At 71.0% G+C, this 115,343-nt stretch carries 89 protein-coding genes, 11 tRNA genes, 3 rRNA genes, 1 other RNA gene, 1 pseudogene and 1 riboswitch (2 of these 106 running past the window's edge); of the genes and pseudogenes, 53 read left to right on the top strand and 52 right to left on the bottom strand.

The features are described from left to right. The 7 genes and pseudogenes from M2163_RS25110 to M2163_RS25080 all read left to right on the top strand — a co-directional run. On the top strand, nt 1–40 hold the final stretch of the coding sequence (locus tag M2163_RS25110) for a hypothetical protein (RefSeq protein ID WP_280850594.1). It extends 452 nt beyond the left edge of the window; only the last 40 of its 492 coding nucleotides appear in the window; its start codon lies off the left edge, out of view; it ends in the stop codon at nt 38–40. 164 nt (nt 41–204) lie between these two features. After that, entirely contained in the window at nt 205–945 is a 741-nt protein-coding gene (locus M2163_RS25105; RefSeq protein WP_280895089.1) for a response regulator transcription factor, read from the top strand. After that, nucleotides 942–2,568: pseudogene (locus M2163_RS25100) on the top strand (HAMP domain-containing sensor histidine kinase). The gene M2163_RS25105 and the pseudogene M2163_RS25100 overlap by 4 nt, the downstream one beginning before the upstream one ends. Before the next feature lie 14 nt (nt 2,569–2,582). Continuing rightward, complete coding sequence (locus M2163_RS25095; RefSeq protein ID WP_280895088.1) at nt 2,583–4,088, top strand: bifunctional glycosyltransferase family 2/GtrA family protein; 1,506 nt, start codon at nt 2,583–2,585, stop codon at nt 4,086–4,088. Then, a complete protein-coding gene (locus tag M2163_RS25090; protein WP_280895087.1) occupies nt 4,088–6,277 on the top strand; it encodes a glycosyltransferase family 39 protein in 2,190 nt (729 codons plus the stop codon). The genes M2163_RS25095 and M2163_RS25090 overlap by 1 nt, the downstream gene beginning before the upstream one ends. Nucleotides 6,278–6,398: 121 nt before the next feature. Then, on the top strand, nt 6,399–7,883 hold the full coding sequence (locus tag M2163_RS25085) for an MFS transporter (RefSeq protein WP_280850598.1): 1,485 nt from the start codon (nt 6,399–6,401) through the stop codon (nt 7,881–7,883). Nucleotides 7,884–8,020: 137 nt separating this feature from the next. Then, complete coding sequence (locus M2163_RS25080) at nt 8,021–8,782, top strand: TetR/AcrR family transcriptional regulator C-terminal domain-containing protein (RefSeq protein WP_280895086.1); 762 nt, start codon at nt 8,021–8,023, stop codon at nt 8,780–8,782. Between the two features lie 69 nt (nt 8,783–8,851). Here the strand turns inward: M2163_RS25080 and M2163_RS25075 are convergent, their stop codons facing one another. From M2163_RS25075 to M2163_RS25055, 5 genes are all read right to left on the bottom strand, one after another. Beyond that, nucleotides 8,852–9,325, bottom strand: coding sequence for a PPOX class F420-dependent oxidoreductase (locus M2163_RS25075; RefSeq protein ID WP_053853344.1), 474 nt, complete (start codon nt 9,323–9,325; stop codon nt 8,852–8,854). Between the two features lie 4 nt (nt 9,326–9,329). After that, nucleotides 9,330–9,533, bottom strand: coding sequence for a hypothetical protein (locus M2163_RS25070; RefSeq protein WP_280895085.1), 204 nt, complete (start codon nt 9,531–9,533; stop codon nt 9,330–9,332). Between the two features lie 35 nt (nt 9,534–9,568). Continuing rightward, nucleotides 9,569–10,390, bottom strand: a complete 822-nt coding sequence (locus M2163_RS25065) for a YceI family protein (RefSeq protein ID WP_280895084.1) — start codon at nt 10,388–10,390, stop codon at nt 9,569–9,571. A 92-nt stretch (nt 10,391–10,482) separates the two neighbouring features. Next, nucleotides 10,483–13,014: an MFS transporter gene (locus M2163_RS25060; RefSeq protein ID WP_280895082.1), complete on the bottom strand. Its 2,532-nt coding sequence runs from the start codon at nt 13,012–13,014 to the stop codon at nt 10,483–10,485. A gap of 13 nt (nt 13,015–13,027) precedes the next feature. Continuing rightward, nucleotides 13,028–13,564, bottom strand: a complete 537-nt coding sequence (locus M2163_RS25055; RefSeq protein WP_280895080.1) for a MarR family transcriptional regulator — start codon at nt 13,562–13,564, stop codon at nt 13,028–13,030. Between the two features lie 195 nt (nt 13,565–13,759). On the opposite strand from M2163_RS25055, the gene M2163_RS25050 reads away from it, so the two are divergent. Further along, entirely contained in the window at nt 13,760–13,963 is a 204-nt protein-coding gene (locus M2163_RS25050; protein ID WP_280850605.1) for a hypothetical protein, read from the top strand. 699 nt (nt 13,964–14,662) lie between these two features. Here M2163_RS25050 and M2163_RS25045 read toward each other — a convergent pair. The 8 genes from M2163_RS25045 to M2163_RS25010 form a co-directional block, all read right to left on the bottom strand. Continuing rightward, on the bottom strand, nt 14,663–15,565 hold the full coding sequence (locus M2163_RS25045; RefSeq protein ID WP_280895079.1) for an RNA polymerase sigma factor SigF: 903 nt from the start codon (nt 15,563–15,565) through the stop codon (nt 14,663–14,665). 326 nt (nt 15,566–15,891) lie between these two features. Then, nucleotides 15,892–16,722, bottom strand: a complete 831-nt coding sequence (locus M2163_RS25040; protein ID WP_280854152.1) for an RNA polymerase sigma factor SigF — start codon at nt 16,720–16,722, stop codon at nt 15,892–15,894. Nucleotides 16,723–16,892: 170 nt separating this feature from the next. Further along, nucleotides 16,893–17,186 carry a Dabb family protein gene (locus M2163_RS25035; protein WP_037711848.1) on the bottom strand — a complete coding sequence of 98 codons (294 nt, stop codon included), beginning with the start codon at nt 17,184–17,186 and terminating at the stop codon, nt 16,893–16,895. 12 nt (nt 17,187–17,198) lie between these two features. Further along, nucleotides 17,199–17,375 carry a hypothetical protein gene (locus M2163_RS25030; protein WP_280850607.1) on the bottom strand — a complete coding sequence of 59 codons (177 nt, stop codon included), beginning with the start codon at nt 17,373–17,375 and terminating at the stop codon, nt 17,199–17,201. A 105-nt stretch (nt 17,376–17,480) separates the two neighbouring features. Further along, nucleotides 17,481–17,565, bottom strand: a tRNA-Ser gene (locus tag M2163_RS25025). 45 nt (nt 17,566–17,610) lie between these two features. Next, the gene (gene tadA / locus M2163_RS25020) at nt 17,611–18,036 is read right to left on the bottom strand and encodes a tRNA adenosine(34) deaminase TadA (RefSeq protein ID WP_280850608.1); all 426 of its coding nucleotides are present in this window, start codon (nt 18,034–18,036) and stop codon (nt 17,611–17,613) included. A gap of 59 nt (nt 18,037–18,095) precedes the next feature. Further along, nucleotides 18,096–18,638, bottom strand: a complete 543-nt coding sequence (locus tag M2163_RS25015; RefSeq protein WP_280854153.1) for a hypothetical protein — start codon at nt 18,636–18,638, stop codon at nt 18,096–18,098. A gap of 311 nt (nt 18,639–18,949) precedes the next feature. Then, entirely contained in the window at nt 18,950–19,132 is a 183-nt protein-coding gene (locus tag M2163_RS25010; protein WP_007383124.1) for a hypothetical protein, read from the bottom strand. Nucleotides 19,133–19,228: 96 nt separating this feature from the next. On the opposite strand from M2163_RS25010, the gene upp reads away from it, so the two are divergent. Beyond that, complete coding sequence (gene upp / locus M2163_RS25005) at nt 19,229–19,864, top strand: uracil phosphoribosyltransferase (RefSeq protein ID WP_280850609.1); 636 nt, start codon at nt 19,229–19,231, stop codon at nt 19,862–19,864. 489 nt (nt 19,865–20,353) lie between these two features. Here upp and M2163_RS25000 read toward each other — a convergent pair whose 3' ends face one another. Both M2163_RS25000 and M2163_RS24995 read right to left on the bottom strand, forming a co-directional pair. Beyond that, nucleotides 20,354–20,998, bottom strand: a complete 645-nt coding sequence (locus M2163_RS25000) for a LytR C-terminal domain-containing protein (RefSeq protein ID WP_280895078.1) — start codon at nt 20,996–20,998, stop codon at nt 20,354–20,356. Nucleotides 20,999–21,097: 99 nt separating this feature from the next. After that, nucleotides 21,098–21,394 (bottom strand): type II toxin-antitoxin system VapB family antitoxin, encoded by a 297-nt coding sequence (locus M2163_RS24995; protein WP_003999914.1) that lies wholly within the window; start codon nt 21,392–21,394, stop codon nt 21,098–21,100. 170 nt (nt 21,395–21,564) lie between these two features. On the opposite strand from M2163_RS24995, the gene M2163_RS24990 reads away from it, so the two are divergent. Further along, nucleotides 21,565–23,118 carry a helicase HerA-like domain-containing protein gene (locus tag M2163_RS24990; RefSeq protein ID WP_280897310.1) on the top strand — a complete coding sequence of 518 codons (1,554 nt, stop codon included), beginning with the start codon at nt 21,565–21,567 and terminating at the stop codon, nt 23,116–23,118. 192 nt (nt 23,119–23,310) lie between these two features. Here M2163_RS24990 and M2163_RS24985 read toward each other — a convergent pair whose 3' ends face one another. The 5 genes from M2163_RS24985 to M2163_RS24965 form a co-directional block, all read right to left on the bottom strand. Beyond that, nucleotides 23,311–23,628 (bottom strand): hypothetical protein, encoded by a 318-nt coding sequence (locus M2163_RS24985; RefSeq protein WP_280850611.1) that lies wholly within the window; start codon nt 23,626–23,628, stop codon nt 23,311–23,313. A gap of 593 nt (nt 23,629–24,221) precedes the next feature. After that, nucleotides 24,222–24,872, bottom strand: a complete 651-nt coding sequence (locus M2163_RS24980; protein ID WP_280850612.1) for an HdeD family acid-resistance protein — start codon at nt 24,870–24,872, stop codon at nt 24,222–24,224. A 58-nt stretch (nt 24,873–24,930) separates the two neighbouring features. Further along, nucleotides 24,931–25,527, bottom strand: coding sequence for an HhH-GPD-type base excision DNA repair protein (locus M2163_RS24975; RefSeq protein ID WP_280895077.1), 597 nt, complete (start codon nt 25,525–25,527; stop codon nt 24,931–24,933). A gap of 25 nt (nt 25,528–25,552) precedes the next feature. Beyond that, complete coding sequence (locus M2163_RS24970) at nt 25,553–27,037, bottom strand: FG-GAP-like repeat-containing protein (RefSeq protein ID WP_280895076.1); 1,485 nt, start codon at nt 27,035–27,037, stop codon at nt 25,553–25,555. 126 nt (nt 27,038–27,163) lie between these two features. Further along, on the bottom strand, nt 27,164–27,883 hold the full coding sequence (locus tag M2163_RS24965; RefSeq protein WP_280850615.1) for a siderophore-interacting protein: 720 nt from the start codon (nt 27,881–27,883) through the stop codon (nt 27,164–27,166). Between the two features lie 77 nt (nt 27,884–27,960). On the opposite strand from M2163_RS24965, the gene M2163_RS24960 reads away from it, so the two are divergent. From M2163_RS24960 to M2163_RS24940, 5 genes are all read left to right on the top strand, one after another. Further along, on the top strand, nt 27,961–30,081 hold the full coding sequence (locus M2163_RS24960) for a penicillin acylase family protein (RefSeq protein WP_280895075.1): 2,121 nt from the start codon (nt 27,961–27,963) through the stop codon (nt 30,079–30,081). Between the two features lie 8 nt (nt 30,082–30,089). Next, nucleotides 30,090–30,701: a GNAT family N-acetyltransferase gene (locus M2163_RS24955; protein WP_280850617.1), complete on the top strand. Its 612-nt coding sequence runs from the start codon at nt 30,090–30,092 to the stop codon at nt 30,699–30,701. Continuing rightward, entirely contained in the window at nt 30,691–31,158 is a 468-nt protein-coding gene (locus M2163_RS24950; protein ID WP_280895074.1) for a cupin domain-containing protein, read from the top strand. Before M2163_RS24955 ends, M2163_RS24950 begins: the two co-directional genes overlap by 11 nt. Beyond that, complete coding sequence (locus M2163_RS24945) at nt 31,155–31,907, top strand: SDR family NAD(P)-dependent oxidoreductase (RefSeq protein ID WP_280895073.1); 753 nt, start codon at nt 31,155–31,157, stop codon at nt 31,905–31,907. The genes M2163_RS24950 and M2163_RS24945 overlap by 4 nt, the downstream gene beginning before the upstream one ends. 123 nt (nt 31,908–32,030) lie before the next feature. Then, the gene (locus tag M2163_RS24940) at nt 32,031–33,944 is read left to right on the top strand and encodes a copper resistance protein CopC (protein WP_280895072.1); all 1,914 of its coding nucleotides are present in this window, start codon (nt 32,031–32,033) and stop codon (nt 33,942–33,944) included. Here the strand turns inward: M2163_RS24940 and M2163_RS24935 are convergent. Beyond that, entirely contained in the window at nt 33,928–34,752 is an 825-nt protein-coding gene (locus tag M2163_RS24935; RefSeq protein ID WP_280895071.1) for a DUF72 domain-containing protein, read from the bottom strand. The genes M2163_RS24940 and M2163_RS24935 overlap by 17 nt on opposite strands. 31 nt (nt 34,753–34,783) lie before the next feature. Between M2163_RS24935 and M2163_RS24930 the strand changes: the two genes are divergently transcribed. Next, entirely contained in the window at nt 34,784–35,563 is a 780-nt protein-coding gene (locus tag M2163_RS24930; RefSeq protein ID WP_280895070.1) for an SDR family oxidoreductase, read from the top strand. Nucleotides 35,564–36,058: 495 nt separating this feature from the next. Beyond that, nucleotides 36,059–36,490, top strand: a complete 432-nt coding sequence (locus M2163_RS24925; protein WP_280850623.1) for a hypothetical protein — start codon at nt 36,059–36,061, stop codon at nt 36,488–36,490. An 82-nt stretch (nt 36,491–36,572) separates the two neighbouring features. Here M2163_RS24925 and M2163_RS24920 read toward each other — a convergent pair. Beyond that, nucleotides 36,573–36,660: transfer RNA gene (locus M2163_RS24920), tRNA-Ser, on the bottom strand. A 72-nt stretch (nt 36,661–36,732) separates the two neighbouring features. On the opposite strand from M2163_RS24920, the gene ffs reads away from it, so the two are divergent. From ffs to M2163_RS24890, 6 genes are all read left to right on the top strand, one after another. Then, nucleotides 36,733–36,831: signal recognition particle sRNA small type (ffs, locus tag M2163_RS24915), an RNA gene on the top strand. A 97-nt stretch (nt 36,832–36,928) separates the two neighbouring features. Further along, complete coding sequence (locus M2163_RS24910; protein ID WP_280895069.1) at nt 36,929–39,415, top strand: DNA polymerase III subunit gamma and tau; 2,487 nt, start codon at nt 36,929–36,931, stop codon at nt 39,413–39,415. 108 nt (nt 39,416–39,523) lie between these two features. Further along, nucleotides 39,524–40,777 (top strand): phosphoribosylamine--glycine ligase, encoded by a 1,254-nt coding sequence (gene purD / locus M2163_RS24905; protein WP_280895068.1) that lies wholly within the window; start codon nt 39,524–39,526, stop codon nt 40,775–40,777. A gap of 332 nt (nt 40,778–41,109) precedes the next feature. After that, complete coding sequence (locus tag M2163_RS24900) at nt 41,110–43,392, top strand: hypothetical protein (RefSeq protein WP_280895067.1); 2,283 nt, start codon at nt 41,110–41,112, stop codon at nt 43,390–43,392. Nucleotides 43,393–43,657: 265 nt separating this feature from the next. Next, nucleotides 43,658–45,178, top strand: a complete 1,521-nt coding sequence (locus tag M2163_RS24895; protein ID WP_280895066.1) for a N,N-dimethylformamidase beta subunit family domain-containing protein — start codon at nt 43,658–43,660, stop codon at nt 45,176–45,178. 104 nt (nt 45,179–45,282) lie between these two features. Next, nucleotides 45,283–46,182 (top strand): phosphoribosylaminoimidazolesuccinocarboxamide synthase, encoded by a 900-nt coding sequence (locus M2163_RS24890; RefSeq protein ID WP_280895065.1) that lies wholly within the window; start codon nt 45,283–45,285, stop codon nt 46,180–46,182. A gap of 44 nt (nt 46,183–46,226) precedes the next feature. On the opposite strand, the gene M2163_RS24885 is transcribed toward M2163_RS24890, so the two are convergent. The 8 genes from M2163_RS24885 to M2163_RS24850 form a co-directional block, all read right to left on the bottom strand. After that, a tRNA-Gly gene (locus M2163_RS24885) sits at nt 46,227–46,299 on the bottom strand. A gap of 22 nt (nt 46,300–46,321) precedes the next feature. Further along, complete coding sequence (locus M2163_RS24880) at nt 46,322–46,936, bottom strand: response regulator transcription factor (protein WP_280850629.1); 615 nt, start codon at nt 46,934–46,936, stop codon at nt 46,322–46,324. Further along, nucleotides 46,933–48,150, bottom strand: a complete 1,218-nt coding sequence (locus M2163_RS24875) for a histidine kinase (RefSeq protein WP_280897309.1) — start codon at nt 48,148–48,150, stop codon at nt 46,933–46,935. Before M2163_RS24875 ends, M2163_RS24880 begins: the two co-directional genes overlap by 4 nt. A 14-nt stretch (nt 48,151–48,164) precedes the next feature. Continuing rightward, nucleotides 48,165–48,971: an ABC transporter permease gene (locus tag M2163_RS24870; protein ID WP_280850631.1), complete on the bottom strand. Its 807-nt coding sequence runs from the start codon at nt 48,969–48,971 to the stop codon at nt 48,165–48,167. Continuing rightward, a complete protein-coding gene (locus tag M2163_RS24865) occupies nt 48,968–49,906 on the bottom strand; it encodes an ABC transporter ATP-binding protein (RefSeq protein WP_280895064.1) in 939 nt (312 codons plus the stop codon). Before M2163_RS24865 ends, M2163_RS24870 begins: the two co-directional genes overlap by 4 nt. Before the next feature lie 128 nt (nt 49,907–50,034). Then, nucleotides 50,035–50,107, bottom strand: a tRNA-Gly gene (locus M2163_RS24860). A gap of 97 nt (nt 50,108–50,204) precedes the next feature. Next, nucleotides 50,205–50,276: transfer RNA gene (locus M2163_RS24855), tRNA-Gly, on the bottom strand. A gap of 125 nt (nt 50,277–50,401) precedes the next feature. Then, nucleotides 50,402–50,719, bottom strand: a complete 318-nt coding sequence (locus M2163_RS24850; RefSeq protein WP_053849474.1) for an Lsr2 family protein — start codon at nt 50,717–50,719, stop codon at nt 50,402–50,404. Between the two features lie 269 nt (nt 50,720–50,988). On the opposite strand from M2163_RS24850, the gene purS reads away from it, so the two are divergent. From purS to purM, 7 genes are all read left to right on the top strand, one after another. Further along, nucleotides 50,989–51,252: a phosphoribosylformylglycinamidine synthase subunit PurS gene (purS, locus tag M2163_RS24845; RefSeq protein ID WP_003999970.1), complete on the top strand. Its 264-nt coding sequence runs from the start codon at nt 50,989–50,991 to the stop codon at nt 51,250–51,252. Further along, nucleotides 51,249–51,929, top strand: a complete 681-nt coding sequence (gene purQ / locus M2163_RS24840) for a phosphoribosylformylglycinamidine synthase subunit PurQ (protein WP_037722174.1) — start codon at nt 51,249–51,251, stop codon at nt 51,927–51,929. The genes purS and purQ overlap by 4 nt, the downstream gene beginning before the upstream one ends. Further along, nucleotides 51,926–54,184, top strand: coding sequence for a phosphoribosylformylglycinamidine synthase subunit PurL (gene purL, locus M2163_RS24835; RefSeq protein ID WP_280850633.1), 2,259 nt, complete (start codon nt 51,926–51,928; stop codon nt 54,182–54,184). Before purQ ends, purL begins: the two co-directional genes overlap by 4 nt. Nucleotides 54,185–54,272: 88 nt before the next feature. Further along, nucleotides 54,273–55,070 carry a maleylpyruvate isomerase family mycothiol-dependent enzyme gene (locus M2163_RS24830; protein WP_280895063.1) on the top strand — a complete coding sequence of 266 codons (798 nt, stop codon included), beginning with the start codon at nt 54,273–54,275 and terminating at the stop codon, nt 55,068–55,070. A gap of 76 nt (nt 55,071–55,146) precedes the next feature. Next, nucleotides 55,147–55,917: an META domain-containing protein gene (locus M2163_RS24825; RefSeq protein WP_280895062.1), complete on the top strand. Its 771-nt coding sequence runs from the start codon at nt 55,147–55,149 to the stop codon at nt 55,915–55,917. A 57-nt stretch (nt 55,918–55,974) separates the two neighbouring features. After that, complete coding sequence (gene purF, locus M2163_RS24820; protein ID WP_280850636.1) at nt 55,975–57,501, top strand: amidophosphoribosyltransferase; 1,527 nt, start codon at nt 55,975–55,977, stop codon at nt 57,499–57,501. 45 nt (nt 57,502–57,546) lie between these two features. Further along, nucleotides 57,547–58,611, top strand: a complete 1,065-nt coding sequence (gene purM, locus M2163_RS24815) for a phosphoribosylformylglycinamidine cyclo-ligase (RefSeq protein WP_280895061.1) — start codon at nt 57,547–57,549, stop codon at nt 58,609–58,611. 89 nt (nt 58,612–58,700) lie between these two features. Here the strand turns inward: purM and M2163_RS24810 are convergent, their stop codons facing one another. Both M2163_RS24810 and M2163_RS24805 read right to left on the bottom strand, forming a co-directional pair. Continuing rightward, nucleotides 58,701–58,952, bottom strand: coding sequence for a DUF3073 domain-containing protein (locus M2163_RS24810; RefSeq protein WP_028808738.1), 252 nt, complete (start codon nt 58,950–58,952; stop codon nt 58,701–58,703). A gap of 281 nt (nt 58,953–59,233) precedes the next feature. Beyond that, a complete protein-coding gene (locus M2163_RS24805; protein WP_280895060.1) occupies nt 59,234–60,337 on the bottom strand; it encodes a Glu/Leu/Phe/Val dehydrogenase dimerization domain-containing protein in 1,104 nt (367 codons plus the stop codon). Nucleotides 60,338–60,559: 222 nt separating this feature from the next. Between M2163_RS24805 and M2163_RS24800 the strand changes: the two genes are divergently transcribed. Both M2163_RS24800 and bldC read left to right on the top strand, forming a co-directional pair. Then, nucleotides 60,560–61,402 carry a hypothetical protein gene (locus tag M2163_RS24800; protein ID WP_280895059.1) on the top strand — a complete coding sequence of 281 codons (843 nt, stop codon included), beginning with the start codon at nt 60,560–60,562 and terminating at the stop codon, nt 61,400–61,402. A 515-nt stretch (nt 61,403–61,917) separates the two neighbouring features. Next, on the top strand, nt 61,918–62,124 hold the full coding sequence (gene bldC, locus M2163_RS24795) for a developmental transcriptional regulator BldC (RefSeq protein ID WP_003949541.1): 207 nt from the start codon (nt 61,918–61,920) through the stop codon (nt 62,122–62,124). Between the two features lie 391 nt (nt 62,125–62,515). On the opposite strand, the gene M2163_RS24790 is transcribed toward bldC, so the two are convergent. The 7 genes from M2163_RS24790 to M2163_RS24760 all read right to left on the bottom strand — a co-directional run bounded on the left by M2163_RS24790 (nt 62,516) and on the right by M2163_RS24760 (nt 69,233). Further along, complete coding sequence (locus M2163_RS24790) at nt 62,516–62,719, bottom strand: DUF6274 family protein (RefSeq protein WP_280895058.1); 204 nt, start codon at nt 62,717–62,719, stop codon at nt 62,516–62,518. 271 nt (nt 62,720–62,990) lie between these two features. Then, nucleotides 62,991–63,065 (bottom strand) — tRNA-Asp (locus M2163_RS24785). Between the two features lie 94 nt (nt 63,066–63,159). Further along, complete coding sequence (hrpA, locus tag M2163_RS24780) at nt 63,160–67,119, bottom strand: ATP-dependent RNA helicase HrpA (RefSeq protein WP_280895057.1); 3,960 nt, start codon at nt 67,117–67,119, stop codon at nt 63,160–63,162. Nucleotides 67,120–67,273: 154 nt separating this feature from the next. Further along, nucleotides 67,274–67,347: transfer RNA gene (locus tag M2163_RS24775), tRNA-Phe, on the bottom strand. 24 nt (nt 67,348–67,371) lie between these two features. Continuing rightward, nucleotides 67,372–67,446, bottom strand: a tRNA-Asp gene (locus M2163_RS24770). A gap of 38 nt (nt 67,447–67,484) precedes the next feature. Beyond that, nucleotides 67,485–67,557, bottom strand: a tRNA-Glu gene (locus M2163_RS24765). Between the two features lie 80 nt (nt 67,558–67,637). Next, complete coding sequence (locus tag M2163_RS24760; protein ID WP_280895056.1) at nt 67,638–69,233, bottom strand: metallophosphoesterase; 1,596 nt, start codon at nt 69,231–69,233, stop codon at nt 67,638–67,640. Between the two features lie 85 nt (nt 69,234–69,318). Between M2163_RS24760 and M2163_RS24755 the strand changes: the two genes are divergently transcribed. The 6 genes from M2163_RS24755 to M2163_RS24730 all read left to right on the top strand — a co-directional run bounded on the left by M2163_RS24755 (nt 69,319) and on the right by M2163_RS24730 (nt 77,939). Beyond that, complete coding sequence (locus M2163_RS24755; RefSeq protein ID WP_041819691.1) at nt 69,319–69,669, top strand: metallopeptidase family protein; 351 nt, start codon at nt 69,319–69,321, stop codon at nt 69,667–69,669. A gap of 90 nt (nt 69,670–69,759) precedes the next feature. Continuing rightward, entirely contained in the window at nt 69,760–70,281 is a 522-nt protein-coding gene (locus M2163_RS24750) for a hypothetical protein (protein WP_280895055.1), read from the top strand. Between the two features lie 514 nt (nt 70,282–70,795). Beyond that, on the top strand, nt 70,796–72,889 hold the full coding sequence (locus tag M2163_RS24745) for a DEAD/DEAH box helicase (protein ID WP_280895054.1): 2,094 nt from the start codon (nt 70,796–70,798) through the stop codon (nt 72,887–72,889). 205 nt (nt 72,890–73,094) lie between these two features. Beyond that, a complete protein-coding gene (locus tag M2163_RS24740; protein WP_280895053.1) occupies nt 73,095–76,169 on the top strand; it encodes a VCBS repeat-containing protein in 3,075 nt (1,024 codons plus the stop codon). Nucleotides 76,170–76,232: 63 nt separating this feature from the next. After that, the gene (locus M2163_RS24735) at nt 76,233–77,768 is read left to right on the top strand and encodes an amino acid permease (RefSeq protein ID WP_280850646.1); all 1,536 of its coding nucleotides are present in this window, start codon (nt 76,233–76,235) and stop codon (nt 77,766–77,768) included. Nucleotides 77,769–77,866: 98 nt separating this feature from the next. Then, nucleotides 77,867–77,939, top strand: a tRNA-Lys gene (locus tag M2163_RS24730). 82 nt (nt 77,940–78,021) lie between these two features. Here M2163_RS24730 and M2163_RS24725 read toward each other — a convergent pair. Further along, nucleotides 78,022–79,149, bottom strand: a complete 1,128-nt coding sequence (locus M2163_RS24725; protein ID WP_280895052.1) for a dihydrofolate reductase family protein — start codon at nt 79,147–79,149, stop codon at nt 78,022–78,024. Nucleotides 79,150–79,218: 69 nt separating this feature from the next. Here M2163_RS24725 and M2163_RS24720 point away from each other — a divergent pair, with 69 nt between their 5' ends. The 5 genes from M2163_RS24720 to M2163_RS24700 all read left to right on the top strand — a co-directional run bounded on the left by M2163_RS24720 (nt 79,219) and on the right by M2163_RS24700 (nt 83,744). After that, nucleotides 79,219–79,743, top strand: coding sequence for a MarR family transcriptional regulator (locus tag M2163_RS24720; RefSeq protein WP_280850648.1), 525 nt, complete (start codon nt 79,219–79,221; stop codon nt 79,741–79,743). A gap of 107 nt (nt 79,744–79,850) precedes the next feature. After that, a complete protein-coding gene (ribA, locus tag M2163_RS24715; protein WP_280850649.1) occupies nt 79,851–80,492 on the top strand; it encodes a GTP cyclohydrolase II in 642 nt (213 codons plus the stop codon). A gap of 188 nt (nt 80,493–80,680) precedes the next feature. Then, nucleotides 80,681–80,754, top strand: a tRNA-Met gene (locus M2163_RS24710). A gap of 673 nt (nt 80,755–81,427) precedes the next feature. Continuing rightward, nucleotides 81,428–81,585: riboswitch (cyclic di-AMP (ydaO/yuaA leader) on the top strand. Nucleotides 81,586–81,596: 11 nt separating this feature from the next. Continuing rightward, complete coding sequence (locus M2163_RS24705; RefSeq protein ID WP_280850650.1) at nt 81,597–82,622, top strand: M23 family metallopeptidase; 1,026 nt, start codon at nt 81,597–81,599, stop codon at nt 82,620–82,622. 177 nt (nt 82,623–82,799) lie between these two features. Next, entirely contained in the window at nt 82,800–83,744 is a 945-nt protein-coding gene (locus M2163_RS24700) for an aldo/keto reductase (protein ID WP_280895051.1), read from the top strand. A 12-nt stretch (nt 83,745–83,756) separates the two neighbouring features. Here the strand turns inward: M2163_RS24700 and M2163_RS24695 are convergent, their stop codons facing one another. The 4 genes from M2163_RS24695 to M2163_RS24680 all read right to left on the bottom strand — a co-directional run bounded on the left by M2163_RS24695 (nt 83,757) and on the right by M2163_RS24680 (nt 88,907). Further along, nucleotides 83,757–85,151 carry a PrsW family intramembrane metalloprotease gene (locus M2163_RS24695; protein ID WP_280895050.1) on the bottom strand — a complete coding sequence of 465 codons (1,395 nt, stop codon included), beginning with the start codon at nt 85,149–85,151 and terminating at the stop codon, nt 83,757–83,759. Between the two features lie 50 nt (nt 85,152–85,201). Further along, a complete protein-coding gene (gene trmB, locus M2163_RS24690) occupies nt 85,202–86,089 on the bottom strand; it encodes a tRNA (guanosine(46)-N7)-methyltransferase TrmB (RefSeq protein ID WP_280895049.1) in 888 nt (295 codons plus the stop codon). A 99-nt stretch (nt 86,090–86,188) separates the two neighbouring features. Further along, entirely contained in the window at nt 86,189–87,409 is a 1,221-nt protein-coding gene (gene lhgO / locus M2163_RS24685; RefSeq protein WP_280850653.1) for an L-2-hydroxyglutarate oxidase, read from the bottom strand. 73 nt (nt 87,410–87,482) lie between these two features. Beyond that, nucleotides 87,483–88,907 (bottom strand): MFS transporter, encoded by a 1,425-nt coding sequence (locus tag M2163_RS24680; RefSeq protein ID WP_280850654.1) that lies wholly within the window; start codon nt 88,905–88,907, stop codon nt 87,483–87,485. Nucleotides 88,908–89,590: 683 nt separating this feature from the next. On the opposite strand from M2163_RS24680, the gene M2163_RS24675 reads away from it, so the two are divergent. Together M2163_RS24675 and M2163_RS24670 are read left to right on the top strand one after the other, a co-directional pair. Next, complete coding sequence (locus M2163_RS24675; RefSeq protein ID WP_280850655.1) at nt 89,591–91,678, top strand: asparagine synthase-related protein; 2,088 nt, start codon at nt 89,591–89,593, stop codon at nt 91,676–91,678. 677 nt (nt 91,679–92,355) lie between these two features. Then, entirely contained in the window at nt 92,356–95,622 is a 3,267-nt protein-coding gene (locus M2163_RS24670) for a BTAD domain-containing putative transcriptional regulator (protein ID WP_280895048.1), read from the top strand. Here M2163_RS24670 and M2163_RS24665 read toward each other — a convergent pair. Further along, nucleotides 95,609–97,540, bottom strand: coding sequence for a sigma-70 family RNA polymerase sigma factor (locus M2163_RS24665; protein WP_280895047.1), 1,932 nt, complete (start codon nt 97,538–97,540; stop codon nt 95,609–95,611). The two genes, M2163_RS24670 and M2163_RS24665, sit on opposite strands and share 14 nt — an antisense overlap. A 258-nt stretch (nt 97,541–97,798) precedes the next feature. Next, nucleotides 97,799–98,581 (bottom strand): helix-turn-helix domain-containing protein, encoded by a 783-nt coding sequence (locus tag M2163_RS24660; protein ID WP_280895046.1) that lies wholly within the window; start codon nt 98,579–98,581, stop codon nt 97,799–97,801. Nucleotides 98,582–98,955: 374 nt separating this feature from the next. On the opposite strand from M2163_RS24660, the gene M2163_RS24655 reads away from it, so the two are divergent. Beyond that, entirely contained in the window at nt 98,956–100,335 is a 1,380-nt protein-coding gene (locus M2163_RS24655; protein ID WP_280850659.1) for an NAD(P)/FAD-dependent oxidoreductase, read from the top strand. Between the two features lie 221 nt (nt 100,336–100,556). Beyond that, nucleotides 100,557–102,203: a SpoIIE family protein phosphatase gene (locus M2163_RS24650; protein WP_280895045.1), complete on the top strand. Its 1,647-nt coding sequence runs from the start codon at nt 100,557–100,559 to the stop codon at nt 102,201–102,203. A 37-nt stretch (nt 102,204–102,240) separates the two neighbouring features. Here M2163_RS24650 and M2163_RS24645 read toward each other — a convergent pair whose 3' ends face one another. Further along, nucleotides 102,241–103,497, bottom strand: coding sequence for an MFS transporter (locus M2163_RS24645; RefSeq protein WP_280895044.1), 1,257 nt, complete (start codon nt 103,495–103,497; stop codon nt 102,241–102,243). Between the two features lie 134 nt (nt 103,498–103,631). Between M2163_RS24645 and M2163_RS24640 the strand changes: the two genes are divergently transcribed. From M2163_RS24640 to rrf, 4 genes are all read left to right on the top strand, one after another. After that, the gene (locus M2163_RS24640) at nt 103,632–104,180 is read left to right on the top strand and encodes a MarR family transcriptional regulator (protein WP_280850662.1); all 549 of its coding nucleotides are present in this window, start codon (nt 103,632–103,634) and stop codon (nt 104,178–104,180) included. Between the two features lie 631 nt (nt 104,181–104,811). Further along, nucleotides 104,812–106,337: ribosomal RNA gene (locus M2163_RS24635) — 16S ribosomal RNA — on the top strand. 308 nt (nt 106,338–106,645) lie between these two features. Then, a 23S ribosomal RNA gene (locus M2163_RS24630) occupies nt 106,646–109,766 on the top strand. Nucleotides 109,767–109,835: 69 nt separating this feature from the next. Then, nucleotides 109,836–109,952, top strand: a 5S ribosomal RNA gene (rrf, locus tag M2163_RS24625). Together the 16S, 23S and 5S rRNA genes form the textbook arrangement of a ribosomal RNA operon. A gap of 48 nt (nt 109,953–110,000) precedes the next feature. Here the strand turns inward: rrf and M2163_RS24620 are convergent. Genes M2163_RS24620 through M2163_RS24605 form a run of 4 tightly spaced genes read right to left on the bottom strand, consistent with a single transcriptional unit; the run spans nt 110,001 to nt 113,637 of the window. Continuing rightward, entirely contained in the window at nt 110,001–110,669 is a 669-nt protein-coding gene (locus M2163_RS24620; RefSeq protein ID WP_280850663.1) for a response regulator transcription factor, read from the bottom strand. Beyond that, the gene (locus tag M2163_RS24615) at nt 110,666–111,928 is read right to left on the bottom strand and encodes a histidine kinase (RefSeq protein ID WP_280895043.1); all 1,263 of its coding nucleotides are present in this window, start codon (nt 111,926–111,928) and stop codon (nt 110,666–110,668) included. The genes M2163_RS24620 and M2163_RS24615 overlap by 4 nt, the downstream gene beginning before the upstream one ends. A gap of 24 nt (nt 111,929–111,952) precedes the next feature. Then, nucleotides 111,953–112,720: an ABC transporter permease gene (locus M2163_RS24610; protein ID WP_280895042.1), complete on the bottom strand. Its 768-nt coding sequence runs from the start codon at nt 112,718–112,720 to the stop codon at nt 111,953–111,955. After that, the gene (locus M2163_RS24605) at nt 112,717–113,637 is read right to left on the bottom strand and encodes an ABC transporter ATP-binding protein (RefSeq protein ID WP_280895041.1); all 921 of its coding nucleotides are present in this window, start codon (nt 113,635–113,637) and stop codon (nt 112,717–112,719) included. Before M2163_RS24605 ends, M2163_RS24610 begins: the two co-directional genes overlap by 4 nt. A 94-nt stretch (nt 113,638–113,731) precedes the next feature. On the opposite strand from M2163_RS24605, the gene M2163_RS24600 reads away from it, so the two are divergent. Together M2163_RS24600 and M2163_RS24595 are read left to right on the top strand one after the other, a co-directional pair. After that, nucleotides 113,732–114,277: a GNAT family N-acetyltransferase gene (locus tag M2163_RS24600; RefSeq protein ID WP_280850667.1), complete on the top strand. Its 546-nt coding sequence runs from the start codon at nt 113,732–113,734 to the stop codon at nt 114,275–114,277. Nucleotides 114,278–114,297: 20 nt separating this feature from the next. Next, nucleotides 114,298–115,155 carry a GNAT family N-acetyltransferase gene (locus M2163_RS24595; RefSeq protein ID WP_280895040.1) on the top strand — a complete coding sequence of 286 codons (858 nt, stop codon included), beginning with the start codon at nt 114,298–114,300 and terminating at the stop codon, nt 115,153–115,155. Between the two features lie 3 nt (nt 115,156–115,158). Here M2163_RS24595 and M2163_RS24590 read toward each other — a convergent pair whose 3' ends face one another. Further along, nucleotides 115,159–115,343, bottom strand: the final stretch of a protein-coding gene (locus M2163_RS24590) for a type IV secretory system conjugative DNA transfer family protein (RefSeq protein WP_280895039.1). The gene runs 1,333 nt beyond the window's last position; 185 of the gene's 1,518 nt are visible here — the last part of the coding sequence; the start codon falls outside the window, past its right edge; the stop codon is at nt 115,159–115,161.

Raw genomic sequence — 115,343 nt, 5'->3', positions numbered from 1 at the left:
GCCGACGGTCGAGGTGGACGAGCAGGGGCCGGTCCGGTAGCGGGCGGAGTGGGCAGAGTGGGCGGAGTCCGGGCGACGATGCCCCGTCCGTCCCGTCGGACCAGGACGTTCCCAGGGGTTCCCTGAGAGCCGCCTGTGCGTTTCTCAGGGAAATCACAGACTGCCGAAAGGGTGCTCTCAGGGGGCCCCGACATGGTGTTCACCATGACCACGACCTCGCCCCAGGGGCGCACCGAACTGCTGAGGCCGGACGGGAGCCCCGTCCGCGTGCTTGTGGTGGACGACGAGCTGTCGATCACCGAACTGCTGTCCATGGCCCTGCGCTACGAGGGCTGGCAGATCCGCAGCGCGGGTGACGGCACGGGCGCCGTCCAGACCGCGCGGGAGTTCCGGCCCGACGCCGTGGTCCTGGACATGATGCTCCCGGACATGGACGGCCTCACCGTCCTGGGGCGGCTGCGCCGCGAACTGCCGGACGTGCCCGTGCTGTTCCTGACGGCGAAGGACGCCGTGGAGGACCGTATCGCCGGGCTCACCGCCGGTGGCGACGACTACGTCACCAAGCCGTTCAGCCTCGAAGAGGTCGTGGCCCGGCTGCGCGGACTCATCCGCCGCTCCGGCGCGGCCGACCGCCGCTCCGACTCCGTGCTGGTCGTCGGCGACCTCACCCTCGACGAGGACAGCCACGAGGTCGCGCGGGCCGGGGAGAACATCCACCTCACCGCGACCGAGTTCGAGCTCCTGCGGTTCCTGATGCGCAACCCCCGGCGGGTGCTGAGCAAGGCGCAGATCCTCGACCGGGTGTGGTCGTACGACTTCGGCGGCCAGGCCAACGTCGTCGAGCTCTACATCTCCTACCTGCGCCGGAAGATCGACGCGGGACGTGAGCCGATGATCCACACCCGGCGCGGCGCCGGTTACCTGATCAAGCCCGCCGCCTCATGAGCGGGCGACGACGGCCGCGGGCGCAGCAGCGGGCAGGGCGAGCAGGCAAGCCGCGCACGCTGCGGACGCGGCTCGTCGTCGCGTCGGTGGTGCTGATCGCCGTGGTCTGCTCGGTGATCGGCACCGTGACGACACTGGCACTGCGGTCGCATCTGTACGACCAGCTGAGCGGCAAGCTCAACGAGGCCGCGTCGCGGGCGGCGCCCCGCGACTTCCCGCCCGGGCAGCTCGGCAACGGCGACAACGACGAGGACAAGCCCGTCGGGCAGGGCAACCGGCTGAGCACTCCCGCCAAGTTCGTCACCGGCCCGGGGCCGGACGGCACCATCGCGGCCAAGGTGGAGAAGGGCACGATCACCGACGCCAAGCGCGGCGTGAAGTCCGACCAGAACTTCGAGATGACCGCCGAGAACCTCACGGCCGCCCAGATCAAGGCACTCGACGCGGGTCCCCAAGGACAACAAAGAGCACAAGGTCGAGCTCCCCGGCATCGGCGACTACCTCGTCCGGTACGCCACCAACGACACCTCCGCCTACTACGTGGCCGTCCCCACCCAGGACATCGACGCCACCATCGACACCCTGATCCTCGTCGAGGTCAGCGTCACCGCCGCAGGTCTCGGCGCCGCCGTCATCGCCGGTTACGTCCTCGTCGGCCTCGCCACCCGCCCCCTGCGCAAGGTCGCCCACACCGCCACCCGGGTCTCCGAACTGCCCCTCCACACCGGCGAGGTGAACCTCAGCGAGCGGGTGCCCGAGTCGGAGTGCGACCCGCACACCGAGGTCGGCCAGGTCGGCTCCGCGCTGAACCGGATGCTGGACCACGTCCACGGCGCCCTGCACGCACGGCAGCAGAGCGAGATGCGGGTACGGCAGTTCGTGGCCGACGCCAGTCACGAGCTCAGAACTCCGCTCGCCTCCATCCGCGGGTACGCCGAGCTCACCCGGCGCGGCAGGGAACAGGTCGGCCCCGACACCCGGCACGCGCTCGGCCGTATCGAGTCCGAGGCGGGCCGGATGACGCTGCTCGTGGAGGATCTGCTGCTGCTCGCGCGGCTGGACGCCGGGCGGCCGCTCCAGTTCGAGCAGACCGACCTCGTCCCGCTCGTCGTGGACACCATCAGCGACGCCCGCGCGGCCGGCATGGACCACAACTGGCGCCTTGACCTGCCCGACGAACCCGCCCTCGTCTCCGGTGACGCGGCCCGGCTCCAGCAGGTGCTCATCAACCTGCTCGGCAACGCCCGCAAGCACACCCCGCCGGGTACGACGGTCACCGCGCGCGTGCAGCGCCGCGGACCGTGGATGTGCGTGGACGTCGAGGACAACGGCCAGGGCATCCCGTCCGACCTGCTCCCGCACGTCTTCGAACGGTTCGCACGCGGTGACTCCGCGCGCTCCCGCGCCACCGGGTCCACCGGTCTCGGCCTCGCCATCGTGCAGGCCGTCGCGACCGCGCACGGCGGCGCGGTGACCGTGGACAGCGTGCCGGGGCGGACCGTGTTCACCGTGCACCTGCCCGCGGTCGGGCCCGCGGCCCCCCGCCCGGCGCCCGAAACCAACTGGCAACCGCACTCACAGGCACAGCACAGCGCCGCCATATGGGTGCAACAGGGGGCTTGACCAGAGTCGTTCCCATGCGAACCGACTCTTCTCCCGGCACCCTGCCGGCGCGGGAGCACCTCCCGGCCGGCGACGCCGGTACGCCTGTCCTGGACGTAGTGATCCCCGTCTACAACGAGGAGAAGGACCTCCAGCCGTGTGTGCTGAGACTGCACGAGCACCTCAAGCGCACCTTCCCGTACGCGTTCCGCATCACCATCGCGGACAACGCGTCGACGGACACCACTCCCCTGGTGTCGCGGCGGCTGGAGGCGGAGATCGTTGAGGTCAGGGCCTTCCGGCTGGAGCAGAAGGGCCGCGGCCGGGCGCTGCGGACCGTCTGGTCCGCCTCGGACGCCCCGGTCCTCGCCTACATGGACGTGGACCTGTCCACCGACCTCAACGCCCTGCTGCCGCTGGTGGCCCCGCTGATCTCGGGCCACTCCGACCTGGCGATCGGCTCCCGGCTCGCCCGCAGCTCCCGGGTGGTGCGCGGCCCCAAGCGCGAGTTCATCAGCCGCGCCTACAACCTCATCCTGCGCGGCTCCCTCCAGGCCCGCTTCTCCGACGCCCAGTGCGGATTCAAGGCCATCCGGCGTGACGTGGCGCAGGTCCTGCTGCCGCTCGTCGAGGACACCGGCTGGTTCTTCGACACCGAGATGCTGGTCATCGCCGAGCGCGCGGGGCTGCGTATCCACGAAGTGCCCGTCGACTGGGTCGACGACCCGGACTCCACCGTCCACATCGTGAAGACGGCGACCGAGGACCTCAAGGGCGTGTGGCGGGTGGGCAAGGCCCTGGCGAGCGGATCGCTGCCGCTGGACCGGATCACCCGGCCCTTCGGTGACGACCCGCGCGACCGCGAGATCCAGGACGTGCCGAAGGGACTGGCCCGCCAGCTCGTCGGGTTCTGCGTGGTCGGCGGTCTGTCGACCCTCTTCTACCTCGTCCTCTACAGCGCCTTCCGGCAGTTCGGCGGCTCCCAGATCGCCAACACGCTGGCCCTGCTGGTCTCCGCGGTCGCCAACACCGCCGCCAACCGGCGTCTGACCTTCGGGGTGCGCGGGCGGGGCGGTGCCGTCCGGCACCAGGCGCAGGGCCTGGTCGTCTTCGGCATCGGCCTCGCGCTGACCAGCGGATCGCTCGCCGCGCTCAACGCGGCCAGCAGCGACCCCGCGCACTCCACCGAGCTGGCGGTGCTGATCGCCGCCAACCTCGCGGCGACCGTGCTGCGCTTCCTGCTCTTCCGGGCCTGGGTCTTCCCCGACCGCGACGACGACCGGCCCCGGTCCACCGTCGTCGCCGCCCACACCCCGGCCTCGCCTGCCTTCTCCACCCAGCGGCTCCCGCAGGAGCCTTACGAGCCGCTGCCCCAGCGCCCCACGGCACAGCAGTACGCCCCGACGCCGTACACGCCGGCGTCCCCGTACGACACGACCGAGTTCCGCGCCGGTGAAGCCGCGGAGCAGCGCTCCTGGAAGGACGCCACCGTGCGGTTGCAGCCGGTGCGCCCGACCGACACCGACCCGAGGAAGCCCTGATGACCACGCAGACCGACCGTCCGACCCAGCAGGGTTCCGGGTGGGGTCCGGCGGCGACGGCCCCCGGGGCGCCGGCCGCCGTCCCGGCGCCCTCGTCCGGTGAACCCCGGCAGCCCTTCGTGCGCAGACTGTGGCGCGGCCGCCCCGAGGACCCCCGCTGGGCGCGCCCGGCCTTCCTCGGCCTGCTGGCCGTGACCCTCCTGCTCTACCTGTACAACCTGAGCTCCTCCGGCTACGCCAACTCCTTCTACTCGGCGGCGGTCCAGGCGGGATCGCAGTCCTGGAAGGCGTTCTTCTTCGGCTCGCTGGACGCGGGCAACGCGATCACCGTCGACAAGCCCCCGGCCTCGCTGTGGCCGATGGAGCTGTCGGTGCGGATCTTCGGCCTGAACTCCTGGGCGATCCTGGCCCCCGAGGTCCTCATGGGCGTCGGCACGGTCGCCGTCGTCCACGCCTCCGTGCGCCGCCGGTTCAGCCCCGCGGCCGGTCTGATCGCGGGCGCCGTGCTCGCGCTCACCCCCGTCGCGGCGCTGATGTTCCGGTTCAACAACCCCGACGCCATGCTGGCCCTGCTCATGGCGGTGGCCTGCTATCTCGTGGTCCGCGCCCTGGAGGACGGCCGTACGAAGTGGCTGCTGTGGGCCGGTGCCGCGATCGGCTTCGCGTTCCTCGCCAAGACCCTCCAGGCCTTCCTGATCCTGCCGCCGCTGGCGATCGTCTACGCCGTCTGCGCGCCGGTCTCCGTCAAGAAGCGGTTCGGTCAACTGGCGGCAGCCACCGCGGCGTTGGTCGTCTCCGGCGGCTGGTGGGTGGCGATCGTCGAGCTGTGGCCCGCCTCCTCCCGCCCCTACATCGGCGGCTCCCAGAACAACTCCTTCCTGGAACTGACCTTCGGCTACAACGGCCTCGGCCGCCTCAACGGCGACGAGACCGGCTCCGTCGGCGGAGGCGGCGGCGCGGGAGGCACCGGGCAGTGGGGCGAGACCGGCTGGGACCGGATGTTCAACTCCGAGATCGGCGGTCAGATCTCCTGGCTGCTGCCGGCCGCGCTGATCCTGCTCGTCGCCGGTCTGGTGGCGACCCGCAGGCTCAAGCGGACGTCGGTGACCCGCGGTTCGTTCCTGGTCTGGGGCGGCTCGCTGCTGATGACCACGGTCGTCTTCAGCTACATGGCGGGCATCTTCCACCAGTACTACACGGTGGCCCTCGCCCCCTACCTGGCGGCCGTGATCGGCATGGGCGCGGGGCTCCTGTGGGAGAGGCGCGCCGAACTGTGGGCGTCGATCACCCTCGCGGCCTCGGTCGTGGCGGCGGCCGCCTGGAGCTACGTCCTCCTCAACCGCACCTCCGACTACCTGCCCTGGCTGAAGTACCTGGTCCTGATCGGCGGCCTGGTCGCCGCGCTCGGCCTGATCTTCGCGGGCCGGCTCAGCCGGCGACTCGCCCTCGCCGCGGCCTCCCTGGGCCTGGTGGCGGCCCTGGCCGGCCCGACGGCGTACACCCTGAGCACCCTCCAGGAGGGCCACACCGGTTCCATCGTGACGGCGGGCCCGGCGGGCGCGTCCATGATGGGCGGCGGCGGTCCGGGCGGCGGTGGCCGCGGCGGCTTCGGCGGCGGCATGCCGGGCCAGCAGGGCCAGCAGCAGAACGGCAACGGCAACACGCAGGGCGGTGGCACCGGCGGCTTCCCCGGCGGCGGCATGCCCGGTGGGCAGGGCCAGAACCAGCAGAACGGCAACGGCGGCACCCAGAACCAGCAGGGCGGCCCCGGCGGACAGACCGGCGACGGTGGCGGCATGGGCGGCGGTGGCGTCGGCGGCCTGCTGAACGGCGCGAGCGTCAGCTCCGAGGCCAAGAAGCTGCTGGAGACCGACTCGTCGAAGTACACCTGGGTCGCGGCGGCCATCGGCGCCCAGAACGCGGCGAGCTACCAGCTCTCCACCGGCGACCCGGTGATGGCGATCGGCGGCTTCAACGGCACCGACCCGTCCCCGACGCTGGCCCAGTTCAAGGAGTACGTGGCGGACGGGAAGATCCACTACTTCATCTCCGGCGGCTCGGGCGGCGGCATGGGCGGCAGCAGCAGCGGTACGTCCTCGCAGATCACCTCGTGGGTCGAGGCCAACTTCAAGAAGGTCACGGTCGGTTCGGCCACCTTCTACGACCTCACCCAGAAGGCGAGCGGCTGACGGTTCCCGAAGGAAGAAGGGCGGTGGCCTCGGTCACCGCCCTTCTCGTCGTACGGCCGGAAAGCGCGACGGCGGAAAACCGCGTTGTACACCGTATAGGAGCTGTTCTACGGTGTACAGCATGACCGCTCCCGCCCCCGCCGCCGTCTCCCAGGGCCACCCCCAGCGCTGGCTGATACTCGGCGTCATCTGTCTCGCGCAGCTCACCGTGCTGCTCGACAACACGATCCTGAACGTGGCGATCCCCTCCCTCACCAGCGAACTGGGCGCCGCCACCTCCGACATCCAGTGGATGATCAACGCGTACTCGCTGGTGCAGTCCGGACTCCTGCTCACCGCGGGCAGCGCGGCCGACCGGTACGGCCGCAAGAAGATGCTGGCCGCGGGACTGGTGCTGTTCGGCGCCGGATCACTGGTCGCGGGTCTCGCCGACTCCACCGCCCAACTGATCGCGGCCCGGGCCGGGATGGGTGTGGGCGGCGCGCTGCTGATGACCACCACGCTCGCCGTGGCCATGCAGATCTTCGCGCCCGGGGAGCAGCCGAGGGCGATCGGCATCTGGGCGGCGGTGAACTCGCTGGGCTTCGCGACCGGCCCCCTCCTCGGCGGCTTCATGCTGAACCACTTCTGGTGGGGCGCGATCTTCCTGATCAACCTGCCGGTCGCCGCGCTCGCCCTGGTCGCGGTCGTGATCCTGGTCCCCGAGTCCAAGAACCCCCGGGGCGACCGGCCCGACCTCCTCGGCGCCCTGCTCTCCACGATCGGCATGGCCGCCCTGGTGTTCGCGATCATCTCCGGCCCCGAGCACGGCTGGACGTCCGGCCGGGTGCTGGTGCCGGCGGCGGTCGCGGTGGCGGTCCTCGGGGCGTTCGCGTACTGGGAGAGCCGCATCCCGTACCCCATGCTCGACATGCACTTCTTCCGGGACCGCCGGTTCACCGGAGCGGTGGCGGGAGCGGTCCTGATCACCTTCGGCATGGGCGGCTCGCTCTTCCTGCTCACCCAGCACATGCAGTTCGTCCTCGGTTACGGCCCCCTGGAGGCGGGGCTGCGGACGGCACCGCTCGCGCTGATGATCGTGACCCTCAACTTCACGGGCGTCGCGGCGAAGTGGTCGACGAGGCTCGGGACGCCGCTCTCCATCGGCCTCGGCATGGCGGTGATGGCCGCGGGCCTCCTGTCCATCGCCACGCTCACCGGCCACGGCTATCCGGGCACGCTCCTCGGACTGGTGCTGATCGGCGCGGGGGCGGCGGTCGCGAGCCCCGCGATGGCACACGCGATCATGAGCGCGATCCCGCCGGAGAAGGCCGGGGTCGGCGCGGGGATCAACGGCACGGTGGCGGAGTTCGGGCAGGGGCTGGGGGTCGCGGTCCTGGGCGCGGTGCTGAACGCGCGGTTCGCGGCGGGGATCGCGGTGGCCGCGGTGTCGCTGCCGGGGGCGCTGGCGGAGGCGGGGTCGGCGGCGGAGAGGACGCGGATCACGGACGCGTTCGCCTCCGGCCTGGAGAGCAGCCAGTTGGTGGGGGCGGTGGCCGTACTGCTGGGCGGGGTGGTGGCGGGGGTGTTGTTGCGGCGGGCCGAGCGGGTTGCTCCGCAGGGTTGAGCGCCAGGGGGCGGGGCTTCCCCGGCCATGGGCGGGTGCGGGTGCGTTGTGGCTGGTCGCGCAGTTCCCCGCGCCCCTTACAGGTTGGCGCAGGCCTAGCATCCTTGGCAGGTGAACGACGTCTCGGAAGGTGCGCCATGGCGAAGGCAGGCCAAGAAGCGGCCGCGCGAACCAGTGTCTGGCTGGAAGGCAAGGTGCGCCGGGGTGGACGTGGGGGCGGCCAGCCTTCCGGCCTCGACCGGGACCGGATCACCGAGGTGACCGTACGGCTCCTGGACGCCGAGGGACTGGCCAAGTTCTCCATGCGGAGGCTGGCCGCCGAGCTGAACGTGACCGCGATGTCCGTCTACTGGTACGTCGACACCAAGGACGACCTCCTCGAACTCGCCCTGGACGCGGCCTTCGGCGAACTGGAGCTGCCGGACCCGGACGCCGACGAGGACTGGCGGGACCAACTGCGCACGGTGGCCGGGGAGTACCGGCGGCTGCTGGTGCGGCATCCCTGGGTCTCACCGCTGGCCGGCACTTTCCTCAACATCGGCCCGCACTCCCTGGCCCTGTCCCGGACCGTGCACCGGGTCGTCCGCAGGACCGGCCTGCCCGCCCACGGCATCACCGGCGCCATCTCCGCCGTCTTCCAGTTCGTCTACGGCTTCGGCACCATCGAGGGCCACTTCGCCACCCGGGCGGCCCGCGCCGGCATGACCCAGGAGTCCTACTTCCGCCACGCCATGGCCTCGGCGACCCAGTCCCCCGACGCCGCCGAGATCCTCAAGGAGAACGAGGAGATCATGACGGCGAGGGGCGGCGACACGGTGGAGGAGATGAGGGACAGGGACTTCGACTTCGCTTTGAACCTACTGGTCAAAGGCATCGAGGCAATGGTGGAACCCACCTAGGGGCGCGGGGAACTGCGCGACCAGCCCCCACGCACCCGCACCCGCCGACGAACCGGGCCCCCCGCCCCCTCACGCGTCCGGCGAAGCCAACCGCGCCGGAAAACCGCCGGTGGCAACCGGCCCCCACCGCTCCGGCGTGACCCGGATGATCGACTTCCCCTGCTTCACCATCGCCGCCCGGTACTCGTCCCAGTCGGGATGCTCCCCCGAGATGTTCCGGAAGTACTCCACCAACGGCTCCACGGAATCGGGCGAGTCGATGACCTCCGCGGTCCCGTCGACCTGCACCCACGGTCCGTTCCAGTCGTCGCTCAGCACGACCACGCTCACCCGCGGATCCCGCTTCGCGTTCCGCGTCTTCGCCCGCTCGGGATACGTCGACACGACGATCCGCCCCGAGTCGTCCACCCCGCAGGTCAGCGGCGAGGCCTGCGGTGACCCGTCCGCCCGCCGCGTCAGCAGGATCGCCCGGTGCCGGGGGCGCACGAAGTCCAGCAGCTCTTCCAGGGACACGGACGTGTTGGTCGCAATGTTCGGTGCCATGGATTCAGCCTAGTTGGAGCGCCACGGCGTGCCAGTGCACCGCGTCACGGCCGGTCCCCGCGCCGACGTCCAGCACCCGCGCGGGCGCCGGCGGCAGCAGGTCCAGCAGCGCCCCGTGCACATCCTCGAACGACACGCTCTCGTAGACCCGCCCGAGCCGCTCCGCCGACTCTGCGTAGTACGCCTGCACCCCCGTGCTCCGCTCCATGCCCCGAACCGTACGTCCCGCCACTGACAACGCCCTCAGGCCTGCGGCAGCGACTCCCCCTGGACCGCCTGCACATCGAGCTCGACCTTCAGGGTCGTGCCGATCGCCGCGATCCCGGCCTGCACGACCTGGTTGTAGTTCATGGCGAAGTCCCCCCGCCGCAGCTGGGCCGTCGCCCGGAAGGCCGCGCGGGTACCGCCCCAGGGGTCGGCGCCGGTGCCCAGGTAGGCGAGGTCCAGGTCCACCGGCCGTACGACGCCCCGCATCGCCAGTTCCCCGCGGACCGTCCAGCGGTCCGTGCCGGCCGCCGTCAGCCCCGTCGACCGGTAGGTGATCTCGGGGTACCGCTCGACGTCCAGGAAGTCCGCCGACCGCAGGTGCTCGTCCCGCATCGTGTTCCCCGTGTCGATGGAGGCGGCCCGGATGACCGCCTCCACCCGGGACTTGGTCACGTCGTCCGGGGCGACCTCGATCGCCGCGGTGAAGTCGGTGAAGCGGCCGTGCACGCTGGAGATGCCCAGGTGCTGGGCGACCGCGCCCACGCTGGAGTGGGCCGGGTCGACGGTCCAGGGCCCGGGCGGCGGGAGTTCCGCCCCGCCGATGCGGGCCAGCGTGACCGTGCCGACCTCGGCCCGGCCGCTCGCCGTGACGATCGCGCTGGAGGCGGCGGGCGCGTAGCCCACGGCGGTGACGATGACGGTGTACGGCCCCGGCTCCAGCGGAGTCCCGTCCCGCACGGCCCCCTCGGCGTCCGCCTCCGCCCGCAGTACCTGGGCGCCGGTCATGTCGGTCACCGTGACGACCGCGTGCGACACGGCCCATCCGTCCCGGGTGCGGATCCTCGCGGTCAGTCCCATGTCTCACAACTCCTCGAATGAAGACCGGCCCGTGGCGGGCGCGCGCCGCCGCTCAGAGCGCGCGCTCCCTGCCACGGGCCGGAGCGGGTGAACTACTCGCCGGGGTGGGCGAGTTCGATGTCGTGGCCGTCTACGCCGGGCCCGTTCACCGTCAGGGCCGTCGCCTGCGGCGGGTAGCCCGTGGCGATGACCGTGTACTCGCCGCCGTCCAGGTCGGTGAAGGCGTACGCCCCGTCCGTCCCGGTGGTGGCGGTCCCGACCACGTTGCCGGCCGCGTCCACGAGGGTGACCCGCGCGTCGGCCAGCGGACCGTGCGGCGCCCGTACGACACCCTGGAGGCGGGCGCCCGCGTCGAGGTCCACCTCGATCCGGGTGACGCCGGTGCCGCCGACCTCCACGGGCAGGGCGCGCGGCCGGAACCCGGCGGCGTTCACCGCGACGGTCACCGCACCCGGCACCAGCTCCCCGAAGGCGAACTCGCCCTGCTCACCGGTGGTCCCGGTGGCCAGCAGATCGCCCCGCACATCGGTGACGATCACCATCGCGTCCTTGACCGGCTCCCCGCTCTGCGCGGCCCGCACGAGCCCGTTCAGCCCGCTGGTGCCGCTGAGGAGGACGTCGTAGGCCACCGGCTCACCGTTCACGAGGACGGTGGACGCCTGCGGCTGGAAGCCGTCCGCGGAGGCGATCAGGACGTACGACCCGACGCCCGGCGCCTCGACCGCGTAGGAGCCGTCGGCCCGTGTCACCGACCGGCCCAGCTGCTGTCCCGAGAGCGAGATCAGCGTGACCGCGGCTTGCGGGACCGGCGCGCTCTCGGCGCCGCGCACGAAACCGCGGACCGGGATGCCGCCGGAACCGGCCGGGGACTCCTCGGGGCGGGCGAGCGTGGCCACGGCGGACAGCCGCTGCGTGCCCGCGGGGGTGGCTTCGGTGTCGGAGGCGGTGGCGGCCCAGCTCGGGGTGTGCCCGGCTGCCGGGGCCTCGGCCTCGGCCTCGGCCGCGGGCGCCTCGGCCGGCGACTGCTCGGCCGCGGCCTGCGCCAGCGCGCCCCTGGTCCTCAGCGGGACCTCCTTGATGAACAGGGTGATCAGGAGCGCGACGGCCGCGAGGGCGCCGGCGATCAGGAACACGTCGGCGATGCCGTGGCCGTAGGCGCTCTCCATGAGCGTGCGCACCGGGGCCGGGAGCTTGGCCAGGTCCGGGATGCTGTCGGTGGAGGAGCCGGAACCGGCCAGGGCGGCCCGGTACTGCGGGTCGAGGGCGGCGACACCGTCCTTGACGTAGTGCGTGATCCGGTGGGACATGACCGCGCCGAGCGCGGAGACGCCGACCGCACCGCCGAGGGAACGGAAGAAGGTGACCGTCGAGCTGGCGGCGCCGAGGTCGCTCGGGTCGACCTGGTTCTGCGTGCACAGCACCAGGTTCTGCATCATCATGCCGATGCCGAGACCCAGCAGCGCCATGAAGATCGACATCTTCCAGTAGGCCGTGTCGTACCGGATGGTGCCCAGCAGGCCCAGTCCGGCCGTCACCAGCACACCCCCGCTGACCAGCCATGCCTTCCAGCGCCCGGTGCGGGTGATGAACTGCCCGGAGACGGTCGAGGAGACGAACAGACCACCGATCATCGGGATGGTCATGACGCCGGACATCGTCGGGGACTTGTCGCGGGCCAGCTGGAAGTACTGGCTGAAGAAGACCGTGCCGGTGAACATCGCGACACCGACGAAGAGCGAGGCCAGCGAGGCCAGCGTGATGGTGCGGTTGCGGAACAGCCGCAGCGGGATGATCGGCTCGGTGGCCTTGGCCTCGATCAGCACGAACAGCAGTCCGAGCACGATCGAACCGCCGACCATCGTGTACGTCTGCCACGACAGCCAGTCGTACTTGTCACCGGCGAAGGTGACCCAGACCAGCAGCAGCGAGACGGCGGCGGCGATGAAGGTCGCGCCGGCCCAGTCGACCTTGACGTCCCGCTTCACGACGGGCAGGTGCAGGGTCTTCTGGAGCACGATCAGCGCGATGACGGCGAAGGGGACACCGACGTAGAAGCACCAGCGCCAGCCCAGCCACGAGGTGTCGGTGATGACACCGCCGAGCAGCGGGCCGCCGACGGTGGCCACGGCGAAGGTCGCGCCGAGGTAGCCGGAGTAACGGCCGCGCTCGCGCGGGGAGATCATCGCGGCCATGACGATCTGCGCCAGGGCGGACAGACCGCCGACGCCGATGCCCTGGACGACTCGGCAGGCGATCAGCATGCCGGAGTTCTGCGAGAGACCGGCGGCCGCGGAGCCGAGGACGTAGATGACCAGCGCTATCTGGACGAGCGCCTTCTTGCTGTACAGGTCGGCGAGCTTGCCCCACAGGGGGGTGGCCGCGGTCATCGACAGCAGGGCGGCGGTGACGACCCAGGTGTAGGCGGACTGGCCGCCGCCGAGGTCGCTGATGATGTGCGGGAGCGCGTTGGTGACGATCGTGGACGACAGGATCGCCACGAACATGCCGAGCAGCAGGCCGGAGATGGCCTCCATGATCTGCCGGTGCGTCATCGGGGCGTACTCGCCGGAGCCTCCCCCGTGCTTGGCGTGAGCCCGCACACCGGATGGTGTGGTCGTTGCCATGGGCTTCCTTCTCTTACTGGGTGATCGCGGGTGTACGGGTGGTCTGTTCGAGTACGGGGGGTGCGGGCGGCCGGGGTTCGGGACCGTGGGCCCGGGTGTCGTGCGAGCGGGTGTCGTGCGAGCGGGTGTCGTCGAAGCTCGCCCGCAGCCGGGCCATCAGCGCGGTCAGCTGGGCCACCTCGTCGTCGCTCCAGTCGTTCAGCCGCTCGGCGAGCATGTGGCAGGTCCGCCGGGAGAGCTGGTCCAGGAGTGACTGGCCGGCCGGGGTCAGGCGCAGGATGCGGGAGCGCTTGTCCGCGGGGTCGGGGGAGCGCTCGATCCAGCCGCGCTCGGCGACGTGGGCGACATGGCGGCTGGTGACCGACATGTCCACGGCGAGCAGCTCGGAGAGCTTGCTCATGCGCATGTCCCCGTAGCGCCCGAGGAGGGTCAGCACCGCGGCGGAACCGGAGGGGCACTCGGACGGCATCATCCGTCCGATCTCCCTCTTCACGGCTCCGAAGGCGCTGAACTGGCGGATCAGCTCCTCGTATCGCGCCTGCTCGGCCATCACACCTCCCGTATTCGTTGCTTAGGGCAACCATAGGCGTGCTTGGTTGCTACAGGCAAATAAAACGGGGTGAGTGCGACCTCAAAACTTGGCAAAGGCAAGTATTGCGAACGTAAACCTGCATGTGGGGCCCGCTGATACCCCGGTCAGCCCCGCACTTGGGCCCGACTCCCGGATTCGCTAGGGTCTCTGGGCATGGCTGAGAACCAGGTCCCCCAGGGCAACCACGACCCCGCCGGCAGCACGCAGATGTTCCGCGCGTTCGTAGACGAGGGCCCGCAGGGCCGTCGGCAGGCCGCGCCGGCCGCGACGTCCGGTGGGCCGCGGGTCGGGCTCATCGTCGGTGTGGTCGTCGCGGTGGCGATCGTTGCGGCGGTGGCTTGGCTGGCGCTGAAGTAGCGACGGCGGCGCGGGTTCGGTGGGGGCGGGCGTTTTTGCGCAGTTCCCCGCGCCCCTGAGTGCCTGCGGCGGCCCGTTGCTGCCCGGTGGGGGCTCGTGTAGCGCATACGGCCCGGTGGGTGGGTCGGTGCCGGGGTGGGGGGTATCCGTCCTCGGTCCGGCGGCTCGGTCCCTTGATCTGTCCTCTGTGCCGGACGCCGGCCGCTGCGGGCGGACACCCCCCACCCCGTCCCCTGCCCGCCGTACGCGGCCAACGGTCGGTCGTAGCGCGCCGTCCGGCAAACGGCCCGTCGCGGCGCGGGCAACTGCACCCACCCAGGGGCGCGGGGAACTGCGCGACCAGCCCCCACCGACCCGCACCCGGCGGGTGAGATGGCCAACGGCCCGTCGTGGCTTGGGTGACTGCAACTCCTCAGGGGCGCGGGGAACTGCGCGACCAGCCACGACGGACCCGCAGTCGCCCGACAACCCCAGCCGGCACCCCCTTAGGCGCCCGCCCAAGCCCAGCGCAGCGGCCCCGCGGGGAACTGCGCGACTAGCCACGACGGACCCGCAGTCGCCCGACAACCCGAGCCGGCACCCCCCTAGGCGCCCGCCCAAGCCCAGCGCAGCGGCCCCGCGGGGAACTGCGCGACCAGCCACGACGGACCCGCAGGCGCCCGACAACTCAAGTCGGCACCCCCCTAGGCGCCCGGATCCTCAGTCCGAGATGAGGCCCTCGCGCAGCTGGGCCAGGGTGCGGGTCAGGAGGCGGGAGACGTGCATCTGGGAGATGCCGACCTCCTCGCCGATCTGTGACTGGGTCATGTTGGCGAAGAAGCGCAGCATGATGATCTGGCGCTCCCGGGGCGGCAGTTTGGCCAGCAGCGGCTTCAGCGACTCCCGGTACTCGACGCCCTCCAGAGCCGTGTCCTCGTAGCCGAGGCGGTCCGCGAGGGAACCCTCGCCGCCGTCGTCCTCGGGGGCCGGTGAGTCCAGCGAGGACGCGGTGTACGCGTTGCCGACCGCGAGGCCGTCGACGACGTCCTCCTCGGACACGCCCAGCACGGAGGCGAGTTCGGCGACCGTCGGGGAGCGGTCCAGCTTCTGGGAGAGCTCGTCGCTGGCCTTGGTGAGGGCCAGCCGCAGCTCCTGGAGCCGGCGCGGGACGCGCACCGACCACGAGGTGTCACGGAAGAACCGCTTGATCTCGCCCACGACGGTCGGCATCGCGAAGGTCGGGAACTCCACGCCGCGTTCGCAGTCGAAGCGGTCGATCGCCTTGATCAGGCCGATGGTGCCGACCTGGACGATGTCCTCCATCGGTTCGTTGCGCGAGCGGAAACGGGCCGCCGCGTAGCGCACCAGCGGGAGGTTGAGTTCGATGAGGGTGTCCCGGACGTACGCGCGCTCGGGGCTGTTCTCGTCGAGTGCGGCGAGCCGCAGGAAGAGGGAGCGGGACAGGGTGCGGGTGTCGATGGCCCCGGACACGGTCGGGAGGGCCGGAAGGGCCGGGAGGGCCGGGGCCGGCGCGGCCTCGACGGCCGTGACGTCGTCGAGTACGGGCTCGGCCGCGCTCTTCGTGAGCGTGAGCACCTTCGAGCTGCCCTGATCTGCGGACATGCCACCCCCTTTGGGTCGCGGGACGGTCGCGGCGAACGCCCCGTGGTGGAACGTCAGCCTTCACCTGAATACCGGAGCCGAAGCCTCGGCAAACGCGCTTCCGGCAGAATGTCACATGTCGGCAACACGCTGTAGTGACATGTCGACATGTGAGACTCTAATCCGCCCTGGATAAAGGGGGTCTGACGGTTTTTCGGCACAGAAGTGTCGGGAACGGCGCCGGTGAGCGATTCGCTCGCGCCGGTTACGCCTCGATCCTGCTTGCGAACTGCGGCGTTACGGGACGTGCGACCGTGCGCCCCTTATGCACCCGCTATCCGCCGCGATTATGCGTCGATCCGATTGGCGGACCGCAGCCGCTGGAAGCTACGCGCCAGTAGCCTCGAAACGTGCATCTGTGAGACACCGAGTTCCGCGCTGATTTGCGACTGGGTGAGATTGCTGTAGTAGCGCAGCAGCAGGATTCGCTGTTCGCGTTCCGGGAGTTGGACCAGGAGATGGCGGACCAGGTCGCGGTGTTCCACGCCGTCCAGCGCCGGGTCCTCGTAGCCCAGCCGGTCGAGCAGTCCCGGCAGTCCGTCGCCCTCCTGGGCCGCCTCCAGCGAGGTGGCGTGGTACGACCGGCCGGCCTCGATGCAGGACAGCACCTCGTCCTCGGTGATGCGCAGCCGCTCGGCGATCTCGGCGGTGGTCGGGGTGCGCCCGAAGGCGGTGGTCAGGTCCTCCGTCGCGCCGTTGACCTGCACCCACAGCTCGTGCAGCCGGCGCGGTACGTGGACGGTGCGGACGTTGTCGCGGAAGTACCGCTTGATCTCGCCGACGACGGTCGGCATCGCGAAGGTCGGGAACTGCACGCCCCGGTCCGGGTCGAAGCGGTCGATGGCGTTGATCAGCCCGATGGTGCCGACCTGGATCACGTCCTCCATCGGCTCGTTGCGGGAGCGGAAGCGGGCGGCCGCGTAGCGCACGAGGGGGAGGTTGGCCTCGATGAGCGCCGCCCGCACCCGGTTGTGCTCCGGAGTGCCCGGCTGGAGCTCCTTCAGCTGGCCGAAGAGCACCTGGGTGAGCGCCCGGGTGTCGGCGCCGCGACTGCGTGGGGCGGCCTCCTGGGGGGCCTCCTGGGGAGGCGCGGTACTGGCCGCCACGGTCAACGCCACCTCTTCGTTGGTCAACTCATCCGTCAAAAGCGGTCATAGCATCACAAGACATGTGCACTGTGTGCAAGCACCGCATAACGTTGGGTTACGCCGTGTTGAGGGGCAACTTGGGCTCAAAGACGCAGAAAAGCCTCCCGCCGTTCCCGGCAGGAGGCTTCGGAGCACCCGGCTCAGTACGCGTAGTCGGCGATCACCCAGGTGGAGAATTCCTTCCACAACGCCACACCCGCCTGGTGCTCCGGGTGCTCGACGTAGGTCCGCAGCGCGGCCGCGTCCTCGAACCCGGAGTTGATGGCGAAGTCGTAGGCGATGGGGCGGTCGCTGAGGTTCCAGCCCAGCTCCCAGAAGCGGATCTCGGGGATCTTGCCGTCCAGGGCGCGGAAGGCCTCGACGCCCTCGACCACGCGCGGGTCGTCGCGCTCGACACCCTCGTTGAGCTTGAAGAGGACGAGGTGACGGATCATCTGAGCTCCCAGCTAGTGCGCGCCGTCGGCCAGCCATGTGAAGAAGTCGCCCACGGCCTTGGCGGCGTCCGATATGCCCTGGAACCCTATCTCCACGTACTCGGCGGCCTTGGACGGGTCCGTGATGATCACGTACAGCACGAAGACCACGAGCACATAGACGGCGAGCTTCTTACCGTTCACCGCCACCGCGGCCTCCCCCGCTTGGTACCTCTGTTGCTTCTGGGGCGCGAGTGTAACCGGGGTGATCAGTACGCACGAAGGGCCCCGTCCTTCGACGGGGCCCTTCTCAAGCGGTAGCGGAGGGATTTGAACCCTCGGTGACTTGCGCCACACTCGCTTTCGAGGCGAGCTCCTTCGGCCGCTCGGACACGCTACCGAGGGAGACCTTACAGCAAGGTGGGGCGTGCTTTGAAATCCGTATTCAGCGGTCCCGGAAGAACTCCGTGAGGAGCCCCGCGCACTCCTCCGCGAGGACGCCCCCGATCACCTCGGGGCGGTGGTTGAGGCGCCGGTCGCGGACGACGTCCCACAGGGAGCCGGCCGCGCCCGCCTTCTCGTCCCGGGCGCCGTAGACGACCCGGTCCACCCGGGACTGCACGATCGCGCCCGCGCACATCGTGCAGGGCTCCAGCGTGACGACGAGCGTGCAGCCGGTCAGCCGCCACTCGCCGAGCTCCGCCGCCGCCCGTCTGATCGCGAGGACCTCCGCGTGCGCGGTCGGATCGCCGACCGCCTCGCGTTCGTTGTGGCCGGCCGCGAGCACGGTCGTACCGTCCGGGGACAGTACGACGGCGCCCACCGGCACGTCCGGGCCCGCCCGGCCGGCCTCGTCCAGGGCGAGCCGCATCGCGGCCCGCCAGCGGTCTCGTACCGGGTCCGGGCTGCCCTCCTTCTCGGTCCCAGCGGTCAGCGGACGGTCTCCAGGACCTCCGAGGCGCCCAACGACTCGGCGATCTCGGTGAGGGCGTCCTCCGACAGGGCCTTCAGTTCCTTCTCGCTGACGCCCAGGTCGTCGAGGACCTGCGAGTCGCCGACCGGGCCGTGCGGCACGGCCTCCTTGGCGCCGCCCGCCTCGGCGGTGACGTCATCGTCGTCGTCCTCGTCCTCACCGTCCTCGGTGCCGTCGAGGTCGAGGGCGTCGAGGTCCGGGCCGTCGTCGCCGGGCTCCCTTCCGAGCAGTTCGTCGGTGAGCAGGATCTCCCCGTACGAGCTGCGGGCAGCGGCGGCGGCGTCCGAGACGTAGATACGAGGGTCCTCCTCGCCGTCGATGCGGACGACGCCGAACCAGGCGTCCTCCTGCTCGATCAGTACGAGCACCGTGTCGTCCTCGGCCGCGGCTTCCCGGGCGAGGTCGGCCAGATCCGACAGCGTCTCCACATTGTCGAGGAGTTCTGTGTCGCTCGCTTCCCACCCGTCTTCGGTGCGCGCGAGCAGTGCGGCGAAGTACACCGTGACTCTCCCACTGGTCATAGGCGTGCCGGTTGGGGGTCCCCCCGGCGGAGGTTGGGCGGGGAGAGCTCGGCTCCGAGCCCCACCCACTCGGAATCGTGGCAGAAACAAGGCGTTCAGGGGACGTCTTCGGCACCCTGTGTCCGGTGGTTTTGATCGCACGCGCGTCGGCACGTCGGTGAAGGACTCACCAGCGCACTCGTCGCCGCCACGAGCGGGATCGTACGCGGCTTTTCCAAGGGCCCACGCACGGCCACCTGTTCAGGGTCTCCGGAGTGCTCCGCGGGGCGCCCCGGGTCACGTGATCTTTCTTACCAACGGAAGGTCCGCATACGCATCGCGTGCCGCAGCCGGGCCACCTTCGCCCGGCGCGGCTGCACCCGGTCACGCAGTTCGCGGGCCTCCGCGAGATCGCGCAGGAACTGCGCGCGTCGGCGCCGGCGCTCGGCGTCGGTCTCCTGTGACGACGGTTCGTGCTCAGGCAGGTCAGGCATCGGTTCACCACCCCAGTCCGTCCCTCCCACTTTCCCCCGGTCGGGCGGTTTGACGCCAGCGCGAGGGGTTCGGTGGACCCGGTTACTGTTGTGGACATGCGTCTCCACGTCGTCGACCACCCTCTGGTCGCCCACAAACTCACCACGCTGCGCGACCAGCGCACCGACTCCGCGACCTTCCGCCGCCTCGCCGACGAGCTGGTCACCCTGCTCGCCTACGAGGCCACGCGCGACGTGCGCACCGAAGCGGTCGACATCCGCACCCCGGTCGCCCCCACGACCGGTGTGAAGCTGTCGTATCCCCGCCCGCTGGTGGTCCCGATCCTGCGTGCCGGGCTCGGCATGCTCGACGGCATGGTCCGGCTGCTCCCGACCGCCGAGGTGGGGTTCCTCGGCATGATCCGCAACGAGGAGACGCTCCAGGCCACCACGTACGCCGCGCGCATGCCGGAGGATCTCTCCGGGCGGCAGGTGTACGTCCTCGACCCGATGCTCGCGACCGGCGGCACGCTGGTGGCGGCGATCCGTGAGCTGATCCGGCGCGGCGCGGACGATGTGACGGCGGTGGTCCTGCTGGCCGCCCCGGAGGGCGTGGAGATCATGGAGCGCGAGCTGGCGGGGACGCCGGTGACGGTGGTGACGGCGGCGGTCGACGACCACCTGAACGAACACGGCTACATCGTGCCGGGGCTGGGCGATGCGGGGGATCGTCTGTACGGGGCGGCGGAGTAGCGGGTGCGGGTTCGGTGGGGGCGGGCGTTTTTGCGCAGTTCCCCGCGCCCCTGAATGCCTGCGGCGGCCCGTTGCGGTCTCTGGGGGCTTCTGTAGCGCGTGCGGTCCGGTGGGTGGTCGGTGCCGGGGTGGGGGGGTGTCCGTCCTCGGTCCGGCGGCTCGGTCGCTTCAGCTGTCCTCGGTAACGGACGCCGGCCGCTGCGGGCGGACACCCCCCACCCCGTCCCCTTGCCGCCGTCCGCGGCCAACGGTCCGTCGTGGCGTGCGTGACTGCACCCACCCAGGGGCGCGGGGAACTGCGCGATCAGCCCCCACCGGCCCGCACCCACCCCACAACCGGCGGGTGAGTTGACCAACGGCCCGTCGTGGCTTGCGTGACTGCAACTCCTCAGGGGCGCGGGGAACTGCGCGACCACAGCCACGACGGACCCGCACCCGCCCCACGACCGAACCCGGCACCCCCCTGGCGCCCCGCCCGAGCCGGCGCAGCTACCCGCAGCTCTTCTTGGACCCCGTGGCCGCCGGCGCGGGGGCCGTCAGCGCGGCCAGTGCCTTGTCGGCGACCGCTTTGCTGCTCAGGCTCTTGAAGCCGTTGCCGATGATCAGGTCGACCTCGGCGCCCTTGCGGGTGTCCGTGCGGGTCTCCGCGGAGGCGAGCTGCGTGCCCAGGACCGGCAGGGAGGTCTTGAGGGCGGACGACGGCCCGAGCAGTATCCCCGTGCCCTTGACCTTCTTGTCGTACGTCGCCGTCGCGTTGCCCACGTCGCCGATCCGGAAGCCCCGCTTCTTGAGCTCGTCCGCCGTCTTCTTCGCGAGCCCGCCGCGGGGCGTGGCGTTCAGGACGTTGACGGTGATCTGACCCGGCTTGGGGAGCGGGGCCGCGGAGGCGGCGGGGGACGCGCCGGACTTCTTCGTGCAGTTCGCCTTGGCACCGGCCGCGGAGGCCTGGTCCCCGCCGCCCGTGAACACGTCGATGAGCTGGAGCGTGCCCCAGCCGACCAGGCTCAGGGCCGCGGCGGAGGCCACCACGCCCAGCACGAGCCTGCCGCGCCGCCGGGACCGGCGCATCCGGGGGTACTTGTCGCCCGTGATCCGGTACTTACCGCCCATGCCGGGGGGCGTCAGCATGCTCATGGGCGCAGCGTAGTGCGCTTGGGCGGCGATGCCTACTAGATGATCATTGACCACCGCACAGGAGAACCCGAAAGGGCCAAACCTTTACAGCGCGGTCACTCAGTCCAGCTCGAGCACACGCGCGTGCAGCACCTGTCGCTGCTGGAGCGCCGCCCGCACCGCGCGGTGGAGGCCGTCCTCCAGGTACAGGTCGCCCTGCCATTTCACGACGTGCGCGAAGAGATCGCCGTAGAACGTCGAGTCCTCGGCGAGCAGGGTCTCCAGGTCGAGCTGGCCCTTGGTCGTCACCAGCTGATCGAGGCGGACCGGGCGCGGTGCGACGTCCGCCCACTGCCGGGTGCTTTCCCGGCCGTGGTCGGGGTACGGCCGGCCGTTTCCGATGCGCTTGAAGATCACACGGAAAGCCTACCGGTCAAGACCTTCCGGGCGCAGCCATGGCGAGCGAGTGCGACGCTGGAAAAAAGCCATGAAAAGGGGCGTACCGGGAGCAGGGGTTTGGTATGAGCGAGCGAAAGACCCCGCCGCGGGGCACGACGGGGGCCGCCGCGGCAACCACCGACCAGTCCATGCCACAGGCACAGTCCCGCCCCGCCGCCTTGCCCCAGCAGGCCCTGGAGATCGCCTCCGGCTACGCCTTCACCGGGCCCACGCTCGAACTCGGCGCGTTGCTGTGGGACGGCGTCTGCCTCCCGGACGCGCAGGTCAGGATCCCCCTGCCGATGCTCAACCGGCACGGACTCGTGGCCGGCGCCACCGGCACCGGCAAGACCAAGACGCTCCAGCTCATCGCCGAGCAGTTGTCGGCGCAGGGGGTCCCCGTCTTCCTCGCCGACATCAAGGGCGACGGGTCGGGGATCTCCGCACCGGGCGCACGGAACGAGAAGGTGCAGGCCAGGGCCGCGGAAGTGCACCAGCGGTGGGAGCCCGCCGGCTGTCCCGCGGAGTTCTACGCCCTCGGCGGCATCGGGCACGGCATCCCGGTCCGGGCCACGGTCACCAGCTTCGGACCGCTCCTGCTGTCCAAGGTGCTCCAGCTCAACCGGACCCAGGAGCAGTCCCTAGGCCTGATCTTCCACTACGCCGACCAGAAGGGGCTGGAACTGGTCGACCTCAAGGACCTGCGGGCCGTCGTCGCCTTCCTGACCTCCGACGAGGGCAAGAGCGAGCTGAAGAACATCGGGGGCCTGTCCACCGCCACGGCCGGGGTCATCCTGCGCTCCCTGACCGCCTTCGAGGCGGAGGGCATGGCCGACTTCTTCGGGGAGCCGGAGTTCGACACCGCCGAGCTGCTGCGGACCGCGGACGACGGGCGCGGCCTGGTGTCCGTGCTGGAGCTGGCCGCCGTGCAGGACCGGCCGCGGCTCTTCTCGACCTTCCTGATGTGGCTGCTCGCCGATCTCTTCCACGATCTGCCGGAGGTCGGGGACGTCGACCGGCCGAAGCTCGTGTTCTTCCTCGACGAGGCGCATCTGCTCTTCGAGGGGGCCTCCAAGGCGTTCCTCGACTCCCTCACGCAGACCGTGCGGCTGATTCGCTCGAAAGGAGTCGGCGTCTTCTTCGTCACGCAGACCGCGAAGGACGTACCCGCCGACGTCCTCGCGCAGCTCGGGAACCGGGTCCAGCACGCGCTGCGGGCCTTCACGCCGGACGACCAGAAGGCGTTGAAGGCGACCGTGCGGACCTTCCCCGATTCCGCGTACGACCTGGAGGAGCTGCTCACCGGCCTGGGCACGGGGGAGGCCGTGGTGACGGTGCTCAGCGAGAAGGGGGCGCCTACGCCCGTCGCCGCGACCCGCCTGCGGGCTCCCGAGTCCCTGATGGGACCGGTCGACACCGGTGAGCTGGACTCGGCGGTCAGGGCCTCCGCGCTGTACGGACGGTACGCACAGGCTGTGGACAGGGAGTCGGCGTACGAGAAGCTCGACTCCCGCGGCGCCAAGGGCCCGGACGAGATGAAGGCCCCGCCGGCCCCGACCCCGGCCCGCGCGGACGACCCCTCCGTCGTCGAACAGGTCGTCGGCAGCGGCATGTTCAAGTCGCTGGCGCGGTCGCTGGGCACGCAGATCGGGCGGGAGATCACCCGCTCGCTCTTCGGTACGGCGCGGAGGAGGCGGCGGTAGCCCCGCGGCCTCCTCCGGCGGATCAGCCCCGCTTCTCCTCTCTCACCGGCGGCTGCTTCTTCGTGCTCTGCGGTTTCGGCGCACTGCGCGCGGCCTCCGCGCGCAGCAAAGCGCGCAGGACCGCGTACGGATCGACGGGCATGACGGTGTTCCTTGCGTGAGTGCTGAACAGGCCGGGAGAAACGGGCTCTGTCAGCAGCGCAGGACCACCGAACGCAGGGCGGGCAGCGCGTACGGCGACCGCGGGGGCGCGGGGAGCGGGCGGTCCGCGGGCACACCGGGGGCAGGCTCCGGCCACGGCACGGGCCGCAGCGGTACGACCGCACGGTGGACGGCGCGGGCCGGTGGCCGCAGGGCCGTGTCGAGAACGTCGTACTCGACGATCTCCCCGGCCGGGACGGGCGGCATCGCGTGCGCCTGGAGATGCGTACCGGGGACCAGCAACGCGAGCAGCAGCACGAGCGCCCGCAGCCAGTCGCGGCTGCCCGGGGCACGTCGTACGGAACTCACACAGGTCGTCTCCCCCACCGGCACGCCCGCTGCATCACTGCGACCACGCAATTCACCCGCCCGGAGTGGCGTACGCGACGGTGGCCGGGGGCGGCTCGGATGCCGGTGGCGCGGCGAGGAAAGGGTGCGGCGGGGTGAGGAGTGTCGAGGGGTGTCCGGGGGGTGCCGTCCGGTGGGTGCTGGTCATCGGCTCCGGGATCCGGCCGTTGCCGTCGGCGCCTCTGCCGGTGATGCCTGTCCGTGCCCGGCCTGCGGGAGGGGCCGGGCCATTCATGGCGGCCATGAGGACACCAGTGGGCCTTGGGCGGGGACGGCGGTGGCCGGGGGCGCGGCCGGTGCCCGCCGGTGGGTGGTCCAGGCCCCCGAGTCCGACGGAGGCCGTGCCGCCGTCGCCCCGCTCACCGCCGGGCCCAGGGCCGCGGCGGCCCGGCCGTCCTCCGGGCGCAGGGAGAAGGAAGGGGTAGGGGACGGCCGAGGGCGGCGGGACCGGACAGGGGCGGCATCGCAGTTCATTGCCTGTGGCCGGCCACGCGCCCTCGCCCCGCGACCGACGGCCTGGCACGACGGTGACTCTCCCGGTGTGTCCGCCCAGGTCACACCGTGCGCGGTAGGTGTCTGGCCTTGCTGCGGATGGTGAGGGCGGTGACGATCTCCACGGCTCCCACGACGACCAGCCAGATACCGCCGACCAGGGTGAGGACGGTGATCGACTCGAAGGGGGAGTCGATCAGCACGATCCCGGCGACGAAGGTGAGCACGCCGAGGAGGATCTGCCAGCCGCGGGCCGGCATGGAGCGGTCGGACGCGGCGGCCAGGGTCTGGGTGATGCCGCGGATCAGCCAGCCGATGCCGATCCACAGGGCGAGCAGCAGGATCGACCGCATCGGGCCGCGCAGACAGAACAGGCCCAGCAGGATCGACAGGCTGCCGCTGACGAAGGCCAGGACGCGCAGCGCGGTGGTCCGGTGCGTGCCGAAGGCCGCGACCAGCTGGAAGATGCCGCTGATGAGGAGGTAGACGCCGAAGAGGACCCCGACCGCGAGGAGGGAGGCGTCGGGCCAGACCAGGACCAGGACGCCGAGGACCAGGGAGGCGGCACCGGTGAGCAGGACGACCTGCCAGGCGGCCTCGGCGAGGGTGTGCAGGGGGCCCTCGAAGGGCGGTTCGGGCGCGTGCGGGGCGCTGCCGGGAGGGTGGCCCGCGTGGACCTTGCGGTCGTCGAAGCGGTCGTCGAACTCGGTCATGGTCCATGCTGGGACCACCGTGCGCCCCCCGGCCACCCGGGACGGGCCACCTGGCTGACTAGGACTTCCCGTCCGCCTTCGCCGCCTTCGCCGCCGCCTTCATCTCCTGCTTGTGCGCGCGGACCTTCGTCAGCGACTCGGGGCCCGTGATGTCGGCGACGGACCGGAAGGAGTCCGGCTCGCCGTAGGCGCCCGCGGCCTCCTGCCAGCCCTTCGGCCGGACACCGAGCTGCTTGCCCAGCAGTGCCAGGAAGATCTGAGCCTTCTGCTTCCCGAACCCCGGCAGCTCCTCCAGCCGGCGCAGCAGCTCGCGCCCCTCCTCGACGCCCTTCCAGACCAGCTCGGCCTCACCGTCGTAGTGCTCGACGAGGTACTGGCACAGCTGCTGGATGCGCTTGGCCATCGAGCCGGGGTAGCGGTGCACGGCCGGCTTCTCGGAGAGCAGCGCGACGAACGCCTCCGGGTCCTGCGCGGCGATGTCGTGCGCGTCGAGGTCGCTCGCGCCGAGGCGGTCCGCGATGGTGCGGGGGCCCTTGAACGCCCACTCCATCGGGACCTGCTGGTCCAGCAGCATCCCCACCAGCGCGGCGAGCGGGGAGCGGCCGAGGAGCTCGTCGGCCTCGGGGTCCTGGGCGAGGTGCAGGGTGACGTCCATGACTCCGATCATGCCCCCGCCGCGGTCACAGCTCCACGTGAGGGCTGGTCAGTGCTGCGCCGAAGTAGCCCTTGACGCCCCGGACGGTGATGCCGGCGCTCTTTCCGCACAGGTTCACCGAGCCCTTGAGGACCGGTCCGGAGGCCGAGCCGCGGGCGATCCACAGGCAGCCGTCGTTGTTCTCGGTGGGCGCGGCCACGACCGTCTCGGCCCTGCCGTCGCCGGTGAGGTCGGCGAGATGGACGGCTTCGCCGAACGCGTCACCCGTCTCCACGGCGCCGGGCACGTCGGCCGTGTCCTGGGTGTATCCGGCGGCCTTGGCGGTGGTCAGGCCGGTGGCGGAACCGCGCAGGAGAACGGCGGTGCCGGCCCTCTTGCGGGTGCCCACGGCCTCGTCGGGGGAGCCGATCAGGACGTCGGCGTATCCGTCCTTGTTCACGTCACCGACGCTCAGCGACCGGCCGAACAGGTCGCCCCACTCCGCGCCGCCCGGCACGCCCGCGGTGTCCTGGTGGAAGACCTTGGGCTTCTGGCCGGCGGTGATGCCCTGAGCGCTGCCGTAGAGGACCTGGATCTCGCCGCCCTTGTGCGCGGCGCCGGTCGCGTTCATGGTGTGGTCGTCGTCGGCGACGGCCGTGACGAGGTCGCCGTAGCCGTCGCCGTTGACGTCACCGATCTGTCCGGCGTGGCCGTCGGCGTAGGGCAGATCGGCGGGCCAGTTGGCCGAGTAGTCCTCGGGGTCGGGGGCGCCGGTGTCGAGATCGACCGGTCCGCGGAGGTCACCGTCGGTGGGGCCGGCGAGGTAGAAGCGCTCGGCCCTGCCGTCGCCGTTCACATCGCCCATCACCACACCGCGGGCGTTCACCCGCGACTCACGGTAGTGCGAGGCGGCCTTGCCGGTGCGGGTGAAGGGCCCTGAGTAGGAGGAGACCTCGCAGCCGGAGCCGACGCCCAGTTCGGGGGCGCCGTCGCCGTTCATGTCGCCCGTGGCCAGCGACAGGCCGAAGCGGCAGTACGTCCAGCCCTCGCCGTAACCGGCCGGCGGGGCAATGCTCGCGCCGCCCCTCAGCCCGCTGGACCCGCCCCACACGACGGTCACGGTGCCCCGCAGGTCGACGCCGCCCACGTTCTCGTCCGGGGTGCCGACCAGCAGGTCCGCGTATCCGTCCCGGTCCAGGTCGGCACTGGCCACGGTCGTGCCGAACCTGTCCCAGGCCTCCGGGCCGCCCGGAATCCCGGACGTGGCCTGGGTGATGACGGTCCGGCGGGTGGTGCTCACCGAGGACTTCGAGCCGTACAGCACGACGACGGCACCGGCCTCCTCCACGCTCCCGTTGGCAGCCATCGGGGCGCCGACCGCCAGGTCCCGGTAGCCGTCACCGTTGAAGTCGTCCTGGACGGCGGCGGTGTTGGCCCCTTTGTAGGGGGCGGCGGCGGACGAGGTCACGGGCGTGAGCGGGACGGCGACGGACGCGGTGAGCACGGCGGCCGCGATGACGGCTCTGCGCAACGGGACTCCTCGGTGAGCGGCAACCGCCGTCCGGTACAGGCGGTGGTTGCTGTTCGGTACAGGACAACAGCTGTCCCCGTACGACCCACCAGCCCCTCGAAGGGTTGTGCGCCCGGCGCGGCTTTCTCAGGGCCTCCAGTAACCCAGAGCGTCGACCCGCTCCTTCGGCACCCCCAGTTCCTTGCGGACGTACGACGACAGGGCCCGGGTCGTCGCCGTGTCGCAGGCGATCCACACGTACGCGTCCGGGTGGCCGCTCAGCAGGCCGGGCAGGTCCGCCTTCGCCTGGGCGACCAGGTGGGCCCCGGAGTCCAGGCGGAGCACCCGGCGGACCTCGTGGCGGGACGGGTCGGTGCGGAAGGGCAGGTCCTCGTCGCCGCCCTCGAACCAGACGGTCGCGGGGGAGGAGTCCAGGGCGCCGAGGAGGGAGTTGAGGGCGGGCAGGGAGGCCGGGTCACCGAAGGCGAAGACGTGCGTGGGCTCGGGGTCGGGCCGGTCGAACCCGGTGCCGTGGACGGTGGCCTCGACCGTGTCGCCGGGCTTCGCGCCCCGGGCCCAGTCGCTGGCGACGCCGTCGTGCAGCGCGAACTCCAGGGTGAACGTGCCCTTCTCGGGGTCCGGGTCGACCAGGGTGTAGGCACGCTGGTGCGGCTTGCCCGCGGCGGAGAACCACAGGCGCACCCACATCGTGGGATGGACGCCGGTGGCCGCCAGCATCCCGCCGTCGGTGAGGTGCACCCGCCGGTACGCGTCGGTGACGTCCTCGGCGCCGGTCACGGTGAACACGAAGTCCTTCGCCCGCAGCAGTCGGAGGACCGCCCCCTCCCAGCCGTGCCCCTGCCCCATGGTCTTTCACCCTTCAAGTACGATTCCCTCACCAGTGAACTTAGGTAAGCCTAACTTAAACGGAAGCGAGTGCGAGGGTGAGTACCGAGATCCACCGCGACGCCTGGGGGATACCCCACCTCCGCGCGGGCAGCGCGCGTGAACTCGCCCGCACCCAGGGCCGGGTCACCGCCCGCGACCGCGCCTGGCAGCTGGAGGTCGAACGGCACCGCGCGCAGGGCACCTCGGCCGCCTTCCTCGGCGCCGGGGCCCTGTCCTGGGACACCCTCGCGAGACGGGCCCGCCTGGACGACACCGCGAGACGCTGTTTCGCCGCACTGGAGAGACGGGACCCGCCGACGGCGGACTGGGTACGGGCGTACGTCGACGGCGTGAACGAGGAACTGCCGTCCACCCGGGCCCCCGAGTTCGCCCGCGTCGGTCTCGCCCCCGGCCGCTGGGAGCCCTGGACACCGCTCGGCGTCTGGCTCGCCACCCACATCCTGTTCGCCGGCTTCCCGGCCAAGCTCTGGCGGGACGAGGCGCTGCGGCACCTGGGCCCGGACGCGGTCGGTCTGTTCGCCGCCGACGGCCCGGGCACCTCCGGCAGCAACGGCTGGCTGGTCGCCGGCGCCCGCACGGTCACCGGGCACGCCGTGCTCGCGGGCGATCCCCACCGCTACATCGAGGACCCCGGCGTCTACCAGCAGATCCGCCTGGCCTGCCCCGAGTTCGACGTCGTCGGCCTCGCCGTCCCCGGTGTCCCCGGCATCGCCCACTTCGGCCACACCGGCACCGTCGCCTGGTCCATCACCAACGCCATGGCCGACTACCAGGACCTCTACCGCGAACGGCTGCGCCGCACGGGCGCCGGTGTGGAGGCCCTCGGCCCGGACGGCACCTGGCAGCGCGCCACCCGGCACACCGAGACCGTCGAGGTGGCGGGCGAGGACCCGGTCGAGATCGAGGTGATCGAGACGGAACGCGGACCGGTGGTGGCGGGCGGCCCGGAAGGGCTGGAGGGGGGCGGAGTGCTGGAGGAGCCCACCGCCACGGACGCCTCCCGGCCCGGCTCCCCTCCCGCACCGACCCCCGTCGCCCTGTCCCTGCGCTACCCGCCCCGTGTCACCGAGGACCTCGGCTTCAGCGCCCTGCTCCCGCTCCTGCGCGCCCGCCGTACCGCGGACGTGGACCGTGCCTTCGACCTGTGGGCCGAGCCCGTGAACGTCGTCCAGGCCGCGGACACCGAGGGAGGTCTGCTGCACCGGGTCGCGGGGCGGGTCCCGGTGCGCGCGGAGGCCAACCGGCTGCGGCCCGTGCCCGCGTGGGAGCCCGGGCACGACTGGCGGGGCTGGCACGACACCCTCCGCGCCGGTCTCACCGACGGCATCGCCGTGATGGCCAACCAGCGCGGCCCCGCCGCCCCGCTCGGTGTCGAGTTCGCCCCGCCCCACCGGGCGGACCGCATCACCGCCCTGCTGGCGGAGAAGGAGCGGTGGTCGGCCGCCGACATGCCCCTGATCCACATGGACACCCACCTCGCCTCCGCGCAGCCCCTGCTGGATCACATGGCGGCCCTGGAGGGTCTGAGCGCCGGGGCCGAGGCCATCAGGGAGACGATCCTGCGCTGGGACCGCCGCATGACCGCGAGCAGCACGGAGGCCGCCCTCTACGCCGCCGTGCGCAGCGCGGTCGTACGACGGCTCGCCGCCCACCCCGCCTTCGCGGCCCTGACCGAGCCGCCCGCCTATCCCGACGTCCTCCTTCCCTGGCTCGGCCTCGTGCCCCGGGTCGCCTTCGCGCTCGAACACCTGCTGCGCGCCGAGGAGTTGTACGGCATCGACCGGGCCGAGACCGTGCGGGCCGCCCTGGAGGACGTGGCCGCCCGGCCACCACGGGGCACCTGGGGCGACACCCACCGCCTCGCCCCCTGGCAGGCGCTCCCCGAGCACGACCGGGACGCCCCCGCCGTCTCCGGCGACCACGACTGCGTCCTGTGCACCTCCGCGGTGCCCGGACTCACCGACCTCGCCGCGCGCGGCCCGGCCGCCCGGTACGTCTGGGACCTGGCCCGCCGCGAGGACAGCCTCTGGGTGGTCCCGCTCGGCGCCTCCGGCCTGCCCGGCTCACCCCACCACCGCGACCAGCTCCCCCTGTGGCTCCGGGGAGATCTCGTACCGGTCGTCACCGACTGGCAGCACCTGACGAAGGAAGACTGAGGAGACCGATGTCCGACACCCCCACCCGTGAAGCGGTCCACACCCAGACGGTGGACGGCTACGGCACCGTCCGCGTGCTGCGCCTTGACCCGTACGCCGACGCCGCGACCGTGCACGCCTGGGTGCGTGAGGAACGCGCCGCGTTCTGGGGCATGAACGGCCTCACGCAACAGCAAGTGGCCGAGATATACGCCCACTTGGACACCCTCGACACCCACCACGCCTATCTGCTGGAGAAGGACGGCGAACCCGCCGGGCTCCTGCAGACCTACGACCCGGAGGCCGACCGGGTCGGCGAGTGCTACCCCGTCGAACCCGGTGACATCGGCATCCACCTCCTGCTCCCGCCCCCCGGAGCGCACGGCACCCGGCCCGGCTGGTCCGGGGCACTGCTGTCCGCCGTGGCCACGTACGTGCTGCTGGTCCTGGACAAGCGGCGGGTCGTGGTCGACCCCGACGTGCGCAACGAGAAGGCCATCGCCCGCTTCCTGAAGCAGGGTTTCGTCGCCGGGGACGCGGTCGTCCTGCCGGAGATCGACCTCCCCGACGTGCACCTGCCCGAGAAGCGTGCCCAACTGGCTTTCCTGACAAGGGAGGTAGCCTTCCCGGGTGACGCCTGACGAACTCGTCGCCCACTACGGCATGGAACCGATCCCCCGCGAGGGCGGAATGTTCCGGCAGACCTGGGCCGGAACCGAGCGCGCCGACGGTCGACCGCACGGCACGGCGATAGTGGCCCTGTTGACCTCGGACGACTACTCCGCCCTGCACCGCCTGCCCAGCGACGAGATCTGGCACCACTACCTCGGCGACCCCCTGGACCTCCTGCTCCTCGCCCCGGACGGCACGGCGAGCACCGCCGTCCTCGGCCCGGACGTACGCGCCGGCCAGCACCCCCAGTTGACCGTGCCCGCGGGCACCTGGATGGGGGGCACGACCCGCGGCGCCTGGACCTTCTTCGGCTGCACCATGGCCCCCGGCTTCACCTACGAGGGCTACGAGCACGGTGACGCGGCCGAGCTGACGGCGCGTTACCCGTCCGAGGCGGCGCGGATCGCGCGACTGTGTCGTCCATGAGACTCCTCGACGGTCAGGTCGCCCTGGTCACCGGTGCGGGCGGTGGCATCGGACGGGGCATCGCCGTCCGGTTCGCCGAGCAGGGCGCGGCGGTCGCCCTGCACTGCCGTACGGCCGTGGCGGCGGCCCGCGAGGTGGCGTCCCGGATCGAGGACTCGGGCGCCCGGGCCGTCGTACTGGAGGCGGACCTGCGGGACGAGGACGCGTGCCGGCGGCTGGTCCGGGAGGCCGATGCCTGGGGCGGGGGACTGACCGCGCTGGTCGACAACGCGGGTGTGCAGCCCGTCCAGGCCCTGCCCGGGATGACGGCCGCGCAGTGGCGGGACGTCGTGGACACCAACCTGACCGGCGTCTTCGCCTGCACGCAGGCGGCCGCGGAGCTCATGGGGCCGGGCGGATCCATCACCCACGTCGCGTCCATCGAGGCGGGCCACCCCGCCCCCGGACACGCCCACTACGCCGCCTCCAAGGCCGCGATCGTGACGCACGCGCGGTCGGCGGCCCTGGAGTACGGCCCGCGCGGCATCCGAGTGAACACGGTCTCGCCCGAGCTGATCGACCGGGAGGGGCTGGCGGACAGCTGGCCCGAGGGAGTGGAGCGGTGGCTGCGGAAGGCGCCCCTGGGCAGGCTCGGGCGCCCCGAGGACGTGGCCGACGCGTGCGTGTTCCTCGCCTCCCCGCTCGCGTCCTGGGTCACCGGGCACGATCTGGTGGTGGACGGCGGGGTGTCCGCCCGGCCGACGTGGTGAGCGCTGCGGGGTTCGCGTCCGTACATGTCGGGAAGACCGGGAGCCCAGGTACGGAGTAGTGACGTGAGGTGTGAGCGTGCGCGCAGCAGCACAGGCCGGCGAAGGCGAGGGTTTCAAGGGCTGGTGCTGCTGGGCACCGTGCTGGTCCTGCTCCTCTTCGGCGGTGCGGGAGCGGCGTCCGCCCACGCGGCCCTCAGGGCCACCGACCCCGAGGACGGAACCGTCCTCAGGTCCGCCCCCCGCGACATCACCCTGACCTTCACCGAGTCCGTCGGCCTGCTCGACGACTCCTTCCGGGTGCTCGCCCCCGACGGCAAGCGCGTGAAGGTCGGCGACGCCGGGCACGGGGCGGGCGGCTCGGAAACGGCCCGCGTCACCCTGCCCGCCCGGCTCGCCCAGGGCACCTACACGGTGGCGTGGCGGGTGGTCTCGGCCGACAGCCATCCGGTCTCCGGCGCCTTCACCTTCTCCGTCGGCAAACCCTCCCCGGCCATCGTGGTCGCGGACACCGGACCGACCGAGGACCCGGCCACGGAGAGCCTCTTCAACATGGGCCGCTACCTGGCCTACCTCGGCGCCGCCCTGCTCATCGGCACCGCCGTCTTCCTCGCCGCCTGCCGCCCCCCGGAGCCGGCCCGGCTGCGCCGACTGCTGTGGGCGGGCTGGGGCACCCTGCTCGGCTCGACCGTGTTCCTGCTGGTGCTGCGGGCCCCGTACGAGAGCGGCGCGGGCCCGTCCGCCGCGTTCTCCCTGAAGGCCCTCGAACGCACCCTGGGCACCCGCCCCGGCGAGGCCCTCCTGGTGCGCCTGGCGCTGCTGCTGATCGCGTACTTCTTCGTCGTACGACTGCTGCGGCTCGGCGAGTCGAGGCTGCCCCGCGCGTGGCAGGCGGCGGGCGGCGTGCTCGCCGTGGGTCTCGCGCTGACCTGGGCCGCCGCCGAGCACGCGTCCGCCGGGATCCAGGTGCCGGTGGCGATGACGTCCGCGGTGCTGCACGTGCTGGCGATGGCGGTCTGGCTGGGCGGTCTCGCGGCCCTGCTCAGCACGCTGCACCGGGCGCCGTCGCAGCTCCCGGCCGCCGTCGTCGCCCGCTTCTCCCGGCTGGCCTTCGCCTCGGTGACCGTCCTCGTCGTCACCGGCGTCTACCAGTCCTGGCGCGGCCTCGGCTCCTGGAGCGCGGTCACCGGCACGACGTACGGCCATCTGCTGGTCCTCAAACTGCTCGCGGTGACGCTGCTGCTGACCGCGGCGAGACTGTCGCGGCGGTGGACGGGACGGCTGGTGACGGTGGCGGCCGTGGCGGAGGCGGAGGCGGTGGCGGTGGCGGATGTGAATGCGGAGACGGAGGTGAAGACGGGGGCGGTCACTCGGGGGAAGGTGCCCGAGCGGGTGGGCGTACCGGCGTCGACGTCGGCGTCGGCCTCAGCCTCGGCTTCGGCCTCGGTCGAGGCGCGGGATGAGGCGCGGGCGGAGGGGGTCGTACGGGAGAAGGCGGCCGGTTCGTCGTCGGCCCCGCCGCCGGTGCCCGGCACCCCGGAGCCGGCCGCGCCGGCCTACCGGTACGGTCTGCGCCGCTCCGTCCTCGCCGAAGTGGCCGTCGGAGTCGTGGTCCTGGTGCTGAGCACGGTGCTGAGCGGCACGCTGCCGGGCCGGGCGCAGGCCGAGGCCGCCGAGGCGGGCCCGGCCACGGGCGGACTGCCCGCCGCGTCCGTGACCGACGTCCCCTTCGCGGTGGGCGGCGCCACGGGCAAGGTGCAGATCACCCTCGACCCGGGCCGCACCGGCGACAACTCGGTCCAGGCCATCGTCTACTCGGCCGACGGCGGCCTCGCCACGGTCCCCGAACTCCGGCTCTCCTTCACCCTCCCGGCCCAGCGGATCGGCCCGATCGACGCCCGGCTGACGAACAAGGGCGGCTACTGGGGCACCGACGACCTCACCCTGCCCCTCGCCGGCGACTGGCGGATGAAGGCGACGATCAGGGTCTCCGACATCGACCAGACCAGCGTCACCAAGACGGTCAGGATCGTGGGCTGAGCAGCTCGGCCATGGTCTCGGCGGCGTGCACGGCGGCCGCTCCGCAGCAGTTGTTGAACAGGACGTGGAGCTCCTCGGACCGCTCGGCCAGCGCGTGCAACCTCGGCACCCACTCGGCGAGTTCGGCGCGCGGGTAGTCGTACCGGAAACGCTCCTCCTTGCTGCCGCGGCCCCAGGAGGAGCTGCGCCCGTGGAAGCGCACGACGGACAGCCGGGGCGAGGTGACGGGGGTGACCGGCGGCAGCGAGGCGGGCAGCCCCTGGCGCATGTCCACGGCCACGGCGGCGAAGTCGTACTTGCCGAGCAGCGCGCAGGTGAGGTCGTACTGCCCCTCCTCCCACCAGGACGGATGCCGGAACTCCACGTGGACGGGCCAGCCGGCGGTCCGTTGCGCGGTCTCCTCCAGGAACCGCTCCGCCCGCGCCCCCGGCCGCAGCCACGGCGGGAACTGGAACAGCACCCCGCCGAGCCGGCCGGCCCGGCGCAGCGGCTCGATCCCGGCCGCGAACCGCTCCCACACCTCGTCCAACGGCACGTCGGCGAGCGCGGTCTGCTTCGCGGGATGACCGGTGAGCGGCGCGTACGCCTTCACGTCGAGGACGAAGGACGCGGGCGTGCGCTCCACCCACAGAAGGCTGTTGCGCTCGCTGGGCAGGGCGTAGAACGTGCCGTCCACCTCCACCACCGGGAACCGCTCCGCGTAGTACCGCAACCGCCCTTCGGCGTCCCGCCGCCCCGGCGGGTACCAGCCGCTGCGGACGAGCGCGGGATCGGTCCAGGAGCACGTGCCGACGAGAATGCGGGTCATGGGGGCCCGGGTACCGACTTAGGGTGCGGGCATGACTTCCCAGGCGTATCTCTCCCAACTCTTCTCGCTGGACGGCCGGGTGGCGGTGGTGACCGGCGGGAGTTCGGGCATCGGCAGGGCGATCGCGGGGGCGTTGGCGCGGGCGGGGGCGAGCGTGGTGATCGTGGCCCGCGGTGAGACGGAACTAGCTTCCGCCGCAGCCGAGTTGACGTCGGACGGCTGCCGGGCGGCCTGGGTGCGCGGCGACTTGAGCACGCGGCAGGGCGTCCGTACGGCGGCGGAGGCGGCCGCCGCCGTGTTCGGTGAGCCGGACATCCTGGTCAACTCCGCGGGGATCAACCTGCGTCCACCCATGACCGAGCTCACCGACGAGGTGTGGGACACCACCATGGCGGTCAACCTGGAGGCCCCCTACCTGCTGGGCCAGCGCTTCGGACCCGGCATGGCCGAACGCGGCTTCGGCCGGATCATCCACATCACGTCCCAGCAGGCCCACCGCGCCTTCGTCCAGAGCGGCGCCTACGGCGTCTCCAAGGGCGGCCTGGAATCCCTGGCCCGCTCCCAGGCCGAGGCCTGGTCCCCGTACGGCGTCACCGCCAACACCCTCGTCCCCGGCTTCGTCCTCACCCCGCTCAACGCCCGCCTGGCCGACGACCCGGAGCGCGTCGCGTCCCTGGCCGCCCGCACGATGACCGGCCGCAACGGCCTCCCCGACGACTTCGCGGGCGCCGCGGTCTTCCTGGCGAGCGGGGCCTCGGCCTATGTCACGGGACAGTCGGTCTTCGTGGACGGGGGATTGTCGGTGCACTGACCGAACGGGCCTCCCCGGGCCCGTCGGCCACCCGGAGGAGCGGAGTCCGCCCCGAGCACGCCGGTCACCCGGCGGAGCAGAGCCGTCCCGGGCACGCCGGCCACCCGGCGGAGCAGAGCCGTCCGTCGGGCAGCACATGGCCCACACGGCGTTGTAGCGCGGACGGACTGTGGCTCACCCTGAGCGCCGCCCGCATCGGCGGTGTGCTGCCCTCGGACCGCCGTCACAGCATCGCCGTCACAGCATCGCCGTCACCCTGGAGGAGACCTCCCCGGCGGAACGGCTCACCTGTTCGCCAGAGCGTGACGCTGCTGGCCAGGGCGCTCGGGGCGTGAACGGCCGAACCGCCGGCGGTTGCAGTCGCGGCGCCGGGGGATCGCGGTGATCCTGGCAGTGGAGCTCGACCGCAGTGCCAGGGGCGTTGTGCGTCGGTGATCGCACTGATCGCACTGATTGCGCTGATCGCGGTGTACAGGAAGCAGGAAGGTGGCAGCCATGGCAACGATGCCGAGCGAGGCACGGCGAGGGTACGGAAGGCATGGCGAGAGCGAAGGGCTCAGCGGCGCGTCCGTGTTCGCCGGTGCCGTGCTGATGCTCAGCGGGCCGCTCAGCATTCTCATGGGCGCATCCGGCATCGCGAGCGACAACTTGTTCGCCGCGTCCCAGTACGCCTATCGGTTCGACCTGACCGCCTGGGGCTGGATCCACATCGTGGTCGGACTGGCCCTCACCATTGCCGGCCTGGGAGTCGTGACCAACCAGAGCTGGAGTCGCGGTGCCGGCGCGGCGGCAGCGGGGATCAGTCTGATCACCCAGTTCATGTTCGTCCCGTACTACCCGCTGTGGGCCATCCCCGTCATGACACTCGACCTCTTGATCATCTTCGCCTTGACGAGATTCCACGCCGGAGCGGGCACGGGCCGCTGAAACGCCCGAAACCCAGACGCACAACGCCGAAGGGCCCCGCTGCGAACAGCGGGACCCTTCGACATCGTGCCCGGTGAGGCACTGGCGGAGGATACGAGATTCGAACTCGTGAGGGGTTGCCCCCAACACGCTTTCCAAGCGTGCGCCCTAGGCCTCTAGGCGAATCCTCCGCCGCAAACAATACAAGACGTTGAGGAGTGCTCGCGAACTCGTTCCCACCCCTCGCCATCGGGTACTGTTTGGGCAGCCCCTCACGCGGCGCTATCTGACTGAACTCCCCCAGGGCCGGAAGGCAGCAAGGGTAGGTTGGCTCTGGCGGGTGCGTGGGGGGCGTTCGCGTTCCCGGACGGACTCGCCGGACGGAGAGCCGGGCCGAGTGCCAGGGCTGAGCGCCCGCGCAGGGTCGGGTTGTCAGTGGGCGCCTATAACCTCGTAGGCGTGTCGTCTCTCGCGCTGTACCGCCGCTATCGCCCGGAGTCGTTCGCCGAGGTCATCGGGCAGGAGCATGTAACCGACCCGCTGCAGCAGGCGCTGCGGAACAACCGGGTCAATCACGCGTACCTGTTCAGCGGTCCGCGCGGATGCGGCAAGACGACCAGCGCGCGCATCCTCGCCAGGTGCCTGAACTGCGAGCAGGGGCCCACCCCCACCCCCTGCGGGGAGTGCCAGTCCTGCCGGGACCTGGCCAGGAACGGCCCGGGGTCGATCGACGTCATCGAGATCGACGCGGCGTCCCACGGTGGCGTGGACGACGCCCGTGAGCTGCGGGAGAAGGCGTTCTTCGGCCCCGCGAGCAGCCGGTACAAGATCTACATCATCGACGAGGCCCACATGGTCACGTCGGCCGGTTTCAACGCGCTGCTCAAGGTCGTCGAGGAGCCCCCGGAGCACCTCAAGTTCATCTTCGCCACCACCGAGCCCGAGAAGGTCATCGGCACGATCCGGTCGCGGACCCACCACTACCCCTTCCGCCTCGTACCGCCCGGCACCCTGCGGGAGTACCTCGGCCAGGTGTGCGGCAAGGAGAACATCCCCGTCGAGGAAGGGGTGCTCCCGCTCGTCGTGCGGGCCGGTCAGGGGTCCGTCCGTGACTCCATGTCCGTCATGGACCAGCTCCTCGCCGGCGCGCGTGAGGAGGGTGTGACGTATGCCATGGCCACCTCCCTCCTCGGCTACACCGACGGCTCCCTCCTCGACTCCGTCGTCGAGGCCTTCGCCACCGGTGACGGCGCGGCCGCCTTCGAGGTCGTCGACCGGGTCATCGAGGGGGGCAACGACCCGCGCCGGTTCGTCGCCGACCTGCTGGAGCGGCTGCGGGACCTGGTCATCCTGGCCGCCGTCCCCGATGCCGCCGAGAAGGGGCTCATCGACGCCCCCGCCGATGTCATCGAGCGCATGCAGGCCCAGGCCGGCACCTTCGGGGCCGCCGAGCTCAGCCGCGCCGCCGACCTGGTCAACCAGGGCCTCACGGAGATGCGCGGCGCCAACTCGCCCCGCCTCCAGCTGGAACTCATCTGCGCGCGCGTGCTGCTCCCCGCGGCCTACGGTGACGAGCGCTCGGTCATGGCCCGCCTCGACCGCATCGAGCGGGGCGTGAACTTCTCGGCCGCCGGCGGCGCCCCCGCGATGGGATACGTCCCGGGGCCGGAGGCGCACGGGGGCGTGGGGGGCGTCGGAGCCGTCCCGGGTCCTTCGGCGCCCGCCATGCCGTCCTCGGCGTCCGCCATGCCGTCCTCGGCCGCGGTGCCTCCCGGTGGCGGTCCGGCCGCGGCCCGGGCTGCGGTCCGGGCCTCGGGTGCGGGCACGCCTGGCGCTCCGGGTCCCGGCAACGCCCCGGGCGCCGGCGTTCAGGGCGGTGGCATCCCCGGCGGGGGTCTCCCCGGTGGAGCCGCGGGTCCGGGCGGATTCCCGGGCGCTACGGCCGACTCCGCACCCCCCGCTCCGGCCGGACCACCCCACACCGGTCCGTCCCCCACCGGCCACCCTGATCCCGCCCCCCAGTCCCACCAGCAGCCCTCCGCCGCAACCCCGGCTCCGGCCCCCGCAACGTCCCCCGGCGCCTGGCCCACCGCCGCCCCCGCCGGCGGCGGCCGTCGTCCCGGTGGCTGGCCCACCGCGGCCCCGGCGGGCGGCGGTCAGCACTCGTCGCCTCAGTCGTCACCCCAGTCACCCCAGTCGCCCCAGTCACCCCAGGCGCCCGCGCACCGACCGGCCGCCCCGGCACCGGTCCAGCCCGCCTCCGCGGCCCCCGCCCCCGGTCCGGCGGCCGCCTACGCCCCGCCGTCCGGCGGCCTCGACCCCCGTCAGCTCTGGCCCAACATCCTGGAAGCGGTCAAGAACCGCCGCCGCTTCACCTGGATCCTGCTCAGCCAGAACGCCCATGTGGCCGGCTTCGACGGCACCACCCTCCAGCTCGGGTTCGTCAACGCCGGCGCCCGCGACAACTTCGCGAGCAGCGGCAGCGAGGAGGTGCTGCGCCAGGCGCTCTCCGAGCAGTTCAGCGTCCAGTGGAAGATCGAGGCCGTCGTCGACCCCTCGGGCGGCGGCGCGGCACCGCCGGCATCCGGCGGCTTCAACGGAGGCGGTGGCTACGGCGGAGGCGGTGGCTACGGCGGAGGTGGAGCCGGAGGCGGCAGCGCCGGCGGCTACGGCACCGGGACCACGGGAGGCTACGGAGCCCCGTCGCCCCAGGTCCCGTCGTCCCCCCAGGCGTCGCCCGCCCCGGCCGCACAGTCCACCCCGTCGCCCGCCCCCACACCGGCCCCCGCTCCGCAGCGGTCCGCGCCGGAACCCCCGCCCGTCTCCATCGAGGACGACATCCCCGAGGACGACGACCCCGATCTCAACGAGTCGGCCCTCTCGGGCCGCGAACTGATCGTGCGGGAGCTCGGGGCGACCGTGGTCGAGGAGATCTCGAACGAGTAGGGAGGCCGCGGGAGGAGCGAGCCGGGCGCCCTCACCTTGGAGGAAGCTACGACTGCTCCCGCTCCGTCCCTTGGGAACCTGCCACAAAAACCCCGTTAGGCTGACCCCGTGAAGGTCCTCGTCATCGGTAACGGCGCCCGCGAACACGCCCTGTGCCGCTCCCTGTCCCTCGACCCCGACGTCAGCGCGCTGCACTGCGCACCCGGCAACGCCGGCATCGCCGAGGTCGCCGAGCTGCACCCGGTCGACGCCCTCGACGGCGGGGCGGTGGCCACGCTCGCGCAGCGGCTCGGCGTCGACCTGGTCGTCGTAGGCCCGGAGGCCCCGCTGGTCGCGGGGGTCGCCGACGCCGTGCGGGAGGCGGGCATCCCGGTCTTCGGCCCGTCCGGGGAGGCCGCGCAGCTCGAGGGCTCCAAGGCCTTCGCCAAGGACGTCATGGCCGCGGCCGGAGTACCCACCGCCCGCTCCTACGTCTGCACGAACCCCGAGGAGGTCGCCGAGGCCCTCGACGCCTTCGGCGCCCCGTACGTCGTCAAGGACGACGGTCTGGCCGCGGGCAAGGGCGTCGTCGTGACCAGCGACATCGAGGCCGCGACGGCCCACGCGAACGCCTGCGAGCGGGTCGTCATCGAGGAGTTCCTCGACGGCCCCGAGGTCTCCCTCTTCGCCATCACCGACGGCGACACCGTCGTGCCGCTCCAGCCCGCCCAGGACTTCAAGCGCGCCCTCGACGGCGACGAGGGCCCCAACACCGGCGGCATGGGCGCGTACTCCCCGCTGCCCTGGGCCGACCCGAAACTGGTGGACGAGGTCCTGCAGACGGTTCTTCAGCCGACCGTCGACGAGATGCGGCGCCGCGGCACCCCCTTCTCCGGCCTGCTGTACGCCGGTCTCGCGATCACCTCCCGGGGCGTTCGGGTCATCGAGTTCAACGCCCGCTTCGGCGACCCCGAGACCCAGGTCGTGCTGGCCCGTCTCAAGACCCCGCTGGCCGGTGTCCTGCTCGCCGCCGCGAGCGGCAACCTCGAGGACCTGCCGCCCCTGCGCTGGAGCGAGGACGCCGCGGTCACCGTGGTCATCGCCTCGCACAACTACCCCGCCACCCCCCGCACCGGCGACCCGATCACCGGGCTCGACGAGGTGGCCGAGCAGGACGCCCCGCACGCGTGGGTCCTGCACGCGGGTACCAAGCGGGACGGCGACGCCGTCGTGAGCGCCGGCGGCCGCGTCCTGTCGGTCACAGCGTCCGGCAAGGACCTCACCGAGGCCCGCGAGCGCGCGTACCGGGCCGTGGGCCGCATCCGGCTCGAAGGTTCCCAGCACCGGACGGACATCGCGGCGAAGGCGGCCTCCGGAGCCTAAGTGCCCCGAGAAGCCCTGAGAGGCCTCGGGAAGCCCCGAGAACCGGGGCGAAACCCCCGTCCCCGAACAACCCGACAGGCCCCGGATCCGTCTAAGGATTCGGGGCCTGATCTTTGCTGTACGTCATCCACCTTTCCCCAAAGCCATTCCATCGAGTGACCGGTGCCGCATACGGCTGACGGGGACCCGGGGCCCAACTAGGGTGCCGCGCAAGCGTTCCGGCACTTGGCCCACCGGCATTGCGATGTCAGTGGCGGGTGCCACAGTGGGGGAGTGAGCAACACCAGGACAGCTGGGCGTTCAGGACGGCAGGGAGGGGGTGAGGTCCGGTCATGACCGGTATCGGTGTGGAGGCGGGCGCGCAGGCCGCGCGCTCCCGGGCCCTCGCCGTGCTGCGGATCCGCAGCCGTGCGCTGGCCGTGGCGCTGCTGCCCGCGGCGGTGGCCGTGGTGCTGCTCGCCGGAGGTTCCACCGACCATCTCGTGGGCGGGTTCTGGGACACCGCCAGGCTGGTCATGAGCGTGATCGGGGTCGTGGTGCTGCTCGCCGCCGGGGCCGTCGCCCTGGTCGTGGCCCGCGCCCGGCCCGCCGTCAGTCCCACCGTCGCGATCGCCGAGGAGTCCGCGCCCGACCTGTACCGCATGGTGCGCGACCTCGCCGACCGTCTCGACGTCCCCGCCCCCTCGGCCATAGCGCTGACCCCGGACTGCGACAGCTGGCTGGAGGACCGCACCCACCCCGCCCACGGGCCGCCCCCGAAGGAGGGCCGGGAGGACGAGATCGCCGGTGTCCGCGGCTCGCAGCGCGGAGCCCCGGCCGCCCCGGTGCTGGTCATCGGCTCGCCGTTCCTGTGGTGGATGCGCGTCGGCGAACTGCGCGCGGTCCTCGCCCCGGTCGTCGCCGGTACGGGCCCCTCGGCCCACCCCGACATAGCGGCAGCCCGGCGTTTCGTACGGGGTCTGGACGCGGCGGTGGCCGTCGGCTCGGTCCCCGGCCGCTGCCCCCTCACCCGCGTGATGTGCGCGGGCGTCGCCTGGGTGGCCCGTCTCCTCCTGCGCAGCTGCCGGGAGCACGCGACGCAGATGGAGCGCGGGGTCGCCGCCGCGGCCGCGGAGCGCGCCCAGGCTGTGGACTACGGCCTCAGGATCGTGGCCCAGGAGCAGGTGGGCCTGGCGTACGCGGGCTGGGACCGGCTGCTGACCCGGGTCGCGCTGCCGGCCTGGCGGATGGGCCGCTGGCCCTCCCGGCTCGACGCGGGAGTGGTGGCCGCCCTCACCGAGCTGTCCCGCCGCGACCGCCTGGCCGAGGGTTTCGCCTCCCGGCTGGGGGAGCGCCCCGCCTGCGACCTGCTCGAGGAGCCCGGCGCGATCGACGAGGCCGCCTCTCTGCTCGCCGCCCGGCTCTTCCACGGCGGCCCCGCGGAGACCGGCCCGGACTGGTCGCCGGTGGACTGGCAGGAGTACCCGGAAGAGGTCGTGGACCGCAAGTGGCGCCTGGACGCGGCCCGCCTCCACCGAGTCCTCGACGCCCAGGAAGTCCGCCGCCCCGCGGAACCCACCGCACCGGGGTCGGACGCCCCGACCCTCTCCCGGGTCATGGCCCACCTGTCCGCACCCCGAGCGACGGACGCCGCAGCAGCGACCTCCGCCGCAGACGGCTCCGCCGACGCCGACCCGACGCCCGGGTCCAGGGCCACCGACCCGATGCCCCGGACCGGGACCGCCGACTCGATGCCCGAGTCCAGGGCCACCGACCGGCCTGCCGATCCGGCTGCGCACCCCACGGCCCCCACGGCGACCGACGGACCCGCCCCCGACCACGCTGCCGCACCGCCCGAGCCCACGTCACCACGGGCCGAGCCCATCTCCTCGGGGGCCGAGCCCGCCTCACCGGGGGCCACCTCACCTGGCGCCGAGCCCACCCCACCGGGCGCCGAACCCACCCCACTGCGCGCCGAGCCCGCCTCGCCACAGTTCGAGCCCACCTCACTGGAGGCTGAGCCCACCTCACCGGGGGCCGAGCCCCCCTCACCGCAGACCCTCACCACCACCGAACCCGCCGAACCCGCCCCGCCCTCGCAGGCCGCGGCCCCCGCGGACTCCGTACCGGCTCCGCCGAGCACCGCCCTGGACGCGGACCATGACACCGCCCGCGAGGGCGACGGCCCGGACGTAAAGAGCGAGCCCTCGACCCACGACCATGCGGCCGCCCGGCATGAACCGGCCCCGGCCGTGGAGGCCGAGACCCTCGCCGCCGCGCTCACCGCCGAACTCGCCCGCGAGGAAGCCGCCGCACCCCCGTCCCGTAGCGCCGCCGACATCACCCCCTGGGACGACACCGCTCTCCCCCTCTTCCCGCTGCAACCCCCTCGCAGCGCCCGGGAGCTGCTCACCGACCACGTCACCGCGATGGTCTGCTGCGCCGCCATCGACACCGCCGGCGCCGCCCCGGGCCTGGACTGGCTCGACGGCCCGTCCCTGCTCATCAACGGTGAACGCGCCGCGGACCTCGCCCCCCGCGTCCTCAGCCTCGTGGAGGACGGCGATCCGGCCCCGCTGCGCGCCTGGCTGGTCAAGTCCGGGATACGCCCCGAGAAGCCGGTCCGCCTCGTCTGACAGAGGTGGAATACCCGCTTCCACTTTCGGCCAATTCGCAACGAATAGTGACAGTCCAAGTGCGGAATGTGATGTGCTGGGACCGATCGCGCACATGGCAAGGGCAAGCGCCATAGGACAGACGCACGACACCCCCAGACACGCCCAGCCACGCGCCACACAGCCCAGCACGGCACCGCACGGCACTGCACCGCACCGCACCGCCGAACCCAAGCACCGCACCGCAGCACGAGCACCGACGGGGGCACCAAGGAGGAGAGCGACCATGGGACCAGGGCCAGGCCCAGGACCGGAGCACATCCGCCGCTGGGAGTCGGGAGCACTCGCGCACGCCGTGACGGACCCCTTCGGCCAGGGCCCCGTCCCCTGGCTGCGCGGCAGTGAGACCTACTTCGACGACACCGGTCAGGTGGTCCCCTGGTACGTCGAGACGGACCCCGCGCACACCCCGAAGGAGGGCACCCCGCGCATCCCCTCCCCCCGCACCGCCCCCCGCGGCGGCCCCCGCTCCGCCGACGACGTCCGCCGCCAGATCAAGGGCTTCACCTCGACCGGCGCGGTCGCCCCCGGTGAGGCCGTCGACTTCCACATCACCGTCGACCCGCCGCAGGAGTTCGCCGTCGACGTCTACCGCATCGGCCACTACGGCGGCGACGGCGCGGCGAAGATCACCACCAGCCCCCGCCTCTCCGGCATCGTCCAGCCCCCGCCGCTGACCGCGGACCGTACCGTCTCCTGCCACCACTGGTGGCTGTCCTGGCGGCTGCAGATCCCGTCGTACTGGAGCGTCGGGGCGTATGTCGCCGTCCTGACCACCGCCGACGGCTACCGCTCCCACATCCCTTTCACGGTCCGCGACGACCACCCCGCGGACTTACTGCTCCTGCTGCCCGACGTGACATGGCAGGCGTACAACCTCTACCCGGAGGACGGGCGGACCGGCGCCAGCCTCTACCACGCCTGGGACGAACAGGGCCGGCTCCTCGGCGAGGCCGACGCCGCGACCACGGTCTCCTTCGACCGGCCGTACGCGGGCGCCGGCCTGCCCCTGCACGTCGGCCACGCCTACGACTTCATCCGCTTCGCCGAGCGCTACGGCTACGACCTCGCCTACGCCGACGCCCGCGACCTGCACGCCGGCCGGCTCGACCCCACCCGCTACCGGGGCCTGGTCTTCCCCGGCCACGACGAGTACTGGTCGGCGGCCATGCGCCGCACCGTCGAGCGCGCCCGGGACACCGGCACCTCCCTGGTCTTCCTGTCCGCCAACACCATGTACTGGCAGGTCGAGCTGGCCCCCTCGCCGTCCGGCGTCCCCGACCGCCTGCTCACCTGCCGCAAGCGCAAGGGGCCGGGGAAACCGGCGCTGTGGCGCGAGATCGACCGCCCCGAACAGCAGCTGGTCGGCATCCAGTACGCGGGCAGGGTGCCCGACCCCCACCCCCTGATCGTCCGCAACGCCGAGCACTGGCTGTGGGAGGCGACCGGCGCCCAGGAGGGCGAAGAACTCGACGGCCTGGTCGCGGGCGAGGCCGACCGTTACTTCCCGCGCACCCCGCTCCCCGAGCACGACGACCGCATCCTGCTCGCCCACTCGCCCTACACCGACAGCGAGGGCGCCCTCCGTCACCAGGAGACGTCCCTGTACCGCGCCCCCTCCGGCGCCCTGGTGTTCGCCGCGGGCACCTTCGCCTGGTCCCCGGCACTGGACCGCCCGGGCCATGTCGACCCCCGTGTCCAGCGCGCCACCGCCAACCTCCTGGACCGCATCTGCAAGCGTGACTGAGCCCGGGCGGAGCACCCGCCCAGGACCTGCAGCACACCCCAAGTCCAAGGTCAGCCGCCTGTACGGGACAATCGACCCGTTGGACATACCCACGGGGAGGAACCGTGTCCGGATTCGTAGAAAAGCCCGAGCCGCTCCAGGTTCCGGGCCTGGTGCACCTGCACACCGGCAAGGTGCGCGAGCTGTACCAGAACGAGGCGGGCGACCTCGTGATGGTCGCCAGTGACCGCATCTCCGCCTTCGACTGGGTGCTGCCGACGGAGATCCCCGACAAGGGCCGCGTCCTCACCCAGCTCTCGCTCTGGTGGTTCGACCAGATCGCCGACCTGCTGCCGAACCACGTCCTGAGCACGGACCTGCCGGAGGGTGCCCCCGCCGACTGGGCCGGCCGCACCCTGGTCTGCAAGTCGCTCCAGATGGTCCCGGTGGAGGCCGTCGCCCGCGGCTATCTGACCGGCTCGGGACTGCTGGAGTACAACGACTCCCGCACGGTCTGCGGCCTCGCCCTCCCCGAGGGACTGGTCGACGGCAGCGAGCTGCCCGCCCCGATCTTCACCCCGGCCACCAAGGCCGAGGTCGGCGAGCACGACGAGAACGTCTCCTACGAGGAGATCGCCCGCCAGGTCGGCGCGGACACCGCCGCCCGGCTGCGCCAGGCGACCCTCGCCGTCTACGCGCGGGGCCGGGACATCGCCCGGGACCGGGGGATCATCCTCGCGGACACCAAGTTCGAGTTCGGCTTCGACGGGGACACCCTCGTCATCGCGGACGAGGTCCTCACCCCGGACTCCTCCCGCTTCTGGCCGGCCGAGCAGTGGGAGCCGGGGCACGCGCAGCCGTCGTACGACAAGCAGTTCGTGCGGGACTGGCTGACCTCGGCGGAGTCCGGCTGGGACAGGAAGAGCGAGCAGCCCCCGCCGCCGCTCCCGCAGGAGGTCGTGCACCGCACCCGCGCCAAGTACATCGAGGCGTACGAGCGACTGACGGGCACGAGCTGGTCGTAACGCGAAAGGCCCCCGGTGAGAACCGGGGGCCTTTGCCGAAACAGAGCGAACGACGAGGTTCGAACTCGCGACCTCAACCTTGGCAAGGTTGCGCTCTACCAACTGAGCTACGTTCGCATGCGCCGTGGCGCGAGAACCACTATACCCAACCTCGCTCGCGTGCGAGCCGCACGGCCGCGTGCCGGTTCTCGGCCCCGAGCTTGGAGACGGCCGACGACAGGTAGTTGCGTACGGTCCCCTGCGACAGCGCGGCCCGTTCGGCGATCTCGGCGACGGGTGCCCCGTCGGCGGCGAGTTCGAGCACCTCGGCCTCCCGCGCGGTCAGCGGGGAGTCCCCGGCGGAGATCGCGTCGGCGGCCAACTCGGGGTCGACGTAACGGTTTCCCGCGTGCACCGTGCGGATGATCTCCGCGAGCCGCTGCGCGCTCACGGTCTTCGGTACGAATCCCCGCACACCCGCCTCCAGAGCCCGCTTGAGGTGCCCCGGCCGTCCGTGGCTGGTGACGATCAGCACCTTGCAGGCGGGCAGTTCGGTCCGCAGGGATGTGGCGACCTTCACACCGTCCGCGCCGGGCATCTGGAGATCGAGTACGGCGACGTCGGGTCCGTGCGCCCGGGCCATCGCGAGCGCCTCGGGTCCGGTGGCCGCCTCCGCGACGATCGCCAGGTCGTCCTCCATGGAGAGCAGCGCGGCGAGCGCGCCCCGGATCAGGTGTTCGTCGTCGGCGAGCAGAATGCGCACGCTCTCCTTCACGCGATCTCCTCCGCCGCCACCAGCGGCACCTGGGCCACCAGCCGGAACGCACTCTCCCGCACCGGTCCCGCCTCCAGCGTCCCGGCCACCGCCGCGAGCCGTTCCCGCAGTCCGGCGAGCCCGGACCCGCCGGCACCGCCCGACGGTCTCAGCACCCCGTCGTTCTCCACGGTCAGCACCACCCGCTCCTCCTCGGTCCGTACGGCCACCGTGCACCGCTTGGCATCGCCGTGCCGCAGGACGTTCGTGGTGGCCTCCCGCACCACCCAGCCCAGTGCCGACTGCACCTCGGCGGGCAGCCCGCCCGGCTCCCCGGTGACCTCGCAGTCGATCCCGGCCGCGGTCAACACCCCTCGGGCTCCGGCCAGTTCGGCCCCCAGGTCGGCCTCCCGGTAGCCGCGCACGACATCCCGCACCTCACGCTGTGTCTCCTGCGCGATCCGCTGCACCTCGGTCATCTGGTCCACGGCCTCCTCCCGCCCGCGACGCGCCAGCTGTACGGCCAGCTCGCTCTTCAGCGCGATCACCGCGAGGTTGCGCCCCATCACGTCGTGCAGGTCCCGCCCGAACCGCAGCCGCTCCTCGGCCACGGCGAGCCGGGCACGGGTCTCGCGGGCCGCGTCGAGCTCGTAGACGGCGGTGAGCAGCCACACCGAGAAGACGGAGGTGAAGGCGAGGAACCCGGCACCGAGCAGGACGGCCACCATCGTGGCGAGGGTCGACGGACCGGGCAGCCCCAGCGGATAGGCGATGACCCCGGCGCCCGCCGCGAACCCCGCCACGAGGGCGAAGATCCGTTTCCGCTCCCGCACCCCCAGCGCGATCACTCCGGCGCCGAAGATCAGCACGACCGCGAAGATCCCGCCGGCCGCGGTGTCGACGTCCTCCCCGCGCGGCCCGTGTTCCGTGATCGTGATGGCCGTCACGGCGACCGCGACGGTGACCGCGCCGAGTGTCCACAGCATGTGGACGGGCTGCTCACGACTGCCGCGCGTCCAGTCCAGCGCCCAGGACGCGGCCACGGCACAGGTCCCCGCGTGCCCGACCACCATCACCAGCAGCAAGGCGGTCAGCCAGCGCGGCATCGCACCGAACAGCGGCAGCCCGACCGCGGCGACCTCGGTCACCGCGAAGAAGTGGAACGACCACCGTGTGTACGTCTCGACCTTCGCCGGCGTGCTCTTCCGCCGCCACCAGCCCCCCGGCTCGCGCATGCTCTCCCCGTACGTCAGCGCCTCGGCTCCCACCGGAACCACCGCCGTACAGCAAACACCGCCAGGACGGTCCAGGCCAGCGCGGTCGCGAGGGTGCCCAGTGCCTCGTACACCGACAGGGTGCCCGTCCAGCCGCCGCGGATCAGGGTGATCACGGGGGACAGCGGCAGCAGCTCGCACACCGACGCGAGCCGGTCGGGCAGCATCTCCAGGGGGACGGTGACGCCCGAGAGCGTCATCGAGACCAGGACGAACGGCAGTGTGGTGACCTGGGCGCTCTCCACGGTCCGGGTCACGGCCGCCGTGACGGCCGCGAGGGCCGCACACATCACCAGCCCCGACAGCAGCCCCAGGACGGCGAGATGGGGCGCGTGCGGCGCGGGCAGGTCGAGCAGGACCGTGCTTCCCGCCACCAGCACCAGGGACTGCACGATCCCGGTCGCGCCGACCGGCAGCGCGGTTCCGCACAGGATCTCGACGTCCCGCGGCTCCCCGGTGCGCAGCCGCTTCAGCACCAGTTCCTCGCGCCGTGAGGTGAGGATGCCGGTGAGGGCGCTGTAGACCCCGAACAGCAGGGCGAAGCCGATCGCGGCCGGCAGCAGCACCAGGCCGACGCTCAGCCCGGCCTCCCCGACGTCCATGTCGTCCACGACGGACCGCAGGCTGAACGGCAGCACGAGCGGTATCAGTACGGCCGTGAGGAGCGTGGCCCTGCTGCGCCCGAGCAGTGTGAACTCGGCCCGGGCGAGTGCGCCCAGCCGTCCGGCGGGAGTGGTGAGGCTGCTCGTGCCGCGAGCTTCTCGCACGGTCAGGCCGCTCATGCCGCTACCTCCTCGCGCGCCGCGATCCCGAGGAACGCCTCCTCCAGCGAGGCGGACCGCACATCGAGCCGCCGCAGTTCGACCCCGGCCCGCTCGGCCCACACCAGCAGTCCGGTGGCGGCCCGCTGCAACTCCCGCGTCCGCAGCCGTACGATGTTCCCGTCGACCTCGTGCCCGGACACCCCGAGCTGCGCGAGCGGCGGCAGGTCCCCCACGAAGTAGCCGTGCGGCAGCTCGAACGAGATCCGGGCCGGCTGGGCGGCGGTCACCTCGGCCGGGGTCCCGGTGGCCGCGATCCGCCCCTCGTGCAGGATCGCCAGCCGCCCGGCGAGATCCTCGGCCTCCTCCAGGTAGTGCGTGGTGAGCAGCACGGTCGTCCCCCGGTCGCGCAGCGCCCGCACCAACTCCCAGGTGTCCCGCCGCCCTTCGGCGTCCAGGCCGGTCGTCGGCTCGTCCAGGAACAGCACCTCGGGATCACCGAGCAGCGCGAGCGCCAGGTCGAGGCGCCGCCGCTCACCCCCGGACAGCTGCTTCACGCGTACGCCGGTCCGCCGGGCGAGCCCGACGAGTTCCAGCACCTCCAGCGGAGGCCGGGCCCCGCTGACGCAGCCGGCCCACATCCGCGCGGTCTCCGCGACGGTCAGCTCGGAGGGGAAGCCGCCCTCCTGGAGCATCACCCCGGTCCGCGGGCGCACGGCGGCGCGCTCGCTGTACGGATCGTGCCCGAGGACGCGGATCCGCCCGTCGGTCGGCCGGGCGAGTCCCTCCAGCAGTTCGACGGTGGACGTCTTGCCGGCGCCGTTGGTGCCGAGCAGGGCGAAGATCTCTCCGCGTGCCACGGAGAAGCTGATTCCGCGCACGGCCTCGAACCCGCCCCCGTACACACGCCGGAGGCCGGTGACCTCAATCACGTGTTCGTGTTCGTCGGTGTTCATGAAGCCAGCGTCCCGGCGGACCGGACGCGACAGCAGTGCGCGCTGTCACCACTCCGTATGACAAATGTCAGACGGGGCGGAGGGCAAGAAAAGAACCCCGGTCCAGGGGACCGGGGTCTTCACTCGAGAGCGGACGACGAGGCTCGAACTCGCGACCTCAACCTTGGCAAGGTTGCGCTCTACCAACTGAGCTACGTCCGCATTGCATCCGACCGGCTCTCACCGATCGGCGCGAGCACCAGCCTACCTGATCCTCCCCCAGAGGGAGTGCCCCCAGGGAACAAGACCGGCGGTGCAGAGCGGGTGACAGGAATTGCACACTGCGCCTTCCCCCTGGAAGGGGGACGTTCTACTACTGAACTACACCCGCGTGTACTCCGTGAGCTGGGCCTTTTCGGCCTCGCCCCTCGGCGTGCTCCAGACTCTAGCTGACCAGGTGGGGTGCAACGCAAGTCGGTTGTGCCGAGGGGCCGGTGACCCGGCGTCGACAGGCCCTCACTGGGCCTCGGCGAACGCCTCGTAGACCTTCTTGGGGATGCGTCCGCGGGCGGGGACGTCCATCTTGTTGGCCTGGGCCCAGGCCCGGACCGCGGCCGGGTCGGGAGCGACCTCGGTCTGCTTGTACGCCTTGCCCGACCTGGACCGCTTGCGGCCGGCCTCCACGTACGGCTCGAGCGCCTTACGCAGTTTCTCGGCATTGGCTTGATTCAGGTCGATCTCGTACGACTTGCCGTCGAGTCCGAAGGCGATCGTTTCCGCCGCTTCCGAGCCGTCGATGTCGTCAAAGAGAGTGACCACGACCTTCTGCGCCACGAATATCGGTCCCTTCGTACGGCACGGTGTCAATTCATTTGTACAGTGCCCGACAATGCATTGTGAAGCTCGACTAAATCCTTTGGCGTGTCCCAGCGCAATAGGTATCAGGTGTCGATCTGAGATCTTTCCCGGAAATTTTCGCGTACGGCCACGTCTGCGTTGCGTCGTGATGGCCGTCACGTAGATTCCTACAACTCAACGCGCGTAGAAATTTTGTGCGGGTAGTCTGAAGGAACCTGCTCAGCACCACACCACCGGGAGTGCCAGTGGCACGCGTCGTAGTCGACGTCATGCTCAAGCCGGAGATCCTCGACCCCCAGGGCCAGGCGGTCCAGCGCGCACTGCCGCGACTGGGTTTCGAAGGCATCTCCGACGTACGTCAGGGAAAGCGATTCGAACTGGAAGTGGACGGCCCGGTCGACGAGGCCGCGCTCGCCCGCATCCATGATCTTGCGGAATCCTTCCTCGCCAACACCGTGATCGAGGACTTCACCGTCAAGGTGGAGGAAGTCGCGGAGGCCGTGAAGTGACCGCTCGTATTGGCGTCGTCACTTTCCCCGGCAGCCTGGACGACCGCGACACCCAGCGCGCGATCCGCCTCGCGGGCGCCGAACCGGTCGCGCTGTGGCACAAGGACAAGGACCTCCACCAGGTGGACGCGGTCGTCCTTCCCGGCGGCTTCTCCTACGGCGACTATCTGCGGGCCGGCGCCATCTCCCGCTTCTCGCCCGTGATGGAGACGGTCATCGAGCAGGCCAGGGCAGGACTCCCGGTCCTCGGTATCTGCAACGGCTTCCAGATCCTCACCGAGGCCCACCTCCTCCCCGGCGGCATGCTCGGCAACGACCACCTCCACTTCATCTGCCGCGACCAGAAGCTGCGGGTGGAGAACGCGGACACCGCCTGGACCGTCGACTACACGTCCGGCCAGGAGATCCACATTCCGCTGAAGAACATGGACGGCCGGTACGTCGCCGACGAGTACACGCTGGACAAGCTGGAGGCCGAGGGGCGGGTCGTCTTCCGCTACCTGGACTTCAACCCCAACGGCTCCCTCCGGGACATCGCCGGCATCACCAACGAGGCCGGGAACGTCGTGGGCCTCATGCCGCACCCGGAGCACGCCACCGAGCCGCTGATCGGCACGGGCCGCACCGACGGCCTTCCGTTCTTCACCTCGATCCTCAAGAAGCTGGTCAACGCATGAGCCGGACGCCTCTGGACACGGTCGAACACGCGGCCGCGACCCCCGACGTCGAGCTGCCCTGGGCCGAACTGGGCCTGAAGAAGGACGAGTACGAGCGGGTCGTGGAGATCCTCGGCCGCCGGCCCACCGGTGCCGAACTCGCCATGTACTCGGTCATGTGGTCCGAGCACTGCTCGTACAAGTCGTCGAAGGTGCACCTGCGCCAGTTCGGCGAGAAGGCGCCCCAGTCGGACGCCCTCCTCGTCGGCATCGGCGAGAACGCGGGCGTGGTCGACGTCGGCCAGGGTTACGCGGTCACCTTCAAGGTCGAGTCGCACAACCACCCCTCCTACGTCGAGCCCTACCAGGGCGCGGCCACCGGTGTCGGCGGCATCGTGCGCGACATCATCGCGATGGGCGCCCGGCCGGTGGCGGTCGTGGACCCGCTGCGGTTCGGTGCCGCTGATCACCCCGACACCAAGCGCGTGCTGCCGGGTGTCGTCGCCGGCATCGGCGGCTACGGCAACTGCCTCGGGCTCCCCAACATCGGCGGCGAGGTCGTCTTCGACGCCTGCTACCAGGGCAACCCGCTGGTCAACGCCGGTGCCATCGGTGTGATGCGGCACGAGGACATCCACCTCGCGAAGGCGTCCGGCGCGGGCAACAAGGTCATCCTGTACGGCGCCCGCACCGGCGGCGACGGCATCGGCGGCGCCTCGATCCTCGCCTCCGAGACCTTCGACGACGCCAAGCCCTCGAAGCGCCCGGCCGTGCAGGTCGGCGACCCCTTCCAGGAGAAGCTCCTCATCGAGTGCACCCTGGAGGCCTTCAAGGAGAAGCTGGTCGTCGGCATCCAGGACCTCGGCGCGGCCGGCCTGTCCTGCGCCACCTCCGAGCTCGCCTCCAACGGCTCCGGCGGCATGCGCGTCACGCTGGACGACGTACCCCTGCGCGACTCCACCCTCTCGCCCGAGGAAATCCTCATGAGCGAGTCGCAGGAACGCATGTGCGCGGTCGTGGAGCCGGAGAAGGTCGACCGGTTCCTGGAGATCTGCGACAAGTGGGACGTCATCGCCACCGTCATCGGTGAGGTCACCGACGGTGACCGCCTGGAGATCTACTGGCACGGCGGCAAGATCGTCGACGTCGACCCGCGCACGGTCGCGCACGACGGCCCGGTCTACGAGCGCCCCTACGCCCGCCCCTCCTGGCAGGACGAGCTCCAGGCGGACGACGCGAACAAGCTGCCCCGGCCCACGACGTCGGACGAGCTCAAGCAGCAGGTACTGAAGCTGGTGAGCTCTCCCAACCAGGCGTCCAAGAAGTGGATCACCTCGCAGTACGACCACTTCGTGCAGGGCAACACGGTGCTGGCCCAGCCGGAGGACTCCGGCATGATCCGCATCGACGAGGAGACCGGCCTCGGTGTCGCCATCGCGACGGACGGCAACGGCCGTTACGCCAAGCTCGACCCGTACGCGGGCGCCCAGCTGGCGCTGTCGGAGGCCTACCGGAACGTGGCGACGACCGGTGCCAAGCCGCTCGCCGTCTCCGACTGCCTGAACTTCGGCTCGCCCGAGGACCCGGCCGTCATGTGGCAGTTCGCGGAGGCCATCCGCGGACTGGCCGACGCGTGCCAGCAGTTGGGCACCCCGGTCACCGGTGGCAACGTCTCCCTGTACAACCAGACGGGCGAGGCGGCCATCCACCCGACCCCGGTGGTGGCCGTGCTCGGCGTCATCGACGACGTGGCCCGCCGTACGCCGGTCGCCTTCCAGGAGGAGGGCCAGCTGCTGTACCTCCTCGGCGACACGCGTGAGGAGTTCGGCGGCTCGGCCTGGTCCCAGGTCGTCCACGACCACCTCGGCGGCCTGCCGCCCAAGGTCGACCTGGAGCGCGAGCGGCTGCTGGCGGAGATCCTGATCTCGGCCTCCCGCGACGGCATGATCGACTCCGCGCACGACCTCTCCGACGGCGGCCTGATCCAGGCGGTCGTGGAGTCGGCCCTGCTCGGTGGCAAGGGCGCCCGCCTGATCGTCCCGGACGGTCTGGACGCGTTCACGCTGCTGTTCTCGGAGTCGGCCGGCCGCGCCGTGGTGGCGGTCCCGCGCTCCGAGGAGCTCCGCTTCAACGACATGTGCGGCGCGCGCGGCCTGCCCGCCACCCGCATCGGTGTCGTCGACGGCGACTCGGTCGAGCTCCAGGGCGAGTTCGCCCTGTCCCTGGAGGAACTGCGCACCGCGCACGAGGAGACGATCCCGGCACTGCTCAAGTAGCCGGCAGTCTTACGACCGCGAAGGCCCCGCCCGTCCTCGTGACGGGCGGGGCCTTTCGTCACGGTGCCACCGGACTAGGCTCATCGCCATGCCCACGGCCAGGAAGCGCACCCGCACCTACGACCCCGTCAAGATCCGCAAGGCCGTGCAGGCCCAGTTCGGAAACGTACGGGAGGCCGTAGCCACCCTGACCCCCGAGCAACTGGCGCTCCCCACGCGGCTGGGGGAGTGGACCGTACGGGAGCTGGTCGCGCACATCGGGATGGCGGTCACGGCCGTCCACCGGAGCCTGGACCGGCCCGAGCCCGCCCGGCAGGACGCCACGGTCCTGGACTGGCCCTTCGCCACCGCCGCCAGTTCCTCGGCCATCGCCGAGTTCACCCGGGGCCTCGCCGAGCGGCACCCCGACCTCGACGCCTACCTCGGCGACACCGACCGCACCCTGGCCGAGCTGCTGGACGCCCACCCCGGCACGCGGCTCCTGGAGACCAACGCCGGTGCGATGCCCCTCGCCGACTACCTGGTCACCCGGACCGTCGAGCTCGTCGTCCACACCGACGACCTCAACGCCGCCGTCCCCGGCCTCGGCATCCCCCACGACCGCCAGGCGCTCGCCGCCTGTACCCGCCTGCTTGCCGACGCCCTCGCCCTGAAGGCGCCCGGCGGTTCCACCGAGGTGCGGATCCCGCCGTACGCCGTCGTGCAGTGCGTCGAGGGGCCGAAGCACACCCGGGGCACCCCGCCGAACGTCGTCGAGACCGATCCGCTGACCTGGATCCGGCTCGCCACCGGAAGGCTGACCTGGAAGGACGCGCTGGAGGGGGCCAAGGTCAGCGCGAGCGGGGAGCGGGCGGACCTGGGCGCTCTGCTTCCCCTGATGAACTGAACCCTTCGCGCCCCTCGTGCGTCCAAGTGCCATGAAGCGGACGACACGTGTGAAATGCGCCGCCACCCTGGCCGCCGTGGTCACCACGCTGCTGGCCGCCTGCGGCACGGAATCCGGCGCCGGAAGCGACTCGATCGACTCGATCAAGAGTGCCGCCGACATCGCGGGCATCGACTGGCTGCCGCAGAAGGTGACCGTGGACGGCAAGGAGTACGTCCTGCCGAAGGACGCCGAGACCGTCCAGGACGCCCGCATCGTCTTCAAGCCCGACGCCGACGCCTCCCGCGAGGACGGCGGCGAGTCCGGCGGCTCGGTCGGCTGCAACAGCATCGGCGCCGATGCCGAGATCGACGGCGACACCGTGCGGATCACCGACCTGGTCCAGACGCTGATCGGCTGTCCCGACCCGCTCGGGGAGTTCGAGACCCGGTTCACCAGCGTCTTCGAAGGCACCCACAAGGCCAGGGTCTCCGAACGCGACGGCACCAGGACCCTCACCCTGACCCGCGCCGACGGCGACAGCATCACCTTTCGGGAGAAGACGGCCCCGCCGCTCAAGGGCACCCGCTGGTCCCTCGGCAAGAACGCCTACCTCACCCTCACCAAGAACGACACCGTCACCGGCAGCCTCGGCTGCAACACCTTCCACGGCAGGGCCACCGTCAAGGACGGCACCATCGAGTTCGGGCGTCTCGCGACCACACGCATGATGTGTGCGGGCCCGGTGATGAAGACCGAGCGCGAACTCGCCGGAATCCTCTCCGGGAAGGTCTCCTACCAGCAGGAACACAAAACCCTGAAGATCACCAAGGCGCCCGGCAGGAGCGTTACGGCCCGGGCGGAGTAAGAAAGCCCACTCTCCACGAATTCGGACCAGTGGTCGATCTCGCCTACACTCGGAGCCGTGCCACGTGGTGACGGACGACTCAACCACGACCTGCTCCCCGGCGAGAAGGGCCCCCAGGACGCTTGCGGCGTCTTCGGTGTCTGGGCTCCGGGCGAAGAGGTCGCCAAGCTCACGTACTTCGGGCTCTACGCCCTCCAGCATCGGGGCCAGGAATCCGCGGGAATCGCGGTCAGCAACGGCTCCCAGATCCTCGTCTTCAAGGACATGGGCCTCGTGTCCCAGGTCTTCGACGAGACCTCTCTCGGTTCGCTCCAGGGTCACATCGCGGTCGGACACGCCCGCTACTCGACCACCGGCGCCTCCGTGTGGGAGAACGCCCAGCCGACCTTCCGTGCCACCGGGCACGGTTCCATCGCGCTCGGCCACAACGGCAACCTGGTCAACACGGCGCAGCTCGCCGAGATGGTCGCCGACCTGCCCAAGCAGGAGGGGCGCAGCCCCCGGGTGGCCGCCACCAACGACACCGACCTGCTCACCGCGCTCCTCGCGGCCCAGGTCGACGAGGACGGCAAGCCCCTGACCATCGAGGAGGCGGCCCATTCCGTCCTCCCGCAGGTGCGCGGCGCGTTCTCCCTCGTCTTCATGGACGAGCACACCCTCTACGCGGCCCGTGACCCGCAGGGCATCCGCCCGCTGGTCCTCGGCCGCCTGGAGCGCGGCTGGGTGGTCGCCTCCGAGTCCGCCGCCCTCGACATCTGCGGCGCGGCCTACGTCCGCGAGATCGAGCCGGGCGAGTTCGTCGCCATCGACGAGAACGGCCTGCGCACCTCCCGATTCGCGGAAGCGAAGCCCAAGGGCTGTGTCTTCGAGTACGTCTATCTGGCGCGCCCCGACACCGACATCGCCGGCCGGAACGTCTACCTCTCCCGCGTGGAGATGGGCCGCAAGCTCGCCAAGGAGGCGCCCGTCGAGGCCGACCTGGTCATAGCGACCCCGGAGTCCGGCACCCCGGCGGCCATCGGCTACGCCGAGGCGTCCGGCATCCCCTTCGGCGCGGGCCTGGTGAAGAACGCCTATGTCGGCCGTACGTTCATCCAGCCCTCGCAGACCATTCGCCAGCTCGGCATCCGCCTGAAGCTGAACCCGCTCAAGGAAGTCATCAAGGGCAAGCGGCTGGTCGTCGTCGACGACTCGATCGTGCGCGGCAACACCCAGCGCGCCCTGGTCCGCATGCTCCGCGAGGCGGGCGCCGCCGAGGTCCACATCCGGATCTCCTCGCCCCCCGTCAAGTGGCCCTGCTTCTTCGGCATCGACTTCGCCACCCGCGCCGAACTCATCGCCAACGGCATGACGATCGACGAGATCGGCACCTCACTGGGCGCCGACTCCCTGGCGTACATCTCCATCGACGGCATGATCGAGGCGACCACCATCGCCAAGCCGAACCTCTGCCGCGCCTGCTTCGACGGCGAGTACCCGATGGATCTCCCGGACCCCGAGCTGCTCGGCAAGCAGCTCCTGGAGACCGAGCTGGCCGCAGGGCCCGCCGCCACGGCCGCGGCCGACGCGATCCGTCGCCCGTAGGCAGCCCGTCATACCTGCCGTACGACACGAAAGTTCTCTACTGCCATGTCTGAGACAACTGGTGCCAGCTACGCAGCCGCGGGCGTCGACATCGAGGCGGGCGACCGCGCCGTAGAACTCATGAAGGAGTGGGTGAAGAAGACCCAGCGCCCCGAGGTCCTCGGCGGCCTCGGCGGTTTCGCCGGACTCTTCGACGCCTCCGCCCTCAAGCGCTACGAGCGTCCCCTGCTCGCCTCCGCCACCGACGGCGTGGGCACCAAGGTCGACATCGCGCGCCAGCTGGGCGTCTACGACACGATCGGCCACGACCTGGTCGCGATGGTCATGGACGACATCGTGGTGTGCGGGGCCGAGCCGCTGTTCATGACCGACTACATCTGCGTCGGCAAGGTGCACCCCGAGCGGGTCGCCGCGATCGTCAAGGGCATCGCCGAGGGCTGTGTGCTCGCCGGCTGCGCCCTGGTGGGCGGTGAGACGGCCGAGCACCCCGGCCTGCTGGGTCCGGACGACTTCGACGTCGCCGGCGCCGGTACGGGCGTCGTGGAGGCCGACCGGCTGCTCGGCGCGGATCGCATCCGTAAGGGTGACGCGGTCATCGCCATGGCGGCCTCGGGTCTTCACTCGAACGGGTACTCGCTCGTGCGGCATGTGCTCCTGAACGAGGCGGGCCTCGCCCTGGACGCCCGGATCGACGAGCTGGGCCGCACCCTCGGCGAGGAGCTCCTGGAGCCCACCAAGATCTATTCGCTGGACTGCCTGGCCCTGATCCGCACGGCCGAGGTGCACGCCTTCTCGCACGTCACCGGCGGCGGTCTGGCGGCCAACCTGGCCCGGGTCATCCCCGACGGCCTGCACGCGGTCGTCGACCGGACCACCTGGACCCCGGCCCCGATCTTCGACCTCGTCGGCAGGACGGGGCAGGTCGAGCGCCTGGAGCTGGAGAAGACCCTGAACATGGGCGTCGGCATGATCGCGATCGTCCCCCAGGAGTCGGCGGACGTCGCCCTGGCCACCCTGGCCGACCGCGGGGTCGAGGCCTGGGTCGCGGGCGAGATCACGGACCGCGGCGAGCACGCCACGGGCGCCGAGCTCGTGGGCGACTACGCCTAGGAGCGGCGGCGCCCGGAGACCGACAGGCAGCGCAAAACCCGGTCCGGTGGTGTGGACCACCCCGGACCGGGTTACGCACAGCTAGGTCGTCAAGCTCCGCGGCGTTGAGACGCAGGACCGGACTCGTCGTCCTCGTCCTCGTCGTCGTTATAGAGATCCGCGTACTGGGCGTACGGGTCGTCTTCCTCGTCGTCGTCCTCGAACGGCTCGCCATTCGGCGGCTGGCTCGAAGTCGAAGCGCCCAGCTCATTGGCCAGACGCGACAGATCAGTCCCGCCGCTGCTGTACTTCAGCTGGCGGGCGACCTTCGTCTGCTTGGCCTTTGCCCGGCCGCGCCCCATGGCTCGACCCCCTCGGATACGGGGCTCGGTGGCCCCAGAGTCTTGACACGCGTTCATGATCTGGAACGGGCTCTCCGCAGAGAGACCGGTCCGTAGGGCTTCCACGGTACCTGAGCCCACGCCCATACGGTACGTCGCCCGCACCACGGGCCCGGCCCCAGGACCCTCGGGGAGCCCCGTCCCCGCTGGTCAACCGCGATTTTAACCACTTCTTCGCGGCCGACCCGCCGACGAACGTGAGAGTTCTCTCTAAGTGTGCGCCGACGGGTACCGGTCAAACGTCAGTGCGCCGGTTTCCTGGCCGCCTCGTGCATCCGCTGCTCGGCGATCCGGTCGGCCGCGGCGGCCGGCGGAATCCCGTCTTCCTTCGCACGTGCGAATATGGCGAGCGTGGTGTCGTAGATCTTCGCGGCCTTCGCCTTGCACCGCTCGAAGTCGAACCCGTGCAGTTCGTCGGCGACCTGGATGACCCCGCCGGCGTTCACCACGTAGTCCGGCGCGTAGAGGATCCCGCGGTCGGCGAGGTCCTTCTCGACGCCCGGGTGGGCGAGCTGGTTGTTGGCGGCACCGCAGACGATCCGCGCGGTCAGCGCGGGCACGGTGTCGTCGTTGAGGGCGCCGCCGAGCGCGCAGGGGGCGTAGATGTCCAAGCCCTCGGCGCGGATGAGGGTGGCGGTGTCGGCGACGGCCGTGACGCCCGTCGGGTGCGCCGCGAGGATCCGGCCCACGGCCTCCTCCCGCACGTCCGTGATCAGGACCTCGGCGCCCTCGGCCCGCAGGTGCTCGACCAGATGGTGCCCGACCTTGCCGACGCCCGCGATGCCGACCCTGCGGCCGGTGAGCGAGGGGTCGCCCCACAGGTGCGCGGCGCTGGCGCGCATGCCCTGGTAGACGCCGAAGGCGGTGAGGACGGAGGAGTCGCCGGCGCCGCCGTTCTCCGGGGAGCGGCCCGTCGTCCAGCGGCACTCCCGGGCGACGACGTCCATGTCGGCGACATAGGTGCCGACGTCGCACGCGGTGACGTAGCGGCCGCCGAGCGAGGCCACGAAACGGCCGTACGCGAGGAGCAGTTCCTCGCTCTTGTCGCGCTCGGGATCGCCGATGATCACGGCCTTGCCACCGCCGTGGTCGAGCCCGGCCATGGCGTTCTTGTACGACATCCCGCGCGCGAGGTTCAGCGCGTCGGCGACGGCCTCCTGCTCGCTCGCGTAGGGGTAGAAGCGCGTCCCGCCGAGGGCGGGGCCGAGCGCGGTGGAGTGGAGGGCGATGACGGCCTTGAGGCCGCTCTTGCGGTCCTGGCAGAGCACGACCTGCTCATGACCGCCCTGGTCCGAGTGGAACAGGGTGTGCAGCACATCGGCAGCGGCGCCGGTTACGTCGGTCACTGTGGTGACTCCTGGGTCCAATGCGGCGATGGGACACAGGCGCCCGTAAGGGTGGCGGGGCCTGTGGGCACGAGATTAGAGCCTGTGGCGGCCCCTGACCGTGCAGTGCTCAGGATCACCTTCTCGGCGGGTGTCGGCGTGCGACGATTTGCATAGTTTTCCCGCGCGTTTGTGTGCGGGTTTCGCAGGTTTTCCCGGCAGGCGGCGGGGGAGAGAGCAGGCGTGCCCAAGGTGTCCTCGGTGATCGTCCCGTACGCGACCTATCTGCGCGTGTACGAACCGCTGGCCGCCTTCCCCGAGCCCGAGCGCACCCACTGGGAGCGCTACGCCCGCCGCCCGGACCGTCCCTCGTACCAGGACGAGCTGCGCCGCTCCCTGGCCGATCTGCTGCCCACCCCGCCCGTCCCGGTGCCGGTGCACGAGAGCAGCGACGCGTTCGTGCTCGAGGTCGACGGCGTGGTGTGCGTGTGTCCGTGGCGGACCCGGCTGCGCGGCTGGCTGGCCCTGGAGGAGCTCGGGGAGGAGCTGCCGGGGCCGGTCCTGGACGCGGTGCTGCCCGAGGTCGTACGCCGCCAGACCGCCCAGGACTACGAGCGCTGGCTCGCCCGCAACCCGGACGCCCGGCCCTGGATCCGCACGGCGACCTGGCAGGTGCCGCTGAACTGGTTCGTGCTCGTTTCCGACGAGGAGCGGCGCTTCGACAAGGGGTCCGGCGAGGTCCCGCCGATGCTGCGCTACCGCACGCCCATGGTGCAGGCCAGGCGGCGCGTGGCGCGGGCTCTGCGGGCCCTCAAGGACGCCGTCGACGAGGGGCCGCTCATCGACGGCCTGATCGATGTGGGGCGCTGGCTGGAGGAGTTCCACCCGCGTTCGCTGGTCGAGCTCGACTACGGCGGTCTGGTGCATGTGCTCCCGCCGGGCGAGCTGGAGGACGACCACTCGGCGGCCGACGTGGCCGAGGGCATCGAGGCGCTGCGGCACGGTGACGGGGCCGCGGCGGGCGAGGCCTACGGGCGGCTCGTGGAGCGCTGGCGGTCCGTCAGGGATCGTCGCTCGGCGAACTGAATGTGCGCCATGTCACGAACAGGCGTTTGACCTGACGCCCGTTTTGGGGTTTCGTCCTCGCTCAAGGGTTCAACTTCCCCTGAAGTCTCACCGACAAGGGACGTAGGTCCCGATCCGGGCGTACACCTCACGACGTGTCAAGCGTGACGGACCGCACGTACCCGGGCTCTTGCATCTCTTGCCTCTCCTCATGCCAAAATAGGACAAGGGGCCCGGGGGAGGTTCCGCTTTGGGGGGTCTGGTGACTCCTGATCGCCTCTGTGACTGATCGTCACAGAGGCGTGACTGTCCGCTATGGCATGGTCCATCGGCTTCCGTCGCCGATGAACGCCTGGGGGGCAATTCCATCGGTTTGGCCGACGCGGCTGGACAGATGGTGTAGTTGTAGTGCCGAGGACAAGCCGTTCGTCCTATAACCGACTCGACCCGCATCCGCCATTTCGGGCAACGCGGGTCAAGGTGCAGAATTTAGAGGAAAGAACCGAGAAGGTTCGGTTCTCCCGAGGAGGCCGCTCATGACCGCTCGCACCCCTGATGCCGAGCCGCTGCTGACCCCGGCTGAGGTCGCCACGATGTTCCGCGTGGACCCGAAGACGGTCACGCGGTGGGCGAAGGCCGGCAAGCTCACGTCGATCCGCACGCTCGGCGGGCACCGCCGTTACCGCGAGGCTGAGGTCCGCGCTCTGCTCGCGGGTATCCCGCAGCAGCGCAGCGAGGCCTGAACAACTGAATAACCGGACAAACCGGCCCGCCCCCCAGCTGGCCGCGGCGTCCGAACACCGGCTCCAAGCGACGCGGGTCCTGCCCCAACAGGGCCCATTCTCAAGCTCGTCGTCGATCGCGCTGGACTCCGCCGAGTCCAGCGCGATCTTTTTTGTGCGCGGACCGTGGGCGCCCGGTGGGCCTGTGAGCGGGCTTGTCGGAGTCTGGGGAGGGGTGTCGGATCTCCTGTGGGGCGGCCCCTGGGTGAGGTGTGACCAGGGGTGCAATTGCACATATTAAATTGACCTGTTGTAGGGGAGCGGTAAGTTCCACGGTTTCAAAAACTCATGCGGTGACTCCCGTCACATGCCAGAGTCCTTGTCGCCGTCGCTCCCGCTGCGCTAGAGAGCGTCACGCGGGAGAGGGGCTCTCGTCCTCCGCGAACTCCTCCACGGACTTCTCCGGGGGCGGCCCGGCCGCCGGGGCCGAGTCCATCGCCAGCCGCAACAGGCGGTGGCAGATCGGGCAGTGGCGGGTCAGATGCCGATACGACGACGCGGCCGACAGATGCGCGCGGAGCAGGGCCCGCGTCTCGTGCCTGACCGTTGCCGCCATGCGCCACCTCCGGGCTCCGCTGGGAACGGGGGCCTGGTTTCTGGGTACCGGGGTCTGACGGCGCCGTCAAGATGGCGTGGCGCTCCACGGGGGCGCCGTGGGCCTGTCCTGCCTCACCCGGAGCTGCCGTGACCGCCCTGGGGCTGCCGCCCCCAGCCCCCCGCTTCGGCCCTGAAGGGGCCTCGTCCTCAAACACCGGACGTGCTGGGCCTGTAAGCGCATGAAGGAGGGCCCGCACCCCGTTGCCGGGATGCGGGCCCTCCTTCTACTGCGGTCCTGACGGGATTTGAACCCGCGGCCTCCACCTTGACAGGGTGGCGAGCACTCCAAACTGCTCCACAGGACCAGGTTTCGCGGCGCTTATTGCTGCGTTGCGCTGCGAGAAGGACTGTACAGGAGCAGGGACGTCCTGGTCGAACTCACCCTGTGTGCAGGTGTCGTCACGGAGCCAGGGTGTCGATCGCCTTCACGATCCGCTTGTCGGAGATGGGGTACGCCGTGCCGAGCGCGTGGGCGAAATAGCTGACCCGGAGCTCCTCGATCATCCAGCGGATGTCCAGGACCTGCTGGGGCACGGGCCGCCCCTTGGGGAGCTGTTCCAGGAGCCAGGCGTACTCGTCCTGCATCTCGTGGACCTTCTCCATGCGGGTCGTGTCCCGCTGGACGTTCGTCGGCATCTGCTGGAGCCGGCGGTCCGCCGCGACCAGGTAGCGCATGAGGTCCGGAAGGCGGCGCAGACCCGTCTCCGTCACGAAGCCGGGCTTCACGAGGGCGTCCAACTGCTTCCGTACGTCCGCCAGGTTCGCCAGCAGCGCCGGGCTCCGTACGGCCTTCAGACGCCGCTCACAGGCCTGCCAGGCGGCGAGCACCTGCTGCACCTGTCCGACCGTACGGACCGTCGTGTCGACGATCTCGGCGCGCACCTTGTCGTACAGCTTCCGGTACGACTCCTCGTCCCACGCCGGCCCTCCGAAGTCGCCGATCAGCTTGTCCGCGGCCGCCGTCGCGCAGTCGTCGAACAACGCCTGGATCGAGCCGTGCGGGTTCGCCGACAGGGCCAGCTTCTGGGGGTTGGTCAGCTTCTCGGATGCGAACTTCGCCGGGCTCACCGGGATGTTGCGCACGATCAGCCGCCGCGTGCCCTTCCACATGGCCTCGGCCTGCTCGGCCTCGGTGTCGAAGAGGCGGACGGAGACGGTGTCGCCGTCGTCCACCAGCGCCGGGTACGCCTTCACCGGCTGGCCCGCGCGACGGGTCTCGAAGACGCGGGTGAGCGTGCCGATCGTCCAGTCCGTCAGGCCCTTGCGTTCCAGGGACTCCCCGCCCTCGCGGGACGCGGTCGCTGCCGCCGCCTGCGAGAGGGCCTGGCGCGCCTTCGGCTTCAGCTGGAGCCGCAGCGCCTCCAGATCCTTGGCCTCCGCCAGCTTGCGCCGCCGCTCGTCCACGATCCGGAAGGTGATGCGGAGGTGGTCGGGGACCCGGGACTGGTCGAAGTCCTCCGCGTCGAAGGGCACGCCGACCATCCGCTTCAGCTCGCGGGCCATGGTCACCGTCAACGGCTCCTGGAGCGGTACCGCCGTGTCCAGGAACCGCTTCGCGAAGTTCGGCGCCGGGACGTAGTTGCGGCGGATCGGCTTGGGCAGGGAGCGGATCAGCTCCGTCACCAACTCCTCGCGCAGGCCCGGGATCTGCCAGTCGAAGCCCTCGTCCTTGACCTGGTTCAGGACCTGGAGCGGGATGTGGACCGTCACACCGTCCGCGTCCGCGCCCGGCTCGAACTGGTAGGTCACCCGGAACTTCAGGGGCCCCTGCCGCCAGGAGTCGGGGTAGTCGGCCTTCGTGACCGCCTCCGCGGACTCCCGGATGAGCATCTCCCGCTCGAAGTCCAGGAAGTCCGGCTCCTCGTGCCGCTTCCGCTTCCACCACGAGTCGAAGTGCGCCCCGGACACGACGTGTTCGGGCACCCGTTGGTCGTAGAAGTCGAACAGCGTGTCGTCGTCGACGACGATGTCCCGTCGCCGGGCCCGGTGTTCGAGTTCCTCGACCTCGCTCAGCAGCTTGCGGTTGTCGGCGAAGAACTTGTGGTGGGTGCGCCAGTCGCCCTCGACCAGGGCGTTGCGGATGAAGAGCTCGCGGCTCGACTCCGGGTCGATGCGGCCGTAGTTCACCTTCCGCTGGGCGACGATCGGCACGCCGTACAGCGTGACCTTCTCGTACGCCATCACCGCCGCCTGGTCCTTCTCCCAGTGCGGTTCGGAGTACGTCCGCTTCAGCAGGTGTTCCGCGAGGGGCTCGACCCACTCGGGCTCGATCTTCGCGTTGACCCGGGCCCACAGGCGGGAGGTCTCCACCAGTTCCGCCGACATGACGAAACGCGGCTGCTTCTTGAAGAGGGCCGAGCCGGGGAAGATCGCGAACTTGGCGTTGCGGGCGCCCAGGTACTCGTTCTTGTTGCCGTCCTTCACGTCCTTCATCCCGATGTGGGAGAGGAGGCCGGCGAGGAGGGAGACGTGGACGGACTGGTCGGGCGCGTCGTCCTCGTTGAGATGGATCCCCATCTGCTTGGCGACGGTCCGCAACTGCGTGTAGATGTCCTGCCATTCGCGGATGCGCAGGAAGTTGAGGTACTCCTGCTTGCACATCCGGCGGAAGGACGACGAGCCGCGCTCCTTCTGCTGCTCGCGGATGTACCGCCAGAGATTCAGATAGGCGAGGAAGTCGCTGGTCTCGTCCTTGAAGCGGGCGTGCTGCTGGTCGGCCTGGGTCTGCTTGTCGGCCGGGCGCTCACGCGGGTCCTGGATGGACAGCGCGGCGGCTATGACCATCACCTCGCGGACACAGCCGTTCTTGTCGGCCTCCAGGACCATGCGTGCGAGCCGCGGGTCGACGGGCAGCTGGGCGAGCTTGCGGCCGGTGTCGGTCAGCCGCTTGCGTACGTCCTTCTGCGCCGGGTCCAGCGCGCCCAGTTCCTGGAGGAGTTGGACGCCGTCGCGGATGTTGCGGTGGTCCGGCGGGTCGATGAAGGGGAACTTCTCGATGTCGCCGAGGCCGGCCGCGGTCATCTGCAGGATGACGGAGGCGAGGTTCGTCCGCAGGATCTCGGCGTCCGTGAACTCCGGGCGGGCGTCGAAGTCCTCTTCGCTGTACAGGCGGATGCAGATGCCGTCGGAGGTACGGCCGCAGCGGCCCTTGCGCTGGTTGGCGCTGGCCTGCGAGACCGGCTCGATGGGCAGCCGCTGGACCTTGGTGCGATGGCTGTAGCGGGAGATGCGGGCGAAGCCGGGGTCGATGACGTACTTGATGCCCGGGACGGTGAGGGAGGTCTCGGCGACGTTGGTCGCCAGAACGATCCTGCGCCCGGTGTGCGGCTGGAACACGCGGTGCTGCTCGGCGTGCGAGAGCCGGGCGTAGAGGGGGAGCACCTCGGTGAAGCGGTAGTTCTTCTTCACCAGCGCGTCCGCGGTGTCACGGATCTCCCGCTCCCCGGAGAGAAACACGAGGATGTCGCCCTTGCCCTCGCCCTGGAGCTCCTCGACCGCGTCGCAGATCGCGGTGATCTGGTCGCGGTCGGAGTCGTCCGAGTCCTCCTCCAGCAGCGGCCGGTAGCGGACCTCCACGGGATACGTACGACCGCTGACCTCGACGATCGGGGCGTCGCCGAAGTGCCGGGAGAAGCGCTCGGGGTCGATGGTCGCCGAGGTGATGACGACCTTGAGGTCGGGGCGCTTCGGCAGCAGCTGGGCCAGGTACCCGAGCAGGAAGTCGATGTTGAGGGACCGCTCGTGGGCCTCGTCGATGATGATCGTTTCGTAGGCGCGCAGCTCGCGGTCGGTCTGGATCTCGGCGAGCAGGATGCCGTCGGTCATCAGCTTCACGAAGGTCGCGTCCGGGTTCACCTGGTCGGTGAAGCGCACCTTCCAGCCGACGGCCTCGCCCAGCGGGGTGTCCAGCTCCTCGGCGACCCGCTCGGCGACCGTGCGGGCGGCGATCCGGCGGGGCTGGGTGTGCCCGATCATGCCCGTGACGCCCCGGCCGAGCTCCAGGCAGATCTTCGGGATCTGGGTGGTCTTGCCGGAACCGGTCTCACCGGCCACGATGACGACCTGGTGATCGCGGATGGCGGCCGCGATGTCGTCCTTCTTCTGGCTGACCGGGAGCTGCTCGGGGTAGGAGACGGCGGGCACGCGGGCCCGGCGGGCCCGCACGCGTTCCTCGCCCTTGCCGACCTCCGCCTCGATCTCGGCCAGCACGGCGGCCCGCGCCTCGGGCTTGCGGATCTTGCGCGCGCCTTCGAGCCTGCGCCCGAGCCGGTGCGCGTCACGCAGGGACAGCTCGGTCAGGCGGGCGGCGAGTTCCCCGAAGGAGGGGGCGCCGGGGGCGGGGGCAGGGTGCGTAGACATACGCGATCCAGGATCTCATCCCGGGGAAATTAGTGGCGAACGGTTTTGTCCCGGGCGGCGGAGCCCGGGGTCCCGGGATCACGGCGTCCGCTGGGATCCCCTCGACCACGGCACATACAACAAGACCCCGATCCGGAGATCGGGGTCTGTGCTGTGGCTGGGGCCGGGGTCGAACCGGCGACCTACCGCTTTTCAGGCGGTCGCTCGTACCAACTGAGCTACCCAGCCGAGAGGCTTCCGGGGAAACCTCAGCGGTCCTGACGGGATTTGAACCCGCGGCCTCCACCTTGACAGGGTGGCGAGCACTCCAAACTGCTCCACAGGACCAAGCGTTGTGCACGAACAGTGTCGCACACGGTGTTGCGTGCCCCCAACGGGATTCGAACCCGTGCTACCGCCTTGAAAGGGCGGCGTCCTAGGCCGCTAGACGATGAGGGCTATCGGCCCGCCTGGGCGCTTCTCAGCGCGTCGGGGACGTGAGAAGCATATGGGATGCCGGGAGGTATCGCCAAAACGGTTTACGGGCTGCCCGCGGGCGAGGGGGTGCGTGAGCCGGTGGGTGAGCCGGTGGGCGAGGGGGTCGCCCCCGGCTGGTTGTCCTCGGGGAGATGGCGGCTCACCTCCGCCGTCGTGAGGCCGAGACCGCCGAGCCTGATCTCGTCCCAGGCCTGGAGGCGGCGGGTGTCGCGGTCCATGTAGAGGATGGAGGCCTCGATGGGGTCGGGGTACTTGCCCTCGACGGCCCGTAGTCCGCTGCCGCCCGTCGAGCCCTCGACGCGCAGCCTGGTGCCCTTCTCCATGACCTCCATCTCCTGGTGGTGGAGGTGGCCGGACAGGATCATCGGGACCTCGCCGTCGACCCGGCGGGCCGCCGAGGGTTCGTGGGCGATCGCGAGGTCGACCGGGGTGCCCGCGGCCCGCTGTGCGCGCAGGGCGGCCGCCAGCCGGTCGCCCGCCGCCTCCTGGGACTCGTCCGCCCCCGGGTTCGTGGAGCGGTCCGGGGTGAACTGGGGGTCGCCCAAGCCGGCGAACCGCAGCCCGGCGATGGTCTGCGCCTTGCCGTTGTCGAGGACGTGGACGCCCTTGAGGCCCTCCATGTAACGCTGGGTGGTCAGGGAGTCGTGGTTGCCGCGGACCCAGACGTACGGCGCCCCGAGGTCCGGGATCGAGTCCAGGAAGCCGTTCTCCGCGGCCGTGCCGTGGTCCATGGTGTCGCCGGAGTCGACGATCACATCGACCTTGTACTGCTCCACGAGCGAGGCGATGATCTTCCAGCTCGCCGGGTTCAGATGGATGTCGGAGACGTGCAGGACCCGGATGGTGGTGGGGTCCGGCTGGTAGGCGGGGAGCGTGGACGTGACGTCGTAGAGCTTGGTCACGTTCGTCACCAGGCGGGCCAACTCCTTCTGGTAGACGTCGAACTCGGTGACGATGCTGCGCGCGTTGCCGACCAGGGAGGGGGCGGAGGAGAGCAGCCCCGAGAACTTCGGCTCCAGGACCGACTCCGGGTTCCAGGTGGCGTACGCCGTGCCGCCGCAGGCCGCCAGGAGGGTGAGGGCGAGTCCGCCGGCTCCGAGGGCCCTGCGCGGGCGGCGGTAGACCGCGAGGCCCAGTGCCGTGGCGCCGGACACCACGGCGACGCAGGAGCGCAGGGCGAGGTCGAGGGTGCCGTGCTCGACGTCCGTGGCGACCTCCTCCTGGAGGCCGGAGAGGCGCTCGGGGTGGTCGACCAGGGCCTGGGAGCGTTCCGGGTCCAGCTGGTCGACGTTGACGTCAAGGCGGACGGGGGCCTGGTGGCTGTCGAGCTGGAGCGCGCCGAGCGGGGAGACGTTGATCTTCGTGCCGCCGGTCAGGGACGGGCGCAGGGTCATCGTGGTGTTCATGGGGCCCACCGGGACCCGGACGTTTCCCACGATCAGCAGACCGAGCCAGGCGCCCAGCAGGACGACGGCGACGAGGCCGAGGGCGCGGGCCCAGGGGTGCGGCTGGTGGACGAGCTCGACGGACGGGTGGGAGCGGCGCCTGCCGTACTGGCGGGCGAGGGCTCGCGGGGGCTTTCGTAGGGTGTTCAGGATGCTCCGGACGTTCAGGACTGCGGCGGGGACGCGGGCCATTGATCCCGTATGCCCAAGTCCGCGCGTGGATATGCGGGCGTGCTCATGACTCTCGTATGGCGGGGTCGTACCGGAGAATGGGCGTGTGCTGGAGATGACGCGCGAGGAGTTCGAGGAACTGGTCGCCGAGGCGCTGGACCGGATTCCGCCGGAGTTGACGCGGCTGATGGACAATGTCGCGGTGTTCGTCGAGGACGAACCGCCGGCGGACGATCCCGAGCTGCTCGGGCTGTACGAGGGCACGCCGCTGACCGACCGGGGGGAGTGGTACGCCGGGGTGCTGCCCGACCGCATCACGATCTACCGGGGGCCGACGCTGCGGATGTGCGATTCCCGCGAGGACGTCGTCGCGGAGACCGAGGTGACGGTGGTGCACGAGATCGCCCATCACTTCGGCATCGACGACGCCCGGCTGCACGCGCTCGGGTACGGGTGAGTGGGTTTCGAACGGGGCGCGTGTCCTCTTGTGGGCGGCGGGAGTTGGGCAGGTTGACTCTTTGACGACCGCCCTCGGAGGTGGCTGCTCGTGCGCCCCTTGTACGTACCCGTCCGTCTGGCCGCCACGGTCATCGCCGTCGCCGCCGCCGCGGGCTGCATGAGTGTGGGCGGGGACGACGGTGGCGGCAGCGCGAAGCCGTCGCACTCCGCCGGTGAGCGGGGCGGGGAGGCGCCGGACGGGGGCTCGGTGGGCTCGGGAGGTTCCGTGGGGCTCGGCGGGACGGGTGCGGACGGCAAACACGGCAGGCACGGCAAGGGCAGGCACGGGGAGGAGTCCGCCTCGCCGTCGGCGTCCGCCTCGGCGGGAGCCGGCGCGTCGGCCTCGGCGGGAGTGAAGCCGGGGCATTCGGCGAAGCCGGTGCCCACGGCGACGAGGACCGACCCGGCGCCCACCCGTACGCCCGACCCGGAGCCGCCGGCGCCGAGCGAGCCGCCCGCCTCCCCCACCCCGTCGCCGCCGCCCGCCGAGCCGTCCTCGTCCGCACTGCCGGAGACCGGCACACAACTCAGCCAGCGCGAACCGGCACCCACGGCGGGGTCACCGGTGTGACGGGGGCAACCCGATCCGGCTTGCCGGGAGCGAGCCTGCCCGGTGTGTGCCGGCGCGCGGCCGCCCGCCGCGCCCGCTCCGGTGGCTGCCGAGCGTGTGCCGACGTGCCGCCCGCCGGGCTCGCGTCACGGTGGCTGGGCGCGCGGCGGCGCCTGCAGGGTGAGTGCCGGCGGCCCGGGCCCGCGGTGCCCGCCGGTGGCTGTCGGGCGTCTGGGGGCGGGCGGGTTGTCGGGTCGTGGTGCCGTGGGCGGGGGGTCCGCGGGGGGTCGTGTCGGTGGGGCGGGTGGAGGCCGGGAGTGACCTCGGATACATGCGGGGGACTTGGTTTGCCTCGGAGGGTGGGGGGTGCGTATGGTGGTAGATCGTTTGATCCCATTGCCCGGCGCCATTGCAGAGAGCGCCGTGTGGCGCGTTCTCTCCCTTGCCGTGGCTGACCGCATAGAGGCGGTCGTATTGCGAAATCACGGAGTTGACGGGCGCGTGCCGACGAGACTCCGGAAGGTTTCGCTTACGCATGTCCATTTCCAGTACTGATCACGTCGTCGTGCCCGAGAACGAGGGCACCGAGGACACTGTCGAGGTCACCTTCGCGGACCTCGGTCTCCCCGAGGGCGTCGTGCGCAAGCTCGCCCAGAACGGCGTGACCACCCCCTTCCCGATCCAGGCCGCGACCATCCCGGACGCCCTGGCCGGCAAGGACATCCTCGGCCGTGGCCGCACCGGCTCCGGCAAGACCCTCTCCTTCGGTCTGCCGACCCTGGCCCGTCTGTCCGGCGGCCGCACCGAGAAGCACAAGCCCCGCGCGGTCATCCTCACCCCGACCCGTGAGCTCGCGATGCAGGTCGCGGACGCCCTCCAGCCCTACGGCGACGTCCTCGGCCTCAAGATGAAGGTCGTCTGCGGCGGTACGTCGATGGGCAACCAGATCTACGCCCTGGAGCGCGGCGTCGACGTCCTCGTCGCCACCCCGGGCCGGCTGCGCGACCTCATCAACCGCGGTGCCTGCTCCCTGCAGGACATCGAGGTCGCCGTCATCGACGAGGCCGACCAGATGTCCGACCTGGGCTTCCTGCCCGAGGTCACCGAGCTCCTCGACCAGGTCCCGGCCGGCGGCCAGCGGATGCTGTTCTCGGCCACGATGGAGAACGAGATCTCCACCCTGGTCAAGCGCTACCTGAGCAACCCGGTCACGCACGAGGTCGACAGCGCCCAGGGCAACGTCACGACCATGTCGCACCACATCCTGATCGTGAAGCCCAAGGACAAGGCGCCGGTCACCGCGGCCATCGCCTCCCGCAAGGGCCGCACCATCATCTTCGTCCGCACCCAGCTGGGCGCGGACCGCATCGCCGAGCAGCTGCGCGAGGCGGGCGTGAAGGCCGACGCGCTGCACGGCGGCATGACCCAGGGCGCGCGCACCCGCACGCTGGCCGACTTCAAGGACGGCTACGTCAACGCGCTCGTCGCCACCGACGTCGCCGCCCGCGGCATCCACGTCGACGGCATCGACCTCGTCCTGAACGTGGACCCGGCCGGCGACCACAAGGACTACCTGCACCGCGCCGGCCGTACCGCTCGCGCGGGCCGCACCGGCACGGTCGTGTCCCTGTCGCTGCCGCACCAGCGCCGCCAGATCTTCCGGCTGATGGAGGACGCGGGCGTCGACGCCGGTCGTCACATCATCAACTCCGGTACGGCCTTCGAGCCCGAGGTCGCCGAGATCACCGGCGCCCGCTCGATGACCGAGGTCCAGTCGGAGTCCGCGGCCAACGCGGCCCAGCAGGCCGAGCGCGAGGTCGCCCAGCTCACCAAGGAGCTGGAGCGGGCCCAGCGCCGCGCGACCGAGCTGCGCGAGGAGGCCGACCGCCTGGTCGCCCGTGCCGCCCGCGAGCGCGGTGAGGACCCGGAGACTGCGGTCGCCGAGGCGCAGGCCGCGGTGGCCGAGGCGGCGTCGGTGCCCGAGCAGCCGGTCGCGCAGGACGTCGAGAAGTCGGACGTGCCGTCGTACGAGCGCCGTGACGACCGGGGTGCCCGTTCCTTCGAGCGTCGTGACGACCGTGGTGGCTTCCGCCGTGACGAGCGTCGTGACGACCGCGGTGGCCGTACCTTCGAGCGTCGTGACAACGACCGTGGTGGTTTCCGCCGCGACAACGACCGTCGGGACAACGACCGCGGCGGCTTCCGCCGCGATGACCGCCGTGACGACCGCGGTGGCCGTACCTTCGAGCGCCGTGACGACCGGGGTGGCTTCCGCCGTGACGAGCGTCGTGACGACCGCGGTGGCCGTACCTTCGAGCGTCGTGACAACGACCGTGGTGGTTTCCGCCGCGACAACGACCGTCGGGACAACGACCGCGGCGGCTTCCGCCGTGACAACGACCGTCCGGCCGGCCGTTCCTTCGAGCGCCGTGACGAGCGGGGCGGCCACCGCGGCAGCGACCGCCCGTTCAACCGGGACCGTCAGGGCGACCGCCCGGGCTTCCGCTCCGGCGGCCACGACCGCCCGAGCCACGACCGCCCCTACGGCCGTCGTGACGACCACCGCGGCACCGGCACCGGCTCCTTCGGCCGCCGCGACGACAAGCCGCGCTGGAAGCGCAACAGCTGACGCCTGCCAGTAGCCAACGCCGTGGCCCCCCGTCGTACCTGACGGGGGGCCACGGCGTTTGTCGTGTACCCAGTCAGAAAACGCTCTCCGGAAGAGTCAAGAGCGGGTAAGATCAACGCACTTATGAGACGGGCGTGATGGCCGGGGGGCCAAGGACACCGCAGACCGGTGGGCCGCCCGTCTCCTTTCTCGGGGAGGGTCTTCCTTGGCTCGTCATGCCGCCGTACGTCTACGCCTCGTCGCCGCTTCCGCCGTACTGGCGGCGGGTCTGAGCCCGCTGCTCCCGTCGTCCGCCGTCGCGGACACCGCGCAGGAGACGGTGGTGCCGGCCGCGCTGAGGGACTACGGACTGTCGGCCTCGTTCCGCTCGTCGTCCACCGGCAACGGCCACGACGCCGCCGGTGCGCAAGGCGTCTTCCACACCATGGAGGGCCGTACCGGCCTGCTGTGGACCCGGTACGCGGACGGCGAGTCGGTGAGCGTGCCGGCGACGCCCGAGGGCACGGCCGCGGGCACGACCGGCACCGACGTCCTGGCGTACAAGTACGCCGACGGCCGGGTCGACTTCTGGGACGCGACCGACGGCACGAGCCGCGGGCTGCGGGTCCCGGACGGGCTCGGCTATCTCACGTCGTACGACCACCTCACGATCGCCTTCCGGAACCTGACCGACGAGAACGGCACGACCACCCGGGAGATGCACCTCCTGACGCCCGGGCCGAACGGCGGCACCGCCGACCTGACCGTCACGGGCGGACCGGCCGGCCTCCTCCTCGGGCAGGCCGCCGGAGCGGACTCCACGACGGTGTACTTCCGCGCCTCGGTGGACGGGCAGGCGGGACTCGCCGCCGTGGACCGCGCGACCGGTGGGGTGCTGGGCTGGAGCGGTCCGCTCCCCGTGACGTACTCCCGGGTGGCCCTGGGCGGCGGCCACGTCGTCGTGCACGCCCTCGACAAGGCGACGGTCCTGGTGCTGCCGCGCGACCTGTCGACGGCCCCGGTCGAGGTCAAGCTCCAGGGTGTCAGCGACGGGGCGAACGCCACGCACAACCTCGCCGTCGTCGGCGACTGGCTGGTCAACGGGGTCTACTCGACGACCGCACAACCCCTCGCGGGCGGCGCGCCGGTGACCCTCCTGCGGTCCTCGCAGAACGGGATCACGGCCGGCCCCGGTGGCACCGCCGTGAAGATCGGCACCGCCGCCGAGCAGGGCATCCAGCGCATCACCCCGGGCGCGGACGGCGGCCCGCCCGTCGTCACCCTGGTCAAGGCCCTGCCCAAGCCGGCGCTGCCGATCCAGGGCCTGTCCCTGGAGCAGGGGCGGCTCGTCGTCATGGACTACTACCGGGACTGGACCCGTGCCGACTGGCTGCGGACGGTGGCGCCCTCCGGTACACCGCAGTTCGGCGAGCGCAGTGCGTTCACCACCGACGTCGTCACACCGACCTGCGCCGCCACGGACGTGGCCTGCGGGCAGCTCCACGGCACGGCGGACGGCCGGATCGTCTGGCTCTCGCACGACGAGACCACCGACCGGATCAGCGTCCACGGCCCCGGCGACGACGGTGTCTGGGAGCGCACCGGGCTGCCCCAGGGCGGCCAGGTCACCGATGTCTCGGGCCAGTACGTGCTCTTCACGGCCCCCGCCCAGCAGTACGTCTTCCGCATCGGCGACACCGGGGCACCGGCGCTGACCCGCACCCCGGGTGCCGCCGCCCTCTCCGGTGACGTGCTGTGGACGGCGGGCCCGACACCCGGCACCGTCACGGCGTACAGCCTGACCACGAGGACGACCACCGAGACGCTGACCCTGGACTCCGGCTGCGCTCCGACCGAACTCCAGGCGGTGGGCCGGTACTTGTACTGGACCTGCGGTGACAAGGCCGGCGTCTACGACCGTACGGCGAAGAAGTCGGTGCCTGTGCCGACGGGTGAGGCCAGGCTCGGGGACGGGTTCGTCGTCACGCACGACAGGCAGGCCGGGAAGCTGACGCTCACCACGGTCGCCGGCGGAACCGCCGAGAGCCGTGGCATCGGCGATCTGCCGGACACCGGTGTCTCGCAGCGGGACGTGCGCTGGACCGTCGACGAGTCCGGCGCGAACGCGGCCTTCGTCGACGGCGAGGAGCGGGTGCACCTCGTACCGTCCGGCGTGGCGCAGCAGCCCCTGCGGCTGCTCGCCCCGGCCACCAGGGCCTCGTCCGTCACGGCACGCACGTTCGACACGGTGCCCGACACCCTGACCACCCTGCTGCTGTCGAAGCCGACCTTCGACTGGGACGTCAGCGTGCGCAACCGCGCGACCGGCAAGGTCTACGGCGACGTCAGGGACGGCACGGCCGCGCGGGGTGCGCTGAGCGTCGGCTGGAGCGGACTCGACCCCAAGGGCACCGGGGACGCGTACCTGCCGAACGGCTCCTACGACTGGACCGTCACGGTCACCCCGGCAGACGGCGTAGGCGGTCCGCTCACGGTGACCGGCACGGTCAAGCTGGTGAAGGGCCAGGCCGTCCGCCGCGACCACGTGGGCGACGACGGCTTCGGCGAGCTGCTCACCCTCAACTCCTCCGGGGCGCTGACCTTCCAGCAGAGCACCGGCAAGGGCACGTTCTCGGGCAAGGTGAGCGGCAGCGGCTGGCCGACCACGGTCAAGGCGGTGCCGTTCGGCGACCTCAGCGGGGACCGGTGCAACGACATCCTGGTGCGGCTGAGCAGCGGCGCCCTGCGCGCCTACAAGCCGGGCTGCGGGGCCGCGCTGAAGCCGTCGACGCCGTACACCTCGCTGGGCACCTCCGGCTGGAACCAGTACGACGTGCTGACCGCGCCCGGTGACGTGACCAGGGACGGGCGCCCCGACCTGATCGCGCGGAACTCCTCGACCGGGACGGTGTACCTCTACAAGGGCACCAGCACCGGCAAGCTCTCGGCCCGGGTGAAGCTCTACGACAACTGGAAGACGTACAAGAAGATCGTGGGCGCCGGGGACCTCAACGGCGACGGCATCGGCGACCTGCTCGCGCACGACACGGCGAACAACCTGTACCGGTACTACGGCACCGGAGGCGGCACGTTCGGCGCCCGCACGAAGGTCTTCGCCGACTGGGGCGGCTCCTACAACGTGATCGTCGGCGTCGGTGACATCACCGGCGACGGCAAGGCCGACCTGGTGTCACGGGACAGCGCAGGGAACGTCTGGCGCAACAACGGTGACGGCAAGGGGTCGTTCGGGGCGCGCACGAGGATCGCCACCGGCTGGCAGGGCTACAAGGGCCTTTTCTAGAGGGGCACTTCTCGGCCAAGTTGTGACGTGTGTCACGCCCCCGGTGTGGGAATCGCTGGGGGCATGACAGATGACGACACAGCGAGTGGGCTGTCCGACGAAGAACGGCTTGCCCAGCTCGGCTACACGCAGGTCCTCGCCCGCCGCATGTCGGCGTTCTCCAACTACGCGGTCTCCTTCACGATCATCTCGGTGCTGTCGGGATGCCTGACCCTCTACCTCTTCGGCATGAACACGGGCGGCCCGGCCGTGATCACCTGGGGCTGGGTCGCCGTGGGTCTGATGACGCTGTTCGTCGGCCTGTCGATGGCCGAGATCTGCTCGGCGTACCCGACCTCGGCGGGCCTGTACTTCTGGGCCCACCGGCTGGCACCGCCCCGGACCGCGGCCGCCTGGGCGTGGTTCACGGGCTGGTTCAACGTGCTGGGCCAGGTGGCGGTGACGGCGGGCATCGACTTCGGCGCCGCCTCCTTCCTCGGGGCGTATCTGAACCTGCAGTTCGACTTCGAGGTGACCCCCGGGCGGACCGTGCTGCTGTTCGCGGCGATCCTGGTCCTGCACGGTCTGCTCAACACCTTCGGCGTGCGGATCGTCGCGCTGCTGAACAGCGTCAGCGTGTGGTGGCACGTGATCGGTGTGGCGGTGATCGTCGGCGCCCTGACCTTCGCCCCCGACAAGCACCAGTCGGCGTCCTTCGTCTTCGGCGAGTTCGTGAACAACACGGGCTGGGGCAGCGGTGTCTACGTGGTCCTGCTCGGCCTGTTGATGGCCCAGTACACCTTCACCGGCTACGACGCCTCCGCCCACATGACCGAGGAGACCCACGACGCGTCCACGGCGGGTCCCAAGGGCATCGTCCAGTCGATCTGGACGTCGTGGATAGCGGGCTTCGTCCTCCTGCTGGGCTTCACCTTCGCCATCCAGTCCTACGACGGCGCCCTCGCCTCCCCGACGGGCGCACCGCCGGCCCAGATCCTCCTGGACGCGCTCGGCGCCACCGCCGGCAAGCTGCTCCTCCTGGTCGTGATCGGCGCCCAGCTCTTCTGCGGCATGGCCTCGGTGACCGCCAACAGCCGCATGATCTACGCCTTCTCGCGCGACGGCGCCCTGCCGTTCTCGCACGTCTGGCACACCGTCAGCCCGCGCACCCGGACCCCGGTGGCGGCGGTGTGGCTGGCCGCGGGCGGAGCGCTCGTCCTGGGCCTGCCGTACCTCATCAACGTGACCGCGTACGCGGCGGTGACCTCCATCGCCGTCATCGGCCTCTACATCGCCTACGTCATCCCGACCCTGCTGCGGCTGCGCAAGGGCGACGCCTTCGACCGGGGGCCCTGGCACCTGGGCCGCTGGTCCCGCGCGATCGGCATGGTCTCGGTGGCGTGGGTCGCGGTGATCACGGTCCTCTTCATGCTCCCGCAGGTCTCCCCGGTCACCTGGGAGACCTTCAACTACGCCCCGGTCGCCGTGCTGGTGGTCCTCGGCTTCGCCTGGATCTGGTGGACGGTCTCGGCGCGGCACTGGTTCCTGAACCCCGAGCACCAGCGCACCAGGGCCCGCGAGGCGGCCCGCGCGAACGCGCCCGAACCGGTCGATCCCTGATCTTCCCGCCCGTTCCGCCCGCCCGACGCGGCCGTGTCCCCGATACCCGATCGGAGACACGGCCACGTCCGGCTATGCTCGGGGAGGCAACATCGCCTGGGCCCTTAGCTCAATTGGCAGAGCAGTGGACTTTTAATCCATTGGTTGTGGGTTCGAGTCCCACAGGGCCTACCGGTGGCGGGCGGCGCCCGGGTCGGCTTCGGCCGGTTCGGGCGCCGCTGCGTTTTCCCGGCCCACGCCGGCACTTCGGGCGTCACAGCAGGTGGTGGTTGGGTGCCTTCGCCCGGGTCGCGTACTCCTCCAGCACCACCACGTCCACGCCCTCCGTCGTGAGCAGGCCCGTTCCGTCGGCCCCCTCGACGAACGTGTCGGGCTCCCGCCACGCCGTCACCACCCGGTGTACCCCCGCCTCCAGGATCAGCCGGGCGCAGGGGGCCGGGCGGGAGGCGCGGCGGGTGCAGGGTTCCAGGCTGGTGTAGACGGTGGCGGTGCCGAGGCGCGGGTCGGCCGGGTCGATCTTCGCCAGCGCCGCCTCCTCGGCGTGCACGACCGGGTCGCCGCCCTCCCGGGAGTGGCCGCGTGCCAGCTCCGTACCGTCGGCGGCCACCACGACCGCGCCCACGCTGAACGCCGTCCGCGAGGGCGGGCAGTGAGCCGCCAACTCGCAGGCCAGCGCCAGCCAGTGGTGGTCCGCGGCGACCGGGACCAGGCCCGTGCCGGGGGCGGTGGGCTCGTAGCGGGTCAGGACCACGTCCTCGATACGGCGGGTCTCCACCAGGCGCAGCCGGCCGGGCTGGTAGCCGCCCGGGCCGAAGAGCCGGGGGGCGCCCGGGTCGCCGACGAACAGCGGGGCCAGCACCAGCTGCACCTCGTCGGCCAGGCCCTCTTGGAGCAGCTGGGTGTGGATGCGGCCGCCGCCCTCGACCATGAGCCGCTCGACGCCGTACACCGCGTGCAGGTGCTCCAGCAGGCGGCGCCAGTCCAGCAAGGGGCCGAGGGGGACCACGTCGGCGGCCAGGCCCGCCTCGCGGGCCCGTTCCGCGCCCTTGTCGGTCGTGTAGACGACCTTCTCGCCGCCGGTGTGCCAGAAGTTCGCCGCCGGGTCCAGCTCGCCCGAGCCGCTGACCGTGACCTTCAGGGGGTACGGCGGCTTCCCGGCGGTGACCCGGGCCGCCCGGCGCTCCTCGGAGTTGACCAGGAGCCGGGGGTTGTCGGCGCGGATCGTGCCCGCGCCGACGAGGATCGCGTCCACGGAGGCGCGGACCTCGTCGACGCGGTCGAAGTCGGCCGGGCTGGACAGCAGGAGCCGGTCGGGGCCGGTGTCGTCGAGGTAGCCGTCGAGGGAGACCGCGGCGGAGAGGAGGACGTAGGGGTGGGGCACGGAGGACTCCCCGGCGGGTCGAGGGACGGCGGGCTTGGTTCAAGTTTGAAGCAAACCTACACTGGGAGCATGACGACCCGCTGGCTCAGCCCCGACGAGCAGCGAGCCTGGCGTGCCTACATCGCCGCCTCGCTCCTCCTGGAGGACACCATCGACCGGCAGCTCCAGCAGGAGGCCGGCATGCCCCACCTGTACTACTCCATCCTCGCCAATCTCTCCGAGACCCCGGAGCGCCGGCTGCGGATGACCGATCTCGCCGAGGGGCTGAAGATCACCCGGCCCCGGCTGACGTACGCCGTCGCGCGGCTGGAGAAGGACGGGCTGGTGCGGCGGGAGAGCTGCCAGTGGGACAAGCGGGGCAGCATCGCGGTCCTGACGGACGAGGGCATGGCGGTGCTGGAGCGGGCGGCGCCGGGACATGTGGAGACGGTCCGCGCCGCGCTCTTCGACCGGCTCACACCGGAGCAGGTGGGGCAGTTGGAGGAGATCTTCACCAGCGTCACCGCGGGCCTCCAGGGGGAGGGCGGGCCCGTCGAGGAGGTGCCGTGGCGGCGGCGGTCGTCCCCGTCCTGTTCCGGTGAGGGCCGGGCGTGACGAGCGCCATAAAACCGTTGCTTCAAATTTAAAGCATGGGGTAGGGTCTCGATCAGTAGAACTGCTTCAAATCTGAAGCAGGTATGCCTACGGACCGGAGTACCCGCATGACCGACCTGCCCGCCGCCACCCAGCGCTCCCGCGTCCGCGTCCCGCTGCGCTTCGGGGACGGTTACCGCGTAGACGCCGAGCTCGTCACCTTCCACGGCCTGACCGACGGACGGGAGCACCTCGCCGTCGTCCTCGGCGACCCCGCCCCCGGCACCGTCCCGCTCGTGCGGTTGCACTCCGAGTGCCTCACCGGCGATGTCCTCGGCTCCGCCCGCTGCGACTGCGGACCCCAGCTCCGTGAGGCGGTCGAGCGCATCGCCGAGCGCGGCGGCGTCCTGCTCTACCTCCGCCAGGAGGGCCGCGGCATCGGCCTCTACAACAAGCTCGACGCCTACGCCCTCCAGGACCAGGGCCTCGACACCTATGCCGCCAACACCGCGCTGGGCCTGCCCGAGGACGCCCGGGACTACACCGCGGCCGCGCAGATGCTGACCGCGCTCGGGATCGGCGAGATCGACCTGCTCTCCAACAACCCCGACAAGGCGGGCCAGTTGAGGGACCTGGGGATCGGCGTCCACGACCGTGTCCCCACCGGGGTGTTCACCACCGCCCACAACGTCCGCTACCTGCGCGCGAAGGTCCTCCAGACCCAGCACACGCTGCCGCTGGGCGAGTTGACCGAACTCGGCGTCGGCTGAGCGTCACCGGGGCGCGTGCGCCGGACAGGCCAGGCGTGCACGCGCAGAAACACGTCGCCGCGGCCACGGTGGCCTCCGCCGCACGCTGCACGGGCTTGCGCATACCGCTCTCGCCGGACGGGGCGGCCTCCCCGGAACAACCCTGGCGCGAAGCACCCGGCGGATGACGTATGCTGGTCACACAACGACGCGGGGTGGAGCAGCTCGGTAGCTCGCTGGGCTCATAACCCAGAGGTCGCAGGTTCAAATCCTGTCCCCGCTACTCAAGGCTCAGGGCCGGAATCCAGTTCACTGGACTCCGGCCCTGAGTGTTTCCCCCGGTCGGATCACCCGGTCCGCCCCACGGACGGCAGCCGGGCGAACCTGGAAGCGTGGAGCAGGAGGACCGGTCGCGCACCCGCGCGCCTTCGTCCGCATGCTCCCGGCACTGCTGCTCGTGGCCGGGGCACTCCGGGAGGCCGCCGAGCAGGGGCCACGCAGCGGCAGCGTGGCCCCGGCCAAGAAGACGTGCTCCTCGGCCCGGTCGGGCCAGGCGCCGAGGGTGCCCGCGCCGAGGCGGCAGGGCGCAACTGCGGACGGGCAGCGCGCACACCGTGCCGTCGCCGTGCAGCGGCAGGGGCGGCGGGTGGCCGCGGTTGGCGCGGGGCGGGCGCGTTCCGGGGGTTCCTTACTGACGGCATGGCGTTGCTCGCCGTAGGGCGGTGTTTGTGACGAAGGGTGAGCGGGTGAGCGCCCTCCGCACTGCGACTGTCACACCGTCAACATCTGTGTGGTTACTGAAAGAAGGTCAACTCGCCCGTTTTTAGCCGTTCATGGGCCGTAAGTCCAGCGGGATTTCGTTAATGATCAAGCGGAACAGCTTGGAATCGGGCCCCCGGGTCTATTAACGTTCGATAACGCAGCGCGGTCGTCCCAGCCGTCACAAGAGACGGCTCCGTGCTCACGCGCCGAATTCCGCAAGGGAACCGGGGAACCACCACCTTGGGGTGAATCGCTCGTAGTCCGCCGTGGCAGCACGGTGGGTATACGCGCGTAGGAGACCTTCCTGCTCCGAACCCGTCAGCTAACCCGGTAGGCGAGAAGGAAGGAAAGGAGCGCGCCCACGTGGCGTCCAACCCGCCTGCCCCCGAGGCGCCGTACGTACCCAGCGACACCCTTGTGTACGGCGGTTACCGCGCCGACGACGAGGCCCCGCTCGGTGAGTGGAACCCGACCGCGGACTCCCTCGCTCCCGTACGCGGCCGGCATCGCGTCGCCAAGCAGCGCGGCGGGGGATTCGCCCGCAGCTCCACCGTCCTGGGCGTAGGCGTCATAGCCGCGGTCAGCGCGGGCGGGATGGCCAGCGCCAACACCGGCAAGCCGCCGGTCTCCATCTCCATGCCGGACCTGCCCAACGTGGGCTCGCTCATCTCGGACGACGCCGACACCGCCGCGGACGACACGAGCGCCTTCAGCAGCGTCGGCGCCACCACCGCCGACACCGCCGAGGGCACCTCGGACGCCGGTGAGGCCCTGCGCTCGCGCATCCTGGCCCAGGCCGAAGTGCAGCAGGACCAGCTCGACACCAAGGCCGCCCAGGCCGTCGCGGACGCCGCCCAGAAGGAGGCCGACGCGGCCGCCGCCAAGGCGGAGAAGGAAGCTCAGGAGAAGGCCGCCGCCGCGAAGAAGGCGGCGGAGGAAGAGGCCGCGAAGAAGGCCGAGGCCGAGCGCCTGGCCGAGCTCGCCAAGCAGTACACGCTGCCGACCTCGTCGTACACCATCACCTCGACCTTCGGTCAGGCCGGCTCGCTGTGGTCCTCCGGCTACCACACCGGCCTCGACTTCGCCGCCCCCACGGGCACGCTCATCAAGGCGGTCCACAGCGGCACCATCACGGAGGCCGGCTGGGCCGGTTCCTACGGGTACCGCACCATCCTCACCCTCGACGACGGCACCGAGCTGTGGTTCTGCCACCAGTCCTCGATCAGCGTCAGCGTCGGCCAGAAGGTCGCCACCGGTGACGTCATCGGCCGCGTCGGCGCCACCGGCAACGTGACCGGCGCGCACCTGCACCTGGAGGTCCACCCGGGCGGCTCTGCCGACGGGATCGACCCGATGGCGTGGCTGCGCGGCAAGGGTCTCAACCCCTGAGGCCCCCGGCCCCGCCCGTACCTGAGATCACCCGGCCCCGCCCGTACCTGAAGTCACCCGCGAACTCCGGCAGCCCTGACGACGTCCCCCCGACGTCAGGGCTGCCGGTGCGCCGGAGGGACTGCTTCCGCTTGTTTACGAGGACTTTGCGGCCGTTCAGGAAGACCGGCGTCCGGCATGACTTCTCTTCGCAAGCTCGGCTCCTCGGACCTCGAGGTCTTCCCGCTCTCCCTCGGCGGCAACGTCTTCGGCTGGACCGCCGACGAGGCCACCTCGTTCGCCGTCCTCGACGCGTACACCGCGGCCGGCGGCAACTTCCTCGACACCGCTGACTCGTACTCGGCCTGGGTGGACGGCAACTCCGGCGGCGAGTCCGAGACGATCATCGGCAAGTGGCTGGCGGCCCGTGGCAACCGTGACGACGTCGTCATCGCGACGAAGGTCAGCCAGCACCCCGACTTCCCGGGCCTGACCGCCGCGAACATCAAGGCGGCGGCGGACGCTTCGCTGCGGCGCCTGGGCACCGACCGCATCGACCTCTACTACACCCACTTCGACAAGCCGGAGATCCCCGTCGAGGAGATCATCGGCGCGCTGGACGAGCTGGTGAAGGCGGGCAAGGTGCGGGCGATCGGCGCCTCCAACATCTCCGCCGCACGCCTCGCGGAGTCCCTCGACTTCTCCGACCGCGAGGGCCTCGCGCGCTATGCCGCCCTCCAGCCCCACTACAACCTGGTCTCGCGCGACACGTACGAGGGTGAGCTCCAGGCCGTCGCCTCCCGGCAGGGCCTCGCCGCCGTCCCGTACTACGCCCTCGCCTCCGGGTTCCTCACCGGCAAGTACCGCGCCGGTACGACGGTGGAGAGCGCGCGACGGGCGGGTGCCGGCAAGCACCTGGAGACCGAGCGCGGTCGCAAGGTGCTCGCGGCGCTCGACGACATCGCCGAGTCCCACACCGTCCCGGTCGCCACGGTCGCCCTCGCCTGGCTCGCCGCCCAGCCGACGGTCGCGGCCCCGATCGCGTCCGCCCGCACGGTGGAGCAGCTACCGGCGCTGTTGAGGGTGGCGGAGCTGACCCTGACGGAGGAGGAGCTGGGGCGCCTGACGGAGGCGTCGGCGTAAGGGGGACGGGCCCTAGGTCCGATAGGGGTTGTACGCGGGGTACGGCACCGTGGGCTGTGCCTGGACCGGATGGACCGGATGGACCGGGCTGACCGTCGGGAACGGGTGGGCGGGACGGTCCGGCTGGGGCGGATGTCCGTACACCCCGTGCACCCCGTACACCGGCCAGGGCGGCGCGGCCACCGGTGCCGTCGTCCGGGCCGCGTGGTCCAGCGCGGGACGCGCCACGTCCCGCCGCCGCCACAGCTCGTGCAGCAGCTCCCGCTCCCGTACGACGAAGTCGGCGTTCGCCCGTCCGAGCCGCCCCCGACGCCGCAGGAACGCCAGCGACGTCGCGTACGCCTCGTACTGCGAGACCGCCCGTGCCGCGGGCCGCCCGCCGAACTGCCGCCGCGCGTAGTCGCGCGCCACCCGCCGCGCCCGCATCGAGCCCAGCACGTACGGCTCGCTCGGCGTCAGCCACCCGGCCACGGCGTACGCGGGCAGCTCCTCGCGCACGGTCCTCAGCTCCCGCTGCCGCGTCCAGATGACCAGCCAGGTCAGCAGCGCGAACGCCGGCACCATGAACATCGCGTACACCGCGAAGAACCCGTACTCCCCGAACGTCGACGAGCCGTTCCACATCGCGTGCATGCCCATCGCGAGCAGCAGCCCGCAGAGCGGGACGAGGACCCGTCGGATGTGCTGGCGTTCCGCCGACAGCGCGGAGATGCCGAAGCCGATGCCGGTGAGGACGGTGAACAGGGGGTGCGCGAACGGCGACATCACCACGCGCACGAAGAAGGTCGCGGCGGTGACGGAGGCGATGCCCCGGTCGCCGGTGAGCTGGTCGGTGCCGAAGGCGGTGCCGAGGTAGAGGATGTTCTCGGTGAAGGCGAAGCCGGTGGCGGTGACCCCCGCTATCACCACGCCGTCGACGATCCCGGTGAAGTCCCGTCTGCGGAACAGGAAGACGAGCAGGACGGCGGCGGCCTTGGCCGACTCCTCGACGACCGGCGCTATCACGGTCGCGCCGAGGGTGTCCGCGCCGGTCGGGTCGGCGGTCGTCGTCGCTATCCACTTCGTCGCGAAACTGTTGGCGATGATCGCTATGAGCGCGGCCGCGCAGGCGCCCCAGGCGAAGGCGAACAGCAGATTGCGCCAGGGCCCCGGTTCGACCCGGTCCAGCCAGCGGAACGCGGCCATGAGCAGGGGTACGGGCAGGACGGCGAGGCCCAGTCCGACCAGGAATCCCTCGGTGCCGGTCTGCTGGCGGACCAGGGCGAGGATGACGAGCCCGGACAGGGTGAGGAGCGTGATCAGCGCGCCGTAGCGCACCCACTTGCGCTGCCACCAGTGCGCATGCCGCAGCGCGGAGCCGCCGGCGGGGTCACCGGGGTACGTCGGATACGGAGGACAGGTGGCCACAGCATCGACCTTAACGAGACAGAGGCGCCGCCCGCAGGCAGGCGGCCGGTTCAGGCGCCGGTGGGGGACTGGTCGGGTCGGTCGGGTCGGTCGCCGTGCTGTACGCGGCGGAACAGCAGGTCGTTCACGACATGTCCCTTGTCCAGTCCCTGTCCCTCGAAACGGGTCAGCGGACGGAAGTCGGGACGCGACGCGAAACCGCCGTCGGCCTGTGTGTTCTCGAAGTCGGGGTGCGCGGTGAGGACGTCGAGCATCTGCTCGGCGTACGGCTCCCAGTCGGTCGCGCAGTGCACCAGCGCGCCGGGGCGCAGACGGGTCGCGGCCAGGTCCAGGAACTCCGGCTGGATCAGGCGCCGCTTGTGGTGCCGCTTCTTGGGCCAGGGGTCGGGGAAGTAGACGCGGAGCCCGTCGAGCGAGTCCCGGGTGAGCATCTCGCGCAGCAGGATGATGGCGTCGCCGTTGCCGACCCGGATGTTGGACAGCTTCTGCTGCTCGGCGAGGTTGAGCAGATTGCCCTGACCAGGGGTGTGCACGTCGACGGCGAGGATGTTGGTGCCGGGGTCCGCGGCGGCCATCTGCGCGGTGGCCTCGCCCATCCCGAACCCGATCTCCAGCACGACCGGGTTGTCGTTGCCGAACAGCTCGCCGAGATCGAGCGTGTGCTGTCCGTCGATGTCGAGCCCCCACGTCGGCCACAGGCGCTGCAACGCGTCCGCCTGCCCCGCCGTCACCCGGCTCCGCCGCGGCTGGAAACTCCGGATCCGCCGCTCGAAGTGCGACCCCGCGGGATCGGCGCTGGGCCCGTCGGGGAACCGCGGCTCCCCTTTGGCCCGGGTGTGCCGAACAGACACACCGGGCACATGGGCAGCGGCCTCGCCGGACTCGGTGGACCGGGACCGGGACCGGGGGGCTTCGGGGGCGTTGAGGGAATCAGACACAGTGGGGTCGATTTTACGGCGGCCCGGCCGACCACGACGCAGCCCACCACGGGGCGGCCGGCCCAGACGCAGCCGACCCCGGCAGCCCCCGGGCCTTCGCTATGCCGAGCGCAGTGCTTCCAGGGCTCGGCCGGCCACCTCTCGGCCGATCGGTAGGGACGCGGTGGCCGCGGGTGAGGGGGCGTTCAGGACGTGGACCGTGCGGGGCCCCTCGCGGATCAGGAAGTCGTCCACCAGGGTGCCGTCCCGCAGCACCGCCTGGGCCCGGACCCCGGCGGCCGAGGGAAGCAGGTCGTCCGGGGTGACGGCCGGCAGCAGTCTCCGGACCGCCGTGGTGAACGCCCTGCGGGACACCGAGCGCCGCAGCTCACCCGTGCCGTACCGCCAGTGGCGCCGGGCTATCTGCCAGGACCCCGGCCACGCCAGCGTCGCGCCGAGCTCCCGCGGCCGTACGGTCCCCCAGTCGTATCCCTCCCGGGCCAGCGCCGGCACCGCGTTCGGCCCGATGTGCACCCCTCCGTCGATCCCGCGCGTGAGGTGCACCCCGAGGAACGGGAACGCCGGATCCGGCACCGGATACACCAGGCCCCGCACCAGCTCGGGCCGCGCCAGCGAGTAGTACTCGCCCCGGAACGGCACGATCCGCATCCCGGGGTCGTCCCCGGTCAGCCGCGCCACCTCGTCGCAGTGCAGCCCGGCGCAGTTCACCAGCACCCGCGCCCGTACGACGTCCCCGGCGCCCGTCCGCACGGCGACTCCGAGATCAGGGCGCCGGTCGATCCGGCGCACCTCGGCGCCGTACCGGATCTCCGCGCCCGACGACTCGGCCAGCTGCCGTGCGACCCCGACGAAGTCGCACACCCCGGTCGTCCCGACGTGTATCGCGGCGAGCCCCTCCACCTCGGGTTCGTACTCCGCGATCTGGCCGGCGCCCAGCTCCCGCACCGGAATGCCGTTCTCCCGGCCGCGCTGGACCAGTCCGTGCAGTCGCGGCAGCTCGTCGCGCTCGGTCGCGACGATCAGCTTGCCGGTGACGGCATGGGCGATGCCGTACTCGGCGCAGAACTTCACCATCTCGGCGGCCCCGCGCACGGCGTACCGCGCCTTGAGCGAGCCCGGGCGGTAGTAGATCCCGCTGTGGATCACCCCGCTGTTGCGCCCGGTCTGATGCCGGGCGGGCCCCGCCTCCTTCTCCAGCACCACGACCCGGGTGCCGGGCGCGCTGCGGGTGATCGCATACGCCGTGGACAACCCGACGATGCCGCCACCGATCACGAGCACGTCACCGTCGTAAGCGATTCCGGACCGCACCTGCACCACCTCCCACCCCCGATAGTGCACTGCACCACTGACAGTCACTTCAAACGCGGGAGGCGGTGCCGGCGTCCGGGTCTCACGCCGGAGCCATCAGCAGCGGCCGGGCGCGCTCCCGAAGCTCCACCACCCGCGGCTCGTCGCCGTACGGCTCCAGCCGGTGCAGGAGGTCCTTCACGTACTCGGTGGTGCGGGCCGAGGAGATGCGCCCCGCGACCTCCACCGCCCGCACGCCCTGCTCGCACGCCGCGTCGAGATTGCCCGACTCGAGCTCCGCGACGGCGGAGACCACGAGCCGCAGCCCGTGCGAGCGTACGAACTCCTCGGTCGGCTTCGACAGCGCCTGCTCCGTGAAGCGGCGGACCTGGCGCGGGGCCTTCAGGTCGCGGTAGCACTCGGCCGCGTCGGCGGCGAAGCGGTCGTAGGAGTAGAAGCCGAGCCACGACGGGTCGTTGTCCCCGTCCCGGGACCGCTCCAGCCACCCCTCCGCCGCCTTGAGCGCCGCTCCGGCCGCAGCGGCGTCACCGGCACGCGCGTGTGCCCGCGCCTCGACGAGCCGGAAGAAGCTCATGGTGCGGGCGGTCGCCAGGCCCCGGTTGCGTTCGAGGGCGGCCTGCGCGAGGTCGACGCCCTCGTCGCCGAAGCCCCGGTAGGTCGCCTGCAACGACATCGACGCGAGCACATACCCCCCGAGGGGGACGTCGGCGGCCGCGCGGGCCAGCCGCAGCGCCTGGATGTAGTACCGCTGCGCCGCCTCCTGCTGTCCCGTGTCGAAGGCCATCCAGCCCGCCAGCCGGGTGAGCTCGGCGGAGGCGCCGAACAGGGCCCGGCCCACCTCGTCGGAGTACGAGCCGAGCAGCAGCGGCGCCGCCTCCACCCGTAAACACTCGGGCACCATGGACGAACGCCAGTCGCCGCCTCCGTACTTGGAGTCCCAGCGCCTGGCGTCGTCGGCCGCTTCCCGCAGCTTCTGCACATCGCTGTGGCCGACTTTGAGCGGTGCGCCGGACCCCTCGGAGTGGTTGGTCTCGCGCGCGACCGAGCTGTCGGCCGGGGTTATCAGCCATCGCGAGGCGGGCGTTGCGTATGCGCTCACTGCGAAGGAACCGGCGAGGGACTGCCAGATGCCGCCCGCGCCGGCACGGCGGCCGGCGAGGTCCAGGCGGTAGAGCTCCGTGGCCGATCTGACGGCCTGTCCGACGTCCCTGGGGAAGGCGAGGCCCACCTCCGGCGCGGGATCCGCGTCCGCCAGGCCGATCTCGTGGAGCGGCACCGGGCGGCCGAGCTTCTGGCCGATGGCGGCCGCGATGAGGTGCGGCGCGGCGCCCTGCGGCACCATGCCCTTCGACACCCAGCGCGCCACCGACGTCTTGTCGTAGCGAAGTGTCAACCCGCGTTGAGCGCCAAGATCGTTGACGCGACGCGCGAGTCCTGCGTTGCTGATTCCCGCGAGGGCGAGAACGGCGCCGAGTTTTTCGTTCGGCCCGCGTTGCTCCCTGGACATGCGCCACCCCTCGACACAGACGGCTGCCGCGCTGGCATAACCACGCGGCATTCGTAAACCCAGCGTAGTTCGCCGCATCCCAAGCGTTAAGGGGCATTGTTCCGGATGGCGGGATTGTGGTCCGTACTGAAGTGCGGGTCCGATACGCGCAGTTGCGTCGTGCTCCTGTTGTGTGGCCGTGCGCCCGTGTGTGCGCTCTTCTCCGGCCACCGGGGGAGCGCTTCCATGGATGGTGCGTGGGTCGGCCCGCTGTACTGGATCCAGTGGGCTGGGGGACACCGCCGCCTACATCCCCGCGGGCGGCGGACCGGCCCGGGGGGCGAAGTGGCGTCTCCCGGGCTGCGCGCCTGTCGTGCGGCGCGCGGACTGTGCACGGAGCGTGTGCGAGCCTGCCCCCATGACGCCGATTTGGCCGAAAACCGACCCTCGCCTTCGCGGGCCATCAGCCCTCCCACCATGGCAGTTGAGGGCGCGTTAGGCGTTTTTGGGGAGCGTATCGGGGGCGCATTCGCGTCGCACACTCCTTGCCCCGCGCGGGTGTTCACAGGCGTACGCGGGTGTTCCCAGGGGCGCGTTCCCCGCATCCCGAGCGGCTCCACCGGCCCTCCGGCACGCTTCCTTCATGGCAGCATGGTGACCGGTTCGAACGGTGCACTGGTTGTCCACAGCCTGTGGAGGCGTCGATGCGGTGGTTGGTGGGATGGAGCAGCACCGCCGCGGGTGTCTCCGGGATCGGGACGGCCGGGGCGACGGGAAGCGACGGCGAGACCGTGCACCCGGTGGGTTCCCACCTGCTGTGGGGCGACCCGGATCCGCTGTGGGCGGTCGGCGACTGGCGCCCGGACGAGGTGCGCGTGGTCACGGTCGACGCGCAGACCAGAATCGCGGTCCTCGGCATCTGCGGGGCCTCCGACGAACAGCTGCGGGTCGGACTGCTCGCCGCGCGCGGAGGGGCACTTCGCCATCTGACGGCCTGGCCCGGCGCCTACACGGCGGTCGTCCAGGTGGGTCGCCGGATCACCGTGGGCGGCGATCTCGCGGGTGCCCGGCCGGTGTTCTACACCCCCTGGGCCGGCGGCACGGCCTACGCGACCGCGGCCCTGCCCCTGGCCGACCTCATCGAGGCCAACCTCGACTTCGGGCACCTCGCCGCGCTGCTCGCCGCCCCCGACGTACCGGGCGCGCTCCACGACTCCACGCCCTACGAGGGCGTACGGCGCATTCCGCCGGGGCACGCGCTGATCCTGCGCAACGGCGCCCGTGAGATCGCCGGTTACGAGCCGGTCGCCTCCCTCGCGGTCGCCGCGCCCGCCGCCGACCCGGACAGCGCGGTCGACGGGGTGCGGGACGCGCTCGTCGAGGCGGTGCGCGCCCGGCTGTCCGCGCCCCGGCACGTGCCCGACATCGACCCCGGCCCGGTGCCCGGCATGGGGCCCGCCGAACGGCGAGCCGCGCGCGGGATGCCGGTGCCGGGGATCGGGGCCGACCTGTCCGGGGGGCCCGCGTCGGGGACGCTCGCGCTGCTGGCCGCCGGGCTGCCGGGGATGCCGGGGACCGTCCTCGGACACGGCACGGGGGCCGGTGAGCGGCTGCTCGCGGTCACCTTCAACGACCTCGCCGTGGGCGGCCGGGAGGCCGAGCTGGAGCGGGCGGGGACGCTCGCGGCCAACCCCCGGCTGCACCACGTGGTGGTGACCGGCGGCGAGGAGACGCTCCCGTACGCCGAACTCGACGGGCCCCTGACCGACGAACCCGGGCCCTGCCTCGTGACGGCGGCGCGGCACCGGGCCCGGCTGGCGGCGGGCAGCGCGGACCACTTCACGGGGTACGGGGCCCGGCAGGTCCTCGACGCGCATCCGGCGCGCCTCGCCGACCTCCTGATGGACCGCAAGCGGCGCCACCTGGTCCGGCCCGTGGCCGCCCTGACCAAGGCGGACGGTTCCGTGCTCGTCCCCGCGCGCGTGTACGGCGCCGCGCGGAAGCTGGCGCGCACGCCGTACCGGGCCGGTCTGGAGATGCTGGCCGACCGGCTCATGCACCAGCGGTTCGACGAGCCCGGGGGCGCGGTGGGGGCGTCTCTCGCCGCGCTCACCTGGGCCAGACCGGGGCCCGCGGCACGCTGGCTGACCGGGGAGGCGCTGGCTGAAGTATCGGTTCGCCTCCAGGGGGCCACGCACCGTTCCGGGGTCGGTCCCGGCCAGCATCCCGGCGACTTCCGCGCGCGTGCGGCGCTCGCGCGGCACGCGTCCGATCTGCGGGTCCTGGAGCAGGCCGTGGAGATCCGCTCCCAGCGGCTGCACGCGCCGTTCCTGGACAACCAGGTGGTGCGGGCCTGCCGCGCCCTGCCCGAGGCGCTGCGGGTCCGGCCGGGGGCCCGCGCGGAGATCCTCCGTACGGTGCTGGAGGGCGCGGGCGTCTCCGACCTGCCGCCGGGCTGGGGTGCCCCGTCGCACGCCTCCTCCGCCGCGGCGACCCGTACCGGGCTGCGGGTGGCGGCGGACTCGCTGATGTCGCTGTTCGGAACGCCGTTGCTGGCGCAGGCGGGGCTGGTGGAGGCGCGGGTGGTGCGCAAGGCGCTCCGCGCGGCGGCGGAGGGTGAGCCGCTGCCGTTGGACGGGCTGGCGGATCTGGTCTCGCTGGAGCTGTGGCTGGGGCGGTTGCTGGCGCGGCGGGGGACGTGCTGGACGGGGACGCCGGCGCGGGCGCGGGCGGTGCCGGCGGGGATTCGGCCGCAGCGGGGGGCGTTGGGAGCGGGGGCCTCCGGCGGTTGAGCGGCTTCGGGTGCGGCTTGGTGGGGGCGGGCGTTTTGCGCAGTTCCCCGCGCCCCTGAGTGCCTGCGGCGGCCCGTTGCTGCCCGGTGGGGGCTCGTGTAGCGCGTGCGGTCCGGTGGTGGGGTCGGTGCCGGGATGGGGGGTATCCGTCCTCGGTCCGGCGGCTCGGTCCCTTGATCTGTCCTCTGTGCCGGACGCCGGCCGCTGCGGGCGGACACCCCCCACCCCGTCCCCTTCGCGCCGTACGCGGCCAACGGTCCGTCGTGGCGCGCCGTCCGGCAGGCGGCCCGTCGCGGTGCGGCGAGGTGGCGAACGGTCCGTCGTGGCGCTGGTGACTGTGCCTACCCAGGGGCGCGGGGAACTGCGCGACCAGCCCCCACCGGCCTGCACCCGCCCCACAACCGGTGAGGTTGAGATGGCGAAGGGTCCGTAGTGGCGTGCGTGACTGCACCTCCCCAGGGGCGCGGGGAACTGCGCGACCAGCCCCCACCGACCCGCACCCGCCCCACAACCGGCGGGTTAGGTGGCCAACGGCACGTCGTGGCTCGGGTGACTGCAACTCCTCAGGGGCGCGGGGAACTGCGCGATCAGCCCCTACCGGCCCGCACCCGCTCAACCACCGAAGCCGGTACCCCCTTAGGCGCCCCGCCTTCTCGTAACCCGGGGACAATGAACCGGTGCGGTACGGGATTCTGGGTGTTGCTCAGGCAGTGGACGACGGCGGCGTCGGTATACCCCTCGGCGGCCCCCGTCTGCGCGCTCTGCTCGCCGCTCTCGCCCTCCGTGTCGGCCGTACCGTGAGCGCGGAGACGTTGATCGGCGAGGTCTGGGGGCAGGACCCGCCGCAGGACGCCCCGGCCGCACTCCAGGCCCTCGTCGGCCGTCTCCGTCGTACCGTCGGCAAGGACGCGATCGTATCCGGCCCGGGCGGCTACCGGCTGGCAGCGACCGAGGACGACGTGGACCTGTACGTCTTCGAACGGCTCGTACGGCGAGGAACGGCGGCCCTGGCCCACGGCGATGCCTCGACCGCCGCCCAGGACCTCACCGCGGCCCTCGCCCTGTGGCGCGGTGACGCCCTCGCCGACCTGCCCGACCGCACCGCCGCGACCCGCCCCGAGGCCCTGCGCACGGAGGCGACCCGGGCCCGCATCGAGGCGGATCTGCGGCTCGGCCGGGCCCAGGACGTCGTACCGGAGTTGAAGGAGCTGACCGGAGCGCATCTGTACGACGAACCGCTGCACGTCCTGCTGATCCGCGCCCTGCGCGACAGCGGCCGGGGTGCCGATGCCCTCGCCGCCTACGAGACCGCCCGACGGGCCCTCGCCGACGGCCTCGGCACCGACCCGAGCCCGGAGCTGCGGGAGATGCATCGTGAGCTGCTGACGGCGCCGCCCGGCCGCCCCCGCGTCGAACGCTCCGGCAACATCCGTCCCCGCCTTACCTCTTTCGTGGGCCGGGAACCCGAACTCGACGCCATCCGTTCCGAAGTGCACAGGGCCCGCCTCGTCACCCTCACCGGACCTGGCGGATCCGGAAAGACCCGTCTCGCCGAGGAAGCCGCCGCCGGGCTCCCGCAGGCGTGGCTCGTCGAGCTCGCCCCGCTCGACCGGCCGGAGGCGGTGCCCGGCGCGGTGGTCAGCGCGCTCGGTCTGCGCGAGACCGTGCTCAGGACCACCGAGCTGACGGCGACCCAGGACGACCCGATCGCCCTGCTCGTCGAGTACTGCGCCCCGCGCAGCCAACTCCTGATCCTTGACAACTGCGAACATGTCATCGAGGCGGCCGCCCGCCTCGCGGAGACCCTCCTCACCCGTTGCCCGGGGCTCACCGTCCTCGCCACCAGCCGTGAACCCCTGGGCGTGCCGGGCGAGTCCGTGCGCCCGGTCGAACCCCTCCTCCCCGACCAGGCCCACCGCCTCTTCGCCGAGCGCGCCGCCGCCGTCCGCCCCGACGCGGACGCCGTGCTCGCCGACGAGGAGGCCGTCGGCGAGATCTGCCGGCGCCTCGACGGACTTCCGCTCGCCATCGAACTCGCGGCGGCCCGTCTGCGCCTGCTCACCCCTCGTCAGATCGCCGACCGACTCGACGACCGCTTCCGCCTCCTGACCTCCGGAAGCCGCACGGTCCTGCCCCGGCAGCAGACCCTGCGGGCCGTCGTCGACTGGTCCTGGGAGCTGCTCGACGACCGGGAGCGGACCCTGTTGCGCGAGGTCTCGGTGTTCGCGGGCGGCTGGCAGCTGGAGGCGGCGGAGGCGGTGTGCACCGGCCCGGCCGCCGAGCTCCTGGGCGCGCTCGTGGACAAGTCCCTGATCGTGGCCACCCCGGGCGGGCCGGACGGCATGCGCTACCGCATGCTGGAGACGATCCACGAGTACGCCGTAGAGCGCGCCGCGGAGTGCCCCGAGCTGCGCGCCGCCGCCGAGCTCCGGCACCGCGCGTGGGTGCGCGCGCTCGTCCAGGAGGCCGAACCCCAGCTGCGTTCGGCCGCGCAGCTCCCGTGGATCTCCCGCCTGGAGACCGAGCTCGACAACATCCGCGCGGCCTTCGACCGCACGCTCCTCGCCGGCGACGAGGCGGAGGCCGGCTCCCTGGTCCTCGGCGTGGGCTGGTTCTGGTGGCTGCGCAACTACCGCCGGGAGGGCATGACCTGGGTGGAGAGGGTCCTGCGCCTCGGGATCGCCCAGGACAGGGCGGCCGTGACGGGGCGGCCGCACTCCCCGTCCGACGGCGAGGTGGAGGACCCCATCGACGTCTGCCTCGCCACCGTCGGGACGGAGAAGCACCATCCGGCACACCGCCGGCGCATGAACCTCCGCATGCTCCAGCTCTTCCTCAGGGCCGAGACGGAGCCCCTGGACGGTGACCTCGACCCCCGGCTGCGCCGCTATGTGGACATCGTCCGGGACCACTTCGCGCAGGGCGGGCCCGACGCGGCCCGCGTCCCCGGCATCGTCTGGCCCATGATCGGCCCCGTGCTGAAGGACCCGGTGGACATCCGCCCCCTGATGGACGTCGCCGTCGCCCACTGCCGAGCCCACGGCGACGACTGGGCCGTGGCCGTCTCCCTGATGCTCCGCACCCACATGACGGTCGATTCCCCGGGCGGCATGACCGGTGTCGACGACGACCTGGAGGAGCTGCGCGTCCTCAGCCGCCGCGCGGGCGACCGCTGGCTCCGCGCCCAGGTCAGCAGCGCGGCCGGCGAGGCGGCCATGGCCCGCGGCCGCCCCGCCGAGGCCAGGGAGGAGTACGAGGAGGCACTGCGCCTCGCCCACGAGGTGGGGGCGTACGCCGAGACGCCGTTCCTCATCGCCCGGCTCGCCGAGGTCGCCTACCGCACCGGCGACCGTTCCACCGCGCTGACCACCCTGGACGAGGCGAGCGCCGCGGGCGACCGGTACGGCGTCCCGGAGACCCGGGCGTTCGTGCGGCTGCTGCGGGCCCACATCGCCCTGGAGGACAAGGACCTGGTCCGCGCGCGCGAACTGGTCGACGCCGTTCGCGAGCAGATCGGCCAGTCACCGCCACCGCCCCAGTTCACGGTGATGCTGCACTCGATCGCCGCGATGCTGACGGCCGCCGAGTCGGGCCCGGAGCACGGACTGCCCCCACTGGTGGACACCGTCCGCGAGGCGATCGAGAAGCGGTGTTCCGACACCGTCGTGGCGGCGCTCGTGGACGGCACGGCGACCTTGCTTCGCGACCTCGGCGACCTCCCGCGCACGGCCCGGCTGATCGCTGCCGCCGAGCAGTGGCGCGGCGGCGACCCGCGTTCCCACCCCGAGTGCGTGGCGGTGGAGCGCGCCCAGGCCGAGGCCCGCACCGGCCTGGGCCCCGAGCGCTACGCCGCGGAACACACCCGGGGCACGGCCCTCACCCCGCCCGAGGCCCTCGCCGAGCTCGACGAGGCGGTGCGGGTGCGGAGCCTCATGAACACCTGAACTTCGACTCCGCCCAGTCCGCGAGCATCAGGTCGTCGAAGGGGCTGTGCGGTTCGACCACCAGCCGTACGGTCCGGTGCCCGGCGAGGCTCACATGGACGGGCACGGCCGGGTCGCCGCCCTCCACCAGCCCGGACCTCCACAGCCGGACCCCGTCGGCGTACACGGAGAAGGTGACCTTGCCGAGGCCCAGCGTCATGTCGTCGACGCCGACCATCGCGTCGTAGGAGGAGCAGTCGCGGTTGAGGTCGATCGTGACGGAGGAGCGGCCGTGCACGGTCACGCCGTGGGCGTACCGGCGGTCGGCGACCGAGACGCCGTAGCGCTGCCACACCCAGCTGCTCTCGCCGATCCGCATCTCGGGCCCGCTGCCGTCGCCGGAGACGTCGTAGGCCAGCTCGCTCCACTGGTAGACGGCCGGCGGGGGCGGGGGCGTCGGTGTCGGGGTGGGCTTCGGGGCGGGGGTCGTCGGTGCCGGGGGCGGTGTCGGCTCCGGGGCGGGGGTCGGAGCACGCGTCGGGGCGTCCTTCGCGGGCGGTGCGGGTGTGGGCGTGCGGGTAGGTGCCGGCGTCGGTGCGGCCGCCGCCACCGGGGCCGGCGGCGGCTCCGGGTTCTTCGTGGAGGGCGTGGGCGAGGGGTCGGCCGGTTCGACCACCGGCGCGGAGGCCGCCGGCTTGGCGTCCGGCTTCCTGGCCGGGCTGTCGTCGCCGATCAGCGCGAGCGCCACCGCGGCGGCGGCCACCGCGACCACACCGGCCGCGATACCGGCCTTCACCGGGGCGCCGAGCCCCTCCGAGGCCGCCGCCCCGCCCGCGCCGGCGCCGCCCGAGGAACCTCCGCCCGCCGCTGCGGCCGCGCCCGCGGCACCGGCCGCTCCCGCCCCGGCGCCGCCCGCGATGAGCCCGGCGGCCTTGGCATACCCGGCGGCCCCGAACCAGCCGATGACCGCGATCGGCACGACGGCGGGGATGCCCCCGGCGACTTCCTTGATCTGGCCCGCGGCCAGCCGGCACTTGGCGCACTCCTCCAGGTGCTTGCGCAGACCCCGTTCGGCACGGGTGCGCAGACTGCCCCGGGCGTAGGCGCCGAGCCGGTCGGCGTACCGGGCGCACTCCTCGTCGGTGGCTAGGGTCGCGCTGACGTGTGCCTGGAGATAGGCCTGCTTGAGGCCCTCGCGGGCACGGCTGGCCAGCACGCGGGTGCCGTTGGCGTCGAGCCCGAAGAGCGTGGCGACCTCGCTGGGCGACTCGTCCTCGACCTCGGTGTGCCACAGCACGGCCTGCCAGCGCTCGGGCAGCGACCGGAAGGCCTGCATGGCCAGGGACTGCTCGGCCACGTGCATCGCACGGACGTCGGCGCCCAGGTCGAGGGTGTCGTCGTCGGAGACCTCGTGGGTGCGCGCGGCCTGGGCGGCGAACACCGCGAAGTCGTCGACGAGCTGCTCCCGCTTCGCCGACTTCGTCCAGCCGGCGGCGACGCGGCGGACGCTGGTGAGCAGGTAGGCGCGTACGGCGTGCTCGGGGCCGTGGCCGCCGCGCACCGCCTGGAGCATGCGGGCGAAGACCTCGGCGGTGAGGTCGTCCGCGGTGTGGGCGTCGCGGCAGCAGGTGCGGGCGTAGCGGCGCACCGCGTCCGCGTGGCGGCGGTAGAGCGCCTCGTAGGCCGAGTCGTCGCCGGAGCGCATCCGCCCGATCAGGTCGGCGTCGGACGGCGCCGGCTGCTTCGGCGGCGGCAGGACACCGCCGTCCTCGCGCCGGTCGCGCTGCGCCGGGACGCTGCCCTCGACCGGTTCGCCGCCCTGGGCCGGGATGCCGCCCTGCGGGATGCCCGCGCGGCCGCCCTGCCCCGGCACCTGTGGCGTGCCCCCGGCTTCCCCGTCGCCCTCACCGAGGGGCTCGTCCCGCCCGTCAACACTCATCGCGGAATGCCCCCGCCGCCGGCCCAACCAGTCCCGAACACCGGGTCAGCGTGCCATATTGGCTTTTGTTCAGTGCCGTGCGTACGGGGCATCCACCCGTCCGTGGGGACTTCCCGCACGGCAGTACTGAACATCACCCGAATGGGGAAGACTCAACTGTCACGGCCGGTGCAGGAGTTGGCCCGAGCGCCCGAAATCGCCGGAAGGGTCCGGGGCGCGGACGGCAGCCCGCCCGCACCCCGCTGTCACCCTTTCGAGTCACACCGGCCGGGACCGCAGACCCTCCAGCAGGATGTCCAGCAGCCGCGCCGAGGCCGCCGCCTGCTGCGCCGCGTCCGGCAGCGAGGGCGCTGCGGTCGCGATCACCAGCAGGACGTCCGACACCGACACGTCGGTCCGCAGCTCACCGGCCGCCCGGGCGCGGTCCACGAGCTGGCCCACGACCTCAAGGAGCGCCGCCGCCCCGGCGTCGTCGTCGGCGGAGACCGGCGGGGCCTCCTCCGGCACCAGCCGCAGCTCGCCGGAGCCCGGGGTCGTCCGCTGCTGCGGCACCCGCGTCCCGTCGTAGCCGTCGGACACCTCGTCGGCGACCCCGACCCGCAGCACCTGCGGCGGCAGCAGCCGCCCGGCACCGGACGCGACCGACGTGCGCAGGAAGCGCGACAGCGCCGACCACGGCTCGTCCTCCTGGCCGAGCGCCGCCCGTGCCTGGTCGGTCAGCCGGGAGGTCTCCTCCTCGGCTATCCGCCGGACCAGGACGTCCTTGCTCGGGAAGCGCCGGTACACCGTGCCGACACCGACCCGGGCGCGCCGCGCCACGTCCTCCATCGGCGCGCCGTAGCCCAGCTCGCCGAAGACCTCGCGCGCCGCGCGCAGTACGTGTTCCAGGTTGCGCTGTGCGTCCACGCGCAGGGGGGCCGAACGCGATCCGTCCCGTCCGTTGCCCGCCGCGCTCATCGCCGAGCCCATCGCGCCGCCCATCGCACCGCCACCGGGTGCGATGGCTGACGCGGTGGACCAATGAGTGTCCTGAATGTGCATAAATGTTCCCCCGGTAATGACGTCTCCCCCCGGAGACTCTCCCCGCCATCGAAAGCCGGAGCGTACGGAACAAGCCCGTTTCGCGAGTCCGCCCGTCGCGGACCCGGAGCGCATCCCCCTACACCCCGTCGACACACGAACATAGTTGAGTGGGGGTCAATTCAGAAGGGGCAGGTTCCGCACGGAGCGCCCCCCGATCGGAGTACGGGCGGCAAACGCCCCGATTGCACCCCCTCCGCCCGCCCGGCGCACGCCCGTTGACCTGCGAACCTTCCGCGCTCTCCGACGATTCGGCCAAAACGGCGCGCCGACGACTTCCGGTCACACAATTTGTCGAGGCTGTGGACAAACTCAAGCGGCGGGTGCGTCATGGGATGGTGAAGGAACGTGCGCGCATTCTGGTTGTCGGCGGTGGCTACGTCGGGATGTACACGGCTCTGCGTCTGCAGCGGAAGCTGAAACGGGAACTCGACCGGGACGAGGTCGAGATCACGATCGTCACGCCCGACCCGTACATGACCTATCAGCCGTTCCTGCCCGAAGCGGCGGCCGGATCCATCTCCCCCCGCCACGTCGTCGTACCACTGCGCCGTGTCCTGAACCGCTGCCGCGTCCTGGTCGGCGAGGCCACCGCGATCGACCACACCGAGCGCACGGCCTTCGTCACCACCCTCGCCACCGAGGAGGAGCGCACGGTGGGCGAGAAGCTGCCGTACGACGAACTCGTCCTCGCCCCCGGTTCGATCGCGCGCACGCTGCCGATCCCCGGACTCGCCGACCACGGCATCGGGTTCAAGACGGTCGAGGAGGCCATCGGCCTGCGCAACCACGTCATCGAGCAGATGGACATCGCCTCCTCCACCCGCGACCCGGCGGTCCGCGACGCGGCCCTCACCTTCGTCTTCGTCGGCGGCGGCTACGCGGGCGTGGAGGCGCTCGGCGAGCTGGAGGACATGGCCCGCTACACCGCCCGCTACTACCACAACGTCCTTCCCGAGGACATGAAGTGGATCCTCGTCGAGGCCTCCGACCGCATCCTTCCGGAGGTCGGCGAGGAGATGGGCCGGTACACGGTCAGCGAACTGCGCCGCCGCAACATCGACGTACGCCTGAACACCCGCCTGGAGTCCTGCGCGGACCGCGTCGCCGTCCTCAGCGACGGCAACCGCTTCCCCACGCGTACGGTCGTGTGGACCGCCGGCGTGAAACCCAGCCCGCTCCTCGCCGCCACCGACCTCCCGCTCACGGAGCGCGGGCGGCTGAAATGCACCCCCCAGCTCACCGTGGAGGGCACCACGCACGCGTGGGCGGCCGGAGACGCGGCCGCCGTCCCCGACGTCACCTCCGAGGAGCCGGGCAGGCAGACGGCACCCAACGCCCAGCACGCCGTGCGCCAGGCGAAGGTCCTCGGCGACAACATCGCGCACGCGCTGCGCGGCGAGCCCCTGGAGACGTACTCCCACAGGTACGTCGGCTCGGTGGCCTCCCTGGGCCTCCACAAAGGTGTCGCATACGTCTACGGGCGCAAGCTGAAGGGCTACCCTGCCTGGTTCATGCACCGCGTCTACCACCTCAGCAGGGTCCCCACCTTCAACCGCAAGGCCCGTGTCCTGGCCGAATGGACCCTGTCGGGGCTCTTCAAACGGGAGATCGTCTCCCTCGGTTCACTCGAACACCCCCGAGCGGAGTTCGAACTCGCGGCCGGTGGAAAACATCCTCACGACCCGACGAACGACCCGAAGGGGTCGTCCTGACCGGACCGAGGAACTCCACGGACCGCCCCGGCGTCTGACGAATGTCGAACCGGCCGGTCCCCCTGCCAGACTGATGCCCGACTTCGGACGGGCAGCCGCCCGCCCCTCGAACCAAGAGGTTTTGCCACCGTGCTGCACCCCCGGGCTGCCGTCCCCAGCCCCCCGGCCGGGCCCGGAACCGGCCCGAAGACGCCGCAGACGACGACACGAGGCAAGGATTCGTGAACTTCACGCGCTGGAGCGCCCGCCTCCCCGGAACGCAGCGCCGCGCCGCAGCGCGGACCGACGACCTGGTCACCGACGACCGCCTGAGCGAGGGCGCCGTCCCCGCGGCCCGCGCCGAGCAACTGACCGTGCCGGTCCCCGCCGTCGACGAACTCCCCGTACGTGAAGTCCTCGACCGTGTCCCCGCCCTCGTCGCCCTCGTCCACGGCTCCGACCACCGCCTCGCCTACGTCAACGACGCCTATGTGGTCGCCTTCGGCCTGCGCCCCGTCGGCGAACCGGCCCGCGAAGCCCTCCCCGAACTCCACGAGATCGGCCTCCTCCCCCTTCTCGACCAGGTCCTGCGCAGCGGCAAGCCGCGCACGGTCAAGTCCCGCAAGGCACCCGACGCCCGCTCCTACACGTTCACCTGCACGCCCGTGACGCAGGGCGACGGCGGCGTCAGCGGTGTCCTGGTGTTCGCGACCGACGTCACCGACCACGCCGAGGCCGCCGAGCGCCTCAGAGCCAGCGAGCGCCGCCAGCGCGAGACCGCCGTCACCCTCCAGCGCAGCCTGCTCCCGCAGGAACTCGAAGAACCCGACGACCTGCGCATCGCCGCCACCTACCACCCCGGCGGCACGGAGGCCGCGGTCGGCGGCGACTGGTACGACGTCATCACCCTCGGCGGCGGCCGCACCGCCCTGGTCATCGGCGACGTCATGGGCCGCGGGGTGCGCGCGGCGGCGGTCATGGGCCAACTCCGCACCGCCGTCCGGGCCTACGCCCGCCTGGACCTCCCGCCGCACGAGATCCTCCAGCTCCTGGACGGCCTCGCCATGGAGATCGACGCCAACCAGATCGCCACCTGCGTGTACGCCATCCACGACCCCAACGAGGGCAAGCTGGTCTACGCCTCGGCCGGCCACCTGCCCATCCTGGTCCGCGACGAGAGCGGCGTCGTGTTGCGCGCCGACGAACCCACCGGCCCGCCGCTCGGCACCGGCGGCTGGATGCACGCCTCGGGCTCCATCCCGCTCGGCCCCGGCTCGACGGCCGTCCTCTACACCGACGGCCTGGTCGAACGCCGCAACGAAGACCTCGACGAGGGCATCGCGGCCCTCGAACGCGCCTTGGCCGGCGCCACCGGCACCCCCCAGGTGATCTGCGACCGCCTGGTCCGCTCGGCCGGCGTCACCGCCGAGCACGACGACGACGTGGCCGTCATGGTCCTCCAGCACCCGGCCCACACGGGCCCCGACAGCGAGCTCTTCCGCAACGCCGCCCTGGAACTGCTCGGCGGCGTGGAGGCGGCGCCACGCGCGCGTGCGTTCGCCTCCGGCGTGCTGACCAGCTGGCGGTTCCCGGTCGAACTGCACGACCTGGGCGTGCTGGCGGTGAGCGAACTCGTGGCGAACTCCCTCCAGCACGGCACCCCGCCCATGCGGCTTCGGCTTCGCCGTACCGATCGGCGGCTCATCGTCGAGGTGACGGACGGGGACGACCACCTGCCCCGGCGCCGCAGAGCGGAGCCGGGGGACGAGTCCGGTCGCGGCATCGCCATCGTGGCGACCATCGCGTCGAACTGGGGGTCCCGGAGGACGCCCGGGGGTGGCAAGGCGGTCTGGTGCGAGTTCGTGCTGCCGAAGGGGACCACGCCGTAGGGGGCCCGGCCGATGCCGGGCCCTCGGTGGGCTGCCGTCAGGCGGCGATCGACTCGGACTGCGCCCCGCCCTGGGCCACCACCCGGCTCTTCCGCAGCGACGGCTGGTTCTGCACCGGCGTCAGCTGCCTGCCCAGGCGCAGCGCGAGATACGTGATGCCCAGCGAGAACAGCAGGAACGTCACGATGTACGGGGCGTGCAGCGAGGCTCCCAGCGGGCCGCCCACCGCCGGGCCGACCGCCAGGGCGAGCTGCTTCACCAGGGCGAAGGCGGAGTTGTACTGGCCCGCCATCCCCTCCGGCGCCAGATCGGCCACCAGTGGCGCCACGGTCGGCGACAGCATCGCCTCACCCAGTCCGAAGAGCGCGTACGTCGACACGAAGGCGGCCGTGGCCATCTCCTGGCTGCCGTGGCCGAGACCCGCGTAGCCCGCGGTGAGCCACGCGACGGCCCAGATGAGTCCGACCAGGGCGATCACCCGGGACCGCCTCCGCCGCTCGACGAACCGCAGGACGGCGAACTGCGCGACGACGATCATCGAGGTGTTGGCGGCCAGAGCCGTGCCCAGGGCGGAGGTGGAGATGCCGGCGGCCTCCACGCCGTAGGCGCTCAGGCCCGACTCGAACTGTCCGTAGCAGGCGAAGAACAGCACGAAGCCCAGGATGCACAGCTGCACCATGGCCCGGTTGCCGAGCAGCTCCTTCCAGCTGCCCCGGGCGGACCGGGTCGGTGCGCCCTCGATGCGCGGGGCGTGCGGCAGCCGCAGGGTCGTCATCACGACCACCAGCAGCAGGAACATCGCCGCCTCGATCGCGAACAGCAGGGTGAAGGACGCCGCGCTCGACGTGTCCACGAGATGCCCGCCGATGAGACCGCCGACGCCGAGCCCGAGGTTCTGCAGGAAGAACTGCGTCGCGAAGGCCCGGGACCGCGTCTCCGAGGTGGAGCAGTCCACGATCATCGTCGCCAGCGCCGGCTGCATCACGGCCTGCCCGGCTCCCAGCGCGGCCGCGGACAGCAGCACGGTGGCTGCGTGGCCCGCGAGCCCGAGGCTGAGCGATCCGAACGCGGCCATGACCAGAGCGGTGAGCAGCACCGGCAGCGGGCCGCGCCGGACGATGGCCCGCCCGGCGAACGGCAGCACGATCAATGCCGCCACGGCGAAGACGGCGAGGACCAACCCCGCCGTCATGGCCCCGAGGCCCCGCACCTGCGCCACGTAGACATACAGATACGGGACGGTGAAACCGAGCCCGAACGCGCTGAGCGCGTTGCCCACGTGGATCCGACGCATCGCTGCGCCCCTTGCCCTGGTCACGTTCACCTCTCTCACTAGTTAGGAGTGAAGACTTCAAAGCTAAAGTTCGAAGCTAAAGAGTACATACTGAAGGACTTCAAGGCAAAGGAGACGCGTGCCATACTGCGCCCATGGCCGAGACTCCTGGCATCCCCGAGCCGACGCTCGAAGAGCAGATCGCCGCCTACCAGCGCGAGTTCCAGGACCTCGACCCCCAGGTCGAGCAGATCGTCTCGGCGCTCTCCCGGCTGAACCGCCGCATGAACGTCGCCTACGGCCGCCAGACCGCCGATCTCGGAATCAGCAACGCCGAGTGGGAGGTGCTCAAGGCACTCGTCCTCTCCGGCGCCCCCTATCGGATGGGTCCCAGTGACCTCGCCAAGCGCCTCGGTCTCACACCCGCCGCGATGACCCACCGGATCGACCGCATGCTCGCCGAGGGACTGGTGACCCGGGAGCGGGACGAGTCCAACCGGGTACGCGTGATCGTGGAGCTGACCGCCGAGGGCCGCGAGAAGTGGCTGGAGGCGATGCGCCTCGCCACTGTCTTCGAGGAGGACCTGCTCCAGGACCTGTCCCCGGAGGAGCGCAACACCCTCGGGGACGTCCTCACCCGCCTCCTGCGTAGGGTGGAGCACGCACAGCCGGATGCCGGCGGGCGACTCAGCGACCTCGACTGAAAAGATCTTGACAGAGGGTGCTTGACAGCCCTCTGCAGGATCCGTAGAGTTCTTCGGGTTGCCGCGGGGCCGTAACGGTTCTGCGGGAGCGCCTCCGCCGCGACAGCGGCCCCTCAAACCATCAGAACGATCTCCCAGCCGGGATGAATTCGGCGCGCCCGAATTCAATTCGATTTGGGTGCGGCTCCTCGATTTGGGACCGCAGCGAGAGTCCGCTAAGGTTTGAGACGTCGGAACGGCCCAACAGCCGGGAAGGCAAGCCCCTCTGACTGGGAATCAGGCCCGAAAGGATCTGATAGAGTCGGAGCCGCCGGAAAGGGAAACGCGGAAGCGGGAACCTGGAAAGCACCGAGGAAATCGGAACCGGAAACGGTCTGATAGAGTCGGAAACGCAAGATCGAAGGGAAAAGCCCGGAGGAAAGCCCGAGAGGGTGAGTACAAAGGAAGCGTCCGTTCCTTGAGAACTCAACAGCGTGCCAAAAATCAACGCCAGATATGTTGATACCCCGTCTCCAGCATCTGCTGGGGCGAGGTTCCTTTGAAGGAAACACAGCGAGGACGCTGAGAACTGCCGCCTTATTCCGGTGGCGGTTCCGCTCTCGTGATGTGCGAACCGGATATCCGGTAAACATTCACGGAGAGTTTGATCCTGGCTCAGGACGAACGCTGGCGGCGTGCTTAACACATGCAAGTCGAACGATGAACCACTTCGGTGGGGATTAGTGGCGAACGGGTGAGTAACACGTGGGCAATCTGCCCTTCACTCTGGGACAAGCCCTGGAAACGGGGTCTAATACCGGATAGCACTGCCACTCGCATGGGTGGTGGTTGAAAGCTCCGGCGGTGAAGGATGAGCCCGCGGCCTATCAGCTTGTTGGTGAGGTAACGGCTCACCAAGGCGACGACGGGTAGCCGGCCTGAGAGGGCGACCGGCCACACTGGGACTGAGACACGGCCCAGACTCCTACGGGAGGCAGCAGTGGGGAATATTGCACAATGGGCGAAAGCCTGATGCAGCGACGCCGCGTGAGGGATGACGGCCTTCGGGTTGTAAACCTCTTTCAGCAGGGAAGAAGCGAAAGTGACGGTACCTGCAGAAGAAGCGCCGGCTAACTACGTGCCAGCAGCCGCGGTAATACGTAGGGCGCAAGCGTTGTCCGGAATTATTGGGCGTAAAGAGCTCGTAGGCGGCTTGTCACGTCGGGTGTGAAAGCCCGGGGCTTAACCCCGGGTCTGCATTCGATACGGGCTAGCTAGAGTGTGGTAGGGGAGATCGGAATTCCTGGTGTAGCGGTGAAATGCGCAGATATCAGGAGGAACACCGGTGGCGAAGGCGGATCTCTGGGCCATTACTGACGCTGAGGAGCGAAAGCGTGGGGAGCGAACAGGATTAGATACCCTGGTAGTCCACGCCGTAAACGGTGGGAACTAGGTGTTGGCGACATTCCACGTCGTCGGTGCCGCAGCTAACGCATTAAGTTCCCCGCCTGGGGAGTACGGCCGCAAGGCTAAAACTCAAAGGAATTGACGGGGGCCCGCACAAGCAGCGGAGCATGTGGCTTAATTCGACGCAACGCGAAGAACCTTACCAAGGCTTGACATACACCGGAAACGTCCAGAGATGGGCGCCCCCTTGTGGTCGGTGTACAGGTGGTGCATGGCTGTCGTCAGCTCGTGTCGTGAGATGTTGGGTTAAGTCCCGCAACGAGCGCAACCCTTGTCCTGTGTTGCCAGCATGCCCTTCGGGGTGATGGGGACTCACAGGAGACCGCCGGGGTCAACTCGGAGGAAGGTGGGGACGACGTCAAGTCATCATGCCCCTTATGTCTTGGGCTGCACACGTGCTACAATGGCAGGTACAATGAGCTGCGATACCGTGAGGTGGAGCGAATCTCAAAAAGCCTGTCTCAGTTCGGATTGGGGTCTGCAACTCGACCCCATGAAGTCGGAGTTGCTAGTAATCGCAGATCAGCATTGCTGCGGTGAATACGTTCCCGGGCCTTGTACACACCGCCCGTCACGTCACGAAAGTCGGTAACACCCGAAGCCGGTGGCCCAACCCCTTGTGGGAGGGAGCTGTCGAAGGTGGGACTGGCGATTGGGACGAAGTCGTAACAAGGTAGCCGTACCGGAAGGTGCGGCTGGATCACCTCCTTTCTAAGGAGCACTTCTTACCAACTCCGGTTGGTCAGAGGCCACTACGCAGGCAAACGTTCTGCGGTGGTTGCTCATGGGTGGAACGTTGATTATTCGGCACTTTCAGTCATCTCGGGCTGCCAGTACTGCTCTTCGGAGCGTGGAACGCTGATCACGAGTGGCGAGGGTGTCGGGCACGCTGTTGGGTGTCTGAAGTAGCGGCCGCAAGGTTGTGCTTCGATGCTGGCCCCAGTGAACTCCAGCTCAGGTTGGGGGTGATGGGTGGCTGGTCGTTGTTTGAGAACTGCACAGTGGACGCGAGCATCTGTGGCCAAGTTTTTAAGGGCGCACGGTGGATGCCTTGGCACCAGGAACCGATGAAGGACGTGGGAGGCCACGATAGTCCCCGGGGAGTCGTCAACCAGGCTTTGATCCGGGGGTTTCCGAATGGGGAAACCCGGCAGTCGTCATGGGCTGTCACCCATACCTGAACACATAGGGTATGTGGAGGGAACGCGGGGAAGTGAAACATCTCAGTACCCGCAGGAAGAGAAAACAACCGTGATTCCGGGAGTAGTGGCGAGCGAAACCGGATGAGGCCAAACCGTATGCGTGTGAGACCCGGCAGGGGTTGCGCATGCGGGGTTGTGGGATCTCTCTTCTGTCGTCTGCCGGCGACAGGACGAGTCAGAAACCGTTGATGTAGGCGAAGGACATGCGAAAGGTCCGGCGTAGAGGGTAAGACCCCCGTAGTCGAAACGTCAGCGGCTCGTTTGAGAGACACCCAAGTAGCACGGGGCCCGAGAAATCCCGTGTGAATCTGGCGGGACCACCCGCTAAGCCTAAATATTCCCTGGTGACCGATAGCGGATAGTACCGTGAGGGAATGGTGAAAAGTACCGCGGGAGCGGAGTGAAATAGTACCTGAAACCGTGTGCCTACAAGCCGTGGGAGCGTCGGGCAAGCACTTGTGCTTGCCTCGTGACTGCGTGCCTTTTGAAGAATGAGCCTGCGAGTTTGCGGTGTGTTGCGAGGTTAACCCGGGTGGGGTAGCCGTAGCGAAAGCGAGTCCGAACAGGGCGATTCAGTAGCACGCTCAAGACCCGAAGCGGAGTGATCTAGCCATGGGCAGGTTGAAGCGGAGGTAAGACTTCGTGGAGGACCGAACCCACCAGGGTTGAAAACCTGGGGGATGACCTGTGGTTAGGGGTGAAAGGCCAATCAAACTCCGTGATAGCTGGTTCTCCCCGAAATGCATTTAGGTGCAGCGTCGTGTGTTTCTTGCCGGAGGTAGAGCACTGGATAGGCGATGGGCCCTACCGGGTTACTGACCTTAGCCAAACTCCGAATGCCGGTAAGTGAGAGCGCGGCAGTGAGACTGTGGGGGATAAGCTCCATGGTCGAGAGGGAAACAGCCCAGAGCATCGACTAAGGCCCCTAAGCGTACGCTAAGTGGGAAAGGATGTGGAGTCGCAGAGACAACCAGGAGGTTGGCTTAGAAGCAGCCACCCTTGAAAGAGTGCGTAATAGCTCACTGGTCTAGTGATTCCGCGCCGACAATGTAGCGGGGCTCAAGCGTACCGCCGAAGTCGTGTCATTGCAGCAATACTCCCAACGGAGGCTGTGATGGGTAGGGGAGCGTCGTGTGCCGGGTGAAGCTGCGCCGGAAGGCAGTGGTGGACGGTTCACGAGTGAGAATGCAGGCATGAGTAGCGATACACACGTGGGAAACGTGTGCGCCGATTGACTAAGGGTTCCTGGGTCAAGCTGATCTGCCCAGGGTAAGTCGGGACCTAAGGCGAGGCCGACAGGCGTAGTCGATGGATAACCGGTTGATATTCCGGTACCCGCTGTGAAGCGTCAAACATCGAACCAGGCGATGCTAAGTCCGTGAAGCCGCCCCGGAGCCTTCGGGCAAAGGGGAGTGGTGGAGCCGACGGACCAGACTTGCAGTAGGTGAGTGATGGGGTGACGCAGGAAGGTAGTCCATCCCGGGCGGTGGTTGTCCCGGGGTAAGGGTGTAGGCCGTGCGATAGGCAAATCCGTCGCACATGAGGCTGAGACCTGATGCCGAGCCGATTGTGGTGAAGTGGATGATCCTATGCTGTCGAGAAAAGCCTCTAGCGAGTTTCATGGCGGCCCGTACCCTAAACCGACTCAGGTGGTCAGGTAGAGAATACCGAGGCGTTCGGGTGAACTATGGTTAAGGAACTCGGCAAAATGCCCCCGTAACTTCGGGAGAAGGGGGGCCATCACTGGTGATCCGATTTACTCGGTGAGCTGGGGGTGGCCGCAGAGACCAGCGAGAAGCGACTGTTTACTAAAAACACAGGTCCGTGCGAAGCCGTAAGGCGATGTATACGGACTGACGCCTGCCCGGTGCTGGAACGTTAAGGGGACCGGTTAGTCACATTTCGGTGTGGCGAAGCTGAGAACTTAAGCGCCAGTAAACGGCGGTGGTAACTATAACCATCCTAAGGTAGCGAAATTCCTTGTCGGGTAAGTTCCGACCTGCACGAATGGCGTAACGACTTCTCGACTGTCTCAACCATAGGCCCGGTGAAATTGCACTACGAGTAAAGATGCTCGTTTCGCGCAGCAGGACGGAAAGACCCCGGGACCTTTACTACAGTTTGATATTGGTGTTCGGTTCGGCTTGTGTAGGATAGCTGGGAGACTTTGAAGCAGCCACGCCAGTGGTTGTGGAGTCGTCGTTGAAATACCAGTCTGGTCGTGCTGGATGTCTAACCTGGGTCCGTGATCCGGATCAGGGACAGTGTCTGATGGGTAGTTTAACTGGGGCGGTTGCCTCCTAAAGAGTAACGGAGGCGCCCAAAGGTTCCCTCAGCCTGGTTGGTAATCAGGTGTTGAGTGTAAGTGCACAAGGGAGCTTGACTGTGAGACCGACGGGTCGAGCAGGGACGAAAGTCGGGACTAGTGATCCGGCGGTGGCTTGTGGAAGCGCCGTCGCTCAACGGATAAAAGGTACCCCGGGGATAACAGGCTGATCTTCCCCAAGAGTCCATATCGACGGGATGGTTTGGCACCTCGATGTCGGCTCGTCGCATCCTGGGGCTGGAGTCGGTCCCAAGGGTTGGGCTGTTCGCCCATTAAAGCGGTACGCGAGCTGGGTTTAGAACGTCGTGAGACAGTTCGGTCCCTATCCGCTGCGCGCGTAGGAATATTGAGAAGGGCTGTCCCTAGTACGAGAGGACCGGGACGGACGAACCTCTGGTGTGCCAGTTGTTCTGCCAAGGGCATGGCTGGTTGGCTACGTTCGGGAGGGATAACCGCTGAAAGCATCTAAGCGGGAAGCCTGCTTCGAGATGAGTATTCCCACCCCCTTTGAGGGGTTAAGGCTCCCAGTAGACGACTGGGTTGATAGGCCGGATCTGGAAGCCCTGTAAGGGGTGGAGGTGACCGGTACTAATAGGCCGAGGGCTTGTCCATATTTGCTCGCGTCCACTGTGTTAGTTCTGAGGCAATGACCGTGTCTTTTCCGGTCTAATCTCATAGTGTTTCGGTGGTCATAGCGTGAGGGAAACGCCCGGTTACATTCCGAACCCGGAAGCTAAGCCTTACAGCGCCGATGGTACTGCAGGGGGGACCCTGTGGGAGAGTAGGACACCGCCGAACAATTCTTGAGGAAAGGCCCACACCTTATGGTGTGGGCCTTTTCGCATTTCAGGACGGCTCCACCAGTCTGGTGTCGTACGCCAGGATCACCGCCTGAATGCGGTCCCGCGAGCCTGTTTTCGCGAGGATGCGGCCGACGTGTGTTTTCACGGTCGACTCGGCCAGGTGCAGGCGTGTGGCTATCTCCGTGTTCGTCCAGCCCTTGCCGATGACCGTGAGGATCTCGCGTTCGCGGTCGGTGAGGGAAGCCAGGCGAGGGTCGGGGCCCGGGGCAGTGGCCGTCGCGCCCGTCGGCAGGTGTTGGGCGTATGCGTCCAGGAGTCGACGGGTCAGGCTCGGGGCCACCACCGCGTCACCGGTCGCCACCGCTCGGATGCCGGACAGGAGGTCCTCCGGCTGGGCGTCCTTGACCAGGAAGCCGGAGGCTCCGGCGCGCAGGCCGGCGTGGGCGTACTCGTCGAGGTCGAAGGTCGTGAGGATGAGGACGCGGGTGCGGTCGCCGGTGGCGATGATGCGGCGGGTGGCCTCGATGCCGTCCAGGCCGGGCATGCGGACGTCCATCAGCACCACGTCGGGGTGCAGCTCGGCGGTCATGCGGACCGCCTCGGTGCCGTTGGCCGCTTCGCCGAGGACCGTCAGGTCGTCCTGGCTCTCCAGCAGCATGCGGAAGCCGAAGCGCTGCAGGGGCTGGTCGTCGGCGATCAGGACGGTGGTCACTGCGGGGTTTCCTCCGGGAGGTGCAGGCTGACGCGCCAGCCGTGTTCGGAATGGGGGCGGGGGCCGGCCTCGAGTGTGCCGCCGTAGAGGGACGTGCGTTCGCGCATGCCGGGGAGGCCGCGGCCGTCGGTGCCGTTGAGGTTCCCTCCGCGGCCGGTGTCGGTGACCGTGACGGTGACGGCGCCGCCTTCGTCGTAGGAGATGTCGATGGTGGAGGTGGCGTCGGGGCCCGCGTGTTTGAGGGTGTTGGTGAGGGCTTCCTGGATGACTCGGTAGACGGTGAGCTGGCGGCCCGGGGGGAGGGTCGGGGTGCCGTGGACTGTGGTGTGGACGGGCAGACCTGCGCTGCGTACGCCCGCTATGAGCTGGTCGAGGTCGGCGAGGGCGGGCTGGGGGGTCAGTGCGGCCTCGGGGTGGTCCTCCTCGCGCAGGACGTCCAGGAGGCGGCGGAGTTCGGTGAGGGCCTGGCGGCTGGTCGTGGAGATGGCGGTGAGGGCTTCGGCCGCGCGGTCGGGGGACTTGCGGGCGGCGTAGCGGCCGCCGTCGGCCAGGCCCGTGATGACGGAGAGGTTGTGGCCGATGATGTCGTGCATCTCGCGGGCTATGCGGGCGCGTTCGGCGGCGGCGGAGAGGCGGGCCTGCTGGTCGCGTTCGATCTCCAGGCGGCGGGCGCGGTCCTCCAGGGCCTCGGTGTAGTTGCGGCGGGTGCGGACCGTGATGCCGATGGCGGCCGCCGAGACGAAGGTCAGCAGGGCCGGGAAGAGGTCCTGGTCCGCGCCGCCTTGGGGGTGGCGCACGGCCAGCACGGTGACGGGGGCGAGGACGACCGCCAGGACCCACCACAGGGAGCGGTGGGGGCGGCGCAGGGCGATGTGGAAGACGATCAGCATCTGGAGCATGGCCGCCTGGAGCGCGGCGCCGGTCCAGGCGTTGACCAGGGTGAACGGGAGGAGGGCGAGGAGCACCGTGCGGGGGTGGCTGCGGCGCCACAGGAGGGGGACGGACAGGCCCAGGGTCAGGGCGAGAACCAGGCCACCCGGGAGGTCGGTGTCGCGGGCGACGTTGCGCCAGCCGTCGCCGAAGTAGTCGATGAGGGCCGCGGCCACCCAGAAGCCGGTCAGGTGCAGGTCCCAGAGGAGCGGGTGGCGCCGGTCGAAGGCTCGCCCCCGCCTGGTGATCCGCTGGACGTACTCGGTGAGGGGCTCCGTCACCTGTTCGTGGGTCACTCCAGGCGTCCGCTCGTGTGTCACGGGGTCCATGGTGCGGGCTCTCACCGTCATCCGTCAGACGTCCCGTCGCTTCAGGGTCACCGCGGCCGCCGCCAGGGAGGCCGCCGCCCACAGGGACATGGCCAGCAGGGCGCTTCCCGAGGAGTTCGAATCCGCGGTGGTGAGGGTCTCCAGGGCGCGGCCCGGGAAGTGGTCGACGGCGTCGTCGACGACGTCGTACGGCAGTATCGCCAGCACCTCGGGGAGGATCATGACGAGGCCGATGAAGGCGCCCGTCGCGATCGGGACCGAGCGGGCCAGGGCCCCGAGTCCCAGCGCCAGGACGGTGAGCAGGGCGAGGCCGGCCGCGTTGCCGGTGAGGGCGCGCAGGACGCCCGGGTCGCCGAGGGCGGACTCGTGCTCGGTGCCGGCGAGGAAGGACTGGGCGAGCGGGAAGGTGAGGAGGTTCGTCCACAGGCTGAGGACGAAGGCGATCGTGGCGAGGACGGCAGCCTTCGACCACAGGACGGGCAGCCGGGTGGGCACGGCTGTCATCGTGGCGCGGATCTGCCCGGTCGAGTACTCGCCCGCGGTGCAGAGGATGCCCAGTACTCCCAGGTTGAGCTGGGCGAACTGGGTGCCCAGCAGGACGAGGACGACCGTGTCCATGTGACCGGCGTCGCCCCGGTCGTAGGCGGCGCTGATGCCCACGCCCATGGCGACGGTGAGGGCGCTCGTGGCGGCGAGGGTGATCCAGGTGGAGCGCAGGGTCCAGAGCTTGTGCCATTCCGAGCGCAGGACTCGGGCCGGGGTGACCCGGTGGGGCAGCGTGGTGGCGGTCATGCCGTCGCTCCTTCCGCGGGGGTCGTGAACTCGACGGAGTCGTGGGTGAGTGCCATGAACGCCTCCTCCAAGGAGACCTGGCTGGGGGTGAGTTCGTAGAGGGGGACGGCGTGGGCGGCAGCGGTGCGGCCGATGTGGCGGGCGTCGGTGCCGCGGACCTCCAGGGTCTCGGGGGCGGTCGGGACCGCCTCGACCCCGGGTGCGGCGAGCAGGCGTACGAGGGTGTGGGCCTCCGGGGTGACGACCTTGACGGTGCCCGTGCCGGACTGTCGTACGAAGTCGTCGACGGTGGTGTCGGCGAGGAGGCGGCCGCGGCCGATGATGACGAGGTGGTCGGCGGTGAGGGCCATCTCGCTCATCAGATGGGAGGAGACGAGGACCGTACGGCCCTCTGCCGCGAGGGACTTGAGGAGGGTGCGGATCCACAGCACGCCCTCGGGGTCGAGGCCGTTGACCGGTTCGTCGAGGACGAGGACGGCCGGGTCGCCGAGCAACGCGGCCGCGAGACCGAGGCGTTGGCCCATGCCGAGGGAGAAGCCCTTGACCCGGCGGTGTGCGACCTCGGTCAGGCCCGTGAGGTCCAGGACCTGGTCGACGCGGGCACGGGGGATGCCGTGGGTGTGGGCGAGGCTGCGCAGGTGGTGGTGGGCGGTGCGGCCGGGGTGGACCGAGCGGGCCTCCAGGAGGGCGCCGACCTCCGTGAGGGGTGCGGGGTGGTCGGCGTAGGCGTGGCCGCCGACGGTGGCGTGGCCGTGGGTCGGGGCGTCCAGGCCGAGGATCAGGCGCATGGTGGTCGACTTGCCGGCGCCGTTCGGGCCGAGGAAGCCGGTGACGGAGCCCGGGCGGACGGTGAAGGACAGGTCGGCCACCGCGGTCTTGTCGCCGTAGCGTTTGGTGAGGTCCTGTGCCGTAATCATGCTTCGATGCTCGTGCGGGCGGGGGCCCCGGGCGTCGGACCGCGGGCAGTATTCCAGGTGAGGCGGGTAGTACCCGGGTACTACTGTGGCCCGCATGAGCTACGTGATCCGGTCCGTCCGCGCCGACGAGTGGCCCGCCGTCAAGGAGTTGCGGCTTGTGGCACTTCAGGATCCGGTCGCGCCCCTCGCCTTCCTGGAGACCTACGAGGAGGCCGTCGTGCGGCCCGACTCCTTCTGGCAGGAGCGGACCGCCAAGGGTGCCGAGGGGGCGGACGGGGTCCAGACGATCATCGCGGAGGCGCCGGACGGGCGTTGGGTCGGGACGGTGACGGTGCTCCTGGAGGAGCCCGGGACCACGGACTGGGCCGGCTTTCCCGTCGACCGGAAGCAGGGGCACCTCGTCGGGGTGTTCGTACGGCCCGAGGAGCGCGGGAGCGGCCTCACCGACGTGCTCTTCGACGCGGCCACGGAGTGGGCGTGGGCGCACGGGGCCGAGCGGGTGCGGCTGATCGTGCACGAGGACAACGGGCGGGCGCAACGCTTCTACCGCAAGGTGGGGTTCGAGCCGAGCGGGGTGCGGGTGCCGCTGCCGCAGGCCCCGGGGGAGTCCGAGCTGGAGTTCGTGCTGGCACGCGACTGAGCCGCCGGGGATCATGAGGCATGCGACCGGACGACTGGCACCTCACCCAAGACGTCGACGACTTTCTCGCCCGGGCCGGGGAGTTCCTGCGCTCGCGGCCCGTCGCGCACATCATGCCGCTGACATGGACCGCGAGACTGCGCGCCCGCGGGGCGGCCGTGTACGGCGCCGAGCACGCCGTCTTCGGTGTGCTGGAGCGGGCGGGTGAGGTGCACGCCGTCTTCTACCGGCTCTCGCCCGGACGCGGACTGAGCTCCACCCCGCTCACCCCCGAGCAGGCCGACGGTCTCGCCGCCCGGCTGCTCGCGCTCGGACACTCCGTTCCGTCGTTCAGCGCGGACGACGGCACCGCGGCCGCCTTCGCCGACTCCTGGCGACGGCACACGGGCGCGAAGCCGGCGGTCCGGGTCCGGCTGCGTCTGAACCGCCTGGGCACGCTCACCCCGCCCGAGCCGCTTCCGGCGGGGCGGGGGCGGCCCGTGGGGGAGCGGGACCATGGGCAACTCATGGCGATGTGCCGCGGGTTCGCCGCGGACGTGGGGGAAGCCGTCGGCATCGACGCCGACAGCTGGGCCCGCACCCGCTTCGCCGACAAGCACTACACGTTCTGGGAGACCCCGGACGGCACGCCCGTCTCCATGGCGGGCGCGAACCCGATGGTCGCCGGGCTGGTCCAGGTGGACCCCGTCTACACGCCGACCCCTCTGCGCGGTCAGGGGTACGCGGGTGCCGTGACGGCCGAGGTGAGCCGGGCCGCGCTGGTGGCGGGCGCCGAGCACGTCGTGCTGTTCACGGACGCGGCCAACCCCACGAGCAACGCCCTGTACCGGCGGCTCGGGTATGTGCCGGTCGTGGACTGGATCGCGTACGACTTCTGAGCTCTACGCCGGGAGGTCCGCGTCCGGCCAGCGGGTGCGGGCCTGTTCGCGGGACCGGAGCAGGGCCAGGGTCGGCAGGCCCGTGTCCGCTCCGGCGGCCAGCAGCTCCGGGAGCTGGGGAAGGGGAGCCACGGCTGCGATGTCGTCCAGGACGAGCGTGAGTGGTGGGTCGAGGCGACCGGAGGATG

The organism is Streptomyces sp. SAI-135, assembly GCF_029893805.1.
In the GTDB taxonomy this organism is placed as follows: Bacteria; Actinomycetota; Actinomycetes; order Streptomycetales; family Streptomycetaceae; genus Streptomyces.
This window is presented reverse-complemented; position numbering and strand designations above follow the sequence as displayed.

Coding starts and splice junctions, on each gene's coding strand:
- M2163_RS25105 (WP_280895089.1), top strand. CDS start 205: ATGACCACGACCTCGCCCCAGGGGCGCACCGAACTGCTGAGGCCGGAC.
- M2163_RS25095 (WP_280895088.1), top strand. CDS start 2,583: ATGCGAACCGACTCTTCTCCCGGCACCCTGCCGGCGCGGGAGCACCTC.
- M2163_RS25090 (WP_280895087.1), top strand. CDS start 4,088: ATGACCACGCAGACCGACCGTCCGACCCAGCAGGGTTCCGGGTGGGGT.
- M2163_RS25085 (WP_280850598.1), top strand. CDS start 6,399: ATGACCGCTCCCGCCCCCGCCGCCGTCTCCCAGGGCCACCCCCAGCGC.
- M2163_RS25080 (WP_280895086.1), top strand. CDS start 8,021: ATGGCGAAGGCAGGCCAAGAAGCGGCCGCGCGAACCAGTGTCTGGCTG.
- M2163_RS25075 (WP_053853344.1), bottom strand. CDS start 9,325: ATGGCACCGAACATTGCGACCAACACGTCCGTGTCCCTGGAAGAGCTG.
- M2163_RS25070 (WP_280895085.1), bottom strand. CDS start 9,533: ATGGAGCGGAGCACGGGGGTGCAGGCGTACTACGCAGAGTCGGCGGAG.
- M2163_RS25065 (WP_280895084.1), bottom strand. CDS start 10,390: ATGGGACTGACCGCGAGGATCCGCACCCGGGACGGATGGGCCGTGTCG.
- M2163_RS25060 (WP_280895082.1), bottom strand. CDS start 13,014: ATGGCAACGACCACACCATCCGGTGTGCGGGCTCACGCCAAGCACGGG.
- M2163_RS25055 (WP_280895080.1), bottom strand. CDS start 13,564: ATGGCCGAGCAGGCGCGATACGAGGAGCTGATCCGCCAGTTCAGCGCC.
- M2163_RS25050 (WP_280850605.1), top strand. CDS start 13,760: ATGGCTGAGAACCAGGTCCCCCAGGGCAACCACGACCCCGCCGGCAGC.
- M2163_RS25045 (WP_280895079.1), bottom strand. CDS start 15,565: ATGTCCGCAGATCAGGGCAGCTCGAAGGTGCTCACGCTCACGAAGAGC.
- M2163_RS25035 (WP_037711848.1), bottom strand. CDS start 17,186: ATGATCCGTCACCTCGTCCTCTTCAAGCTCAACGAGGGTGTCGAGCGC.
- tadA (WP_280850608.1), bottom strand. CDS start 18,036: ATGCGGCTCGCCCTGGACGAGGCCGGCCGGGCGGGCCCGGACGTGCCG.
- M2163_RS25010 (WP_007383124.1), bottom strand. CDS start 19,132: ATGCCTGACCTGCCTGAGCACGAACCGTCGTCACAGGAGACCGACGCC.
- upp (WP_280850609.1), top strand. CDS start 19,229: ATGCGTCTCCACGTCGTCGACCACCCTCTGGTCGCCCACAAACTCACC.
- M2163_RS25000 (WP_280895078.1), bottom strand. CDS start 20,998: ATGAGCATGCTGACGCCCCCCGGCATGGGCGGTAAGTACCGGATCACG.
- M2163_RS24990 (WP_280897310.1), top strand. CDS start 21,565: ATGCCACAGGCACAGTCCCGCCCCGCCGCCTTGCCCCAGCAGGCCCTG.
- M2163_RS24980 (WP_280850612.1), bottom strand. CDS start 24,872: ATGACCGAGTTCGACGACCGCTTCGACGACCGCAAGGTCCACGCGGGC.
- M2163_RS24975 (WP_280895077.1), bottom strand. CDS start 25,527: ATGGACGTCACCCTGCACCTCGCCCAGGACCCCGAGGCCGACGAGCTC.
- M2163_RS24965 (WP_280850615.1), bottom strand. CDS start 27,883: ATGGGGCAGGGGCACGGCTGGGAGGGGGCGGTCCTCCGACTGCTGCGG.
- M2163_RS24955 (WP_280850617.1), top strand. CDS start 30,090: ATGTCCGACACCCCCACCCGTGAAGCGGTCCACACCCAGACGGTGGAC.
- M2163_RS24945 (WP_280895073.1), top strand. CDS start 31,155: ATGAGACTCCTCGACGGTCAGGTCGCCCTGGTCACCGGTGCGGGCGGT.
- M2163_RS24935 (WP_280895071.1), bottom strand. CDS start 34,752: ATGACCCGCATTCTCGTCGGCACGTGCTCCTGGACCGATCCCGCGCTC.
- M2163_RS24930 (WP_280895070.1), top strand. CDS start 34,784: ATGACTTCCCAGGCGTATCTCTCCCAACTCTTCTCGCTGGACGGCCGG.
- M2163_RS24925 (WP_280850623.1), top strand. CDS start 36,059: ATGGCAACGATGCCGAGCGAGGCACGGCGAGGGTACGGAAGGCATGGC.
- M2163_RS24900 (WP_280895067.1), top strand. CDS start 41,110: ATGACCGGTATCGGTGTGGAGGCGGGCGCGCAGGCCGCGCGCTCCCGG.
- M2163_RS24895 (WP_280895066.1), top strand. CDS start 43,658: ATGGGACCAGGGCCAGGCCCAGGACCGGAGCACATCCGCCGCTGGGAG.
- M2163_RS24875 (WP_280897309.1), bottom strand. CDS start 48,150: ATGCGCGAGCCGGGGGGCTGGTGGCGGCGGAAGAGCACGCCGGCGAAG.
- M2163_RS24870 (WP_280850631.1), bottom strand. CDS start 48,971: ATGAGCGGCCTGACCGTGCGAGAAGCTCGCGGCACGAGCAGCCTCACC.
- M2163_RS24865 (WP_280895064.1), bottom strand. CDS start 49,906: ATGAACACCGACGAACACGAACACGTGATTGAGGTCACCGGCCTCCGG.
- purL (WP_280850633.1), top strand. CDS start 51,926: ATGAGCCGGACGCCTCTGGACACGGTCGAACACGCGGCCGCGACCCCC.
- M2163_RS24830 (WP_280895063.1), top strand. CDS start 54,273: ATGCCCACGGCCAGGAAGCGCACCCGCACCTACGACCCCGTCAAGATC.
- purM (WP_280895061.1), top strand. CDS start 57,547: ATGTCTGAGACAACTGGTGCCAGCTACGCAGCCGCGGGCGTCGACATC.
- M2163_RS24810 (WP_028808738.1), bottom strand. CDS start 58,952: ATGGGGCGCGGCCGGGCAAAGGCCAAGCAGACGAAGGTCGCCCGCCAG.
- bldC (WP_003949541.1), top strand. CDS start 61,918: ATGACCGCTCGCACCCCTGATGCCGAGCCGCTGCTGACCCCGGCTGAG.
- M2163_RS24790 (WP_280895058.1), bottom strand. CDS start 62,719: ATGGCGGCAACGGTCAGGCACGAGACGCGGGCCCTGCTCCGCGCGCAT.
- hrpA (WP_280895057.1), bottom strand. CDS start 67,119: ATGTCTACGCACCCTGCCCCCGCCCCCGGCGCCCCCTCCTTCGGGGAA.
- M2163_RS24760 (WP_280895056.1), bottom strand. CDS start 69,233: ATGGCCCGCGTCCCCGCCGCAGTCCTGAACGTCCGGAGCATCCTGAAC.
- M2163_RS24745 (WP_280895054.1), top strand. CDS start 70,796: ATGTCCATTTCCAGTACTGATCACGTCGTCGTGCCCGAGAACGAGGGC.
- M2163_RS24735 (WP_280850646.1), top strand. CDS start 76,233: ATGACAGATGACGACACAGCGAGTGGGCTGTCCGACGAAGAACGGCTT.
- M2163_RS24720 (WP_280850648.1), top strand. CDS start 79,219: ATGACGACCCGCTGGCTCAGCCCCGACGAGCAGCGAGCCTGGCGTGCC.
- ribA (WP_280850649.1), top strand. CDS start 79,851: ATGACCGACCTGCCCGCCGCCACCCAGCGCTCCCGCGTCCGCGTCCCG.
- M2163_RS24700 (WP_280895051.1), top strand. CDS start 82,800: ATGACTTCTCTTCGCAAGCTCGGCTCCTCGGACCTCGAGGTCTTCCCG.
- M2163_RS24680 (WP_280850654.1), bottom strand. CDS start 88,907: ATGTCCAGGGAGCAACGCGGGCCGAACGAAAAACTCGGCGCCGTTCTC.
- M2163_RS24675 (WP_280850655.1), top strand. CDS start 89,591: ATGCGGTGGTTGGTGGGATGGAGCAGCACCGCCGCGGGTGTCTCCGGG.
- M2163_RS24665 (WP_280895047.1), bottom strand. CDS start 97,540: ATGAGTGTTGACGGGCGGGACGAGCCCCTCGGTGAGGGCGACGGGGAA.
- M2163_RS24660 (WP_280895046.1), bottom strand. CDS start 98,581: ATGCACATTCAGGACACTCATTGGTCCACCGCGTCAGCCATCGCACCC.
- M2163_RS24655 (WP_280850659.1), top strand. CDS start 98,956: ATGGTGAAGGAACGTGCGCGCATTCTGGTTGTCGGCGGTGGCTACGTC.
- M2163_RS24645 (WP_280895044.1), bottom strand. CDS start 103,497: ATGCGTCGGATCCACGTGGGCAACGCGCTCAGCGCGTTCGGGCTCGGT.
- M2163_RS24640 (WP_280850662.1), top strand. CDS start 103,632: ATGGCCGAGACTCCTGGCATCCCCGAGCCGACGCTCGAAGAGCAGATC.
- M2163_RS24615 (WP_280895043.1), bottom strand. CDS start 111,928: ATGGACCCCGTGACACACGAGCGGACGCCTGGAGTGACCCACGAACAG.
- M2163_RS24610 (WP_280895042.1), bottom strand. CDS start 112,720: ATGACCGCCACCACGCTGCCCCACCGGGTCACCCCGGCCCGAGTCCTG.
- M2163_RS24605 (WP_280895041.1), bottom strand. CDS start 113,637: ATGATTACGGCACAGGACCTCACCAAACGCTACGGCGACAAGACCGCG.
- M2163_RS24600 (WP_280850667.1), top strand. CDS start 113,732: ATGAGCTACGTGATCCGGTCCGTCCGCGCCGACGAGTGGCCCGCCGTC.
- M2163_RS24595 (WP_280895040.1), top strand. CDS start 114,298: ATGCGACCGGACGACTGGCACCTCACCCAAGACGTCGACGACTTTCTC.